Source organism: Enterobacter cloacae complex sp. S1, assembly GCF_014930525.1.
GTDB classification, from domain to species: Bacteria; Pseudomonadota; Gammaproteobacteria; order Enterobacterales; family Enterobacteriaceae; genus Enterobacter; species Enterobacter hormaechei_C.
Genome location: NZ_JADBRE010000020.1, coordinates 57,672 through 166,521 on the forward strand (window position 1 = coordinate 57,672; position 108,850 = coordinate 166,521).

106 protein-coding genes, 1 pseudogene and 1 riboswitch (1 of these 108 running past the window's edge) are annotated in these 108,850 nt (G+C 55.8%); of the genes and pseudogenes, 38 read left to right on the forward strand and 69 right to left on the reverse strand.

What is annotated here, in order from left to right; all coding sequences use genetic code 11:
• From IM290_RS14155 to IM290_RS14165, 3 genes are all read right to left on the reverse strand, one after another.
• On the reverse strand, positions 1-413 hold the 5' portion of the coding sequence (locus IM290_RS14155) for a YcgN family cysteine cluster protein (RefSeq protein WP_015570314.1). The gene continues 28 nt to the left of window position 1, outside the view; 413 of the gene's 441 nt are visible here — the first part of the coding sequence; it begins with the start codon at positions 411-413; its stop codon lies beyond the left edge, outside the window.
• 93 nt (positions 414-506) lie between these two features.
• Entirely contained in the window at positions 507-1,166 is a 660-nt protein-coding gene (locus IM290_RS14160) for a fumarylacetoacetate hydrolase family protein (protein WP_047063172.1), read from the reverse strand.
• Positions 1,167-1,213: 47 nt separating this feature from the next.
• Entirely contained in the window at positions 1,214-1,489 is a 276-nt protein-coding gene (locus tag IM290_RS14165; RefSeq protein ID WP_032653932.1) for a YcgL domain-containing protein, read from the reverse strand.
• A gap of 123 nt (positions 1,490-1,612) precedes the next feature.
• Between IM290_RS14165 and minC the strand changes: the two genes are divergently transcribed.
• From minC to minE, 3 genes are read left to right on the forward strand one after another with little or no spacing between them, the layout of a single operon-like run.
• Complete coding sequence (gene minC / locus IM290_RS14170) at positions 1,613-2,320, forward strand: septum site-determining protein MinC (RefSeq protein ID WP_015570311.1); 708 nt, start codon at positions 1,613-1,615, stop codon at positions 2,318-2,320.
• A 22-nt stretch (positions 2,321-2,342) separates the two neighbouring features.
• Positions 2,343-3,155, forward strand: coding sequence for a septum site-determining protein MinD (gene minD / locus IM290_RS14175; RefSeq protein WP_003859938.1), 813 nt, complete (start codon positions 2,343-2,345; stop codon positions 3,153-3,155).
• Between the two features lie 3 nt (positions 3,156-3,158).
• Positions 3,159-3,425 (forward strand): cell division topological specificity factor MinE, encoded by a 267-nt coding sequence (gene minE, locus IM290_RS14180; protein ID WP_003859937.1) that lies wholly within the window; start codon positions 3,159-3,161, stop codon positions 3,423-3,425.
• Positions 3,426-3,511: 86 nt separating this feature from the next.
• Here the strand turns inward: minE and rnd are convergent, their stop codons facing one another.
• From rnd to IM290_RS14205, 5 genes are all read right to left on the reverse strand, one after another.
• Positions 3,512-4,627 carry a ribonuclease D gene (gene rnd, locus IM290_RS14185; RefSeq protein WP_193042417.1) on the reverse strand — a complete coding sequence of 372 codons (1,116 nt, stop codon included), beginning with the start codon at positions 4,625-4,627 and terminating at the stop codon, positions 3,512-3,514.
• Between the two features lie 83 nt (positions 4,628-4,710).
• Positions 4,711-6,396, reverse strand: a complete 1,686-nt coding sequence (gene fadD / locus IM290_RS14190; RefSeq protein WP_017693264.1) for a long-chain-fatty-acid--CoA ligase FadD — start codon at positions 6,394-6,396, stop codon at positions 4,711-4,713.
• Between the two features lie 203 nt (positions 6,397-6,599).
• Positions 6,600-7,181 (reverse strand): Slp family lipoprotein, encoded by a 582-nt coding sequence (locus IM290_RS14195; protein ID WP_023303883.1) that lies wholly within the window; start codon positions 7,179-7,181, stop codon positions 6,600-6,602.
• Between the two features lie 37 nt (positions 7,182-7,218).
• The gene (gene tsaB, locus IM290_RS14200; RefSeq protein ID WP_015570308.1) at positions 7,219-7,914 is read right to left on the reverse strand and encodes a tRNA (adenosine(37)-N6)-threonylcarbamoyltransferase complex dimerization subunit type 1 TsaB; all 696 of its coding nucleotides are present in this window, start codon (positions 7,912-7,914) and stop codon (positions 7,219-7,221) included.
• Positions 7,915-7,980: 66 nt separating this feature from the next.
• The gene (locus IM290_RS14205) at positions 7,981-9,891 is read right to left on the reverse strand and encodes an ATP-dependent DNA helicase (RefSeq protein WP_023303884.1); all 1,911 of its coding nucleotides are present in this window, start codon (positions 9,889-9,891) and stop codon (positions 7,981-7,983) included.
• 133 nt (positions 9,892-10,024) lie between these two features.
• Here IM290_RS14205 and IM290_RS14210 point away from each other — a divergent pair, with 133 nt between their 5' ends.
• Positions 10,025-10,369 (forward strand): RidA family protein, encoded by a 345-nt coding sequence (locus tag IM290_RS14210; RefSeq protein WP_045911200.1) that lies wholly within the window; start codon positions 10,025-10,027, stop codon positions 10,367-10,369.
• Between the two features lie 5 nt (positions 10,370-10,374).
• Here IM290_RS14210 and IM290_RS14215 read toward each other — a convergent pair whose 3' ends face one another.
• Complete coding sequence (locus IM290_RS14215) at positions 10,375-10,557, reverse strand: YoaH family protein (protein WP_003859925.1); 183 nt, start codon at positions 10,555-10,557, stop codon at positions 10,375-10,377.
• 61 nt (positions 10,558-10,618) lie between these two features.
• Between IM290_RS14215 and pabB the strand changes: the two genes are divergently transcribed.
• From pabB to IM290_RS14235, 4 genes are all read left to right on the forward strand, one after another.
• On the forward strand, positions 10,619-11,953 hold the full coding sequence (pabB, locus tag IM290_RS14220) for an aminodeoxychorismate synthase component 1 (RefSeq protein WP_193042416.1): 1,335 nt from the start codon (positions 10,619-10,621) through the stop codon (positions 11,951-11,953).
• A complete protein-coding gene (locus IM290_RS14225; protein ID WP_032671651.1) occupies positions 11,950-12,528 on the forward strand; it encodes a CoA pyrophosphatase in 579 nt (192 codons plus the stop codon). The genes pabB and IM290_RS14225 overlap by 4 nt, the downstream gene beginning before the upstream one ends.
• Positions 12,529-12,712: 184 nt before the next feature.
• On the forward strand, positions 12,713-14,077 hold the full coding sequence (gene sdaA / locus IM290_RS14230; protein ID WP_045907225.1) for an L-serine ammonia-lyase: 1,365 nt from the start codon (positions 12,713-12,715) through the stop codon (positions 14,075-14,077).
• Between the two features lie 129 nt (positions 14,078-14,206).
• The gene (locus IM290_RS14235) at positions 14,207-15,805 is read left to right on the forward strand and encodes an EAL domain-containing protein (RefSeq protein ID WP_193042401.1); all 1,599 of its coding nucleotides are present in this window, start codon (positions 14,207-14,209) and stop codon (positions 15,803-15,805) included.
• A gap of 6 nt (positions 15,806-15,811) precedes the next feature.
• On the opposite strand, the gene yoaE is transcribed toward IM290_RS14235, so the two are convergent.
• Positions 15,812-17,371, reverse strand: a complete 1,560-nt coding sequence (yoaE, locus tag IM290_RS14240) for a CNNM family cation transport protein YoaE (protein ID WP_006810992.1) — start codon at positions 17,369-17,371, stop codon at positions 15,812-15,814.
• A gap of 462 nt (positions 17,372-17,833) precedes the next feature.
• Between yoaE and manX the strand changes: the two genes are divergently transcribed.
• The 5 genes from manX (at position 17,834) to mntP (ending at position 21,988) form a co-directional block, all read left to right on the forward strand.
• A complete protein-coding gene (manX, locus tag IM290_RS14245) occupies positions 17,834-18,796 on the forward strand; it encodes a PTS mannose transporter subunit IIAB (protein ID WP_017384327.1) in 963 nt (320 codons plus the stop codon).
• Positions 18,797-18,843: 47 nt separating this feature from the next.
• Positions 18,844-19,644 carry a PTS mannose transporter subunit IIC gene (manY, locus tag IM290_RS14250; protein ID WP_003859914.1) on the forward strand — a complete coding sequence of 267 codons (801 nt, stop codon included), beginning with the start codon at positions 18,844-18,846 and terminating at the stop codon, positions 19,642-19,644.
• A gap of 12 nt (positions 19,645-19,656) precedes the next feature.
• Entirely contained in the window at positions 19,657-20,508 is an 852-nt protein-coding gene (locus tag IM290_RS14255; protein WP_006810994.1) for a PTS mannose transporter subunit IID, read from the forward strand.
• A gap of 54 nt (positions 20,509-20,562) precedes the next feature.
• On the forward strand, positions 20,563-21,021 hold the full coding sequence (locus IM290_RS14260; protein WP_193042400.1) for a DUF986 family protein: 459 nt from the start codon (positions 20,563-20,565) through the stop codon (positions 21,019-21,021).
• 198 nt (positions 21,022-21,219) lie between these two features.
• A riboswitch (yybP-ykoY riboswitch) is annotated at positions 21,220-21,420 on the forward strand.
• Position 21,421: 1 nt separating this feature from the next.
• Entirely contained in the window at positions 21,422-21,988 is a 567-nt protein-coding gene (mntP, locus tag IM290_RS14265) for a manganese efflux pump MntP (protein WP_023296797.1), read from the forward strand.
• Here the strand turns inward: mntP and rlmA are convergent.
• The 6 genes and pseudogenes from rlmA to mgrB form a co-directional block, all read right to left on the reverse strand.
• On the reverse strand, positions 21,985-22,800 hold the full coding sequence (rlmA, locus tag IM290_RS14270) for a 23S rRNA (guanine(745)-N(1))-methyltransferase (protein WP_015570301.1): 816 nt from the start codon (positions 22,798-22,800) through the stop codon (positions 21,985-21,987). The genes mntP and rlmA overlap by 4 nt on opposite strands.
• Before the next feature lie 38 nt (positions 22,801-22,838).
• Positions 22,839-24,584, reverse strand: coding sequence for a peptidoglycan glycosyltransferase FtsI (ftsI, locus tag IM290_RS14275; RefSeq protein ID WP_032648589.1), 1,746 nt, complete (start codon positions 24,582-24,584; stop codon positions 22,839-22,841).
• Between the two features lie 216 nt (positions 24,585-24,800).
• Positions 24,801-25,010, reverse strand: coding sequence for a transcription antiterminator/RNA stability regulator CspE (gene cspE / locus IM290_RS14280; RefSeq protein ID WP_001062678.1), 210 nt, complete (start codon positions 25,008-25,010; stop codon positions 24,801-24,803).
• 12 nt (positions 25,011-25,022) lie between these two features.
• Positions 25,023-25,167, reverse strand: a pseudogene (locus tag IM290_RS14285) (DUF2627 domain-containing protein).
• A gap of 669 nt (positions 25,168-25,836) precedes the next feature.
• A complete protein-coding gene (locus IM290_RS14290; protein WP_017693259.1) occupies positions 25,837-26,124 on the reverse strand; it encodes a YebO family protein in 288 nt (95 codons plus the stop codon).
• A 74-nt stretch (positions 26,125-26,198) separates the two neighbouring features.
• Positions 26,199-26,342 (reverse strand): PhoP/PhoQ regulator MgrB, encoded by a 144-nt coding sequence (gene mgrB / locus IM290_RS14295; protein ID WP_003859906.1) that lies wholly within the window; start codon positions 26,340-26,342, stop codon positions 26,199-26,201.
• A 160-nt stretch (positions 26,343-26,502) separates the two neighbouring features.
• Here mgrB and IM290_RS14300 point away from each other — a divergent pair, with 160 nt between their 5' ends.
• Complete coding sequence (locus tag IM290_RS14300) at positions 26,503-26,742, forward strand: YobH family protein (protein WP_017384332.1); 240 nt, start codon at positions 26,503-26,505, stop codon at positions 26,740-26,742.
• Between the two features lie 63 nt (positions 26,743-26,805).
• Here the strand turns inward: IM290_RS14300 and kdgR are convergent, their stop codons facing one another.
• Entirely contained in the window at positions 26,806-27,597 is a 792-nt protein-coding gene (gene kdgR, locus IM290_RS14305; RefSeq protein WP_015570299.1) for a DNA-binding transcriptional regulator KdgR, read from the reverse strand.
• A gap of 178 nt (positions 27,598-27,775) precedes the next feature.
• Here kdgR and IM290_RS14310 point away from each other — a divergent pair, with 178 nt between their 5' ends.
• On the forward strand, positions 27,776-29,149 hold the full coding sequence (locus IM290_RS14310) for an MFS transporter (protein ID WP_193042399.1): 1,374 nt from the start codon (positions 27,776-27,778) through the stop codon (positions 29,147-29,149).
• Positions 29,150-29,200: 51 nt separating this feature from the next.
• Here the strand turns inward: IM290_RS14310 and htpX are convergent, their stop codons facing one another.
• From htpX to IM290_RS14330, 4 genes are all read right to left on the reverse strand, one after another.
• Entirely contained in the window at positions 29,201-30,082 is an 882-nt protein-coding gene (htpX, locus tag IM290_RS14315; RefSeq protein ID WP_015570297.1) for a protease HtpX, read from the reverse strand.
• A gap of 193 nt (positions 30,083-30,275) precedes the next feature.
• Positions 30,276-32,324: a carboxy terminal-processing peptidase gene (gene prc / locus IM290_RS14320; protein ID WP_015570296.1), complete on the reverse strand. Its 2,049-nt coding sequence runs from the start codon at positions 32,322-32,324 to the stop codon at positions 30,276-30,278.
• Between the two features lie 19 nt (positions 32,325-32,343).
• The gene (gene proQ / locus IM290_RS14325) at positions 32,344-33,030 is read right to left on the reverse strand and encodes an RNA chaperone ProQ (protein ID WP_003859895.1); all 687 of its coding nucleotides are present in this window, start codon (positions 33,028-33,030) and stop codon (positions 32,344-32,346) included.
• 96 nt (positions 33,031-33,126) lie between these two features.
• On the reverse strand, positions 33,127-33,624 hold the full coding sequence (locus IM290_RS14330; RefSeq protein WP_193042398.1) for a GAF domain-containing protein: 498 nt from the start codon (positions 33,622-33,624) through the stop codon (positions 33,127-33,129).
• Positions 33,625-33,756: 132 nt separating this feature from the next.
• Here IM290_RS14330 and yebS point away from each other — a divergent pair, with 132 nt between their 5' ends.
• The 4 genes from yebS (at position 33,757) to IM290_RS14350 (ending at position 39,509) form a co-directional block, all read left to right on the forward strand.
• Positions 33,757-35,040 carry a membrane integrity lipid transport subunit YebS gene (yebS, locus tag IM290_RS14335; RefSeq protein WP_193042397.1) on the forward strand — a complete coding sequence of 428 codons (1,284 nt, stop codon included), beginning with the start codon at positions 33,757-33,759 and terminating at the stop codon, positions 35,038-35,040.
• Positions 35,009-37,642, forward strand: a complete 2,634-nt coding sequence (locus IM290_RS14340; protein WP_193042396.1) for a PqiB family protein — start codon at positions 35,009-35,011, stop codon at positions 37,640-37,642. Before yebS ends, IM290_RS14340 begins: the two co-directional genes overlap by 32 nt.
• A gap of 56 nt (positions 37,643-37,698) precedes the next feature.
• A complete protein-coding gene (gene rsmF / locus IM290_RS14345) occupies positions 37,699-39,162 on the forward strand; it encodes a 16S rRNA (cytosine(1407)-C(5))-methyltransferase RsmF (protein WP_040117784.1) in 1,464 nt (487 codons plus the stop codon).
• Between the two features lie 107 nt (positions 39,163-39,269).
• Complete coding sequence (locus IM290_RS14350) at positions 39,270-39,509, forward strand: YebV family protein (RefSeq protein ID WP_003859885.1); 240 nt, start codon at positions 39,270-39,272, stop codon at positions 39,507-39,509.
• Between the two features lie 34 nt (positions 39,510-39,543).
• Here the strand turns inward: IM290_RS14350 and pphA are convergent, their stop codons facing one another.
• Positions 39,544-40,188, reverse strand: coding sequence for a protein-serine/threonine phosphatase (pphA, locus tag IM290_RS14355; protein WP_015570293.1), 645 nt, complete (start codon positions 40,186-40,188; stop codon positions 39,544-39,546).
• A gap of 167 nt (positions 40,189-40,355) precedes the next feature.
• Here pphA and IM290_RS14360 point away from each other — a divergent pair, with 167 nt between their 5' ends.
• Together IM290_RS14360 and IM290_RS14365 are read left to right on the forward strand one after the other, a co-directional pair.
• Entirely contained in the window at positions 40,356-41,336 is a 981-nt protein-coding gene (locus IM290_RS14360; protein ID WP_193042395.1) for a VirK/YbjX family protein, read from the forward strand.
• Positions 41,337-41,381: 45 nt separating this feature from the next.
• On the forward strand, positions 41,382-41,579 hold the full coding sequence (locus IM290_RS14365; RefSeq protein ID WP_017693250.1) for a hypothetical protein: 198 nt from the start codon (positions 41,382-41,384) through the stop codon (positions 41,577-41,579).
• A gap of 125 nt (positions 41,580-41,704) precedes the next feature.
• On the opposite strand, the gene IM290_RS14370 is transcribed toward IM290_RS14365, so the two are convergent.
• Genes IM290_RS14370 through yobA form a run of 3 tightly spaced genes read right to left on the reverse strand, consistent with a single transcriptional unit; the run spans position 41,705 to position 43,302 of the window.
• The gene (locus IM290_RS14370) at positions 41,705-42,043 is read right to left on the reverse strand and encodes a YebY family protein (RefSeq protein WP_045911187.1); all 339 of its coding nucleotides are present in this window, start codon (positions 42,041-42,043) and stop codon (positions 41,705-41,707) included.
• Positions 42,044-42,059: 16 nt separating this feature from the next.
• Positions 42,060-42,929, reverse strand: coding sequence for a copper homeostasis membrane protein CopD (gene copD / locus IM290_RS14375; protein ID WP_193042394.1), 870 nt, complete (start codon positions 42,927-42,929; stop codon positions 42,060-42,062).
• 1 nt (position 42,930) lies between these two features.
• Positions 42,931-43,302 carry a CopC domain-containing protein YobA gene (gene yobA, locus IM290_RS14380; RefSeq protein WP_017384342.1) on the reverse strand — a complete coding sequence of 124 codons (372 nt, stop codon included), beginning with the start codon at positions 43,300-43,302 and terminating at the stop codon, positions 42,931-42,933.
• Between the two features lie 136 nt (positions 43,303-43,438).
• Between yobA and IM290_RS14385 the strand changes: the two genes are divergently transcribed.
• The 3 genes from IM290_RS14385 (at position 43,439) to exoX (ending at position 45,118) form a co-directional block, all read left to right on the forward strand.
• On the forward strand, positions 43,439-43,669 hold the full coding sequence (locus IM290_RS14385) for a DNA polymerase III subunit theta (protein WP_003859784.1): 231 nt from the start codon (positions 43,439-43,441) through the stop codon (positions 43,667-43,669).
• Between the two features lie 111 nt (positions 43,670-43,780).
• Entirely contained in the window at positions 43,781-44,431 is a 651-nt protein-coding gene (locus IM290_RS14390; protein WP_015570289.1) for a carbon-nitrogen hydrolase family protein, read from the forward strand.
• A gap of 24 nt (positions 44,432-44,455) precedes the next feature.
• A complete protein-coding gene (gene exoX / locus IM290_RS14395; RefSeq protein ID WP_015570288.1) occupies positions 44,456-45,118 on the forward strand; it encodes an exodeoxyribonuclease X in 663 nt (220 codons plus the stop codon).
• On the opposite strand, the gene ptrB is transcribed toward exoX, so the two are convergent.
• Both ptrB and IM290_RS14405 read right to left on the reverse strand, forming a co-directional pair.
• Entirely contained in the window at positions 45,100-47,175 is a 2,076-nt protein-coding gene (ptrB, locus tag IM290_RS14400; RefSeq protein ID WP_193041523.1) for an oligopeptidase B, read from the reverse strand. The genes exoX and ptrB overlap by 19 nt on opposite strands.
• Positions 47,176-47,250: 75 nt before the next feature.
• Positions 47,251-47,901 carry a tellurite resistance TerB family protein gene (locus IM290_RS14405; protein ID WP_193041522.1) on the reverse strand — a complete coding sequence of 217 codons (651 nt, stop codon included), beginning with the start codon at positions 47,899-47,901 and terminating at the stop codon, positions 47,251-47,253.
• A gap of 171 nt (positions 47,902-48,072) precedes the next feature.
• Here IM290_RS14405 and purT point away from each other — a divergent pair, with 171 nt between their 5' ends.
• A complete protein-coding gene (gene purT, locus IM290_RS14410; RefSeq protein ID WP_193041521.1) occupies positions 48,073-49,251 on the forward strand; it encodes a formate-dependent phosphoribosylglycinamide formyltransferase in 1,179 nt (392 codons plus the stop codon).
• Positions 49,252-49,325: 74 nt separating this feature from the next.
• Here the strand turns inward: purT and kdgA are convergent, their stop codons facing one another.
• The 3 genes from kdgA to zwf all read right to left on the reverse strand — a co-directional run bounded on the left by kdgA (position 49,326) and on the right by zwf (position 53,527).
• A complete protein-coding gene (kdgA, locus tag IM290_RS14415) occupies positions 49,326-49,967 on the reverse strand; it encodes a bifunctional 4-hydroxy-2-oxoglutarate aldolase/2-dehydro-3-deoxy-phosphogluconate aldolase (RefSeq protein ID WP_003859774.1) in 642 nt (213 codons plus the stop codon).
• Between the two features lie 39 nt (positions 49,968-50,006).
• Positions 50,007-51,818, reverse strand: coding sequence for a phosphogluconate dehydratase (gene edd, locus IM290_RS14420; protein WP_017693246.1), 1,812 nt, complete (start codon positions 51,816-51,818; stop codon positions 50,007-50,009).
• A gap of 233 nt (positions 51,819-52,051) precedes the next feature.
• Positions 52,052-53,527: a glucose-6-phosphate dehydrogenase gene (zwf, locus tag IM290_RS14425; RefSeq protein WP_003859771.1), complete on the reverse strand. Its 1,476-nt coding sequence runs from the start codon at positions 53,525-53,527 to the stop codon at positions 52,052-52,054.
• Positions 53,528-53,883: 356 nt separating this feature from the next.
• Here zwf and IM290_RS14430 point away from each other — a divergent pair, with 356 nt between their 5' ends.
• Both IM290_RS14430 and pyk read left to right on the forward strand, forming a co-directional pair.
• Positions 53,884-54,753, forward strand: a complete 870-nt coding sequence (locus tag IM290_RS14430) for a MurR/RpiR family transcriptional regulator (protein ID WP_003859769.1) — start codon at positions 53,884-53,886, stop codon at positions 54,751-54,753.
• Between the two features lie 114 nt (positions 54,754-54,867).
• Positions 54,868-56,310 (forward strand): pyruvate kinase, encoded by a 1,443-nt coding sequence (pyk, locus tag IM290_RS14435; protein ID WP_003859767.1) that lies wholly within the window; start codon positions 54,868-54,870, stop codon positions 56,308-56,310.
• Between the two features lie 43 nt (positions 56,311-56,353).
• Here the strand turns inward: pyk and lpxM are convergent, their stop codons facing one another.
• The 3 genes from lpxM to znuA form a co-directional block, all read right to left on the reverse strand.
• Entirely contained in the window at positions 56,354-57,325 is a 972-nt protein-coding gene (gene lpxM / locus IM290_RS14440) for a lauroyl-Kdo(2)-lipid IV(A) myristoyltransferase (RefSeq protein WP_015570283.1), read from the reverse strand.
• Positions 57,326-57,442: 117 nt separating this feature from the next.
• Positions 57,443-58,762, reverse strand: a complete 1,320-nt coding sequence (gene mepM / locus IM290_RS14445; RefSeq protein ID WP_003859762.1) for a murein DD-endopeptidase MepM — start codon at positions 58,760-58,762, stop codon at positions 57,443-57,445.
• 15 nt (positions 58,763-58,777) lie between these two features.
• Positions 58,778-59,722 (reverse strand): zinc ABC transporter substrate-binding protein ZnuA, encoded by a 945-nt coding sequence (gene znuA, locus IM290_RS14450; protein ID WP_047733884.1) that lies wholly within the window; start codon positions 59,720-59,722, stop codon positions 58,778-58,780.
• Between the two features lie 77 nt (positions 59,723-59,799).
• Here znuA and znuC point away from each other — a divergent pair, with 77 nt between their 5' ends.
• Positions 59,800-60,555 carry a zinc ABC transporter ATP-binding protein ZnuC gene (gene znuC / locus IM290_RS14455; RefSeq protein ID WP_017384350.1) on the forward strand — a complete coding sequence of 252 codons (756 nt, stop codon included), beginning with the start codon at positions 59,800-59,802 and terminating at the stop codon, positions 60,553-60,555.
• Entirely contained in the window at positions 60,552-61,337 is a 786-nt protein-coding gene (gene znuB / locus IM290_RS14460; protein ID WP_015570280.1) for a zinc ABC transporter permease subunit ZnuB, read from the forward strand. The genes znuC and znuB overlap by 4 nt, the downstream gene beginning before the upstream one ends.
• A 52-nt stretch (positions 61,338-61,389) precedes the next feature.
• On the opposite strand, the gene ruvB is transcribed toward znuB, so the two are convergent.
• The 6 genes from ruvB to aspS all read right to left on the reverse strand — a co-directional run bounded on the left by ruvB (position 61,390) and on the right by aspS (position 66,645).
• The gene (ruvB, locus tag IM290_RS14465) at positions 61,390-62,400 is read right to left on the reverse strand and encodes a Holliday junction branch migration DNA helicase RuvB (protein ID WP_003859753.1); all 1,011 of its coding nucleotides are present in this window, start codon (positions 62,398-62,400) and stop codon (positions 61,390-61,392) included.
• An 8-nt stretch (positions 62,401-62,408) separates the two neighbouring features.
• The gene (ruvA, locus tag IM290_RS14470; protein WP_003859751.1) at positions 62,409-63,023 is read right to left on the reverse strand and encodes a Holliday junction branch migration protein RuvA; all 615 of its coding nucleotides are present in this window, start codon (positions 63,021-63,023) and stop codon (positions 62,409-62,411) included.
• 80 nt (positions 63,024-63,103) lie between these two features.
• Positions 63,104-63,625, reverse strand: coding sequence for a crossover junction endodeoxyribonuclease RuvC (gene ruvC, locus IM290_RS14475; RefSeq protein WP_003859749.1), 522 nt, complete (start codon positions 63,623-63,625; stop codon positions 63,104-63,106).
• A 34-nt stretch (positions 63,626-63,659) separates the two neighbouring features.
• The gene (locus tag IM290_RS14480; RefSeq protein ID WP_003859747.1) at positions 63,660-64,400 is read right to left on the reverse strand and encodes a YebC/PmpR family DNA-binding transcriptional regulator; all 741 of its coding nucleotides are present in this window, start codon (positions 64,398-64,400) and stop codon (positions 63,660-63,662) included.
• A gap of 27 nt (positions 64,401-64,427) precedes the next feature.
• Positions 64,428-64,871, reverse strand: coding sequence for a dihydroneopterin triphosphate diphosphatase (gene nudB, locus IM290_RS14485; protein WP_003859745.1), 444 nt, complete (start codon positions 64,869-64,871; stop codon positions 64,428-64,430).
• A gap of 1 nt (position 64,872) precedes the next feature.
• A complete protein-coding gene (gene aspS / locus IM290_RS14490) occupies positions 64,873-66,645 on the reverse strand; it encodes an aspartate--tRNA ligase (protein WP_017384352.1) in 1,773 nt (590 codons plus the stop codon).
• Between the two features lie 262 nt (positions 66,646-66,907).
• On the opposite strand from aspS, the gene IM290_RS14495 reads away from it, so the two are divergent.
• The 5 genes from IM290_RS14495 to cmoB are packed head-to-tail and all read left to right on the forward strand — an operon-like array spanning position 66,908 to position 70,488.
• Positions 66,908-67,474 carry a hydrolase gene (locus IM290_RS14495; protein WP_017384353.1) on the forward strand — a complete coding sequence of 189 codons (567 nt, stop codon included), beginning with the start codon at positions 66,908-66,910 and terminating at the stop codon, positions 67,472-67,474.
• A complete protein-coding gene (locus IM290_RS14500) occupies positions 67,471-68,289 on the forward strand; it encodes a DUF72 domain-containing protein (protein ID WP_193041520.1) in 819 nt (272 codons plus the stop codon). Before IM290_RS14495 ends, IM290_RS14500 begins: the two co-directional genes overlap by 4 nt.
• A gap of 51 nt (positions 68,290-68,340) precedes the next feature.
• A complete protein-coding gene (locus tag IM290_RS14505) occupies positions 68,341-68,736 on the forward strand; it encodes an MAPEG family protein (RefSeq protein WP_003859737.1) in 396 nt (131 codons plus the stop codon).
• A 40-nt stretch (positions 68,737-68,776) separates the two neighbouring features.
• The gene (gene cmoA / locus IM290_RS14510; RefSeq protein ID WP_003859735.1) at positions 68,777-69,520 is read left to right on the forward strand and encodes a carboxy-S-adenosyl-L-methionine synthase CmoA; all 744 of its coding nucleotides are present in this window, start codon (positions 68,777-68,779) and stop codon (positions 69,518-69,520) included.
• Complete coding sequence (gene cmoB / locus IM290_RS14515; protein ID WP_015570275.1) at positions 69,517-70,488, forward strand: tRNA 5-methoxyuridine(34)/uridine 5-oxyacetic acid(34) synthase CmoB; 972 nt, start codon at positions 69,517-69,519, stop codon at positions 70,486-70,488. The genes cmoA and cmoB overlap by 4 nt, the downstream gene beginning before the upstream one ends.
• Before the next feature lie 260 nt (positions 70,489-70,748).
• Here cmoB and cutC read toward each other — a convergent pair whose 3' ends face one another.
• Both cutC and IM290_RS14525 read right to left on the reverse strand, forming a co-directional pair.
• Complete coding sequence (gene cutC, locus IM290_RS14520; protein WP_032669628.1) at positions 70,749-71,492, reverse strand: copper homeostasis protein CutC; 744 nt, start codon at positions 71,490-71,492, stop codon at positions 70,749-70,751.
• A 78-nt stretch (positions 71,493-71,570) separates the two neighbouring features.
• A complete protein-coding gene (locus IM290_RS14525) occupies positions 71,571-72,131 on the reverse strand; it encodes a VOC family protein (protein WP_015570274.1) in 561 nt (186 codons plus the stop codon).
• Positions 72,132-72,369: 238 nt separating this feature from the next.
• Between IM290_RS14525 and argS the strand changes: the two genes are divergently transcribed.
• On the forward strand, positions 72,370-74,103 hold the full coding sequence (gene argS, locus IM290_RS14530; RefSeq protein ID WP_023294934.1) for an arginine--tRNA ligase: 1,734 nt from the start codon (positions 72,370-72,372) through the stop codon (positions 74,101-74,103).
• Between the two features lie 34 nt (positions 74,104-74,137).
• Here argS and IM290_RS14535 read toward each other — a convergent pair whose 3' ends face one another.
• The 16 genes from IM290_RS14535 to IM290_RS14610 all read right to left on the reverse strand — a co-directional run bounded on the left by IM290_RS14535 (position 74,138) and on the right by IM290_RS14610 (position 92,506).
• Positions 74,138-75,277: a glycoside hydrolase family 105 protein gene (locus tag IM290_RS14535; protein ID WP_033486910.1), complete on the reverse strand. Its 1,140-nt coding sequence runs from the start codon at positions 75,275-75,277 to the stop codon at positions 74,138-74,140.
• Positions 75,278-75,281: 4 nt separating this feature from the next.
• Entirely contained in the window at positions 75,282-76,865 is a 1,584-nt protein-coding gene (locus IM290_RS14540) for an MFS transporter (protein ID WP_193041519.1), read from the reverse strand.
• 260 nt (positions 76,866-77,125) lie between these two features.
• Positions 77,126-77,518: a flagellar protein FlhE gene (locus tag IM290_RS14545; protein WP_015570272.1), complete on the reverse strand. Its 393-nt coding sequence runs from the start codon at positions 77,516-77,518 to the stop codon at positions 77,126-77,128.
• A complete protein-coding gene (gene flhA / locus IM290_RS14550) occupies positions 77,518-79,596 on the reverse strand; it encodes a flagellar biosynthesis protein FlhA (RefSeq protein ID WP_193041518.1) in 2,079 nt (692 codons plus the stop codon). The genes IM290_RS14545 and flhA overlap by 1 nt, the downstream gene beginning before the upstream one ends.
• The gene (gene flhB, locus IM290_RS14555; RefSeq protein WP_017693236.1) at positions 79,589-80,737 is read right to left on the reverse strand and encodes a flagellar biosynthesis protein FlhB; all 1,149 of its coding nucleotides are present in this window, start codon (positions 80,735-80,737) and stop codon (positions 79,589-79,591) included. Before flhB ends, flhA begins: the two co-directional genes overlap by 8 nt.
• A 150-nt stretch (positions 80,738-80,887) precedes the next feature.
• On the reverse strand, positions 80,888-81,532 hold the full coding sequence (cheZ, locus tag IM290_RS14560; RefSeq protein WP_003859718.1) for a protein phosphatase CheZ: 645 nt from the start codon (positions 81,530-81,532) through the stop codon (positions 80,888-80,890).
• A 10-nt stretch (positions 81,533-81,542) separates the two neighbouring features.
• Positions 81,543-81,932 (reverse strand): chemotaxis response regulator CheY, encoded by a 390-nt coding sequence (gene cheY, locus IM290_RS14565; protein ID WP_000763862.1) that lies wholly within the window; start codon positions 81,930-81,932, stop codon positions 81,543-81,545.
• Positions 81,933-81,949: 17 nt separating this feature from the next.
• Positions 81,950-82,999, reverse strand: coding sequence for a chemotaxis response regulator protein-glutamate methylesterase (locus IM290_RS14570; protein WP_014884341.1), 1,050 nt, complete (start codon positions 82,997-82,999; stop codon positions 81,950-81,952).
• A complete protein-coding gene (cheR, locus tag IM290_RS14575; RefSeq protein WP_017384409.1) occupies positions 82,996-83,862 on the reverse strand; it encodes a protein-glutamate O-methyltransferase CheR in 867 nt (288 codons plus the stop codon). The genes IM290_RS14570 and cheR overlap by 4 nt, the downstream gene beginning before the upstream one ends.
• 19 nt (positions 83,863-83,881) lie before the next feature.
• Positions 83,882-85,483 carry a methyl-accepting chemotaxis protein IV gene (gene tap / locus IM290_RS14580; protein ID WP_017693235.1) on the reverse strand — a complete coding sequence of 534 codons (1,602 nt, stop codon included), beginning with the start codon at positions 85,481-85,483 and terminating at the stop codon, positions 83,882-83,884.
• A 44-nt stretch (positions 85,484-85,527) separates the two neighbouring features.
• Positions 85,528-87,195: a methyl-accepting chemotaxis protein II gene (gene tar, locus IM290_RS14585; RefSeq protein ID WP_017384411.1), complete on the reverse strand. Its 1,668-nt coding sequence runs from the start codon at positions 87,193-87,195 to the stop codon at positions 85,528-85,530.
• A gap of 85 nt (positions 87,196-87,280) precedes the next feature.
• On the reverse strand, positions 87,281-88,243 hold the full coding sequence (locus IM290_RS14590; RefSeq protein WP_193041517.1) for a spore coat U domain-containing protein: 963 nt from the start codon (positions 88,241-88,243) through the stop codon (positions 87,281-87,283).
• Complete coding sequence (locus IM290_RS14595; RefSeq protein WP_193041516.1) at positions 88,240-90,624, reverse strand: fimbria/pilus outer membrane usher protein; 2,385 nt, start codon at positions 90,622-90,624, stop codon at positions 88,240-88,242. Before IM290_RS14595 ends, IM290_RS14590 begins: the two co-directional genes overlap by 4 nt.
• On the reverse strand, positions 90,600-91,361 hold the full coding sequence (locus tag IM290_RS14600; RefSeq protein WP_193041515.1) for a molecular chaperone: 762 nt from the start codon (positions 91,359-91,361) through the stop codon (positions 90,600-90,602). The genes IM290_RS14595 and IM290_RS14600 overlap by 25 nt, the downstream gene beginning before the upstream one ends.
• Before the next feature lie 16 nt (positions 91,362-91,377).
• Complete coding sequence (locus IM290_RS14605) at positions 91,378-91,926, reverse strand: spore coat U domain-containing protein (protein ID WP_032669620.1); 549 nt, start codon at positions 91,924-91,926, stop codon at positions 91,378-91,380.
• A gap of 7 nt (positions 91,927-91,933) precedes the next feature.
• Positions 91,934-92,506 carry a spore coat protein U domain-containing protein gene (locus tag IM290_RS14610; RefSeq protein WP_017693232.1) on the reverse strand — a complete coding sequence of 191 codons (573 nt, stop codon included), beginning with the start codon at positions 92,504-92,506 and terminating at the stop codon, positions 91,934-91,936.
• 427 nt (positions 92,507-92,933) lie between these two features.
• Here IM290_RS14610 and IM290_RS14615 point away from each other — a divergent pair, with 427 nt between their 5' ends.
• Positions 92,934-94,193, forward strand: coding sequence for a dicarboxylate/amino acid:cation symporter (locus tag IM290_RS14615; protein ID WP_063138269.1), 1,260 nt, complete (start codon positions 92,934-92,936; stop codon positions 94,191-94,193).
• A 96-nt stretch (positions 94,194-94,289) separates the two neighbouring features.
• Here IM290_RS14615 and cheW read toward each other — a convergent pair whose 3' ends face one another.
• From cheW to flhD, 6 genes are all read right to left on the reverse strand, one after another.
• Positions 94,290-94,793, reverse strand: a complete 504-nt coding sequence (gene cheW / locus IM290_RS14620; RefSeq protein ID WP_003859699.1) for a chemotaxis protein CheW — start codon at positions 94,791-94,793, stop codon at positions 94,290-94,292.
• Between the two features lie 19 nt (positions 94,794-94,812).
• Positions 94,813-96,822, reverse strand: coding sequence for a chemotaxis protein CheA (gene cheA, locus IM290_RS14625; protein WP_032669618.1), 2,010 nt, complete (start codon positions 96,820-96,822; stop codon positions 94,813-94,815).
• Positions 96,823-96,826: 4 nt separating this feature from the next.
• On the reverse strand, positions 96,827-97,756 hold the full coding sequence (motB, locus tag IM290_RS14630; RefSeq protein ID WP_003859697.1) for a flagellar motor protein MotB: 930 nt from the start codon (positions 97,754-97,756) through the stop codon (positions 96,827-96,829).
• Positions 97,753-98,640, reverse strand: coding sequence for a flagellar motor stator protein MotA (gene motA / locus IM290_RS14635; protein ID WP_003859696.1), 888 nt, complete (start codon positions 98,638-98,640; stop codon positions 97,753-97,755). The genes motB and motA overlap by 4 nt, the downstream gene beginning before the upstream one ends.
• Before the next feature lie 123 nt (positions 98,641-98,763).
• Positions 98,764-99,342, reverse strand: coding sequence for a flagellar transcriptional regulator FlhC (flhC, locus tag IM290_RS14640; protein WP_003859695.1), 579 nt, complete (start codon positions 99,340-99,342; stop codon positions 98,764-98,766).
• A 2-nt stretch (positions 99,343-99,344) separates the two neighbouring features.
• Positions 99,345-99,695, reverse strand: a complete 351-nt coding sequence (flhD, locus tag IM290_RS14645) for a flagellar transcriptional regulator FlhD (protein WP_003859693.1) — start codon at positions 99,693-99,695, stop codon at positions 99,345-99,347.
• A 796-nt stretch (positions 99,696-100,491) separates the two neighbouring features.
• On the opposite strand from flhD, the gene uspC reads away from it, so the two are divergent.
• Positions 100,492-100,920 (forward strand): universal stress protein UspC, encoded by a 429-nt coding sequence (gene uspC, locus IM290_RS14650; RefSeq protein ID WP_193041514.1) that lies wholly within the window; start codon positions 100,492-100,494, stop codon positions 100,918-100,920.
• 15 nt (positions 100,921-100,935) lie between these two features.
• On the opposite strand, the gene otsA is transcribed toward uspC, so the two are convergent.
• The 6 genes from otsA to IM290_RS14680 all read right to left on the reverse strand — a co-directional run bounded on the left by otsA (position 100,936) and on the right by IM290_RS14680 (position 107,736).
• Positions 100,936-102,360, reverse strand: coding sequence for an alpha,alpha-trehalose-phosphate synthase (otsA, locus tag IM290_RS14655; protein WP_015570257.1), 1,425 nt, complete (start codon positions 102,358-102,360; stop codon positions 100,936-100,938).
• Complete coding sequence (otsB, locus tag IM290_RS14660) at positions 102,335-103,138, reverse strand: trehalose-phosphatase (RefSeq protein ID WP_193041513.1); 804 nt, start codon at positions 103,136-103,138, stop codon at positions 102,335-102,337. The genes otsA and otsB overlap by 26 nt, the downstream gene beginning before the upstream one ends.
• 153 nt (positions 103,139-103,291) lie before the next feature.
• Entirely contained in the window at positions 103,292-104,272 is a 981-nt protein-coding gene (gene araH, locus IM290_RS14665; protein WP_003859689.1) for an arabinose ABC transporter permease AraH, read from the reverse strand.
• A 14-nt stretch (positions 104,273-104,286) separates the two neighbouring features.
• The gene (araG, locus tag IM290_RS14670) at positions 104,287-105,801 is read right to left on the reverse strand and encodes an L-arabinose ABC transporter ATP-binding protein AraG (protein WP_193041512.1); all 1,515 of its coding nucleotides are present in this window, start codon (positions 105,799-105,801) and stop codon (positions 104,287-104,289) included.
• Between the two features lie 71 nt (positions 105,802-105,872).
• The gene (gene araF / locus IM290_RS14675) at positions 105,873-106,862 is read right to left on the reverse strand and encodes an arabinose ABC transporter substrate-binding protein AraF (protein WP_017384422.1); all 990 of its coding nucleotides are present in this window, start codon (positions 106,860-106,862) and stop codon (positions 105,873-105,875) included.
• 316 nt (positions 106,863-107,178) lie between these two features.
• Positions 107,179-107,736 (reverse strand): DJ-1/PfpI family protein, encoded by a 558-nt coding sequence (locus tag IM290_RS14680; protein WP_193041525.1) that lies wholly within the window; start codon positions 107,734-107,736, stop codon positions 107,179-107,181.
• A gap of 503 nt (positions 107,737-108,239) precedes the next feature.
• Between IM290_RS14680 and IM290_RS14685 the strand changes: the two genes are divergently transcribed.
• Entirely contained in the window at positions 108,240-108,743 is a 504-nt protein-coding gene (locus IM290_RS14685) for a non-heme ferritin-like protein (protein ID WP_017384424.1), read from the forward strand.
• Positions 108,744-108,850 lie beyond the last annotated feature (107 nt).

Here is a 108,850-nt window from a genome sequence, read left to right on the forward strand (position 1 = left end):
TCTTCCCAGTCGCGCACCTCGGACTCTTTCACCGCAATGTGGCGCACGGAAATACGTTCACCGTGCATCGCCGCTTTCGACCCCGTCAACAGCGGATGCCATGTGGGCAGATCTTTTCCTTCCGCCAGCAGGCGATACGCGCAGGTATGCGGCAGCCACTCAAAGGTCGGCAGATTTTCACGGGTTAACTTGATGCAGTCCGGCTCATATTCGAAACGGCGCTCATAGTTGCGGCACTGGCAGGTTTTGATGTTTAACTGCTTGCAGGCTACGTTGGTGAAATAGATCTCGTCCGAATCTTCATCCATCAGCTTATGCAGGCAGCACTGCCCGCAGCCGTCACACAACGATTCCCACTCCGCGTCGGTCATGTCGTCGAGAGTTTTGCTTTGCCAGAAAGGAATGTCGTTCATCGGGATGTCCACACGTCAAAATAGAGCGCACCTTATAACGAGTCTGGCACGTTGATGCAAGTTTTGCCGCCCTTTTCAGGCGGCAAGGTGCTTTTACAGCACGCGGGTTTTCAGCGACAGGCCGTTAAAACTGACGTCCAGTTCGTCGCCGCTAAGCAGCGGCCCCACACCTTCCGGAGTGCCGGTGAGGATCACGTCGCCAGGTTTCAGGGTGAAGAAGCGGCTCATGTAGGCAATCAGCGGAACGATCTTATGGATCATGTCAGCGGTTGTTCCCTGCTGGCGGATCTCGCCGTTGACCTTCAGGCTGAGCTGCGTGTTCTGCGGATCGTCGGTAAATTCACTCACCGGAACGAAACCGGAAATCGGGCATGAATTATCAAAACCCTTGGCTTTTTCCCACGGCTGCCCCGCTTTCTTCATTTTGCCCTGGACGTCACGCAGCGTCAGGTCGAGCGCGACACCGTAACCCGCAATCGCCTTCTCTACATGCTCTTCAGTTGCCTGGCGCAGCGTCGCGCCGATCAGCACCGCCAGTTCCACTTCATGATGCACCGAACCCAGTCCCTGCGGCAGAACCAGCGGCTGGCGAATATCGCACAGTGCGGTTTCTGGCTTAATAAACAGAACCGGCTCTTCCGGCACGGCGCTGCCCATCTCCTGAATATGTTTTGCATAGTTGCTGCCCACGCAGACCACTTTGCTGACGGGATAATCCAGTAATGCACCTTGCCAGTTATGATGTTGATACATGGTCGACCCCTAATCGGTTGATGAGTTGTTCCCGGAAGGACCCGGGCTTATTTCTTTCCGCTCACCTCAAGATGCTGTTTTAATAAATTCTCCGGTGGCGGCGGAAGCTGTAAATAATAGCCCTGCTCGATTAACGCCTTTTTGACTTTCTCAAGATCGGCGTTCACCAGCTTCTTACGGCCGTCCAGCGGCAGCAGCATCGCCAGCTGCGGTCGGCCAAAGCTTTTCATTAATTCTTCAGGCACGCGGGAAAAATCGTCTTTCTTTTCGACATAAAGGTAGGTCTGGTCGCGGCTGGTACTTCTGTAGATCACACAAAACATGTTTTTACTCTGAATTAATGGGTGGTTGCTTGCCTCAATATACTCCTGACTATAACATGCCTGATACTCTTCGGAATATCGCGGCGATGTGTTGCGGTTAATAGCAAATTGAGTAAGGCCAGGATGTCAAATACGCCCATCGAGCTTAAAGGCAGTAGCTTCACCTTATCAGTGGTTCATTTGCATGATGCAAAACCCGAGGTTATTCGTCAGGCGTTAGAAGACAAAATCGCGCAGGCTCCCGCTTTTCTTAAGCATGCTCCTGTCGTCGTCAATGTAAGCGACCTTGAGGGGCCGGTTAACTGGAAGCGACTCCAGCAGGCCGTCGTCTCCACGGGGTTGCGCATCGTGGGTATTAGCGGCTGCAAAGACGCAGAGTTAAAAGCCGAAATTGAACGCGCGGGTTTGCCCTTGTTAAACGAGGGCAAAGAAAAAGCCCCGCGTGCAACGCCTGCAACCGTTCCCGCTCCCCCGCCTCCGGCGCAAAATGTAGCCCCAGTCACAAAAACGCGATTGATTGATCTGCCGGTTCGTTCCGGTCAGCGCATTTATGCGCCAAACTGTGATCTGATTGTTACAAGTCACGTCAGTGCGGGCGCAGAACTGATTGCAGATGGCAATATTCACGTTTACGGTATGATGCGTGGGCGTGCGCTTGCGGGCGCCAGCGGCGATCGAGAAGCACAAATTTTTTGTACTCACCTGACGGCAGAACTGGTGTCTATCGCAGGTGAATATTGGCTGAGCGATAAAATCCCAGCCGAATTTTATGGCAAAGCGGCCCGTCTGCAACTGGCAGATAACGCTTTGACCGTTCAACCGTTAAATTGATCCCTTTTAACAAGGAATTTCTATGGCACGCATTATTGTTGTGACTTCGGGTAAAGGAGGCGTTGGCAAGACCACCTCCAGCGCGGCCATCGCTACTGGTTTGGCCCAGAAGGGAAAGAAAACCGTCGTAATTGACTTCGATATCGGTCTGCGTAACCTGGACCTGATCATGGGTTGCGAGCGTCGCGTGGTGTATGACTTTGTGAACGTCATTCAGGGCGATGCCACCCTTAACCAGGCGCTGATTAAAGATAAGCGTACCGAGAACCTCTACATTCTTCCGGCGTCTCAGACCCGTGATAAAGACGCGCTGACTCGCGAAGGCGTGGAAAAGGTGCTCGACGATCTGAAAAAGATGGAGTTCGACTTCGTGGTCTGCGACTCCCCGGCCGGTATCGAAACCGGCGCGCTGATGGCGCTCTACTTCGCGGATGAAGCCATCATCACCACCAACCCGGAAGTCTCGTCAGTACGTGACTCCGACCGTATTCTCGGCATTCTGGCCTCGAAATCCCGCCGTGCGGAAAATGGCCAGGAGCCAATCAAAGAGCACCTGCTGCTAACCCGCTACAACCCGGGCCGTGTGAACAAAGGTGACATGCTGAGCATGGAAGACGTGCTGGAGATCCTGCGCATCAAACTGGTTGGCGTGATCCCGGAAGATCAGTCCGTGTTGCGCGCCTCTAACCAGGGCGAGCCCGTGATCCTGGATACACAGGCAGACGCAGGTAAAGCGTATGCGGATACCGTTGACCGTCTGCTGGGAGAAGAACGTCCTTTCCGCTTCATTGAAGAAGAGAAGAAAGGTTTCCTCAAACGCCTGTTCGGAGGATAAGTTATGGCATTACTGGACTTTTTTCTCTCGCGGAAAAAAAGCACCGCCAACATCGCAAAAGAACGTCTGCAAATCATTGTGGCGGAACGTCGTCGTAGCGACGCCGAACCGCACTACCTGCCGCAGTTGCGCAAAGACATTCTGGAAGTGATCTGCAAATACGTGCAGATTGACCCGGAAATGGTCACCGTTCAGCTGGAGCAAAAAGACGGGGATATTTCGATTCTGGAGCTGAACGTGACGCTTCCGGAAGCGGAAGAGTCGCGTTAATCCATTTGTGGTTTTGTAGGCCGGGTAAGCATCACGACGCCCGGCAATTTCCCCGGTGGCGCTGCGCTTACCGGGGCTACAATTCTTTAGCGCGGATACCCTTCCAGCAGGGTATTCAGGCGTTCGGCCATCAGTTCCCCCCGCCATCCGGCGACCAGTTCCGGTAAACCATTTTGCGGTTTCAACTTCCAGTGCCAGTTCAGCAGCTGGTTAATCTGACGACGTGAAGCCAGCAGTTCGGCACTCAGTTTGCTTTCCCCCGCCACCGTCTGCACCAGCGCTTTGATGTCTTTGAACGCCTTGCGGTAGCCCGGCATATCCATCAGGTTAAGCAGCGGTTCTGGCAGTGCGTCCTCTGGCAGCTGCTGAGCTTTCTCTACCAGCGCGAGCAGCGTTTTACCGTGGAAACGGATCTCACTTCCGGAAAGGCCAATGCTGTCCAGCTCACCAAGGCTACCCGGCATATAGCGCGCCACCGCCCACAGGTGTTCTTCACGCACCACGAAGTTAACCGCCAGATCGCGCTCACGCGCTTTACGCAGACGCCAGTCAGCCAGCAATTGCAGACAGGCCAGTTGACGGGTGCGCAGCTGCCAGGCGTTGGTGATGTCACGCCAGGCTTCTTTCGGATCAACCACTTCCTGACGACGCTGCTGCGTCATGCGGCACTCGTCCAGTGCGGCAGACAGCCAACCGGACGCCTCAGCCTCTTTCATGAGCTGGCCGGCAATCGGTAGCAGATAAAAGACGTCTGCCGCGGCGTATTCAAGCTGACGCGCCGTCAGCGGGCGCGCAAGCCAGTCGGTACGCGATTCGCTCTTATCCAGCGTCAGACCGGTGTACTCTTCCACCATCGCCGCAAAACCCCAGGAGAGCGGACGACCGCTGAACGCCGCGAGGATCTGGGTATCAATCAGCGGCTGCGGCATGATGCCAAAGGTGTTGAGAAAGACTTCCAGATCTTCACTGCCCGCGTGCAGATATTTGGTCACGGCGGCATCCAGCAACAGCTCGCGCATTGGCGCCCAGTCGGTAATGCCGAGGGGGTCAATCAACGACACGTTTTTGCCGTCATACATCTGAATCAGACCCAGCTGCGGATAGTACGTTCGGGTGCGGACAAATTCCGTATCCAGGGCGATAGCGGGAAATTCACGCGTCACCTCGCACAGCGAAGCCAGCTCGTCGTTGGTAGTGATCATCTGGTAATTCAAATCGGACTCTCTTTTGTTTGCGCCCATAAAAAACGCCGGCTTAACCGGCGTCTGGGCGATTAACGTGAAGCTCAGGCCTTATTGTCCACTTTGGCACGGGCTTCGTCACGTAATTCTCGTCGTAATATCTTCCCGACGTTGGATTTCGGCAGCTCATCCCGGAATTCCACTAGCTTCGGCACTTTATAGCCCGTCAGCTGACGACGACAAAACGTTATCAGCGCATCCTCGGTCAGAGAAGGATCTTTCTTGACCACAAATATCTTCACCGCTTCACCGCTGCTGCCGGAGGGAACGCCCACCGCCGCTACTTCCAGCACGCCGCTGTGCTGCATCACCACGTCTTCGATTTCGTTCGGATAGACGTTGAACCCTGACACCAGGATCATATCTTTCTTGCGATCGACGATGCGCAGGAAGCCTTCGTCATCCATCACCGCGATGTCGCCCGTGTGCAGCCAGCCGTCTTTGATGATCTCATCCGTGGCATCCGGACGTTGCCAGTAGCCCAGCATCACCTGCGGCCCTCTGACGCACAGCTCCCCTGGCTCACCGTGAGGCACTTCGTTATCCTCATCATCTACCAGTTTTGCTTCCGTCGACGGGACCGGCAGACCGATACTGCCGCTGTGATAGTCGATATCATGCGGGTTAACGCTGACCAGCGGGGCGCACTCCGTCAGGCCATAGCCTTCCAGCAGATACTGCCCGGTGAGTTTCACCCAGCGCTCGGCAACCGCCTGCTGAACCGGCATCCCGCCACCCGCAGAGAGGTGCAGCGTGGAGAAATCGAGCTGCTGGAACTCTTTATTGTTAAGCAGCGCGTTAAACAGGGTGTTCACGCCGGTCATGGCGGTGAACGGGTATTTCGCCAGCTCTTTGACCAGCCCCGGAATGTCGCGCGGGTTGGTGATCAATACGTTTTGACCGCCAAGCTCAATAAACAGCAGGCAGTTCATGGTCAGCGCAAAAATGTGATACAGCGGAAGCGCGGTGATCACCAGCTCCTTGCCCGGGTGCAGCAGCGGCCCGTAGGTGGCATTAACCTGCTCAAGGTTCGCCAGCATATTTCGGTGGGTCAGCATCGCCCCTTTCGCCACGCCGGTGGTACCGCCCGTGTATTGCAGAAATGCCAGATCCTCAGACACGATCTCCGGCTTCACGTACTGCATCCGGTAGCCCGCATGCAGGGCGCGGCGGAAAGAGATGGCATCCGGCAGGTGGTATTTCGGCACCAGCCGCTTAACGTATTTAACGACAAAGTTGACCAGCGTACCTTTCGCGGTAGAGAGCTGGTCGCCCATGCGCGTCAGGATGACGTGTTTAACCTGGGTTCTTTCAACGACTTTTTCCAGCGTGTGGGCAAAGTTGGAGACAATCACAATCGCCGCCGCGCCGCTGTCATTCAACTGATGTTCCAGCTCGCGCGGGGTATAGAGCGGGTTAACGTTAACCACGATCATCCCTGCCCTGAGGATCCCGAACAGCGCCACCGGGTATTGCAGCAGGTTTGGCATCATCAGCGCGACGCGATCCCCTTTCTGCAAGCCCAACCCTTCCTGTAAATAGGCTGCAAACGCCCGGCTGCGCTCTTCCAGCTTACGGAAGGTCATCACTTCGCCCATATTCACAAATGCAGGCTGGTCAGCGTAACGCCGTACCGAGTGTTCAAATAATTCAATCAGGGATTGATAACGGTCAGGATTGATCTCCGCAGGGACATCCGCGGGATAACGGTTAAGCCAAACCTTTTTCAATGCATCACCTCTGAAATGAGTGTTCGTCGTCATCACAGCCCCGATAATAAACAGTTTGTTAACATTATATTAACTCAGCGTACCAGTTTATTAATTGTTCAGATTGCAGGTTGCGAAGCGCGTCACTCTTTTTTTTCGTTATATCCGTAAAAAAACAGAGACAGCGGCTGAGCCGCTGTCTCTTTCCTAACAATAACAGTAAGTTACTCAGTTACGATTGTTTGAACCTGTGCAGGGCCTGGATTGTACCAACCCCAGCCACCGTAGCCGTAACGATACGGATGCGGTCCCCACATCCACGGATCGATTGGCTGTGGCGGCATCACCACCTGCTGGGCGATACGCCAGCGTTTGTAGCCGTTCACCTGCATGGTCATAAATTTGTATGGCGTATTGCCGATTTTCCCCGCCACCGAACCGGTAATCGGCCCGACGACGGTCACCAGCTGCCCGCGGAAATCTACCGGATCGAGGAAGCCGCTGACGTCAGCGTAGATCCGCCCGCGCGAGGCTTCACCCAGAACAGGCCGCGCGCCGTCGTCCAGCGGGACAGTGGCAATCTCCAGTCGGGTTTTACCCTGCTGGTTTATCACTTCTACCACTTTGCCGCCAAACCGCGCTTCCTGCCCGACATACAGCTCCGGGGCATTCATCACGCGTACCAGATCCTGCTGTGGCGTCGGGCTGGTGCCCTTGATCGCATCAGGAACGGTGACGCACCCGCTCAGTGCTATGGCAACCGCGCCTGCCATAAGAAAGCGTACAACTTTAGTCTGAACCGCCATGATGCGACTCCTTTTTCTCAGTTCCTGTTACTGAGATTCACTCGCGGCCAGGAAGTTTCTTCCACGCGACGGTGTTTCGTAAATAAACCGGTTCAGCATGTTCAACCGCCACGGTTTTTCCTGCGGCAAGTAGCTGACAGGCAATCGGCAACATATCTTCTGCGGCGGGCAGGAGCATGTTACCGTCCACCAGCGTAAGGCCGGTGTCCTTCGCCATCTCAGGCCATGCCGGCCAGCCGGTTCCGACCGTCGCCCACTCACCGGAGAGCTGTTTCAGGCGCCCGGTGACGGCTTCAGGTTTAAGCACCGCTTCCGTCTCTTCGCCGTGCCAGACGCCGTTTTCGTCACGGGTGTACTCCGCCCAGTAGACTTCCCCCATGCGGGCATCAATTGCAGCCAGCACGCGGGTGGCGCCGGTCATGCGCCAGGCGCCCTGAGCCATGGTCGCAAGCGTTGAGACGCCGATCATCGGCAGGTCAGCGCCCAGCGCCAGCCCCTGCGCAATGCCAATCCCGATACGTACGCCCGTAAAGCTGCCCGGACCACGGCCGTAGGCCAGCGCGTCGAGGTCAGTCAGGGCGGTGTTGCCCTCGGTTAAAATGGTTTTTACCAGGGGCAGAATACGTTGGGTGTGTTCCCGTGGGCACTCTTCGAAATGAGCAAAAGTCGTACCGTCGTTCCACAGGGCAACGGAACAGGCCTCTGTCGCGGTATCAATAGCCAGAATTCGCATCAGTCGTCGCGCTCTCGCAATGGTCAGTCACAAAATGGCGCGCATCTTAACACACTCCGGGAAGAATTACTCCGCCGTCGGGTTCGCCAGGAAGCGGACAGCGCGTTTAATATCCCGCGTGCGCGGCGCGGGCGGCAGGCTGGCGAGGAAGGTCGCGCCGTAGGGACGCATCACCAGGCGGTTGTCGCAGATCACCAGCACCCCGCGGTCGGTGACGTCGCGGATCAGTCGCCCTACCCCCTGTTTAAGCGTGATGACCGCGTCCGGCAGCTGGACGTCGTCGAACGGATCGCCCCCGCGCAGACGGCAATCCTCCATGCGCGCCTTCAGGAGCGGATCGTCCGGCGATGTGAACGGCAGCTTATCGATAATCACCAGCGAGAGCGTATCGCCGCGCACGTCCACCCCTTCCCAGAAGCTGCTGGTCGCCACCAGCAGGGCATTACCGGCGCTGACAAACTGCTGGAGCAGCTGGCCTTTACTGGTTTCCCCCTGCAACAGCACCGGTAGCGTCATGGTGGCGCGGAACTGCTCGGCCAGATCGCGCATCATGGCGTGTGAGGTGCAGAGCATAAAGCAGCGCCCGTTGTTAGCCTCAATCATCGGCTTCAGCATGGCCGCCAGATGGCGCGCCGCGCCCGGCTGGTTAGGCAGCGGCAGATTGCGCGGCACGCACAGCAGCGCCTGTTTCTCATAGTCGAACGGGCTCGGCAGAAGCAGGGATTCCGCCTGCTCAATGCCGAGGCGCTCGGTAAAGTGGTGCAGATCGTCATTGACCGACAGCGTGGCCGAGGTAAAGACCCAGGTGCCGGGCTTTTGCGCCATCACCTCTTTGAATTTATCAGCAACGGTCAGCGGCGTGAGCGCCAGGGTGAAGTGGCGCGAGGTACATTCGTACCAGTAGCTATAGCCCGGCTGGTTGATCTCTTTCAGCCGCTTCAGCCGCCCACGGTAGAGCGTGGCGCGCTCGAAAGCGGCGTCCAGCAGCGCTGAACGTCCGAGGGACAGCTTCGCCACGTCGTAACAGAGTTCAAGGGCATCATCGAGCAGCAGCAGCGCGCGCTGGATATTTTTGTCTGCGAGCAGTTCGCGCAGGTTGCCGCGATAGCCCGGCTCGCCAAGCTGTAAGCGGAAATCCTGTGCGCATTGCGCCAGGCGGTCCGCGCACTTCTGCAACTGCTGGGTATCTTTGAGTTCGGTGCGATAGGCAATGGTAATATCTTTCGCCAGATCCTGAAGCTGACGGCTGGAGAGCGACTGACCAAAATACTGGCTGGCGATGTCCGGTAGCTGATGGGCTTCATCGAAGATCATCACCTCCGCCTCCGGGATCAGCTCGCCGAAACCACTGTCCTTGACCACCATATCCGCAAGAAACAGGTGATGGTTCACCACCACCACGTCGGCGTCCATCGCGGTTTTACGCGCTTTCACCACAAAACAGTCCTTATACAGCGGGCAGTCGCTGCCGAGGCAGTTGTCATTGGTGCTGGTCACCAGCGGCCAGGCCGGGGAGTCTTCCGGCACGCTCGCGCAGGTGCTGATATCCCCCTCCTCCGTCTGGTTGGCCCAGGCGCGCAGGACGATCACATCGCTCAGGGTTTGTACCGGCAGGTCGCCGCCCGCCAGCGCCTGCTGTTCAAGACGCTCCAGACACAGGTAGTTAGAACGCCCTTTCAGCAAGGCCAGACGCCCTTTGTATTTCAGCGCTTTCGCCACCGTGGGTAAATCGCGGCTGTAGAGCTGATCCTGGAGCGCTTTTGATCCCGTAGAGATGATCACCTTTTTTTTCGCCCGCAGCGCAGGAGCGAGGTAAGCATACGTTTTCCCCGTACCGGTGCCGGCCTCCACGACCAGCGGCTGCGCCTTGTCGATGGCGTGCGCGACGGCATGCGCCATCTGACGTTGGGGTTCGCGCGGTTTAAAGCCGGGAATAGCCTGTGCTAACTGACCTTCTGGGGAAAAATCGTCTGCCACGGTGTTCTCTCACTGTATTTTTGCACAGGGATTATGTCAGCCCCTTCTCTCCGGTGCCACCCCAAATAGTGACGACGGCGGAACATTATGGCAGTCTTGCCGCCTGACGACGAAAGATAACGAGGATACGTTTATGACAATTACGCGCATTGATGCCGAAGCCCGCTGGTCTGATGTGGTGATCCACAACCAGACGCTGTACTACACCGGCGTCCCTGCCAATCTGCACGCCGACGCCTTCGAGCAGACCGCCAACACCCTGGCGCAGATCGACGCCGTACTGGAAAAACAGGGCAGCGACAAATCCCGCATTCTGGATGCGACGATTTTTCTGGCGAATAAAGACGATTTCGCGGCGATGAATAAAGCCTGGGATGCGTGGGTGGTGGCGGGTCACGCGCCTGTACGCTGCACCGTACAGGCCACGCTGATGAAACCGGAATATAAGGTTGAGATCAAGATTATCGCGGCAGTGTAAGCCGGTTATTCTTCATCTTCATCCTCAAAGCGCGCCACGATCCGCTCGCCGGTATGGGTGGCGCGAAGTTCTTCCGCGACCTGGGAAATTGCCTGTCCGCTGCTCATCCCCTGGGACATCAGCTCCTGAATACGTTCAACGGCTTTCTGCTGTTGGTCATGGCTGAGAGAAGGTAAACCTGCAAACATCGTTAACTCCTGCTAAATTATTCGCGCTAATTATTTCACGCTGCCCGGTAGTATGCCATACATGAACATGCGCTTCCCCACTGTTATGACCTTGCCCTGGCGTGCAGACGCCGCCGAGTTCTGGTTTGCCCGTCTGAGCCACCTGCCTTTTGCGATGCTCCTGCACTCCGGGCATGCGGATCATCCCTACAGCCGCTTTGACATTCTGGTGGCCGACCCGGTTAAAACGCTGACGACCGATGCGCTGTCGCCAACGGACGATCCGCTGATGCGGCTCCAGAACGAGATCCATGCTCTGGGCTTTTCTGCCACACCGGATCCGGATCTGCCTTTCCAGGGGGGCGCGCTGGGCCTGTTTGGTTACGATCTGGGTCGCCGTTTCGAAAAGCTGCCCGAGCATGCGCAGGCGGATATTTCCCTGCCGGATATGGCGGTGGGGCTGTATGACTGGGCGCTGATCGTGGATCACCGTAAGCAGACGGTTTCTCTGCTAAGCCACCGGGACGTGCAAGCGCGTCTGGCCTGGCTTGAGGCGCAACGGCCCGCCGCCCCGGAACGCTTTATGCTAACCTCCGGCTGGCGCTCGAACATGAGCGCGGAGGAATACGCGGAAAAATTCTCCCGCGTGCAGGCGTATCTTCACAGCGGCGACTGTTATCAGGTCAACCTCGCCCAGCGTTTCCAGGCGGCATACGAGGGAGACGAATGGCAGGCGTTTACCCGCCTCAATGCCAGCAATAAGGCCCCGTTCAGCGCATTTTTACGCCTTGAACACGGCGCCATCCTCAGCCTTTCGCCTGAGCGTTTTATTCACCTGGCTGACGGTATGATTCAGACCCGCCCGATAAAGGGCACCCTGCCGCGCCTTGCCGATGCCGACGCCGACCGTCAGCAGGCGGAGACGCTGGCGGCCTCGCCGAAAGATCGCGCTGAAAACCTGATGATTGTCGATCTGATGCGCAATGATATTGGCCGCGTCGCCGAGCCGGGCAGCGTGCGCGTGCCGGAGCTGTTCGTCGTGGAGCCATTCCCGGCGGTGCATCATCTGGTCAGCACCATCACCGCACGTCTGCCGGCCTCGCGAACCGCCTGCGATCTGCTCCGCGCCGCGTTTCCGGGCGGCTCCATTACCGGCGCGCCGAAGGTCCGGGCGATGGAGATCATCGACGAACTGGAACCGCATCGCCGCAACGTCTGGTGCGGCAGCATCGGCTATGTGAGTCTGTGCGGCACCATGGATACCAGCATCACTATTCGCACCCTGACGGCCTGCGACGGTAACCTGTACTGTTCTGCAGGCGGTGGCATTGTGGCCGACAGCCAGGCGGAGGCGGAATATCAGGAAACCTTTGATAAAGTGAATCGTATCCTGAAACAACTGGAGAACTCACGGTGAAGAAAGACAACCTGACGCTGGATGATTTTCTGTCGCGCTTTCAGCTTCTGCGGCCCCAGGTTAACCGCGCCACGCTGAATCAACGTCAGGCGGCGGTGCTGATCCCGGTCGTGCGTCGTGAGCAGCCGGGTCTGTTGCTTACCCAGCGCTCACCGCATATGCGAAAACACGCCGGTCAGGTTGCGTTCCCGGGCGGCGCGGTGGACAGCACCGATGCATCCCTGATTGCCGCCGCACTGCGCGAAGCGCATGAGGAAGTGGCGATCCCCCCGGAGACGGTCGAGGTGATCGGCGTGCTGCCGCCAGTGGACAGCGTAACCGGTTTTCAGGTTACGCCGGTCGTTGGCATTATTCCGCCCGATCTTCAGTATCACGCCAGCGTCGATGAAGTTTCAGCGGTATTCGAAATGCCGCTGGAAGAGGCCCTTCGTCTGGGTCGCTATCACCCGCTGGATATTCACCGCCGCGGACACGATCATCGGGTCTGGCTGTCGTGGTATCAGCATTATTTTGTCTGGGGCATGACGGCAGGCATCATTCGTGAGCTGGCCCTGCAAATCGGCCTGAAGCCTTGACTATACTTTACATTCCACCCTTTTCTGGCAGGTTTGCGATCGGCGTCGCGCTATTAGCAAAACCATCGTTAACCATTAGTTTAATTCATGTGAATAGTTAAGCCGAGGTTGGTGTTCCCTCTTACACTATGCGCAGTTATAACATCGTTACTGGAACCCCAGTAACCCTGTCAGGAGTGTGAAAGTGATTAGTATATTCGACATGTTCAAAGTGGGGATTGGTCCATCTTCTTCCCACACTGTAGGGCCGATGAAGGCCGGTAAACAGTTCGTCGATGATCTGGTCGAAAAAGGATTACTGGAAAGCGTTACCCGTGTCGCCGTAGACGTTTACGGTTCACTGTCATTAACGGGTAAAGGCCACCACACCGATATCGCCATTATTATGGGTCTGGCGGGCAATATGCCGGACACAGTTGATATTGATGCCATTCCGGCATTTATCCGCGACGTGGAAACGCGCGGTCGTTTGCTGCTGGCTAACGGCCAGCACGAAGTGGACTTCCCGCAGGATGACGGGATGCGTTTTCGTAGCGACAACCTGCCGCTGCATGAAAACGGCATGACCATCCACGCCTGGAGTGGCGAAAAAGAGATCTACAGCAAAACTTACTACTCCATCGGCGGCGGCTTTATCGTTGACGAAGAACACTTTGGTAAAGAGAGCGCGGGCGACGTCAATGTGCCCTATCCGTTTAAATCGGCCACCGAGATGCTGGGCTACTGCAAAGAGACCGGTCTGTCCCTGTCAGGCATGGTGATGCAGAACGAACTGGCGCTGCACAGCAAGAAAGAGATCGAAGACTATTTTGCTAACGTGTGGCAAACCATGCGCGCCTGTATTGACCGCGGGATGAACACCGAGGGTGTTCTGCCTGGGCCACTGCGCGTACCGCGTCGTGCCTCTGCGCTGCGCCGCATGCTGGTCACTACCGACAAGTTCTCCAATGACCCAATGAACGTGGTCGACTGGGTGAACATGTTTGCCCTCGCGGTTAACGAAGAGAACGCAGCGGGTGGTCGCGTGGTGACGGCTCCGACCAACGGCGCGTGCGGTATCGTTCCGGCGGTGCTGGCCTATTACGATCACTTTATTGAGCCCGTGACGCCGGACATCTATATCCGTTATTTCCTCGCGGCAGGTGCTATCGGCACGCTGTACAAGATGAATGCGTCTATCTCCGGTGCTGAAGTGGGCTGTCAGGGTGAAGTGGGCGTAGCCTGCTCCATGGCGGCGGCTGGCCTGGCGGAGCTGCTGGGCGCCAGCCCTGAGCAGGTGTGCGTAGCGGCGGAAATCGGCATGGAGCACAACCTTGGTCTGACCTGTGACCCGGTTGCCGGCCAGGTGCAGGTGCCGTGCATTGAGCGTAACGCCATCGCCTCCGTCAAAGCGATCAACGCCTCGCGTATGGCGATGCGCCGTACCAGCGAGCCACGCGTGTCGCTGGATAAGGTTATTGAAACTATGTACGAAACCGGCAAGGACATGAACGCGAAGTACCGTGAGACCTCGCGCGGCGGTCTGGCCATTAAGGTGCAGTGCGACTAAGCCTTCCTTTCGCCCATCTGCAACGGATGGGCGAATTTTCCCCTCTCGTCTCGTCGCTTCACGTATTCCCCACTACACTGTCACTGTTGCGTCTGGCTTTTCCGGCCGGTGCTTAACAGGCGACCGTTCATGCAAACTGCACAAACGATCATTAAAGACTATCGCCGAAAACGCGTTATCGTCTGTGTCGCGGTTGCGCTCGTTACGCTCGTCCTGACGCTGGGTATTCGCTTTATTTCACAGCGCAACATAAATCAGGATCGGATCCACGACTTTACCCACCACACCGTGCATGCGCTTGATAAGGTGCTTCTTTCGTTAGAAGCCCAGCGGGAAACGCTACTTTCACTGGTTGGCATACCCTGTTCCGAAGCAAATCTGATCCTGCGAAAACAGGCGGCGATCCTCCAGACCGTACGCTCCATCGCCCTCATTCAAGACGGAATACTGTATTGCTCAAGCGTCTTTGGCAGCCGTAATGTGCCCGTCAGTGAGTTTGTGCCGGAGCTGCCGGTCAGTGAATCCAGGCTGTTGCTGCTGACCGATCGGTGGCTGGTAAAAGGCAGCCCGGTACTGATTCAGTGGTCTCCCCTCGCGAGCGACGGCAACGACGGGGTGATGGAGGTGGTGAATATCGATCTCATCACTAAAATGATTCTTGAGCCGCAGCGGCCGCAGATCACCGACGTTGTCCTGAGAGTAGGAGATAACTTCCTCCGCGACGGGCAACAGGTGACGACTACGCCGACCTTCGATGACAACGCCTCCCTGCTGGAACAATCGTCACAACATTACCCTTTCAGCGTCACGGTGAGCGGCCCCGGGCCTGGCGAAATGGCGTTGAAAAATCTGCCCACCCAGCTGCCGCTGGCGTTGATGCTCAGCTTACTGATGGGCTATATCGCCTGGCTCGCCACCGCGCGGCGCATCAGTTTCACCTGGGAAATTAATATGGGAATTGCGGCCAGGGAGTTTGAGCTCTTCTGCCAGCCGCTGGTGAATGCCCGCACCCGGGAATGCGTCGGCGTCGAGATCCTCCTGCGCTGGAACAACCCGCGTCAGGGATGGATTTCGCCCGATGTCTTTATCCCTCTGGCCGAAGAACATAACCTGATTGTTCCGCTTACCCGCTACGTCATCAGCGAAACGGTGCGGCAGATAGGCTATTTCCCGGCCTCGCGCGATTTCCATATCGGCATTAACGTGGCCGCCAGCCATTTTCGCCGCGCTGCGCTGATCCAGGATCTCAACCGCATCTGGTTTAACGCCAGCCCTGTTCAACAGTTGATCGTGGAGTTAACCGAACGCGATGCGTTGCTGGATGTGGATTACCGCATCGTGCGGGAGCTGCACCGCAAAGGGGTGAAACTTGCGATTGATGATTTTGGTACCGGCAACAGCTCACTTTCATGGCTAGAAAAACTGCATCCGGATGTGCTGAAAATTGATAAATCCTTCACCACCGCGATCGGCACCGACGCCGTGAACTCAACGGTAACGGATATTATTATTGCGCTGGGTCAGCGGCTGAATATTGAACTGGTTGCGGAAGGGGTGGAAACCGAGGAGCAGTCACGCTACCTGCGCCGTCACAGCGTACATATTTTGCAGGGGTACTTGTATGCGCGGCCAATGCCGCTGCGCGAGTTTCCGAAATGGCTGGCGGAAAGTCACTCTCCGCCAGCCCGTCACAACGGACACATCGTGCCCTTACTGCCGTTACGCTAGATAGCGTTACTCTTCTTCGTCGTGTGCAGAGTGCTCTTTAACAATACGCACCATATCAACGCGATAGTCGTTGGCTTCGACGATGGTAATTTGCAGCGGCGGCAGCTCCAGCACATCACCAATACGCGGGATCTGCCCGTTAACGGCAATCACCAGCCCCGCGACGGTGGCAATGTCTTCATCATCATTGACCACGTTTTCGACGCCCAGCGTGTGCGAGAGCGCGTGCAGGTCGGTGGTGCCTTTCACCAGCCAGCCGTCACCGTCGGCAACGATTTCCGGGGTTTCATCCGCATCAGGGAATTCACCGGCAATGGCTTCCAGCACGTCCAGCGGCGTCACCAGGCCCTGTACCACACCAAATTCATTGGTGACGATAACAAAGCTCCCGCGGGCACGACGCAATACGCCCAGCAGGTTGATCGGATCCAGCGTCTCCGGTACCACGATGGCGGGCGACGCGGCCGCTACGGCCTCGACGTTAACGCCCTCTTCCAGCGCCACCAGCATCTCTTTCGCGCGTACCACACCGATAATCTCATCCAGCTCACCCCGGCAGACCGGGAACAGGCTGTGCGGCGAGGAGAGCAGCTGCTGACGAATTTCGTCGACGCTCAGGTTGGCGTCCACCCAGCTGATCTCACCGCGCGGCGTCATAATGCCGCGCAGGGAGCGGGAAGCCAGCGAAAGCACGCCGTTGATCATGTAGCGTTCTTCTTCCACAAACGCGCCTTCCGGCACCGGAACCGGGTTACGGTTCTCGTTATCAGCCTGCACGTTGACCTGACGACGTCCGCCCATCAGTCGCAGAATCGCATCTGCGGTACGGGCTCGCAGCGGCTGATTCGACTGCTGCTTAATAAAGTTACGGCGCGCAATCTGGTTAAACAGCTCGATCAGAATCGAGAAGCCAATCGCGGCGTACAGGTAGCCTTTCGGAATATGGAAGCCAAACCCTTCTGCCACCAGGCTCAGACCAATCATCAGCAGGAAGCTCAGACACAGCACAACGACCGTCGGATGCTGGTTGACGAAACGCGTCAGCGGTTTCGACGCCAGCAGCATTACCGCCATCGCAATCACCACCGCCGCCATCATCACCGGCAGATGATTCACCATGCCGACCGCCGTAATCACCGCATCCAGTGAGAAGACCGCATCAAGCACCACAATCTGGAGAACAACCACCCAGAAGCTGGCGTAACCCTTACCGTGACCATCATCGTGCTGCCGGTTCTCCAGCCGTTCATGCAGCTCTGTTGTGGCTTTGAACAGCAGGAACAGTCCCCCCACCAGCATGATTAAATCGCGGCCGGAGAAGGTGAAATCCATGACGGTGAACAGCGGCTTCGTCAGGGTAACCATCCACGAGATCACAGACAGCAAGCCCAGACGCATGATCAGCGCCAGCGAGAGGCCGATCAGACGGGCTTTATCACGCTGTTTCGGCGGCAGCTTATCCGCGAGGATGGCGATAAACACCAGGTTATCAATACCGAGAACGATCTCCAGCACGACCAGCGTAAGCAAGCCTACCCAGATTGACGGGTCCATTAAGAATTCCATGACACGCTCCTGCTAAAGGAATGACAAAACGGTGCCCCGCTAATTTCGGGCATTTCAAAGGGAATGAGAGTCGATGCGTGGCGAAGATCGCCGATGAATAAGGCGCGGAATGGCCTGGAAGATGACTGACGTCGGTGACGGTCCATATAGTGGGCTGTAGCCCTATACTCCTGAATAATTAAACGGACGCTAAACATATCAGAGACAATTGGTTTTTAGCAAAGATTTACGTTCCTTTGCAAACTTCTGTAACACACGCGGATTAACTTAAAGAAAAATCTGTAAGGCGTAGCTAAATTACGGATCTTCATCACATAAATTATTTTTTCACTATCTAAAATAATTCGCGGAAGTCTTAGTTTTTTGAACTCTAACCCTTATCTGAATCGATTCGGTTCGCCAATACGATTCTCAGTACGCCTGCCTGGCAGACGTATACATGATAATAAAAGGAGGTAGCAAGTGACCATTGCTATTGTCATAGGCACACATGGTTGGGCTGCGGAGCAGTTACTCAAAACGGCAGAAATGCTGTTGGGCGAGCAGGAAAACGTCGGCTGGATCGATTTCGTTCCCGGTGAAAATGCCGAGACGCTGATTGAAAAATACACTGCTCAGCTTGAGAAGCTGGATACCAGCAAAGGCGTGCTGTTTCTCGTGGATACATGGGGCGGCAGCCCGTTCAACGCTGCCAGCCGCATTGTCGTCGATAAAGAGCATTATGAAGTCGTCGCCGGGGTGAATATCCCGATGTTGGTGGAAACCTTCATGGCGCGTGACGACAACCCAGGTTTTGATGAACTGGTGGCACTGGCGGTGGAAACCGGTCGCGAAGGCGTGAAGGCGCTGAAAGCGCAGCCGGTTGAAAAACCGGCACCTGCCCCTGCTGCACCAAGGGCGGCAGCACCGGCGAAGCCAATGGGTCCGAACGATTATATGGTTATCGGCCTTGCGCGTATTGATGACCGTCTGATCCACGGCCAGGTGGCAACACGCTGGACCAAAGAGACCAACGTACAACGCATCATCGTGGTCAGTGATGAAGTGGCCGCCGACACTGTCCGTAAAACCCTTCTTACCCAGGTTGCACCGCCGGGCGTCACCGCGCACGTCGTGGATGTCGCCAAAATGATCCGCGTTTACAACAACCCGAAATATGCGGGTGAGCGCGTGATGCTTCTCTTCACCAACCCGACAGACGTCGAACGCATTGTTGAAGGCGGCGTGAAAATCACCTCCGTTAACATTGGCGGTATGGCATTCCGTCAGGGCAAAACGCAGGTCAACAACGCGATTTCAGTGGATGCGAAAGATATCGAGGCCTTCAACAAACTGAATGCACGCGGTATCGAACTGGAAGCCCGTAAGGTTTCCACGGACCAGAAACTGAAAATGATGGATTTGATCGGCAAAGTGGGGAAATAAGCCCGGGCCGGTTTTTCATATAGAGCTTATGTAATAGGAGAAGTGCAATGGAGATTACTACTCTTCAGATTGTGCTGGTGTTCATCGTCGCATGTATTGCGGGTATGGAGTCCGTACTTGATGAATTTCAGTTCCACCGCCCTCTGGTGGCCTGTACGTTGATTGGCGCCGTTCTCGGTGACATGAAAACCGGTATCATCATCGGTGGTACTTTGGAAATGATCGCCCTCGGCTGGATGAACATCGGTGCGGCAGTTGCGCCAGATGCCGCGCTGGCGTCCATTATTTCAACCGTTCTGGTTATCGCTGGTCATCAGAGTATTGGTGCCGGTATCGCGCTGGCCATCCCGCTGGCCGCAGCGGGTCAGGTGCTGACCATTATCGTCCGTACTATTACCGTTGCCTTCCAGCACGCGGCGGATAAGGCGGCCGAAAACGGCAACCTCACCGCGCTCTCCTGGATCCACGTTTCTTCCCTGTTCCTGCAAGCGATGCGTATCGCAATCCCTGCGGTTATCGTGGCGATTTCTGTCGGTACCAGCGAAGTTCAGGGCATGCTGAATGCGATCCCTGAAGTGGTTACCAGCGGTCTGAATATCGCCGGGGGTATGATCGTGGTGGTCGGTTATGCGATGGTCATCAACATGATGCGCGCGGGCTACCTGATGCCATTCTTCTACCTTGGCTTCGTTACCGCTGCGTTCACCAACTTCAACCTGGTTGCGCTGGGTGTGATTGGTGCGGTGATGGCGATTCTTTATATCCAGCTCAGCCCGAAATACAACCGTGTCGCGGGTGCCCCTGCGCAGGCTGCTGGTAACAACGATCTCGATAACGAACTGGACTAACAGGTGAGCGAAATGGTTGATATGACAAAAACTACCACTGAGAAAAAACTCACTCCGGGTGATATTCGTGGCGTGTTCATCCGTTCTAACCTGTTTCAGGGTTCATGGAACTTCGAACGTATGCAGGCGCTCGGCTTCTGCTTCTCCATGGTGCCGGCCATCAAACGCCTGTATCCGGAAAACAACGAAGCACGCCGTCAGGCAATTAAGCGTCACCTGGAATTCTTCAACACCCATCCTTATGTTGCGGCGCCGGTTCTGGGCGTGACGCTGGCAATGGAAGAGCAGCGTGCGAACGGGGCTGAGATCGACGATGGTGCCATCAACGGTATCAAAGTTGGTCTGATGGGGCCGCTGGCAGGCGTGGGCGACCCGATCTTCTGGGGTACCGTGCGGCCGGTCTTTGCGGCGCTGGGCGCCGGGATCGCCATGAGCGGCAGCCTGCTCGGTCCTCTGCTGTTCTTCATCCTGTTCAACGCGGTGCGTCTGCTGACCCGTTACTACGGCGTGGCGTACGGTTATCGTAAAGGGGTGGATATCGTTAAGGATATGGGCGGCGGCTTCCTGCAAAAACTGACTGAGGGGGCGTCAATCCTCGGCCTGTTTGTAATGGGGGCGCTGGTTAACAAGTGGACGCACGTGAACATCCCGCTGGTGGTATCGACGATCACTGGTCAGGATGGTCAGACGCGCGTTACCACCGTGCAGACGATTCTGGACCAGCTGATGCCGGGCCTGGTACCGCTGCTGTTAACCTTCGCCTGTATGTGGCTGCTGCGTAAGAAAGTGAACCCGCTGTGGATCATCGTTGGCTTCTTCGTCATCGGTATCGCGGGCTACGCCGTCGGCCTGCTGGGTCTGTAATAAAATGCGTTACCGACCGGGGGCTTGCCCCCGGTCTTTTTATCTGGAGGATGAATGACTGTCACGGACACCGTACTGGTTTTATTTATTGTTGCCCTTATGGCTTACGCGATCTATGACGAGTTCATTATGCCTCGCCGCCACGGCGAGACGCTGCTGACCCTTCCCCTCTTACGCCGTGGACGCATTGATGCGTTTATCTTCGCCGGTCTGGTAGTCATCCTGATTTACAATAATGTGACCAGCCACGGCGCAATATTAACCACATGGTTATTATGTGCGCTGGCATTAATGGCGATTTACCTGTTCTGGATCCGCTCGCCAAAACTCATTTTTAAAAAACACGGATTCTTCTTCGCCAATGTCTGGATAGAATATAACCGTATTAAAGAGATGAATTTATCCGAAGACGGGGTTCTGGTGATGCAATTAGAACAACGCCGCCTGCTCATCCGGGTCAAAAATATTGATGACCTGGAAAAGATATACAAATTACTCGTTAAAACTCAATGAGTTAATATTATAGCATCGGCTATATATTGCATTATTCTTAAACCAGCAATATAGCCGGTGCTATATCTCCTCTGTTAATTGCCTTATATTTGTTAACGACATTTTCACGCATAAATCTAAATGAAAATCGTTATCAACATAGTGGCTATATAAAGCCATCTTCGTTGTTGTTTTATATTCTCAAAATATGTTAAGGTTGCGCCCGTCGTTGGGGAGTAGCCGATTTCCTGCCTGCGGGAAATGTACGTGTCAACATACTCGTTGAAAAACGTGGCGCGTACGGATCGTTTTCAGCACACTTACTGTGCCAAAAGCAATCAGGCGAGACCATAGATACATCAACTGCTGTTTACTGGGGGCAGTGATGTGTCATATGGATATCCCCGGTCTGGACGCTCTTATGAATATCTCCGCTACGATCCTTCTGGCTTTTGGCATGTCCATGGACGCATTTGCCGCCTCTATTGGTAAAGGTGCCACCCTCCATAAACCTAAATTTTCCGACGCACTGCGTACCGGTCTCATCTTTGGTGCTATCGAAACGCTGACGCCGCTTATCGGCTGGGGTCTGGGGATGCTCGCCAGCCAGTTCGTGCTGGAGTGGAATCACTGGATTGCTTTCGTGCTGCTGGTGTTCCTCGGCGGACGCATGGTGATTGAAGGCTTTCGTGGTAACGGCGATGAAGATGATGCGCCGCTGCAACGCCACGGCTTCTGGCTTCTGGTGACAACCGCCATCGCAACCAGCCTGGATGCAATGGCCGTGGGTGTCGGTCTGGCGTTTTTGCAGGTCAATATTATCGCCACCGCGCTGGCGATTGGCTGCGCCACGCTGATCATGTCAACGCTGGGGATGATGGTGGGTCGGTTCATTGGCCCGCTGTTAGGCAAACGAGCCGAAATTCTGGGCGGTATCGTGTTGATCGGGATTGGTGCCCAAATCCTTTGGGCACACTTCGCGGGTTAACCTTCGCGCTGCCAGCAATGGATGCTGAAATCCGTCTGGCAGCGAAATTCTGTCTGCGCTGCCAGCGTTTCCCACACCTCTGGTTTTGCCCGCCACGCAAACGGCGTCATTTGCAGTAACGCCACTGCTTCACTTCCCTGCAACGTCATTTCATACGCTACCGACTGCGCCTGCTTTAACGCAAAGCCCGCCAGCTGTTCAGAGTGCGGCGCATGCAGGTGAACTTCATCATAGATCAGCCCTTTTAGCTCCAGCAGATGACGCGGCCCTGGCGTGACGGTGATAACCCAGCCGCCAGGCTTAACGACGCGCGCCAGCTCCTCTGCCTTGCACGGCGCATAGATACGCACCACGGCGTCCATACTCGCTTCCTCAAACGGCAGGCGGTGGCTGGAGGCCACGCAGAACGTTACCGCTGAGTAGCGTTTGGCTGCCGCACGGATAGCCACTTTCGACACGTCCAGCCCGAAAGTTTCGGCACCCTTCTCAGCCGCCACGTCAGCAAACGTGGCGGTGTAGTAACCTTCGCCGCAGCCGATATCCAGCATGGCGGATGCGCCTTCTGTCAGATATTGACGGAGTAAGGCGACAACGGCATCCCTGAGCGGTTGATAGTGCCCGGCATCGAGAAACGCCCGGCGCGCCTGCATCATCTCCGCGCTGTCACCCGGGTCCCGGGAGCGCTTGTGTTGTACCGGCAGAAGATTTACATAGCCCTCTTTCGCCCGGTCAAACTGATGTCCCTGTGGACAGATAAACGTTTTCTCCGCGCGCGTCAGCGGCGCGTGGCAAAGGGGACAACTGAAAGACATGACAGCTCCAAGCGTAAACCAAAAGGCGAAGTGTACCGCTATTCGCCAGGGTTATAAACGGCTGGGTGACGCATCACGATCAGATGGTCAGAATCTGCCGGCAGCCCGTCTGGCTTCACGTTTTCCAGGCGCAGGACGTTACCCATAATTTCGCTGAACACGGGCGCAGAAACGGCCCCGCCATAGTAGGCACCGTTTTGCGGATCGTTGATCACCACCACCAGCGCGAAACGGGGATCGCTGGCAGGCGCAACGCCTGCGGTATAGGCGACGTATTTATCCACATACTTACCATGTTCATCGATTTTTTTGGCCGTCCCGGTTTTTATCGCCACGCGATAGTTACGCACCGCCGCTTTGACCCCGCCACCGCCGGGTAACGCAACGCTCTCCATCATATGTTCCACCTCGTGAACAATTTCCTCGGGCATCACCCGCTTGCCAATCACCGGCGGGTCAATACGGGTGATGGACAGAGGCCGTTCAATGCCGTAGCTGCCGATGGTGGCATACACATGCGCCAGCTGGAGGGGGGTTACCATCAGGCCATACCCAAAGGCAAAGGTCGCCCGATCTAACTGACTCCAGAATTTTCGCTGCGGCAGTAAACCTGCGCTTTCTCCCGTTAAACCAAGCCCGGTACTCTCGCCAAAACCAAAGTTTTTATAGGTATCCAGTAACCGTTGCACGGGCATCGCCAGCGAAAGACGGGATACGCCTGTGTCGCTGGATTTTTGCAAAATCCCGGTCATCGTCAGCTCGGGGTAGTAGCCCACATCACGAATACGATGACCATCAATGGTGTAGGGATGCGTGTCTATCACGCTGTCAGGCTGTACCAGCCCCTGCTGTAGCGCCGTCATCAGCACCAGAGGCTTAACGGTCGAGCCAGGTTCAAAGGTGTCGCTGATCGCGCGATTGCGAAAATCATCCAGCGTTGCCCCTTCCCGGTTGTTGGGATTAAAGTCGGGGAAGCTCGCCATCGCCAGAATTTCGCCCGTCCGGATATTAATCAGCACCGACGCGCCTGACTCGGCTTTGTTCCACGCCACGGCATTATCCAGCGCGTCTTCGGTGATAGTTTGCAGGCGTTCATCGATACTAAGCTGAATATTATGTGCAGGTACGGGAGCAACCTCCGTAAGGTTCTCCACCACATGTCCGTAGCGATCTTTCCTGACCAGCCGCACGCCTGCCTTCCCGGTAAGCTGCGTGTTAAAGCTTTTCTCGACGCCCTCAATGCCCTGACCATCAATATTGGTGAAGCCAATCAGGTTCGCCGCCACGTGCCCGGCAGGATAAAAGCGGCGGGACTCATCGCGAAGGTTGATGCCGGGGAGACGCAGCTTATCGATCCACTTTGCCTGGGCGGGATCAACCTGACGGGCCAGGTAAATAAATCGCCCGTGCGGGTTACTGTTAATTCGCGATGCGAGCGTGCTCAGAGAAAGGTGTAAGGCATTTGCCAGGGCCTGCCAGCGCGAGTCAAAACCGATCCCCCCTTTTTCCAGCACTGTTTTGGGATCGGCCCAGACGGCCTGGACGGGTACGCTCACCGCAAGGGGTCGCCCTTCACGGTCAACAATCATCCCACGCGGGGCGTCTATCGCCACTTCGCGCAGGGAGCGCATATCCTCCTGCTTCACCAGATTATCCGGTTTGATAATTTGTAGCCACGCTACGCGGCCCAGCAGAAACGCAAGGCTACAAAAGATGGCGAGACACAGAAGTGCAAAACGTGCCGGAGTAAAATTTCCGGTGGTGGTTATTGTCTTTTTTTTCACCTTAACCCCAGGGCTGTTAATCAACGCCCTGATTTAACGGGAAAAGCGGATAATAAGGCGGGAAAACAATGCTAATAATCTCGCGGGTTTGCAACAAGATAATAACAGAGGAGGATTACGTAATATTTTGAAAAATAAGCGAATAAAAAAGCCCCGCATCGGCGAGGCTTATGTCTGAGATCGAAGCGCTGAGCGCTTCAGTCAGCAGTGATTCGATCAGATAGCAGTTACGTTAACCGCAGCTGGGCCTTTCTGGCCATCCTGAATTTCGAACTCAACGTTCTGGCCTTCAGCCAGAGTTTTGAAGCCGTTACCCTGGATTGCAGAGAAGTGTACGAACACGTCTTTGCTACCGTCAGCAGGAGTAATGAAACCAAAACCTTTAGACTCGTTGAACCACTTAACTTGACCTTTAATCTTTGCCATTTGCAAAATTCCTTAGAGTGTTTTCTTAGCCCGCGGGCTTTGACATAGATAAAACTGAGACATTACTGCTTGAGGCACTAATATAAGGTTCGGCAGAGAAGCGGTATTCAACGACAACGTGTTTACTCAGGACTTCTTTACTGAAAATGCCACACATAAACAGAACTGTACCTCGTTTGACCCAAAACGTGTTATCACACACAACGTTTAATATGGCAAGCCATTTTTAAACGTGTCTCGATCCGCCGCACAAATTCAGACGTTACTCCATAACAATCTGCACAGTTATGCGAATTGTCAAATGAAGCGCCACCTGACCTCACTGCCCGCAGGGTGCGTTGACGCGCCCTGTAATCAAAGACTTTTTAAACATAGCTCAATCATTTCAAAGCGTCCATCCCAATCCCAGAATTTCTTTATAGGAATGACTGAGTTAGAACATTTTGTGAAAAGTTATGCTGAAAACATTGCAACGCACCAACATGTGTCAGGGAATATACGATGTTAATTACATTTTGCTAACTGTATTAAAAACCACCATTTAATAAGTGTTATTCTGCACCAAAATAATGAAATTTTTATGACTCTGCCTCAAAACAAGGCAAGCAAAACGTTTCGATAAAAATAAAACACTTCAGGAAAGATAAAGCACACTATTTATTCAACGAAACTGAATTTGTTAAATAAGGATAAATATTCGCCAGTTTTCAGTGTGCTAAAACATGAGTTAACTGCTGCTTAATTAAATGCAGGGATGTTGTGGGATGCATTTGATAAGGGAGGGGATTTACGCCGTACGTCAGGCCACCTCCCCGCTCCGGGCAAACTATCGTTCAGCTACCAGGCGAATGAAGTCTTCCTCGTCTTGTTGTTGAGCAACAGCGTCCTTCGGTACCGCTTTCTCCTCCGGCTCGTTGGCTTCGCACAAACGACGCAGCAGCGCAGTCTGCCGTTTCTGCTGATCGAGCAATGCTTCCAGCAGCTCAATCTGTTCGTTTGTGCGGGAGCTGGCGCGGTTAACGAAAAACCACAGCACCAGCCCAACGACCAGCACCACCAAAGACATTACCAGGGATGCAATGCTCAGCAGCCCCGAATTCAGTAACTCACCCATTTCACCACCTCAGTAAAAACCGCTATTTTACCACTGCCGCCGCGTAAGGACATCACTCAGCGTAAAAATGGTCTCTACCAGGGGATAAACTTATTGATTGAACAAATGCCGCTAAAGAACTGTACATCCTGATCGCACATCACATTGATAGTCTGCGTCCACAGCACCACGCATGCTATCAACACTATAATCAGAATTACCCAGCGTATTTTTTTCACTCCACACTCCGTCTTATGACCTGATACAGCCAGGTTATCACGGTTATCTTAAACAGGGGCTAACTGTACCTTCAACAGACGCTTTTCGGAATCATGCACTTGTTTCACTGCGTAAAGCCGTTACGCTTACTCTATGACAACAAAGAAAAAAGAGGCAACGATGCGTTTACTTATTCGTACAGTAATTGTACTGGCCATTGTCTGGATCGGCCTGTTATTAAGTGGGTACGGCGTATTAATGGGGAGCAAAGAAAATGCCGCGGGTCTGGGTATCCAGTGTAAATATCTTACCGCCCAGGGGATAAGCACGGCTCAGTACATCCATTCCGACAGCGGGATCATCGGGTTAACCAACTGTCCTGTGCTGCGTAAATCATCTGTTGTAGTTGATAACGGTTAATCAGCGCTGAACTTCGCTTACAGAAACGCCGCAAAAGTGCGGCGTTTTTATTGGTGGCGTCGATCAGAACGGATAATCGTTATAGCCCATCTGCTCTGAAATTTTGCGCGCTGCGGTATGCAGAATCGCCACATATTCATGAAGACGCTCTTCAGAGAAACGCAGCGTTGGGAACGAAATGCTCAGGCCCGCAATGACAACGCCGAAGCGGTCAAACACCGGCACACCGATGCAACGCAGCCCCTCTTCCTGCTCTTCGTTATCTTCCCCGTAACCCTGCTCACGCACTTTATCCAGCACGCTCAGCAGTTCTTCCGTACTGGTAATCGTGCGGTCGGTGCTGCGTTTGTACTCCACCCCGTCAAGGATTTGCTTCACCTCTTCGCGATCGCGCCAGGCCAGCAGTACTTTACCAATTGCGGTGCTGTACAGCGGGTTACGACGACCAATGCGTGAATACATGCGCAGGTTGTACATGGAGTCAATTTTGTGGATGTAAACAATGCTGTCTTCATCCAGCGCACCGAGGTGAATTGTCTCTTTCGTCAGTCGTGAAAGTTCACGCATCTGAATGTCAGCGCTGCGGATCAGATCCACGTTCTGCAAGGCACGGGCGCCCAGTTCAAACAGTTTCAGGGTCAGAGAATATTTTTCTGATTCTCCTTCCTGCGCGACATAACCCAATGATTTCATCGTCTGCAAAAAGCGATAAACGGTGCTTTTCGACATCATCACACGCTGCGACAACTCTGTAATACCAATTTCACGCTCTTCTCCGAGCGCCTGCAAGATGCCAAACACCTTCAGCACGGAAGAAACAGAATCTGGCTGCTTATCCAAATCTGCGATTGCCATTTATCACCTCATGGAGAGTGTTTTATAAAAATCAGAACCGGTTTTTATTATAAATTCGTGTGATGCGTGCTGCAATCTATCTGGGTTTACTTCGTTACAAATCTGCGACATAAAACCGAAATAACGATGCTAAAATAGTTACTCTGAAAATAATTTCACGCTGAGTCATTCTTTTCCCATGCAAAAAAACGTTTCTGATGGCCTGCCCTTACCGCAGCGGTACGGGGCAATTGCCACTATTGTCATCGGTATTTCGATGGCTGTCCTTGACGGTGCGATTGCCAACGTGGCTCTTCCGACCATTGCCAAAGACCTTAATGCTTCGCCGGCAAGCTCCATCTGGATTGTGAACGCGTACCAGATAGCGATTGTGATTTCCCTTCTGTCACTCTCTTTCCTGGGCGATATGTTTGGTTATCGCCGGGTTTACCAGTGCGGGCTGGTGGTCTTTACCCTCACCTCGCTCTTCTGTGCCCTTTCAGATTCACTGCACACCCTTACGCTGGCGCGAATCGCGCAGGGCTTTGGCGGCGCGGCGCTAATGAGCGTGAACACGGCCCTGATACGGCTTATTTATCCTCACCGCCACCTGGGGCGCGGCATGGGCATTAACTCCTTTATTGTGGCCGTGTCGTCCGCCGCCGGGCCAACGATTGCCGCCGCCATCCTGTCCGTTGCCTCGTGGCAGTGGCTGTTTGCCATTAACGTGCCGCTGGGCATTGTGGCGATCTTCTTCGCCCTGCGCTATCTTCCGGAAAATGGTCCGAAAAGCACCATGCCACGTTTCGATCTGCCCAGCGCCGTGATGAACGCGCTGACTTTTGGCCTGCTGATTACCGCGCTGAGCGGATTTGCGCAGGGACAGTCTCTGTCGCTCATTGCCGCAGAAATCGTTGCCATGCTTATCATCGGCTTTTTCTTTGTACGACGTCAGCTGGCGCTGCCCGTGCCGCTACTGCCGGTGGATTTGCTGCGTATTCCGCTGTTTTCGCTATCCATTTGTACCTCCATTTGCTCGTTCTGCGCCCAGATGCTGGCGCTGGTTGCGCTGCCGTTCTTTTTGCAGAGCGTGATTGGCCGTTCAGAAGTGGAGACAGGCTTGCTGCTCACGCCCTGGCCTCTGGCAACCATGGTGATGGCCCCGCTGGCCGGTTACCTTATTGAGCGCGTCCATGCCGGGCTTCTGGGGGCGATTGGGCTGGTTGTCATGGCGGTGGGACTGTTTGCGCTGGCGCTCCTGCCCTCCTCGCCGGGGGATCTGGATATTATCTGGCGCATGATCCTGTGCGGGGCCGGTTTTGGTCTGTTCCAGTCCCCTAATAACCACACGATTATCACCTCTGCCCCACGTCATCGCAGCGGTGGCGCCAGCGGGATGCTGGGCACGGCAAGACTGTTGGGGCAAAGCACCGGGGCCGCACTGGTGGCGTTGATGTTTAACCTTGCCGGGCAGAATGCGACACACGTTGCGCTGATTACCGCAGGGACCCTGGCGACCCTCGCGGCTGTCATTAGCGGCCTTCGCGTCACCCAGCCAAAGGCGCAGGCATAAAAAAACCGGGCGGAGAATGGCTCCAGCCCGGTTCTTTTCAACCCGATTACGTTACTTCAGGTATTCGCCGCTACGCAGCGCTTCAATACGTTTATCCAGCGGCGGGTGAGACATAAACAGCTCGCTCAGCGACTTTGATTTGCCGTTGATGCAGAAGGCCATCATGCTGTTTGCTTCCTGCGGCTCGTAGCTGGTTTTCAGACGTTGCAGCGCAGCAATCATCTTTTCACGACCCACCAGTTTCGCGGAACCGGCATCCGCGTGGAACTCACGATGACGGGAGAACCACATGGTAATGATGCTTGCCAGGATACCGAACACCAGCTCCAGCACCATTGAAACAGCAAAATAGATCAGCGGGTTGCCGTTGCTCTCTTCACCCTCATCACGGTTGCCACCCATAAACCCGGCAGCAATCTGTGCCAGAATACGAGAAATAAAGATAACGAAGGTGTTCACCACGCCCTGGATCAGGGTCATGGTGACCATATCGCCATTGGCGATATGGCTGATCTCGTGAGCAATAACCGCTTCCGCTTCGTCACGGCTCATGTTTTGCAGCAGGCCGGTACTGACGGCCACCAGGGACGCGTCACGACGCGCACCGGTAGCAAACGCGTTAATATCCGGCGCGTGGTAGATGGCTACCTGCGGCATGGCAATGCCCGCCTGCTTTGACTGCTGAGCAACCGTGCTCATCAGCCACTGCTCCATATCGTTACGCGGTTGCTCAATAACTTCACCGCCCACGGATTTCAGTGCCATCCACCTGGACATCAGCAGTGAAATGAAAGAGCCACCGAAACCAAACAGCAGCGCCATAATCAACAGACCTTGAACGCTGCTCGACTGAATTCCCGTCAGGCTTAGCACCAGCCCGAATACCACCATCACCGCCAGGTTGGTGAGCAGGAAGAGCGCGATTCGCATCATAATATTCTTTTAACCTCAGTTTAACAAAACGCACTATGCGATTACCCACATCGTATGGGTATTACGGCTATTTTCAAGCATCCAGACGGCGTAAGTCACCAGAAAGACACAACTTTACACAATTGGAAATCTGCCTGACGGAAGGAGGAGGTACATAAAGAAACAGGCACAATTTCTTGTGCCTGTTGGGGGATTATTTTGTCGGAGCAGGTTGCAGGGCGGGTTTCTCTTTTTCCAGCTTCGCGAGATCAAGCGCGATATGCACCGTCTCGTCCAGATACGGATCGGGCTCCTGGTAATCCTTAGGCAGATCGTCCAGTTTTTTGAGCAGAGGCTTGCCTTCACGTTTGAAGCGATCGTTGATACGCGCCAGACGTGTCGCGTCATCTTCATTGTTCTCTTTCTCACGCTGGGCGTAGTTCAGAGACACAATGTTCCGTTTCGCTTTTAAAGCGTTGAAACGCGCGATGTCCTTCATGATGTACTGGAATTCCGGATCCTTCCCGATGCGATCGTTGTGATTTTTCAGCAGTTCCGGTCCGAACTGTTTCATATCACCTGATTTCACGAATGTCGCGGCATCAATGCTATCCCACGGCAGCGCGTTATCTTCAAACTTCTCGCCCGTTTCCGTCTCTTCGGTACCTGTCGGCATCATGATATCCGGCGTCACGCCTTTGCGCTGCGTACTGCCGCCGTTGACGCGGTAAAACTTCTGAATGGTGTACTGTACTGAGCCCAGCGCAGGCCACTCAGGGCGCAGCATCTGGTCGTAAATACGGTTCAGAGAGCGGTACTGCTGAACGGTGCCCTTGCCAAACGTCGGTTCGCCGACGATTAATGCCCGGCCGTAATCCTGCATGGCAGCAGCGAAGATTTCCGATGCAGAGGCGCTGAAGCGATCGACAAGCACCACCAGCGGACCCTTATAGTAGACCACACCATCGGTATCGGCATCTTCACGCACTTTACCGTTGTTATCGCGCACCTGTACCACCGGGCCAGACGGGATAAACAGCCCGGAAAGCGAGACGGCCTCGGTCAACGCCCCGCCGCCGTTGCTGCGCAGGTCAATGATCACGCTGCTGACATTCTGCTTTTCAAGCTTCTGGAGCTGCACTTTCACATCATCGGTCAGGCCGACGTAGAAACCTGGGATATCCAGAACGCCAACCTTCTCTTTACCCACGGTTTTCACCGACATTTTCACCGCGCGATCTTCCAGACGGATACGCTCACGGGTCAGAGTAACGATACGGGTTTTAGTCCCCTTACCGGCTGGCAGGATCTCCAGGCGAACTTTGCTGCCCTTCGGCCCTTTGATCAGCGCAACAACATCATCAAGACGCCAGCCAATCACGTCCACCATGCTCTTTCCGGTTTGACCCACACCGACAATACGGTCGCCTACGCTGATCGCTTTGCTTTTCGACGCAGGGCCACCGGCCACCATGGAGTTGATTACGGTGTAGTCATCGTCCATCTGAAGCACAGCACCGATACCTTCCAGAGACAGGCTCATTTCGGTATTGAACTGTTCGGTGTTACGTGGAGAGAGATAATTAGTGTGCGGATCAATTTCATGCGCAAACGCGGTCATCGCCAGCGAGAAAACATCTTCACTGTTGGTCTGCGCCAGACGACGAATAGCGAATTTGTATCGACGATTTAACGTCTCACGGATCTCTTTCTCGTCTTTGCCTGTAAGCTTGAGGCTCAGTTCGTCATATTTGACTTTTCCGTCCCACAGCGCATTCAGTTCAGCCTCGTCTTTCGGCCATGGCGCTTTGCTGCGGTCCAGATTAAAGGTGTCGTTGCCGGTGAAGTCCATCGGACGTTCCAGCACTTTCAGCGCGTATTGATAACGCTCAAAACGGCGCTTTTGCGATAAGTTGTACAGATCGTAGAACAGATCGAGCTTTCCGGAGCGCAGCTCATCACCCACTTCGGATTTGCGTTTAGCGAACTGTTCGACATCGCTGGCCAGCAGTACGTTATGGCTGTAATCCAGCAAGTTCAGATAACGGTCAAAGATTTTGGCCGAAAAGGCCTGATCGAGATCGAACTGACGATAGTGCGAACGAGTAAAGCGCGACGTCACGCGCTCACTCACCGTCGCGTGCTGAGTCTCTTCCTTGAGCACCGGAATTTGATCAACACGCGTAATATCGTCCACAGCGAAAGCGTGGCCTGTTATAGCAAACAGGCCAGCCAGCGCGGTGAGCTTAAAAAAAGTGTTCATGCCAGGCTCGGCCTCCGTTTCAGAACAACAAGTGTTCTGCGCGTACAATCATTGACATACCAGAAGTCAGCTGTACACGAACGCCATCTTTGGTGATTTCCAGTACGGTGGCGTCCATCGCGTTGTTACCCGCTTTCACCTTCAGAGACTGACCTACGCTCAGCGCATTGATGTCAGAAACCGGGGTGTGACGCGGCTCTTCGCGCGGCGCACGTGGGGCTTTAGCTGCGGGTTTGTCAGCACGCGGTTTGCGATCGTTATTTTCAGTACGACGCGGTGCCGGGCGCGGTTTACGCTCGCGACGAGGGGCGTCTTCCTGACCGTTTGCCGCTGCGGCTTCGCGTTTTTTCGCCTGCTGTTCCGCACGCTGTGCCTGCACGCGAGCTTTGGCTTCTTCAAGCTGCTTACGCGCATGTTCTACGTGCTGCTCGTCCAGCTCACCGCACGGGTTGCCGTCAAGGTCGACACGGGTCGCACCCGGCTTGATACCGTACAGGTAACGCCAGCTCGAGGTATAAAGGCGCAAGGCAGAACGAAGCTGCGTTTTGCTGAGGTTCATCTCCCCCTCAACGCGCGCGACCAGATCCTGAAAGATACCGACTTTCAGAGGACGCGCTTCACCTTCAGCGCTGAAGCACTGCGGGAAACGCTCGGCCAGAAATGCGATAACTTCTTTACTGCTATTCAACTTAGGTTGATTTTCCATGAAATTTCCTGATTACAACGGACGTTGCCAACAAGCGCAGGCATGAACAGGCGACATTATAATGACGCTATCAGTAAATGCTACGTTATCCGTTGATTATCCTGCGACGCTCGCAAAGAATTTATGATAATCGGTCTCTGCCAGAACATTTTCCAGGTTTGCGGCCAATGCGCGCAGCCCCTGCTCATCCTCGGCAGTAAAGCGGCTGAAGACCGTGCTGTCGATATCCAGAACGCCAATAATCTGATTTTTAACCATCAGCGGCAGTACGATTTCAGAATTGCTGCTGGCATCGCAGGCAATGTGGCCGTCAAACGCATGAACATCTTCGACACGCTGAACCTGACGGGTCGCCACTGCGGTACCGCACACGCCACGACCTACCGGGATGCGTACGCAGGCGAGTTTACCCTGGAAAGGCCCCAGCACCAGCGTGTCACCTTCCAGCAGATAAAAGCCCGCCCAGTTCACGTCAGAAAGGCGTTCGAACAGTAACGCACTGGTATTTGCCAGAGTGGCTAAGAAACTGGTTTCCCCTGCCATTAATGCCTTAAAATCGCGATTCAGATCCGCGTAGAATTCTGTTTTGTTCATTATTCAACCACTTAGTTATCTTACATAGTTACCGCATAGCCTATTAAAATAAGCATTAAATGCGCTCATGCTCAAGATGAATCCGTTCATGAGTTATTATAACTTTCAACAATACTAATCTGTGTGCGACTGATGGCCCTAAAAACACCCCAAATTACGCCGACACGAAAGATCGTTGTCCGTACGGTAAGCCAGGCTCTGCCCCGTGCACATTATCAGCGTTGTCCCCAGTGCGATACGCTTTTTATGTTGCCGAAGATGAAATCGCACCAAAGTGCTTTTTGTCCATGCTGCGATGCCAAAATCCGCGATGGCCGGGACTGGTCATTGACGCGTCTGGCGGCAATGGCGGTCACCATGCTACTGCTGATGCCCTTCGCCTGGACCGAGCCGCTGTTAAAGCTCTACATGCTTGGCGTGCGTATTGACGCTAACGTGTTGCAGGGGATCTGGCAGATGACGCGCCAGGGCGATCCGCTTACGGCCGCCATGGTGCTGTTCTGCGTCGTCGGCGCGCCGTTGGTGCTGGTCGCGGCAATTGCCTACCTGTGGTTTGGCAACATTCTGGGGATGAACCTGCGCCCTGTCCTGCTCATGCTGGAAAAGCTCAAGGAGTGGGTGATGCTGGACATCTATCTGGTAGGCATTGGCGTGGCCTCCATCAAGGTGCAGGATTATGCGTTTTTACAACCCGGCATTGGCCTTTTCGCGTTTATTTCACTGGTCCTGCTGAGTATTTTGACTCTGATTCATCTGAATGTTGAACAGCTTTGGGAGCGATTTTACCCGCAGCGCCCCGCGACCCGGCCTGATGAAAACCTGCGCGTCTGCCTGGGCTGCCATTACACCGGTTTTCCGGATAAACGCGGGAGATGCCCACGCTGCCACATTCCGTTAAGATTGCGACGCAACAACAGCCTGCAAAAGTGCTGGGCGGCGCTAATCGCCTCCCTGGTATTTTTGTTCCCGGCCAACATGCTGCCGATCTCCGTAATTTATGTGAACGGCGCCCGTCAGGAAGATACTATCCTTTCGGGGATTATCTCTCTGGCGCACAGTAACGTGGGGGTCGCCGCCATTGTTTTCATCGCCAGTATTCTGGTGCCCTTTACCAAAGTGGTGGTGATGTTTACGCTGCTTATCAGCATTCACTTTAAATGCGAACAAGGACTACGCACCCGCATCCTGCTTCTGCGATTTGTGACCTGGATTGGTCGCTGGTCGATGTTGGATCTGTTCGTGATTTCGCTGATGATGTCGCTCATCAATCGCGATCAGTTACTTGCTTTTACCATGGGACCCGCAGCTTTTTATTTCGGCTCTGCGGTGATATTGACTATTCTTGCAGTGGAATGGCTGGACAGCCGCTTACTTTGGGACGCACATGAGTCAGGAAACGCCCGCTTCTCCGACTGAAGCGAGAATTAAAACAAAACGCCGCATTTCGCCATTCTGGTTGCTGCCTGTCATCGCGCTGATGATCGCAGGCTGGCTTATCTGGACGAGCTATGAAGATCGCGGAAGTACCATCACGATTGATTTCCAGTCTGCGGACGGCATTGTCGCCGGACGTACCCCCGTTCGCTTCCAGGGGGTGGAAGTGGGTACCGTGCAGGATATTTCCCTTGGCAAAGGGCTGAACAAAATCCAGGTCCGGGCGAGCATTAAGTCTGATATGCAGGATGCCCTGCGTGCCGAAACGCAGTTCTGGCTGGTCACGCCTAAAGCCTCCCTGGCCGGCGTTTCCGGGCTGGATGCGCTTGTGGGCGGTAACTATATCGGCATGATGCCCGGCAAAGGTGAGCCACAGGATCACTTTGTTGCGCTGGATACCCAGCCGAAATATCGGCTGGATAACGGCGATTTGATGATCCATCTCCGCGCGCCGGATTTGGGCTCGCTGAACAGTGGTTCTCTGGTCTATTTCCGCAAAATTCCGGTAGGCCGCGTTTACGACTACGCCATTAACCCGAACAAAGATGGCGTGACCATTGATGTACTCATCGAGCGCCGTTTTACCAACCTGGTGAAAAAAGGCAGCCGCTTCTGGAACGTCTCAGGCGTCGATGCCGACCTGAGCTTAAGCGGTGCGAAAGTGAAGCTTGAGAGCCTGGCGGCGCTGGTGAATGGCGCTATCGCCTTTGACTCACCTGCTAACTCCAGCCCTGCCGCCGCAGAAGATACCTTTGGCCTGTACGCCGACCTGGCGCACAGCCAGCGCGGTGTCATCGTCAAGCTGACCCTGCCGGATGCCAAAGGCCTTAAAGCCGGTTCGACCCCGCTGATGTACCAGGGTTTAGAGGTCGGGCAACTGACAAAATTAACCCTCAATGCGGGCGGTTCCGTTACCGGCGAAATGACGGTGGATCCGAGCGTGGTGGATCTCCTGCGGGAAAAAACGCGCATTGAACTGCGTAATCCGAAGCTCTCCCTCAGCGACGCCAGCATCAGCTCTCTGCTGACGGGAAGCACCTTTGAGCTGATCCCCGGCGAAGGTGCGCCGAACAAAAACTTTGTTATCGCGCCGGCGGATAAAGCCCTGCTGCAAAAACCCGGCGTGTTGACGGTTACGCTGAATGCACCGGAAAGCTACGGTATTGAAGCCGGGCAACCGCTGATCCTGCACGGTGTGCAGGTGGGCCAGGTCCTCGAACGTAAGCTTTCGGAAAAAGGGGTCTCCTTCTCCGCCGCCATCGATCCGCAGTACGGCAACCTGGTCCACGGCGACAGTAAATTTGTGGTTAACAGTCGGGTCGACGTGAAGGTGGGTCTGGACGGGGTTGAGTTCCTCGGCGCCAGCGCCAGTGAGTGGGTTAACGGCGGGATCCGCATTCTGCCGGGCAGCAAAGGTGCGCTGCGCGAAAGCTATCCGCTGTTCGCCAATCTGGACAAAGCCATTGAAAATAGCCTCGGCGACCTGCCAACCACCACGCTGACCTTAAGCGCTGAAACGCTGCCGGATGTCCAGGCGGGCTCCGTCGTGCTTTACCGTAAGTTTGAGGTGGGGGAAGTGATCACCGTTCGTCCTCGTGCGGACGCGTTTGATATCGAACTGCATATCAAGCCGGAGTACCGCAAGCTGCTCACGCCAAACAGCGTGTTCTGGGCTGAGGGTGGCGCGAAAGTGCAGCTCAACGGCAGCGGGCTGACCGTACAGGCATCGCCTCTCTCCCGTGCCCTGCGCGGTGCGATCAGCTTCGATAACCTGAGCGGCGCCGGCGGCAACATGCGTAAAGGTGACAAGCGGATCCTCTTCCCGTCCGAAACCGCGGCGCGCGCGGTCGGGGGCCAGATTACCCTGCACACCTTTGATGCCGGTAAACTGGCAGAAGGCATGCCCATCCGCTATCTCGGCATTGATATCGGGCAGGTCCAGAAGCTGACGCTGATCACCGCGCGCAACGAAGTGCAGGCGACCGCCGTGCTTTATCCGGAATATGTGCAGACGTTCGCCCGGGCAGGCTCGCGCTTCTCGGTAGTTACGCCGCAAATTTCTGCCGCAGGGGTTGAGCATCTCGATACCATACTTCAGCCGTACATTAACGTTGAACCGGGTCGCGGCAACGCACGTCGTGAATTTGAGTTGCAGGAGGCCACCATCACCGACTCCCGTTATCTGGACGGTCTGAGCATTGTGGTTGAAGTGCCGGAAGCCGGTTCGCTGGGCATCGGTACGCCGGTCCTGTTCCGCGGCATTGAAGTAGGGACAGTAACAAGCCTGACGCTGGGTAATCTGTCCGATCGCGTGATGGTCGGCCTGCGCATCAGCCAGCGTTATCAGCATCTGGTGCGCAACAACTCGGTGTTCTGGCTCGCTTCAGGCTACTCGCTGGACTTCGGCCTGACCGGTGGCGTGGTCAAAACGGGGACCTTTAATCAGTTCATTCGCGGCGGCATTGCCTTCGCGACGCCGCCTGGCACGCCTCTGGCGCCTAAGGCGCAGGCAGGTAAACACTTCCTGCTGCTGGAAAGTGAACCGAAAGAGTGGCGCGAATGGGGAACGGCGCTGCCGCGTTAATCTCGCAGGCTCCGGTGTCAACGCGCCGGAGCCTTTATGTTACACTGCGCACCTGAATGTTTCCCTGTGGTGTGCCCGTGGCTCAAAACTCCGTATTTCTTCCCGAACAATTCCTCGCACAGATGCGCGAGGCGCTTCCAGCTCATCTCTCTTTCGACGATTTCGTCGCCGCATGCCAGCGCCCTTTGCGCCGGAGTATTCGCGTCAATACGCTGAAAATCAGCGTCGGGGCGTTTCTGGATCTCGTCTCCCCCTACGGCTGGCAATTAACGCCAGTGCCGTGGTGTGAAGAGGGTTTCTGGATCGAACGGGATGACGAGGAGAGCCTGCCGCTCGGCAGCACCGCCGAGCACCTGAGCGGGCTGTTTTATATTCAGGAAGCCAGCTCCATGCTGCCGGTTGCTGCGCTGTTTGCCGACGGGAACCAGCCTGAGCGGGTTATGGATGTCGCGGCGGCGCCGGGCTCTAAAACCACGCAGATTGCCGCCCGGATGAACAACCGCGGCGCGATCCTCGCCAACGAATTTTCCGCCAGCCGCGTTAAAGTCCTGCACGCCAATATCAGCCGCTGCGGGATCCACAACGTCGCGTTAACGCACTTCGATGGTCGCGTGTTTGGCGCTGCCCTGCCGGAAGCCTTTGATGCCATCCTGCTCGACGCGCCCTGCTCCGGCGAAGGCGTGGTGCGTAAAGATCCTGATGCGTTAAAAAACTGGTCCGTTGAAAGCAACCTGGAGATCGCCGCCACGCAGCGCGAACTGATCGACAGCGCGTTTCATGCCCTGCGCCCAGGCGGGACGCTGGTTTACTCTACCTGCACGCTGAATCGCGATGAAAACGAGGACGTCTGCCTGTGGCTCAAGCAACGCTATGCGGATGCCGTCGAGTTTCTGCCGCTGGACACCCTCTTCGACTCGGCCAGTCATGCGGCCACGCCTGAAGGCTTCCTGCATGTCTTCCCGCAGATTTACGATTGCGAAGGCTTCTTTGTTGCCCGTCTGCGTAAAACCCGCGCCGTCGATCCCTTGCCTGCCCCTAAGTTTAAGGTCGGCAACTTCCCGTTCGCGCCGGTCAAAGGCCGTGAGGCGGCACAGGCGCAAGCGGCTGCGAGCAAAGTCGGCCTGCACTGGGATGAGAGCCTGCGCCTCTGGATGCGTGACAAAGAGCTGTGGCTGTTCCCGGTCAACATCGAACCGCTGATTGGTAAGGTGCGTTTCTCCCGCCTCGGTATTCGCCTGGCGGAGATCCACAACAAAGGCTATCGCTGGCAGCACGAAGCGGTCATTGCGCTGGCCGGCAGTGAGAACACCTTTGCCCTGACGCATCAGGAAGCGGAAGAGTGGTATCGCGGTCGTGACGTTTACCCGGAAGACGGCCCGTCACAGGATGAAGTCATCGTGACGTATCAGGGCTATCCGCTGGGGCTGGCGAAAAAAGTCGGCTCGCGGCTGAAAAACAGCTATCCGCGCGAACTGGTACGCGATGGCCGCCTGTTTACCGGTAACAACCGCAGCGCCTGAAAAAAAGCGCATTTTTTTACTGGCGATTTCGCTCTCCTTGTCTAGGATCAAAAATGGGTGACTGCACTGGTCATACCAGATTTTGGGGCAACAAACCGGAGAGCATTATGACGAAAACCAGCGTACGCATTGGCGCTTTTGAAATCGACGACGCTGAATTGCGCGGCGAATCACAAGGCGAACGAACGTTAAGTATTCCCTGCAAATCCGATCCGGATTTGTGCATGCAGCTGGACGCCTGGGATGCAGATACCAGCGTCCCGGCAATCCTAGATGGGGAACATTCCGTTCTGTACCGTGAGCATTACGACAGTAAAACCGATGCCTGGGTCTTGCGTCTTGCCTGACCCAAAGAGAACCCGCCCGAAGGCGGGTTATTTATTACTGAAGCTGCGCCAGCGTCAGAAAGCCCCCGAATACTGCCCCCGTATCAATGTAGTGCAGATTGTTAAAATCGTAGCGTTTGTCCACAGGCGTATGTCCAAACCAGAAGTGATCCGCGCCGCTAATGCCCTGCCCTTTGCCCACCATAAAGCCCATTAACCGGTCGCGATCCCACAGCACGCGCTGGGCATCCACCGGCTTATGCCAGCCATATTCGGCGGAGGGATAATCCGCATGAGCAATCACGTTCAGACCGTTTTTGCAGGTTATTTCAATAATGTGCGGTAAGTCCCGACACGCATCGAGTAAACCCTTCGCCTGTTTTTGTTGAGCGTCCTTAAGCCCGGTAAACCAGTTACCGCCATTTATCGACCAGAGACTAAAATCATTATTTTCAAGCGCATCTAACGCCATTTGCTCGTGATTACCGCGTACCGCATAAAACCAGTTTTCCTGCATCAGCTGTAAACATTTTACGCTGTCAGGCCCGCGATCGATAATATCCCCCACCGAGATCAGCAGATCCGTATCAGGATTAAAATGCCGTCGTTTCAGCTCATCCATAAGCCACTGATAGCAACCATGAATATCGCTGACAACCCAGACATGACGCCAGTGTTCTCCCTCTATTTTCTGATACATAACGCCTCCTGTAAGAAGTATAGCTGCCACAGAAAATGTCATGAGCTGGCGTTGGATTTTGCGAATCCAAACAAACCATAAACCAGCAGGAAATAAAGATCGCTGCGCTATTAATCCCTTATTCCCTGGCCTTTAAAATAGAGCGGAATAAAAAGAGGGATTTTCACGTGTCAAACATACACCTGCAAAACGATGTTTTTTATCCGCATCGCACAAATATTATTTCTGAACTGGTGAGAGGAAAACGCGTTCCCGGCCCAATCTGGCACAAACGTGATTACCGGTTAAAGTTCCTTCTACGCTCGCTTTTATTCTGGTCCTCCACCCATCGCATGCTGGAGGCCCTGTCCGGGCGCGATGATTTCGACAAGCTGCTCACCTCTCAAATTACCTTGCCGAGCAAAACTCACCGCCAGTATCTGATGCGCGGCCTGAACTCAAACGACCGGGCCGATGCTATCGTCAGCCACTATCAGTGGATTGATAGTCTGAAAAACATCGCCCTCGCCCACGCGCTGACCAGCCCGCAAGAGGTGCCAGTTGTCCGGTTCGAGGCAAAAAACGGCGAAATCTATACCGTCCACGCCTCGTCCGCAGGTAAGGCCGAACGCGAAGGCGAAAGCACGCTTTGGCTGCACGACAATGACAATACGCTGCTTGCCAGCCTGACGTTCTGTGTCGCACGCAGTAACGGCCGTACGGTGCTGGTGATCGGCGGCCTTCAGGGTCCACGTCGTCATGTTTCACGGGAGGTGATTAAGCAGGCTACCCGTGCCTGCCATGGGCTTTTCCCGAAACGCGTGCTGATGGAGGTGATCTTCCAGCTTGCCTCACGCTCGAACATTAGCGCGATTTTTGCCGTCAGCGATGAAGGCCATGTTTTCCGCGCGCTGCGCTACCGTCTGAGCAAAGGCCGTCATTTTCACGCCAGCTACGACGAGTTCTGGGAAGGCCTGAACGGAAAGAAACTCTCCCCCTTCTGCTGGCAGTTGCCGCTTCAGATGGAGCGTAAAGCACTGGATGAGATTGCCAGCAAAAAACGCGCCGAATACCGTCGCCGCTTTGCGTTACTTGATGATATTGCGGCTTCCGTACATGCGCGCATTGATCCCGCAATCGTCTCAGGCAAAATACAAACAAAGATTTAACAAAACAGCCAAAAAGGACTGGACTTACGCCTGCCGGGTTGTGGTATGTTTGAAGCAGGCGCACAGGAAGTGAACCTTCTGCTGAGACGAAAACCGGATTTTATCGTTTATTTTCAAGCAGATAAAAAGAGACCGAATACGATTCCTGTATTCGGTCCAGGGAAATGGCTCTTGGGAGAGAGCCGTGCGCTAAAAGTTGGCATTAATGCAGGCTCAATCGCCTTGCCCTTTAAGAATAGATGACGACGTCAGGTTTTCCAGTCCACAGCAAAAGTGGTCTGAAAAAAAGCGTCATAACATCACTAAATGTGAAAAACCGCAGAGCTTTTACAAGCACCTGCGGTTTTTTTTTACTGGAAACCTGACGGCTAGCAGAGCTTTTCAGCGCGCTCAATAAACGGTGCCAGACTCATCTTCTGCCCGGGGTTTGCCGGGTCATCTACCTGGATCACGCTGACAGGCTGTCCGTTACTTTTCCCGCTGGCAACCTGCTGCTCCGCCACGTCATTTAACGGATACTGCACGAGCGTACTGGGATTGATGACATACAGCGCGTTACCGGGACGGCAGGTAAGCATGACTTCTTCACGATTAAATGCCCAGTTGTCCTTACCCACTTCAAACCGGCTGACAGTGATGACCTGCGGCGCGGCTAACGCACTGCTGGCACAGGTGAGAAGTAAAAGAGAAAGCAGTGTCTTTTTCATATGTTATTTAACCTTGTCAGAAGGGTTCCCAGGTCGCGAACAGGCTGACGGCCGCCAGTACCAGCGCGCCCAGCACCACCTCTGCCTGTGTCATCCTGATAAAAATCTGTTGTTCCCGCCCGGACTCCGGGCGAAAGCGTGGCACAAGAAAATACCGATTCGCCAGCGCAATTGCCACCATCATCATGACCAGCGCACATTTGAACAACAACAGCTGGACATAAGGCGCCTGCCACGGCACGTTTATGCCAACAATAAAGAGCGTATTGATTATCCCGGTCAGCAGCACGCCTGCCACGGCGTAATGCCCCACGCGGGAGAAGCGCATCATGGTAAAGATAGCGGCTGGCTGCCAGCGGCCTTTCGCCAGACGCATACAAAACAGCAGCGGCAGTAAACCACCCACCCAGGTCGCGGCGCAGAGCAGGTGAAGCGCATGGTTGAGACGATGCAACGCTCCCGGTGCGCCACCGTTCATCGCGGCATGTCCCACGCCCGCCAGCAGCACCAGCTGCCCCATCGCGAGCAGTAACAGCCGTGAGCCTTTTTGCGGGGTAAGCCATGCAGCGCCCGCAGTCACAGCGGCCAGCACCATTTGCCACAACCAGACGCCGCCAAATTGCGTTCCCAGCACGCTGCGCCAGACCGCCGGACGAATGACATCGCCCCAGCCGTTGCCCATCAACCCACTTTGCAGGCCAAACATCAGCAGAGCCGCTATCAGGCTGATTAAGGCCGCGAGTTTCTGCTGCCGCTGGAAACGCCGGGTCATGAGGCGCTGCAACGAAGACGGCGCAAACCAGACGCTGTAAAGCGCGTTGCCGAAAAGCAGCATCAGCGCAGCAAAATGGATAAAGCGTAACGCGACGTAGCTCAGGGTCAGCATGCTATTTCACGCTAAAGTGATAGCTGCCTTTGGTTTTGTGGCCATCCACGGAGACCACATGCCAGTCCACCGTGTAGGTGCCGGACGTCAACGGTTTCTCAAGAGGAACAATCAGCTTTGCGTTATCCTTCTCGTCACGCTTCACCGCGCCGGTCTGGATCTTGTGCTGCTGCGCGTCCGTCACCACCACGCCGCTGAAGGCAGGCTCAATGCCTTCCGAGAAGTTCAGGGTAATGACCTCTGGTGCCACCGCAACGGTATTTTCCTGCGGGGATTGCTGCTTAAGATGCGCATGGGCCAGAACTGAGGGCGTGATGGCTGAAGAGAGCAGAAATGCCAGCGCGCACGCGACACGGGAAGGGGTAAAATGCATCACAATCATTCCTTTTCGTTATGCCTGAATGCTAAAGAATAACTCTGTATAATTAACGAGTCGAGGAACATCCTTTGCTCCCTTGTCATCGTTGAACAATCGCGGTAACGTTGCCGCCGCAGAAAAGGAGAAGGAAATGAACGTTAATCTGGCCGCCCTTCCTCAGGACGAGATGGACAAAGTGAATGTCGATCTCGCCGCCGCGGGGGTCGCATTCAAAGAGCGTTACAACATGCCCGTCGTGGCTGAAGTGGTAGAGCGTGAACAACCCGCGCATCTGCGCGACTGGTTTCGCGAACGTCTCATTGCGCATCGCCTCGCCTCCGTCAATCTCTCGCGCCTGCCGTACGAACCTAAAGTTAAATAAGCTTAACGTCTCGTTACACTTCCTTACGCGTTATGTGGCAGGATAAGAAAACCCTGATAAATTTAGGTGTAATCTTAAAATCCCAGCGACTTAGTGTATAAGGAAGTCACGATGTCACGATGGAATATTGCCGCGGCTCAGTATGCCCCGCGGCACAACTGTGTTGATGAGCACGTAAAACATCACCTGCACTTTATTGCCGAGGCTGCCTGGCATGGGTGCGATTTGATCGTCTTTCCGGAGCTTTCGCTTACCGGCCCAGGCGGAACATCCTTACCCCCACCCCCTGACGATTTGCAGCTTGCCCCCCTCCTTCACGCCGCCCAGTCACGTTTCATCACGGTGATTGCTGGTATTACGCTCCAGCAACACGGCCAGCCCCAGAAAGGACTCGCGCTTTTCACCCCTAACCTGTCGACCATTCGGCGTTATCCGCAGGGCAACGGTGCGGGTGTTATTCCTGGCGATAAACGGTTAACCATCGTGGATAACCAGGCTGACGCCCCGGAACTGGACCCGGAGGCAACGCTGTTCACCAGCAGCCTGGCCGTGGGCGAGCATCGCTGGCGGCAATCCATCGGTTCGTTACAACGCTTCGCGCACAAGTACGCCATCGCGGTATTAATGGCGAACGCGCGCGGCGGTAGCGCGTTATGGGATGAAAAAGGTCAGCTGATCGTACGTGCCGATAAGGGAGAACTGCTGCTAACCGGTTCTTTAGGCCAACAGGGTTGGCAAGGCGATATCATTCCATTAGGCTAGGCATTTTTGGATCAGGAGCGATCAATGCTGCGCGTTATCGATACCGAAACCTGTGATTTGCAGGGTGGAATTGTGGAAGTCGCTTCTGTCGACGTGATTGACGGAAAGATTGTCAACCCCATGAGCCATCTGGTGCGCCCGGATCGTCCCATCAGTGCGCAGGCGATGGCGATACATCGTATTACGGAATCGATGGTGGCGGATAAGCCGTGGATTGAAGAGATCATCCCTCTTTACCACGGTAGCCAGTGGTATGTGGCCCATAACGCCAGCTTTGACCGCCGCGTGCTGCCGGAGATGCCCGGCGAATGGATTTGCACTATGAAGCTGGCGCGCCGTCTGTGGCCGGGGATCAAATACAGCAATATGGCGCTGTATAAGTCGCGTAAACTCAGCGTGCGGACGCCGGAAGGGCTGCATCATCACCGCGCTCTTTACGACTGCTACATCACCGCAGCGCTCCTGATTGATATCATGAATACTTCCGGCTGGACGCCAGACGATATGGCGACCATTACCGGGCGCCCCGCGCTACTGACCACCTTTACGTTCGGAAAATATCGCGGGAAGCCAGTATCGGAAGTGGCGGACAAAGATCCGGGCTATCTGCGCTGGCTGTACAACAACCTCGACAGAATGAGCCCGGAACTGCGCCTGACGCTGAAGCATTATTTAGGCGAAGCCTGAGTCCCCGCCCGGCCTGGCAGCGTATCCTGCGCCAGGCCAATCAAAAAGGCGTACTCCAGCGCCACCCCTTCATAGGATTTAAATCGCCCTGATTTCCCTCCGTGCCCCGAGTCCATATCGGTACACAGCAGCAGCAAATTATCGTCAGTTTTCAGCTCACGCAACTTCGCCACCCATTTCGCGGGCTCCCAGTACTGTACCTGGGAATCGTGCAGGCCGGTGGTCACCAGCATATGCGGATAGGCTTTCGCCTCGACGTTATCGTACGGGCTGTACTCTTTCATGTAGCGATAATAGGTTTCATCCTGCGGGTTCCCCCACTCCTCAAACTCCCCGGTGGTCAGTGGAATGGACTCATCCAGCATGGTCGTCACCACGTCCACAAACGGCACCTGGGCGATAACGCCTTTAAACAGTTCAGGCCGCTGGTTGATCACGGCGCCCATTAGCATGCCCCCGGCGCTGCCCCCCATGCCAAAGCAGCGCTGCGGATCGCCATAACCCTGCGCGATCAGCGCATCGCAAACATCAAGGTAGTCATTAAAGGTATTTTTCTTTTTGAGAAATTTTCCGTCTTCATACCAGTGCTGACCCAGCTCGCCGCCGCCGCGAATATGGGCAATCGCATAAACAAAACCGCGGTCGAGCAGGCTCAGCCTGCTGCTGCTGAAATCGGCGTCCATGCTGGAGCCATAGGAGCCATAGCCATAGACGAGGATGGGGTTTTTACCTTTGTTGAAGTGCGCCTTGTGATAGACGAGCGACACTGGGACTTCAACGCCGTCGCGTGCGGTCACCCACAGGTGCTCACTGCGGTAATTTTCCGACTCAAAACCCCGGACCTCAGCCTGTTTAATCACCTGACGCTGCCCGGTGTCCATATCCAGTTCAAACAACGTATCCGGGGTGGTCATCGACGAATAGCCGTACCGCAGGCGGGACGATTCCGGTTCCGGGTTAAAGCCGATCCACGTTACGTAAGCCGGGTCATCGAACGCAATGCCCACCACTTCGCGGGTTTTGCGGTTGATTTGGCGGATACTGGTCAGTCCGCGCTGACGCTCTTCCACCACCAGCCAGTCGGTAAACAGGGTGAACCCCTCCAGCATCACCTGATCGCGCGCGGGAATTAACACTTCCCATTTGCGTTCATCGCGCACTTTGGTTTTATAAAGGCCAAAGTTTTTGCCCTCGCGGTTCGAACGCAGGTAAAAGCTGTGCTGGAAGTGATCCAGGCTGTACTCATGATCTTTACGGCGCGGCAGGAAGCACAGAGGCTGCGCATCCGGCAGCTCTGCATCCAGCAGCAGCACTTCTGAGGTGGTGGCGCTGGAGAGGAAAATGATCACGTAGTGGCGAGACGACGTTTTGTGCAGGCTGACATAGAACGTCTCGTCTTTTTCCTCATACACCAGTTCATCGTCGGCGGAATCGGTCCCCACCGTATGACGCCAGACCTGATAAGGCAGCAGCGTTGAGACATGCTTTTTAACGTAGTAGACCGTTTCTGAATCGTTACCCCAGACAAAATCGGGGGAGACATTATCCAGCATTTCGGGATACCAGTTTCCCGTTTCAAGATTGCGGAAACGCAAACCGTACTGGCGGCGGGAGAGGTAATCCTCAGCCAGCGCCATAATGGCGTTATCGGGGGAAATGGACATGCCTCCCAGCGTATAAAACTCACTGTGGGCAGCACGTTTGTTGGCATCCAGCAGGATCTCCCATTCATCCCACTCGGCGCTCAGCACAGACTGGCGCTGGTAGAGGGGATATTCGTTTCCCGGCTCATAAATATGGCGATAGCGATAACCGTTCTTGCACCACGGGGCAGAGACATCACGCTGGGGGATACGCTGCACCATTTCCTTCAGAAGTTGATCCTGAAGCGCCTGCTGGCTGGCCATGACCTGGCGGCCATAGTCGTTTTCCTCGTGCAGATAGTCCAGCACCTCTGGCCGGGAACGAGAATCGTCCCGCAGCCAGTAGTAGTTATCTATACGCGTATCGCCATGCGTGGTGATCGCATAAGGAGTACGTCGGGCTTTTGGAGGCATGGCATTCTTACTTTTTCGTTTTACATCCTATAAGGTTGGCAAAACACGCGTATGATGCAAGCGAAACATGGCCTTCTAGCCCACGAGGGTCTGCTTCTGCTGCTGAATATCCTGCTCAATTCCCTCACGAACGTCCTGTGGGATCTTCAGCGCATCGCCCAGGGCGTTCAGGTAGCTGCGCTCCATAAAGTGATCGATATCGATGGCGGCACAGCTCAGAAAATAGAGTTCCAGCGCCTCTTCTTCGTTTTTCACGCTTTGCGCCAGACGCTGCGGATCAAGCGGCTGTTCGATGGCCTGCGCCACCAGCGCCCTGCCCTGCTCCTCAACGCCCGCTTCCCGCATCTGCTGTTCAATTGCGGCACGTTCACTGGCATCAATATGCCCGTCGCTCTTGGCCGCAAAGACCAGGGCGAGGATCAGACGTTCGGTGCGTAAATCTAACGGCGATACCTGCTCCCCGTACTGCGGTTCATCCTGATGCGCGCTGCGCACCTTGTCTTTGTATTTGTTCCATAAGACGGAGCCTGCAATAGCCCCTCCGCCCGCCAGCAGCGCGCCGGTACCGTATTTGGTAAGCAGTTTCCGCGATGATTTATTGGCAACCAGCAAACCGGCCAGCCCGCCGAGCGCACCCGGCACCAGCAGCTTGCTCAGACCCTGCTCGCCGGACGACGAGCCTTTTTGTCCCAACAGGGATTGCAGTTGATTCATCCAGCCTGACATATTTTTCCTCACGTAACAGTGCGTAACCTTCACAGCCTAAGCGAGCGGGTGTCAGGAAATGTCTGTCAGTGCTAAAGAAGCGCAAATTTCACCCCTGTCCGGTTATCCCCATACAAGACAGACGCAAACGTTTTCGTTTATACTGCCCGCATCTTTTTCAGGGGGATTTTTATGACTCGTTTAGGAACCGCGCTGCGTCCCGCCGCGACGCGCGTCATGCTGTTGGGATCGGGTGAACTGGGTAAAGAAGTGGCCATTGAATGCCAGCGTTTGGGTGTGGAAGTGATTGCGGTGGACCGTTACGCGAATGCGCCCGCCATGCACGTCGCGCATCGCTCGCACGTCATCGATATGCTTGACGGTAATGCGCTGCGGGCGTTAATTGCCGACGAAAAACCGGATTTCGTGGTACCTGAAATTGAGGCCATTGCCACTGAGATGTTGATTGCCCTTGAACAGGAAGGGCAGCGCGTGGTGCCCTGCGCCACTGCGGCAAAACTGACCATGAACCGGGAAGGCATTCGTCGCCTGGCGGCAGAAGAATTACAGCTCCCGACCTCCAGCTACCGTTTTGCCGGGGATAAAGCTGCGTTTCTCCAGGCCGTAGAGGAGATTGGCTACCCGTGCATCATTAAGCCGGTAATGAGCTCCTCCGGCAAAGGGCAGAGCTTTATCCGCGACAGCAGCACAGTGGACAACGCCTGGGACTATGCTCAGCAGGGCGGCCGTGCCGGTGCCGGGCGCGTCATCGTGGAAGGCGTGGTGAAGTTTGATTTTGAAATTACCCTGCTCACCGTCAGCGCCGTGGATGGCGTTTATTTCTGCGACCCGATTGGTCATCGGCAGGAAGACGGCGATTATCGCGAATCCTGGCAGCCGCAGCAGATGAGCGCGCTGGCGCTGGCACGCGCGCAGGAGATCGCCCGCAAGACGGTGCTGGCGCTGGGCGGCTACGGCCTGTTCGGCGTGGAATTGTTTGTTCGCGGCGACGAGGTGATCTTCAGCGAAGTCTCCCCTCGCCCGCACGATACCGGGATGGTAACGCTGATTTCACAGGATCTCTCCGAGTTCGCGCTGCACGTACGCGCTTTCCTCGGCCTGCCGGTTGGCGGCATCCGTCAGTACGGCCCGGCAGCCTCGGCGGTGATCCTGCCGCAGCTGACCAGCCAGAATGTCACCTTTGATAACGTCGAAGGTGCGGTTGGCGCAGGCTTGCAGGTCCGGCTGTTCGGCAAACCGGAGATCGACGGAAGCCGTCGTCTGGGCGTGGCATTAGCAACCGGGGAAAATGTGGACGAAGCCGTCGCGAGAGCAAAAAGAGCGGCTGCGAACGTCAGCGTAGCAGGATAAAAAAACGGGCCGAAAGGCCCGTTTTAACTGTCTGGCTGGCCGGGTTAGGCGCAGCCGACACCCGGCAAACAAACTTACTGTTTCGCGCCTTCTACCGCTTCGCGAGCCAGTTTAGTGATGCGATCCCAGTCGCCTGCTTCCAGCGCATCCGCCGGAACCAGCCAGGAGCCGCCGATGCACAGCACGCTTTTCAGCGCCAGATAGTCACGGTAGTTGGCCGGAGAGATGCCGCCCGTTGGGCAGAAACGCACCTGAGAGAATGGGCCCGCAATGGCCTGCAACGCTTTGGTGCCGCCGTTCGCTTCAGCCGGGAAGAATTTGAACTCTTTCAGGCCGTAGTCCATGCCCAGCATCAGTTCAGAAACGGTGCTGATACCCGGGATCAGCGGAATAGAACCTTCGGTTGCGGCTTTCAGCAGGGGCTCAGTCAGCCCCGGGCTGATGGCAAACTGTGCGCCCGCTTCGGTCACTTCCGCCAGCTGCTGCGCATTCAGAACCGTACCGGCACCAATGATCGCTTCCGGCACTTCTTTGGCGATAGCACGGATCGCATCCATCGCACAGGCCGTACGCAGGGTCACTTCCAGAACGCGAACGCCACCCGCAACCAGCGCCTTCGCCATCGGGACCGCGTGCTCCAGTTTGTTTACCACAATAACCGGCACGACAGGGCCAGTGGTCAGGATTGCTTCTGCACTTGTTTTCCAGTTTTTCATCAGAGTTTTCTCTCGCCAGATCGTTAAAATCAAGTCGTCTTAAAACGTAATACAGGTTGCGCCCTGCTCCGCACCGGAGAGTTTCTCACGCAACGCACCAAACATTTCGCGTCCGGTACCCACGCGTGACGCGCTCAGGTCAGGAATATGTGGCTGACGCGCCGCCAGCTCTGCTTCATCCACCAGCAGGGTTAACTCGCCTGTCTGACCGTTGACGCGGATCATGTCACCATCACGCACTTTCGCCAGCAGGCCGCCGTCGTAGGCTTCCGGGGTGACATGAATCGCTGAAGGCACTTTACCGGATGCCCCTGAAAGGCGTCCATCGGTTACCAGTGCAATTTTGAAACGGCGGTCCAATAATACACCAAGCGGCGGCATAAGTTTATGTAATTCTGGCATCCCGTTCGCTTTTGGTCCCTGATGACGCACCACGACCACACAGTCTTTATCAAGCAGACCCGCGTCAAAGGCAGGTAAAACGTCGTGCTGGCTTTCAAACACCACCGCCGGGGCTTCAATAACCTGATTCTCTTCCGGCACGGCAGAGGTTTTCATCACGGCACGCCCAAGGTTACCGCTCAGCACTTTGGTGCCGCCGTGAGGAGAGAACGGTTGTTCGAAGGTTGCGATAACCTGAGGATCGAGCGAGTCGCTCGCCCCTTCGCGCCAGTCCAGCTCACCGTTGTTCAGCCACGGTTCAAGGGTATAGCGATGCAGGCCAAAGCCCGCCACCGTGTTGACATCCTCATGCAGCAGGCCGCCTTTCAGCAGCTCGCGCATTAGTACCGGCACGCCGCCCGCGGCCTGGAAGTGGTTGATGTCCGCCGGACCGTTCGGGTACAGACGCGCCATCAACGGTACCACAGAGGAGATATCGGAGAAGTCATCCCAGTTGATCAGAATGCCCGCCGCGCGCGCCATCGCGACAAGGTGCATGGTATGGTTGGTTGAACCGCCGGTCGCCAGCAGGGCGACGATCCCGTTGACGATGACTTTTTCATCCACCATCTTGCCCATTGGCATCCACTCGTTGCCGTTACCGGTCAGGCGCGTCACCTGACGGGCTGCGGCTTCGGTCAGCGCTTTACGCAGTGGCGCATCCGGCTGGATGAACGACGAGCCCGGCAGCTGCATACCCATAAACTCCACCACCATCTGGTTGGTGTTGGCCGTACCGTAGAACGTACAGGTGCCCGGCGCATGATAGGACGCGGCTTCCGCTTCCAGCAGTGCCTGACGGTCCGCTTTTCCTTCGGCATACAGCTGGCGGATACGGACTTTTTCCTTGTTTGGCAGACCACTAGCCATCGGGCCTGACGGCACAAAAATCGCTGGCAGATGGCCAAACGACAGCGCGGCCATCACCAGCCCCGGGACGATTTTGTCGCACACGCCCAGATAGAGCGCGCCATCAAACATGTTGTGAGAGAGGCCCACTGCCGCCGACATGGCGATCACTTCGCGGCTCAGCAAGGACAGCTCCATACCGTCCTGGCCCTGGGTTACGCCATCACACATGGCCGGCACGCCGCCTGCAACCTGGCCCACCGCGTTCACGCTGTGCAGCGCATTGCGGATGATAGCCGGGTAGGCCTCATACGGCTGGTGGGCTGAAAGCATGTCGTTATAGGAGGTAATGATGGCGATATTGTTACGCAACATGCTTTTCAGCGCGTCTTTATCACCAGGCTGGCAGGCCGCAAAGCCGTGGGCCAGATTCCCGCAGGCCAGCTGAGAGCGATGGACAGTTTCACTCTTCGCCTGTTCGATGCGGGCAAGGTAGGCAGTACGGGTCTCTTTCGAGCGCTCAACAATGCGCTGTGTTACGCGTAACAATGTCGGATTCATAAAAGCTCCTCTAATTTATCTGTCCAGGCTCGGGAGTTTACACAGTTTCTGACGGTTGTTAACAACGCTGAAACGCCTGATATCCGGAGCACAGGGGCAAAATGTCTGAAGGGAGTGTAATAAAAAAAGCTCCGCGGGTGAATCCACGCGGAGCTTAAAAGATAAAAATGATGCCACTTGCTGTGTTAGATCATGTTACCGGTAAAATAACACCTTTGGGCTAGAGAAGGTGGTTATTCAAACTCGTTCCAGGAGCGGCCATCACGGGTGATCATCGCAACGGAGGCGACAGGTCCCCATGTTCCCGCCTGATACGGTTTTGGCGCGTCCTGATCGGCTGCCCACGCTTCGGTGATGGAGTCGACCCACTTCCACGCCTCTTCCACTTCATCGCGGCGGACGAACAGCGCCTGGATACCACGCATGGTTTCCAGCAGCAGACGCTCGTAAGCATCGGCGAGATGCGTCTGGTTGAAGGTTTCAGAGTAGCTCAGGTCCAGCTTGGTGGTTTGCAGGTTGTGTTTGTGATCAAGACCCGGCACTTTGTTGAGGATCTGAATATCCACACCCTCGTCCGGTTGCAGACGGATGGTCAGTTTGTTCTGCGGCAGTTCCTGCCAGGATTCTTTGAACAGGTTCAGTTCCGGATTTTTGAAGTAGACCACCACTTCGGAGCATTTTGCCGGCAGACGTTTCCCGGTACGCAGGTAGAACGGCACACCGGCCCAGCGCCAGTCGTCGATATCCACACGGATCGCCACAAACGTCTCGGTGTTGCTGGACTTGTTCGCGCCCTCTTCTTCCAGATAGCCAGGAACTTTTTTCCCCTGGGCAAAACCTGCGGTGTACTGGCCGCGCACGGTTTTCTCACGCACGTTGGAGCGGTCAATACGGCGCAGTGATTTCAGCACTTTCACTTTGGCATCACGAATGCTGTCGGCCGTCAGATCTGACGGTGGAGACATGGCAATCATGCACAGAATTTGCAGCAGGTGGTTCTGGATCATGTCACGCATCTGGCCGGCCTGGTCGAAGTAGCCCCAACGGCCTTCGATGCCCACCTCTTCCGCCACGGTAATTTCCACGTGGTCGATAGTGCGGTTGTCCCAGTTGTTCACGAACAGGGAGTTGGCAAAACGCAGCGCCAGCAGGTTCAGTACCGTCTCTTTGCCCAGATAGTGGTCAATACGGTAAACCTGACACTCCTCAAAGAACTCGCCCACCTGGTCGTTGATTTCACGCGAGGTCGCCAGCGACGTACCCAGCGGTTTCTCCATCACCACGCGCGCCGGTTTGGCGTTCAGCTTCGCTTCGCCCAGACCTTTGCAGATGGCGCCGAAGGTGCTTGGGGGCATGGCGAAATAGTTAATAGTGACACGATTTTCCTGGTCAAGCATTTCACCCAGACGGGTAAAGGCGCCTACATCGTTGACGTCCAGGTTGCAGAAATCGAGACGCCCGCTCAGCTTATCCCAAAGGCTTTCATCGATTTTCTCTTTCATGAACGTTTCGAGCGCCTCGCGCACGACTTTGGTATAAGCCTCCTTATCCCAGTCTGCGCGTCCTACCCCAAGGATTCGGGTGTCGGGATGGATCTGGCCCGCTTTTTCGAGCTGATACAGGGAAGGCAGCAATTTTCGGCGTGCAAGATCGCCTTTCGCGCCGAAAATGACCAGGTCACATGCCTGGGCTGTTTGCGTTACCGCCATGTCATTCTCCTCAGTTAGATCGCCTGGTACTCTGCCAGGTATCGTTGTAATTTTATTACAATGCACTGTACTGCTTTTACGCGTTTCCTGAAACCATTAGCGCTTAACGTCGCGTGCGATACGGTGATTTTTCGTCACCCGGGCCATAACGCCCGTCTGATGACGCAACAAACGTCGATTCTTTGCGCAACAGGGTCAGAGCAAAACCCGACGTCGATCAAGTAATGAAAAAAAACAACAACATTTCTTGTCGACGATTACCCTTTCGGGAGTCCCGGGGGTAATATCGGCTAAATCGAATCAAGATTTCATCTCTTTATGAAATCGTTTATGCCCTCATGAGCGTCTTGTTAACAATGAACATGCTGGAAAAAATCCAGTTTCAACTGGAACACCTTAGCAAATCCGAGCGCAAAGTGGCTGAAGTTATTCTCGCCGCGCCCGCTCAGGCGATTCATTCAAGCATCGCTGCTCTGGCACAGGAATCGGGCGTCAGCGAACCGACGGTCAATCGATTCTGTCGTAGTCTGGACACGCGCGGCTTTCCTGATTTTAAACTGCATCTGGCCCAAAGTCTGGCAAACGGCACCCCGTATGTTAATCGCAATGTAGATGAAGACGACAGCGTTGATGCTTACACCGCAAAAATATTTGAATCGGCTATGGCCACGCTCGACCACGTTCGCCAGTCTCTGGACATGAGTTCAGTGAATCGCGCGGTCGATCTTCTCACGCAGGCCAAACGGATTGCCTTCTTTGGCCTTGGCTCGTCCGCCGCCGTGGCGCATGACGCCATGAATAAGTTCTTTCGCTTTAACGTGCCGGTGATTTACTCCGATGACATTGTGCTGCAACGCATGAGCTGTATGAATTGTAGTGAAGATGATGTCGTGGTACTCATCTCCCATACGGGCCGCACCAAGAGCCAGGTGGAGCTGGCGCAGCTCGCGCGTGACAACGATGCGATGGTCATCGCCCTGACGACGGCAGGTACGCCGCTGGCCAGGGAAGCGACGCTCGCTATTACCCTGGACGTACCGGAGGACACCGACATGTACATGCCGATGGTCTCCCGCCTGGCGCAGTTGACGGTCATCGACGTGCTGGCGACCGGTTTTACCTTACGACGGGGCGCAAAATTCCGGGATAACTTGAAGCGGGTCAAGGAAGCCCTGAAAGAATCGCGTTTTGATAAAGAATTGCTTATAAAGAGCGATGTTCCCTAATAACTACGATGTACGATTTACGGCATTCGGTCCCCTCGCTACTGCCTTGCGATAGATGAAGGCCGATTCTATGTTCACGCAACACCAAAGTTGTTTCAGTCAACGGAGTATTACATGTCCAGAAGGCTTCGCAGAACCAAGATCGTCACCACCTTAGGCCCGGCCACCGACCGCGATAATAACCTCGAAAAGATTATCGCCGCGGGTGCCAACGTGGTGCGCATGAACTTCTCTCACGGTACGCCAGAAGACCATAAATTACGTGCCGACAAAGTGCGTGAAATCGCAGCTAAACTGGGCCGCCATGTTGCTATCCTCGGTGACCTGCAAGGTCCAAAAATCCGCGTATCGACCTTTAAAGAAGGCAAAGTCTTCCTCAACATCGGCGATAAATTCCTGCTGGATGCCAACCTGAGCAAAGGCGAAGGCGATAAGGAAAAAGTGGGTATCGACTACAAAGGTCTGCCTGCTGACGTTGTGCCTGGCGACATCCTGCTGCTGGACGACGGACGCGTACAGCTGAAAGTGCTGGAAGTTCAGGGTATGAAGGTATTCACCGAAGTGACCGTCGGCGGCCCGCTCTCCAACAACAAAGGCATCAACAAACTCGGCGGTGGCCTGTCTGCCGAAGCGCTGACCGATAAAGACAAAGCGGATATCGTGACCGCAGCGCAGATCGGCGTGGATTACCTGGCCGTCTCCTTCCCGCGCTGCGGCGAAGATCTGAACTATGCTCGCCGCCTGGCGCGCGATGCAGGCTGCGATGCGAAAATCGTTGCGAAAGTGGAACGCGCTGAAGCGGTCTGCGATCAGGACGCGATGGACGACGTGATCCTGGCGTCTGACGTGGTGATGGTTGCCCGTGGTGACCTGGGCGTGGAAATTGGCGACCCTGAACTGGTCGGTATCCAGAAAGCGCTGATCCGTCGCGCGCGTCAGCTGAACCGCGCGGTGATCACCGCCACCCAGATGATGGAATCCATGATCACCAACCCAATGCCAACCCGTGCGGAAGTCATGGACGTGGCGAACGCCGTGCTGGATGGTACCGATGCGGTGATGCTGTCAGCGGAAACCGCGGCAGGTCAGTATCCGGCAGAAACCGTGGCCGCCATGGCGCGCGTGTGCCTGGGTGCAGAGAAGATCCCAAGCATTAACGTCTCTAAACACCGTCTGGACATTCAGTTCGACAACGTGGAAGAAGCGATTGCGATGTCTGCGATGTACGCAGCCAACCACCTGAAAGGGGTCACGGCGATCATCACCATGACCGAATCTGGCCGTACCGCGCTAATGACGTCCCGTATCAGCTCCGGTCTGCCGATCTTCGCTATGTCCCGTCACGAGCGTACGCTGAACCTGACGGCGCTGTATCGCGGCGTGACGCCAGTATACTTCGACAGCACCAACGACGGCGTGGCCGCCGCGCACGATGCCGTGAACCTGCTGCGCGACAAAGGTTATCTGGTATCCGGTGATATCGTTATCGTGACGCAGGGTGACGTGATGAGCACCATCGGCTCAACCAATACCACCCGCGTACTGACCGTAGAGTAAGCTCCGCTCCCCTCTCCCCTAAGGGGAGAGGGGTGAAGGTTTCCTATTTCTTCGGGAAAAGCTCTTTACGCTTGTACGGCTCTGTTTCGCCAGGTTTGCGCGTTTTGAGCAGCTTCAGGATCCACGTATATTGCTCCTTATGCGGCCCCACCAGCACCTCCACCTCTTCATTCATGCGACGTGCGATGGTGTGATCGTCTGCGGTCAGCAGATCGTCCATCGGCGGACGTACCTCAATGCTCAGGCGATGCGTTTTACCGTCATAAACCGGGAACAGTGGGATCACGCGGGCGCGGCAGACTTTCATCAGGCGACCAATCGCGGGTAGCGTGGCTTTATAGGTTGCGAAGAAATCGACAAACTCGCTGTGTTCCGGGCCGTGGTCCTGATCGGGCAGATAGTAGCCCCAGTAACCCTGACGTACCGACTGAATGAAAGGCTTAATGCCATCGTTTCGGGCGTGCAAACGCCCGCCAAAGCGACGGCGCACGGTATTCCAGACGAAGTCGTAGATTTTGTTTCCCTGATTATGGAACATCGCCGCCATTTTCTGGCCCTGCGACGCCATTAACATCGCCGGAATGTCTACCCCCCAGCCGTGCGGCACCAGGAAAATCACCTTTTCATCATTGCGACGCATCTCGTCGATGATCTCCAGCCCTTTCCAGTCAACGCGTTCGACGATCTTCTCCGGCCCTTTCAGCGCCAGTTCCGCCATCATCGCCATGGCCTGTGGCGCGGTGGTATACATGTCATCAATGATTGCTTCGCGTTCGGCGTCGCTTTTATCCGGAAAACAGTACAACAGATTTATTTGCGCGCGGCGGCGTGCGCTTTTACCTAAGCGCCCTGCCAGGCGCCCCACTTTGCCGAGCACCGGATCGCGGAGGGAAGCAGGTAGCAACGCCATGCCAGCAAACGCGTATACGCCAAGCCAGGCGCCCCAGTTACGCGGGTGGCGAAAAGATTTTTCAAACTCGGGAATGTACTCAATATTGTTTTTTTTGGTTTCCATGCGGGTTCCAGGGTCTGGTGACGCAAAAATATATTCGGATAGTGTAGCGAGGCTGCCGCCCGCGCACAAAAGAAAAAGCCGGCGCATACTGACGCCGGCTTTTTAAATCAGGAGAGCTTAGTCGAAGCGCAGCTGCGGCATCACCTCTTTCACCTGCGCCAGGTAATCTTTGCGATCTTTGCCGGTCAGCCCTTCGGTACGCGGCAGTTTTGCCGTCAGCGGGTTAACCGCCTGCTGGTTGATCCACACTTCGTAGTGCAGGTGCGGACCCGTCGACCGGCCGGTGTTACCGGACAACGCGATGCGATCGCCACGTTTCACTTTCTGGCCCGGTTTGACCAGCAGTTTACGCAGGTGCATGTAGCGGGTGGTGTACGTACGACCGTGACGAATAGCAACGTAGTAGCCAGCAGCACCGCTGCGTTTCGCCATGACCACTTCACCATCCCCTACCGCTAGCACTGGCGTGCCCTGCGGCATGGCGAAGTCAACGCCACGGTGCGGCGCTACGCGGCCAGTTACCGGGTTCAGACGACGCGGGTTAAAGTTGGAGGAGACGCGGAACTGTTTCGCCGTTGGGAAACGCAGGAAGCCTTTTGCCAGACCCGTACCGCTGCGGTCATAGAACTTACCGTCTTCCGCGCGAATAGCGTAGTAGTCTTTGCCGTCTGAACGCAGACGAACGCCCACCAGCTGGCTCTGCTCGCGCTTACCGTCCAGCATTTCGCGGGACATCAGGACAGAGAACTGATCGCCTTTTTTCAGTTTGCGGAAATCCATCTGCCACTGCATGGCTTTGATCACCGAGCTGATTTCAGCGCTGGTCAGGCCGGCATCGCGTGCGCTGGAAACAAAGCTGCCGCCGACGGTCCCTTTCATGACGCTGTTAACCCAGTCGCCCTGCTGCAATTCGCTGGTCATTTTGAAACCGTTTGCAGTGCGATCGTAGGTGCGGGTTTCGCGACGGGACATCTCCCAGGTCAGACGTTGCAGATCGCCGTCGGGCGTTAGGGTCCAGGAAAGCTGCTGACCAATTTTCAGGTTACGCAGCTCTTTATCGGATGCGGCGAGCTGGCTGATGTTGCCCATGTCGATACCGTACTGGTTCAGGACGCTGCTCAGCGTATCGCCAGTAGATACAACATATTCATGAATGCCGGCTTCATTCTGGATCTTGTCATCCAGCTCATCCTGGGGAATCGCTTCATCTTCCTGAGCGGCCTGATCGATAGGCTCGCTGGCCTCAGGCAGCAGAGAGCGGATCTCGCTCTTCTCCAGTTCGATGGTTTTAATGATTGGGGCGGAACTCGGGTGGTAAACATAGGGCCGCCAGACGGCGACCGCTAATGTGAGAACTGTAAGCGACCCCAGCATAACGCGGTGGGGTCGAGGCAGATTGTTAAATGCCAGGGCGACAGAGCGGGCTATCTGTTGCACGTATTCACTTCCTCGTTAATCTCCTTTCAGGCAGCTCGCATACTGATTCGCCAGTTGGCTGAGGAACTGCGAATAGCTCGCTTTGCTCAACTGGATGTTCGTACCTAGCGGGTCAAGGGTTCCCATGCGCACGGATGTTCCCCTGGCCACGGCTTCTACGACCGCTGGCCTGAACTGTGGCTCAGCAAAAACGCATGTCGCTTTTTGCTCAACCAACTGTGTTCTGATTTCATGTAAACGCTGCGCACCAGGCTGAATTTCAGGGTTGACGGTAAAATGCCCCAGCGGGGTCAGACCGTAATGTTTCTCGTAATACCCGTAGGCATCATGAAAAACGAAGTACCCTTTTCCTTTAAGCGGTGCGAGCTCGTTACCCACCTGTTTGTCGGTTGCAGCTAATTGAGCCTCAAAATCCTTCAGGTTGGCGTCGAGTTTGATTCGACTTTGCGGCATAAGTTCCACTAATTTGTCGTGGATTGCAACCGCTGTAAGCCGCGCTATCTCTGGGGAGAGCCAGAGATGCATGTTGTATTCGCCGTGATGGTGATGGTCGTCACCTTTTTCACCGTGAGCATGGTCGTGGTCGTGTTCGTCACCCTCGTCCTCAGCTCCTTTCATGAGTAACGGTTTCACGCCGGACAGCCCGGCAATCGTCACCTGTTTCTCAGCGGCAATCTGACTGGCTGACTTCTGCATGAACGCTTCCATCTCAGGACCAATCCAGACGACTAAGTCCGCGTTCTGTAAGCGTTTTACATCAGATGGACGCAGGGAATAATCATGCTCGGAAGCACCATCAGGCAGCAGAACCTGGGTCTCAGTGACCCCATCCGCGATGGCAGAGGCGATAAATCCAAGCGGTTTAAGCGAAGCGACAACGGCGGCGTTAACATCTTGTGCTGTTGTACCCCAAAGAGCAGCGGATAAAGCTGCGAAAAGAAGCGTATTTTTCTGTAACATAATGCGACTAATCATCGTAATGAATGCGTGGAATGTGATATTATAACATTCGATGACTTCTGCAAGCTTAAATTGACATGACGACTTTAGTTTCTCTAGAAAATGTTTCGGTCTCATTCGGCCAGCGCCGCGTCCTTTCTGACGTGTCGCTGAATCTGAAGCCCGGAAAAATACTCACGCTGCTCGGCCCTAACGGTGCAGGCAAGTCGACGCTGGTACGCGTCGTATTAGGCCTGGTAGCCCCTGACGCAGGTGTTATCGTCCGCCAAGACAAGTTGCGTATCGGCTATGTGCCGCAAAAATTACACCTCGATGCCACCCTGCCCCTGACGGTGAGCCGCTTCCTGCGCCTCCGTCCCGGTACGCGTAAAGCGGATATCCTCCCGGCGCTGAAACGCGTTCAGGCGGGACATCTTGTTGAGGCGCCCTTGCAAAAGCTGTCGGGCGGTGAAACCCAGCGCGTATTACTTGCCCGCGCCCTGCTCAGCAGCCCTCAACTGCTGGTCCTGGACGAGCCTACGCAGGGTGTTGACGTCAACGGTCAGGTTGCGCTGTACGATCTGATTGACCAACTCCGTCGGGAGCTAAACTGCGCGGTGCTGATGGTGTCCCATGATCTGCATCTGGTGATGGCCAAAACCGACGAAGTGCTGTGCCTGAACCATCACATTTGTTGTTCCGGCACGCCGGAAGTGGTGTCAATGCATCCGGAATTTATCTCTATGTTTGGCCATCGTGGCGCCGAGCAGCTGGGCATCTATCGTCATAATCACAATCACCGCCATGATTTACAGGGACGAATTGTCCTGCGTCGGGGAAATGGACACTCATGATTGAACTGTTACTGCCCGGCTGGCTGGCCGGGATTATGCTTGCCTGCGCCGCGGGTCCACTCGGCTCGTTTGTCGTCTGGCGCAGAATGTCCTATTTCGGCGATACGCTGGCCCATGCTTCATTGCTGGGTGTGGCGTTTGGTTTGTTACTGGACGTGAACCCGTTTTATGCGGTGATTGTCGTCACGCTGCTGCTGGCTGCCGGTCTGGTCTGGCTGGAAAAACGCCCTCATCTGGCAATTGATACCCTGCTCGGCATTATGGCGCACAGCGCCCTGTCGCTGGGCCTGGTGGTAGTGAGCCTGATGTCAAACATCCGCGTGGACCTGATGGCCTATCTGTTCGGCGATCTGCTGGCCGTCACGCCCGAAGATCTGATTTCTATTGCCATTGGCGTGGCAGTGGTGCTCGGGATCCTGCTGTGGCAGTGGCGAAATTTACTGGCTATGACCGTCAGCCCGGATCTGGCCTTTGTCGACGGCGTGAAGCTTCAGCGCGTGAAGCTGCTATTGATGCTGGTGACGGCGTTAACCATCGGCGTGGCGATGAAGTTTGTCGGCGCGCTGATCATCACGTCGCTGCTGATAATCCCTGCCGCCACGGCGCGCCGTTTTGCGCGTACGCCGGAGCAAATGGCCGGTATCGCGGTGATTATCGGAATGATCGCGGTCACGGGCGGGTTAACTTTCTCGGCGTTTTATGACACGCCAGCAGGGCCGTCGGTGGTATTGTGCGCGGCGGTGTTGTTTATTTTCAGTATGATGAAAAAGACCGCGCAGTAGTCAGCATGTCCCCGGTGGCGCTTCGCTTACCGGGGCTACAATTTATCGCTGCTTACGGCATTGCGGGCGGCGTAATGCCGAAATGATTCCACGCCCGCACCGTTGCCATACGACCACGCGGGGTACGCTGCAAGAAGCCCTGCTGGATCAGATACGGCTCCAGCACGTCCTCGATAGTCTCACGCTCTTCGCCAATTGCCGCCGCCAGGTTATCCAGCCCTACTGGCCCGCCAAAGAACTTATCCAGCACCGCCAGCAGCAGCTTACGGTCCATGTAGTCAAAACCTTCGGCATCGACATTCAGCATATCCAGCGCCTGGGCGGCGATCTCGGCCGATATGGTGCCGTCGTGCTTCACCTCGGCAAAGTCACGCACCCGGCGCAGCAGGCGGTTGGCGATACGCGGCGTACCGCGGGAGCGCTTCGCCACTTCAAACGCCCCCTCTTCGCTCATATCCAGCCCCATGTAGCGCGCGCTGCGGCCCACAATATGCTGAAGGTCAGGCACCTGATAAAACTCCAGACGCTGCACGATACCAAACCGGTCGCGTAGCGGAGAGGTCAGAGAGCCGGCGCGGGTCGTGGCGCCAATCAGGGTAAACGGTGGCAGATCGATTTTGATCGAGCGCGCGGCCGGGCCTTCACCGATCATGATATCCAGCTGATAGTCTTCCATCGCCGGGTAGAGCACCTCTTCCACCACCGGTGACAGGCGGTGGATCTCATCGATAAACAGCACGTCGTGCGGTTCAAGGTTGGTCAGCATCGCCGCCAGATCGCCCGCTTTCTCCAGCACCGGACCGGAGGTGGTACGCAGGTTAACGCCCATTTCATTGGCGACGATATTCGCCAGGGTGGTTTTACCTAACCCCGGCGGACCAAAAATCAGCAGGTGATCGAGCGCATCGCCGCGCAGCTTTGCCGCCTGGATGAAAATCTCCATCTGAGAACGAACCTGCGGCTGGCCGATGTACTCATCCAGCAGTTTGGGACGGATCGCGCGATCCACCACGTCATCTGGCTGAATAGTGCCTGCCGATACCAGGCGGTCTGCTTCAATCATCCTTTACCTCACAATGCAGCGCGCAGCGCTTCACGAATCAGAGTTTCACTGCTGGCATCCGGTTTAGCAATTTTGCTCACCATCCGGCTGGCCTCCTGAGGTTTATAGCCCAGCGCCACCAGCGCGGCAACCGCTTCCTGCTCGGCATCATCATCCGATGCAGGCGCGCCCGGGGAAGTCAGCACCAGATCGGCTGCCGGCGTGAACAGATCGCCATGCAGACCTTTGAAGCGGTCCTTCATCTCAACAATCAAACGCTCGGCGGTTTTCTTCCCGATGCCCGGAAGTTTAATTAACGCAGCCGGATCTTCACGCTCAACGGCGTTCACAAACTGTGGCGCCGACATACCGGACAGAATCGCCAGCGCCAGCTTCGGCCCGACGCCGTTGGTTTTAATCAATTCGCGGAACAGGGTGCGTTCCTGTTTGTTATTGAATCCGTACAGCAGCTGAGCGTCTTCACGCACCACAAACTGGGTAAAGACAACCGCCTCTTTGCCCGCCTCCGGCAGCTCATAGAAGCAGGTCATTGGCATATGGACTTCATAGCCCACGCCACCCACCTCCAGCAGTACTAACGGGGGTTGTTTTTCAATGATGATGCCTCTGAGTCTGCCTATCACGTGACGCTCCTGCGTTCTGGAAGAAATTAACTGCCGACATAATAAAAAAAGGCTGGATAAACATCCAGCCTGATTTGTCATTATCGTAACCTGCCTCGCGCCAGATTGAGCCGCGACTCGCTCATTTGCATCGCATTCTGGCTGACGTGGCAGTGGGTAATCGCAATGGCCAGCGCATCCGCGGCGTCGGCCTGCGGGTTCGCAGGGAGCTTCAGCAGGGTACGCACCATGTGCTGCACCTGGCTTTTCTCCGCGCTACCAATGCCCACCACCGTCTGCTTAACCTGACGGGCCGCGTACTCAAACACTGGCAGATCCTGGTTCACGGCGGCAACAATCGCCACGCCGCGCGCCTGACCGAGCTTTAACGCCGAGTCAGCGTTTTTCGCCATAAAGACCTGCTCGATGGCGAAATAGTCCGGCTGGAACTGGGTGATGATCTCCGACACGCCCGCATAGATGAGCTTCAGGCGCGACGGCAGATCGTCCACTTTGGTGCGAATACAGCCGCTGCCGAGGTAGGTTAGCTGGCGTCCCACCTGACGGATAACGCCATAGCCGGTGACGCGTGAGCCGGGGTCAATCCCGAGAATAATCGACATCACGCGTCTCCTGTAAACGGTTTACAGGCTCTCATCAGAGAGTCGCTGCAACCTCATCAGAGATTTCACCGTTGTGATACACTTCCTGCACGTCGTCGCAGTCTTCGAGCATGTCGATCAGACGCAGCAGTTTCGGTGCGGTTTCCGCATCCATGTCCGCTTTGGTAGACGGGATCATGGAGACTTCAGCGTTATCCGCCTTCAGGCCAGCCGCTTCCAGCGCATCGCGCACGGCACCCATCTCTTCCCATGCGGTGTAAACATCAATAGCGCCGTCGTCGTAGGTCACCACGTCTTCCGCACCGGCTTCCAGCGCCGCTTCCATGATCGCATCTTCGTCGCCTTTCTCGAAGGAGATGACGCCTTTTTTGCTGAACAAGTACGCTACGGAACCGTCAGTGCCCAGGTTGCCGCCGGTTTTGGTGAACGCGTGGCGCACTTCCGCAACGGTACGGTTACGGTTGTCGGACAGACACTCAACCATCACCGCCGTACCGCCAGGACCGTAACCTTCATAAATGATGGTTTCCATGTTCGCGTCTTCATCACCGCCCACGCCACGTGCGATGGCACGGTTCAGGGTGTCACGCGTCATGTTGTTAGACAGGGCTTTATCCACCGCTGCGCGCAGACGTGGGTTAGAGGCCGGATCGCCGCCGCCCAGACGCGCCGCTGTCACCAGCTCACGAATGATTTTGGTAAATATTTTACCGCGTTTGGCATCTTGTGCCGCTTTGCGGTGTTTGGTGTTGGCCCACTTACTATGACCTGCCATAAAAAGTTCTCCAAAAATCGCGCCTTCTCAGGCAGCGTTAATTACAAATTCTTCAATCGCCTGCCGATTGCTCCACGACTTGGTCAGTGCGGCGGCATCCGCCGCATCCACCCAGCGGTAGGTCAGGTGTTCCGTGAACACGATCTCCCGCTCATGGGGAAGCGCAAGGCAGAACCACGATTCCGTATTGCGCTCAATGCCCGGTGCATAGCGATGACGTAAATGGCTAAAAATTTCAAACTCCACCGTGCGCTGACAGTCCTTCAGGGTCAGTTGCTCGTAAGCAACATCAATGGCGACCTCTTCCTTTACTTCACGCGCGGCGGCCTGCGGCGCGGTCTCCCCCTCTTCCAGGCTGCCGGTAACCGACTGCCAGAAATCCGGATCGTCGCGCCGCTGCAACATCAGCACCCGCTTCGTGTCTTCTGCATAAATGACCACCAGAACCGAAACGGGACGCTTATATGCCATATCAGTTTTTCTCTTCCTTCTTCACCACCTCAATGCCCAGCTCAGCCAGCGCGGCCGGGTTGGCAAAGCTTGGCGCTTCAGTCATCAGACACGCCGCTGCGGTGGTTTTCGGGAAGGCGATCACATCACGGATGTTGTCGGTGCCGGTCAGCAGCATGGTCAGACGGTCAAGACCGAAGGCCAGACCCGCGTGCGGAGGGGTACCGTACTTCAGGGCGTCCAGCAGGAAGCCAAACTTCTCGCGCTGCTCCTGCTCGTTAATGCCCAGAATGCCGAACACGGTCTGCTGCATTTCACCGCTGTGAATACGCACGGAACCGCCGCCCACTTCGTAGCCGTTGATGACCATATCGTAGGCGTTTGCCACCGCGTCTTCCGGCGCGGCTTTCAGCTCTGCCGCCGTCATCTCTTTTGGCGAGGTGAACGGGTGGTGCATCGCGGTCAGGCCGCCTTCACCGTCGTCTTCGAACATCGGGAAGTCGATTACCCACAGCGGCGCCCATTTGCTTTCGTCGGTCAGGTTCAGGTCTTTGCCGAGCTTCAGACGCAGCGCGCCCATCGCATCCGCAACCACTTTCTTGTTGTCTGCACCGAAGAAGATCATGTCGCCGTCCTGCGCGCCGGTGCGCTCAAGGATCGCTTCCACGATGTCCGCATTCAGGAATTTCGCCACCGGGCTGGTGATGCCTTCCAGACCTTTTGCACGCTCGGTTACTTTAATATAGGCCAGACCTTTCGCGCCGTAGATCTTGATGAAGTTGCCGTAGTCGTCAATCTGCTTACGGCTCAGGGCAGCACCGCCCGGAACGCGCAGGGCAGCCACGCGGCCTTTCGGATCGTTAGCCGGGCCAGCAAAGACCGCGAACTCAACGGCTTTCACCAGGTCTGCCACGTCCACCAGCTCCATCGGGTTACGCAGGTCTGGTTTGTCGGAACCGTAGCGACGCTCGGCTTCCGCGAAGGTCATGACAGGGAAATCGCCCAGCTCAACGCCTTTCACGTCGTTCCACAGGCTACGCACCAGGGCTTCCATCACCTCACGCACCTGCTCAGCGGTCATGAAGGAGGTTTCCACATCGATCTGGGTAAATTCTGGCTGACGGTCAGCGCGCAGGTCTTCGTCGCGGAAGCATTTCACGATCTGATAGTAGCGATCGAAGCCGGACATCATCAGCAGCTGTTTGAACAGCTGTGGTGACTGCGGCAGCGCGTAGAATTTGCCTTTATGGACGCGGGATGGCACCAGGTAGTCGCGCGCGCCTTCCGGCGTGGCTTTGGTCAGCATCGGGGTTTCGATATCAAGGAAACCGTGGTCATCCATAAAACGGCGCACCAGGCTGGTGATTTTCGCACGGGTTTTCAGGCGCTGAGCCATTTCCGGACGACGCAGATCCAGGTAGCGGTATTTCAGACGCGCTTCTTCGGTGTTGACGTGGTTGGAGTCCAGCGGCAACGCTTCCGCGCGGTTGATGATCGTCAGATCGGACGCCAGCACTTCGATAGCGCCGGTCGCCATGTCGGCGTTGACGTTTTTCTCGTCACGCGCACGCACGGTGCCCGTCACCTGAATGCAGAACTCATTGCGCAGCTCAGAAGCCAGCTTCAACGCATCAGCGCGATCCGGATCGAAGAACACCTGAACGATACCTTCGCGGTCACGCATATCAATAAAGATAAGGCTACCAAGATCGCGACGACGATTGACCCAACCACACAGGGTGACCTGCTGCCCGACGTGGGACTGACGCAGCTGCCCGCAATATTCTGTACGCATGAGATATCCCTTAATTAGCCGCAGGCTGATTGTCGCCTGTCTCGCAGGCTACGATGTCGCAGCTTTCTGTATGTCACAACTGGATGAAAAAAGGCGGCTATTATACTGGAAATTCTGCCGCACGATAAGAGCGAAGCACGGCCTGACGCGCGTTTGCTGAACTCTTATTGCCTATTCTCACAAAAATTAACAAAATTATCCGACCGATAACAGGCCATCACGTCGTAAGGTGTAGAAAAGCAATCATTTGACGGGAGTGACGATGTTTACACTTGATGCCACCAAAACCGCCCTTGTGGTCATTGATTTACAGGAAGGCATTCTGCCTTTTGCCGGTGGTCCGCACACCGCTGACGATGTGGTCAGCCGCGCTGCGCGCCTGGCAGAAAAATGCCGCGCCAGCGGCTCGCCTGTTGTTATGGTGCGCGTCGGCTGGTCCGCTGATTTCGCCGAAGCGTTAAAACAGCCGGTTGATGCCCAGGCCCCGGCGCAGGCGCTGCCGGACAACTGGTGGACATATCCTGTCTCGCTCGGTAAACGCGACAGCGATATAGAAGTTACCAAACGCCAGTGGGGCGCATTCTACGGCACCGACCTGGAGCTCCAGCTGCGCCGTCGCGGGATCGACACGATTATTCTGTGCGGGATCTCCACCAACATCGGTGTGGAATCCACCGCCCGTAACGCCTGGGAGCTGGGCTTTAACCTGGTGATAGCGGAAGATGCGTGCAGCGCAGCCTCTGCGGATCAGCACCAGGGCAGCATGACCCATATCTTCCCGCGTATCGGTCGCGTGCGCAGCACGGATGAGATCCTCAGCGCGCTATGATGTACGTGGGCCTGCCCCAGTGGTCGCACCCGAAATGGGTGCGCCTGGGTATTACCAGCCTTGAAGAGTATGCCCGACACTTTAACTGCGTGGAGGGCAATACCACGCTGTACGCCCTGCCCCGCGCGGAGATCGTCGAACGCTGGCGCGAGCAAACCACCGACGACTTCCGCTTTTGCTTTAAATTCCCGGCGACCATCTCCCACAACGCCGCGCTGCGCAACTGCGATGATTTAACCCACGAGTTTTTCACCCGGATGTCGCCTCTGGCCAACCGTATTGGCCAGTACTGGCTCCAGCTTCCCGCCACGTTTGGCCCGCGCGACCTGCCTGCCCTCTGGCAGTTTCTCGACGCCCTGCCGCATGGCTTCACCTACGGCGTAGAAGTAAGGCATCCGGAATTCTTTGCCAAGGGCGACGCGGAGAAAGCGCTCAATCGCGGCCTGCATGAACGATCGGTCAACCGCGTGATCCTCGACAGCCGCCCCGTACATAGCGCAATCCCGCACAGCGAAGCCGTTGTTGATGCCCAGCGCAAAAAACCGAAAGTGCCCGTCCACGCGATCGTAACGGCACAGAACCCGATGGTCCGGTTTATCGGCAGCGATAACATGCAGCAAGATGAGGAGATGTTCGCCGTCTGGCTGCAAACGCTGGCGAAATGGGAGCACACCACCACGCCGTACCTTTTTTTACATACGCCGGATATCGCACAGGCGCCTGAACTGGTCGATGCTCTCTGGCAGGCCTTGCAGCAGGCGGTTCCGTCGGTTGGCCCCGCGCCGTCCATCCCACAACAATCTTCTCTTTTCTGAAATCACCCCCTATCATAGAGACGTGCCATCTGCCAAAAACAGGGAGTTAGTATGGTCAGCGCGCTGTATGCGGTGTTAGGTGCATTACTGCTGATTAAGTTTTCATTTGATGTTGTGCGCCTGAGAATGCAGTACCGCGTCTCGTACGGTGACGGGGGCTTTTCTGAGCTACAAAGCGCAATCCGCATCCACGGCAACGCGGTCGAGTACATTCCCGTCGCGTTAATTTTACTGCTGTTAATGGAGATGGATGGCGCTGAAACCTGGATGGTGCACGTCTGTGGGCTGCTGCTGATAGCAGGGCGTTTGATGCATTATTATGGTTTTCACCACCGCCTGATCCGCTGGCGTCGTTCCGGCATGAGCGCGACCTGGTGCTCGCTTTTGCTGATGGTGCTGGCTAACCTTTGGTATATGCCGTGGGAGTTGGTTTTCTCCTTCCATTAGCGCACAATATGCCCCTTTATTTTTCCCGGATTTTTACGTTATGTCAGATCGCGACACGCTTTTTTCCGCGCCTATCGCCAGCCTGGGCGACTGGACCTTTGATGAACGGGTAGCCGAAGTCTTCCCGGATATGATCCAGCGTTCTGTTCCCGGTTATTCCAATATTATCTCCATGATCGGCATGCTGGCGGAGCGTTTTGTTCAACCCGGCACGCAGGTCTATGACCTGGGCTGTTCGCTGGGAGCGGCAACGCTGTCCATTCGTCGTAACGTTCATCACGAAGGCTGCAAGATTGTGGCTGTCGATAACTCACCGGCTATGGTTGAACGCTGCCGTCGCCACATTGACGCGTATAAAGCCCCTACGCCTGTGGAGGTGGTAGAAGGCGATATCCGCGATATCGACATCCAGAACGCCTCGATGGTGGTACTGAACTTTACCCTTCAGTTCCTGGTGCCGGACGATCGTCAGCGGTTGCTGGATAAAATTTATCAGGGCCTGAACCCGGGCGGCGCGCTGGTGTTGTCTGAGAAATTCAGCTTTGAAGACGCCAGCGTGGGCGAACTGCTGTTCAACATGCACCATGATTTCAAGCGTGCAAATGGCTACAGCGAGCTGGAGATCAGCCAGAAGCGCAGCATGCTTGAAAACGTCATGCTGACGGATTCCGTAGAAACCCACAAAGCGCGCCTGCGCAAAGCCGGATTTGAACACAGCGAACTGTGGTTCCAGTGCTTTAACTTTGGTTCTCTGGTGGCGCTTAAAGCCGGAGACGCAGCATGATCGAGTTCGGTAATTTCTATCAGCTGATTGCCAAAAACCACCTTTCCCACTGGCTGGAAACCCTGCCTGCGCAAATTGCCACCTGGCAGCGCGATCAGCAGCATGGTCTGTTGAAGCAGTGGTCCAACGCCGTGGAGTTTCTGCCTGAACTGACGCCTCATCGTCTGGATTTACTGCACAGCGTGACGGCGGAGAGCGAAGAGCCGCTCCCGGCCGGGCAGATCAACCGCATCGAAACGCTGATGCGTAACCTGATGCCGTGGCGCAAAGGGCCGTTCTCGCTGTACGGCGTAAACATCAACACCGAGTGGCGTTCCGACTGGAAGTGGGATCGCGTTCTGCCGCATTTATCCGACCTGACCGGGCGCACCATTCTGGACGTGGGCTGCGGTAGCGGCTATCACATGTGGCGCATGATCGGCGCAGGCGCGCATCTGGCCGTCGGTATCGATCCGATGCAGCTGTTCCTGTGCCAGTTTGAAGCGGTGCGTAAGCTCCTGGGTAACGACCAGCGTGCGCACCTGCTGCCGCTGGGTATCGAGCAACTCCCTGCCCTGAAAGCGTTTGATACCGTTTTCTCGATGGGCGTGCTGTACCACCGTCGTTCCCCGCTGGAGCATCTCTGGCAGTTGAAAGATCAGCTGGTCAGCGGCGGCGAACTGGTGCTGGAAACGCTGGTCATCGAAGGCGATGAACATGCCGTTCTGGTGCCGGGCGATCGCTATGCGCAGATGCGCAACGTTTACTTCATCCCTTCCGCGCTGGCGCTGAAGAACTGGCTGGAGAAATGTGGATTTGTCGATGTACGCATCGCCGATGTGTGCGTGACGTCAGTTGAGGAACAGCGCCGCACCGACTGGATGATCACCGAATCGCTGGAGCAATTCCTCGACCCGGACGATCACAGTAAAACCATCGAAGGCTATCCGGCCCCGATGCGCGCGGTATTGATTGCGACGAAGCCGTAGTTTGTGCCGGGTGGCGGCTGCGCCTTACCCGGCCTACGCGTCGCACGTTTTCTCCAAAATAGTTCAAGTTGCAGCAAGGCGGCAACGCAGCGAATCCCCGGGAGCTTACATCAGTAAGTGACCGGGGTGAGCGAGGCGGCCAACGCGGCTGCGGCTTGAAATATGAAGGAGAAAAAAAGGCCCCTGTGTAATTTGCAGGGGCCTGGTACAAGCAAGCATCATATTGGGCGACATGATGCGCGGTAAAAATCGGTACGTTGCTACACGTGATGACGTTCAATCAACGATTTCATTACCGCAACCGACTCTCCATCCACACCGTAGCGCGAGTACTCATCCGCTTCAGCATCCGTCGACATTGACAACCCTGTATTGCGATAACGCATGGGTGAAGGTATCCATTTACCCGCCGAGCTGTGCAGCTCTTCCACCCCTGCGTTTAAAAACAGTTCCAGATTGCTGGCGCGTACTCCTGCGCCCGCCATGATTATTGGAACACCGGAATGTGCTTTTAGTTCCGTAATTAATTTCAGTCCTTTTTCAGCCGAGGACTGCTGGCCCGACGTCAGAACGCGCGCCACGCCCAGTTCTGCCAGCGTATCAAAGGCTTGTATCGGATCCTGACACATATCGAACGCACGATGAAAAGTGACCGCCATCCCCCGGGCGGCGCGCATGACCTGACGCATACGCGGAAGATCGATGTTGCCGTCTTCGTCCAGCACACCGATCACCAGCCCCGGAAAACCGGAATCACGGACGAGGGCGATATCCTCAAGCATGGCACTGAACTCACCCGCCGTATAACAAAAATCACCGCCGCGCGGGCGAATAATCGGGTGCACCGGAATAGTGATGGCCTGACGGGCTGATTTCAGCACGCCAAAGGACGGGGTTAATCCCCCTTCTTTAGGTGCCGCGCAAAGCTCGATGCGATCGGCCCCCTGCCGTTGCGCAGTGACGGCACACTCCACGCTGTAACAACAAATTTCCAGCAGCGCCATGTCATCCTCCTTAAATTTCACTCAACGTACCATCGTGGCACGTTGCCCGATTGGTGTCTGGATCGACGCTCACAATGCTTACGCTTCGCTGGCGACGATCTGCTCGATAGTCCAGGGATGGAATTTCACCGTCACGTTGCCGTCCGTTACGGCAAGCGTAGGGTTCGGTAAGCGTTCGCGCTCCCCTTTTGGCGAGCTGGTTTTGACGAAAATACCCGGCTGGCTTAACCCCTCGTCGGAAAGCAGCGCCAGCGCACGGGCGTTCAGCGTCTCGGGCTCCCCAGGCAGAACAATTTCGATATGCTCCCAGCCTTCGTGCGGATAACGCTTCTCTCCTGGCCAGGGCAGTTCCACAACGGTGAATTGCCAGTGCGCCACCGTTACCGGCGCGTGAAGTTTGAACAGGCAGATCGGGCGACCGTTAATGATATTCTCCGACAGCAGTTCTCCGCACTGCTCAAAGCCACGCCGCCAGCGTTCGGCGGTGGCATTCTGGTGGCAGCGCAAAGAGATGTGATCCGCCTCAAGCGGCGCGATATCCAGCCCGAGACGGGTGGCAAGTTCTGTGAACGCCTGAGTGAAGCGCGGTAAATCTGCGGAAATATCATGCAGTTCGTCAATGGTATGCCAGTTCGCCATAGGTCAGTCTCGTTTCGTGTCGCAAAGCCGCTAATTTACTCTGTTGCCCTCTGTCGACCAACCGCAGAATCACGGTTTTTTCGACTGCATGATTATGCATACCGGCTTCGCCTGGATTCTGAGCGATCTTCGCCCCCCGCAGGGCTGACGCCCGAAGGCATTTGCAGTATACTCCCGCCCTAAATTCTTAAACTGGCGTGGGTGTTTTTTACCCGCATCAAAAACGTAAGGTATCCAGGTGAATATTCAGGCTCTTCTCTCAGAAAAAGTCAGTCAGGCACTGATTGCCGCAGGTGCGCCTGCGGATTGCGAACCACAGGTTCGTCAGTCAGCGAAAGTACAGTTTGGCGACTATCAGGCTAATGGCGTGATGGCAGTGGCTAAAAAACTGGGCATGCCGCCGCGACAGCTCGCTGAGCAGGTACTGACGCATCTGGATCTCACCGGCATCGCCAGCAAAACCGAAATCGCCGGTCCAGGCTTTATCAACATTTTCCTTGAGCCTGCATTCCTCGCAAGCCACGTTGACGCGGCGCTGAAGTCTGACCGTCTGGGCGTGGCTCAGCCAGAAGCGCAGACCGTGGTGGTTGACTACTCCGCGCCAAACGTGGCGAAAGAGATGCACGTCGGTCACCTGCGCTCCACCATCATCGGTGACGCGGCGGTGCGTACCCTGGAGTTCCTTGGTCACAAGGTGATCCGCGCTAACCACGTAGGCGACTGGGGCACGCAGTTCGGCATGCTGATCGCGTATCTGGAAAAGCAGCAGCAGGAAAACGCAGGCGAAATGGCGCTGGCAGACCTGGAAGGTTTCTACCGTGAAGCCAAAAAGCACTATGACGAAGATGAAGCCTTCGCCGAGCGCGCACGCAGCTACGTGGTGAAACTTCAAGGCGGCGACCCGTACTTCCTCGAGATGTGGCGCAAGCTGGTGGACATTACCATGTCCCAGAATCAGCTCACCTATAACCGTCTGAACGTGACCCTGACCCGTGACGACGTGATGGGTGAAAGCCTGTATAACCCGATGCTGCCAGGCATTGTGGCGGACCTGAAAGCTAAAAATCTGGCGGTGGAAAGCGAAGGCGCAACGGTGGTGTTCCTTGATGAGTATAAAAACAAGGAAGGCGAACCGATGGGTGTGATCGTCCAGAAAAAGGATGGCGGCTATCTCTACACCACCACCGACATCGCCTGTGCGAAATACCGTTACGAAACCCTGCATGCGGATCGCGTGCTGTATTACATCGACTCCCGTCAGCACCAGCACCTGATGCAGGCGTGGACTATCGTGCGTAAAGCGGGTTATGTGCCGGATTCCGTGCCGCTGGAACATCACATGTTCGGCATGATGCTGGGTAAAGACGGTAAGCCGTTCAAAACCCGTGCGGGCGGCACCGTGAAGCTTTCCGATCTGCTGGATGAAGCGCTGGAACGCGCGCGTCGCCTGGTGGCCGAGAAGAACCCGGATATGCCTGCTGACGAGCTGGAGAAACTGGCTAACGCGGTTGGGATCGGCGCGGTGAAATACGCGGATCTCTCCAAGAACCGTACCACCGACTATATCTTCGACTGGGACAACATGCTGGCGTTTGAAGGCAACACGGCGCCATATATGCAGTACGCTTATACCCGCGTACTCTCCGTCTTCCGTAAAGCCAATATCGACGAAAGCGTGCTGGCGAATGCCACGGTGACCCTTACCGAAGATCGTGAAGCACAGCTGGCTGCCCGCCTGCTTCAGTTCGAAGAGACGCTCTCCGTGGTCGCGCGTGACGGTACGCCGCACGTTATGTGTGCTTACCTGTACGATCTGGCCGGTCTGTTCTCTGGCTTCTACGAACACTGCCCTATCCTCTCTGCCGAGAGCGAAGCGGTGCGTCACAGCCGCCTGAAGCTGGCGCAGCTGACGGCGAAGACACTGAAGCTCGGTCTGGATACCCTGGGTATCGAAACCGTAGAACGTATGTAAAAAAGAAACCCGGCGAGCGCCGGGTTTTTTATTATCAGAAATATTTCCGCAAATATTCCGTCAGACACAGAATCGCCATTGCCTGGCCATACGGCATCGAGGTCAGCGGTATCTGGCGGTAAAACGCCAGATCGCTCCCCATCCCCGTCCCGAAGGACGTTTGCAGCAGCTCCCCTTCCGGCGAGATGTTTTGCACGATGCCGCGAATCGCTTTCTCCGCCACCTCTGCGTACTCTGCGCCGACATAACGCTTGCGCACGGCTTTCAGAATGCCGTAGGCAAACCCTGCCGTGGCCGACGCCTCCAGATAAGAATCAGGATCGTCCAGCAGCGTATGCCACAATCCGCTCTCGTCCTGACATTTTGCCAGTGCGGCGATCTGCGCGTTCAGTACCTGAACCAGATAGCGACGAACGGCATTGTTTTCCGGCAGATCCACCAGCTCAAGGAAATCCGGGATCACGATGGTCAGCCAGCTGTTGCCGCGCGCCCAGCGAGCCCGGGCAAAGTTGTGATTGCCGTCGTAATTCCAGCCGTGGAACCACAGCCCGGTCTCCCGATCCATCAGATTCTGTACGTGGAGCAGGAACTGGTAGATCGCCTCCTCGACGTACTCCGGCTTGTTCAGCAGCTTGCCGATTTTCGCCAGCGGCAGCACCGTCATCATCAGCGTGTCATCCCACATCTGCTGATGGTTCTCTTCCGCCAGGGTGATGTGCTGCATGCCGCCATGTTCGGTGCGCGGCATCTCATTCATCGCCCATTCCGCCCAGCTTTCCAGCCACGGCAGCCAGGCCGGGTTTTTGGTCTCTTCGTAGCGATACGCCAGCGTCAGGAACGGCGACATGGTATTCACGTTTTTGGTGGTTGCGCCTTCAGCGAAACGGTCAGCAAACCAGCTGTCGATAATCTCGCGCATCCCTTCGTCACCGGTCTGGCAGTAATACTGCCAGATACCGTATAAACCGACGCCGTGGGTCCATTCCCATCCGGCCCAGCCTTTGGTGTCGATCACGCGCCCGTCGTCCAGCCGCAGCAAAAACTCACCCGTTTTGTCGTGGATATTGACCAGGTTATGCGTCACCTTTTGAATCAGCGATTGCAGCTCATCCCTGGCGATAAAGCGCTCAGGCTGACGCAGTAACGGGCTATGTTTGACAGGCCAAACTTTCATCATCTTAACCTCTGTTGTATGTCGAATTCAGTACCGAGCGATCCTTCAGCGAAGGGGCCGCCGGCTTATTGCGATTCAGATAACCGATGTTGTTGTTGCCCCACAGGGATTCATACGGCATACCGGCCAGCATCTCCACGGTGGCGCGGGCCTGCGGGGTCACCGCCTCTGGCATCGCATGGCCGGACTCGCGCATTTTCGCGGTCTCTTCACGCAGGGTGCTGTGGGTCTGCAAATTGAGTTTGAAGCGCAGGGAGACAAGGAAGCCGCAGAACAGCACCAGAATAGTGCCAACGCTCAGGATCATCAGAATGGTGTGGCTCACTTCCGCAGGTTGCACTTTTTGCCCGCTGACAAAGCCCGACATCTGCATCACGATCCCCACCAGCATCACCGCACCGGCCTGAGACGCTTTACGGGTCAGCGTCATGATGCCCGCGAAGATCCCTTCGCGACGCTGACCGGTGATCACTTCGTCCACGTCAGCAATGTAGGTGTAGGTATTCCACGGTACGTAGTTGATACCCCCGCGGCCAAGACCGGCAACCGCAGAGATCAGCAGCAGCAGAGCGTAAACGTCGCTCAGGCCCGCGTAATAAAGCACCGCGTAAGAGAGCGAAGCCAGACCAAACAGCACGACCACCATGCGGTAAGACGGCGCAGGTCCGAAGCGAATGCACAGCGGGATCATGCCGATCACGGCGAGGAACTGGAAAATGGCCATCGTGCCCAGCAGGTTGGACGCCATTGACGCCTCCTGCATCAGCACAAATACCACGTAATAGGTGAACACCGCATTAAAGACGTCCTGGGCGATGTAGCCGCCAAGGTACATCCCCAGATGTTGGCGGAAAATCTTGATGCGCAGCGTCGAACTTAATTCGACAAAAAGACGGTTCAGGCTCTGGCCCAGGGTCAGCTTTTTCTTCTCTTCCTCGGCACGCAGAGCCGCTTCAGACCACTCTTCCCGCGGACGCTCCCAGGTGAAGAACCAGACGAAAGTAAGCATCAGCGCGCAGAGTACGGAGAAGACCAGGCTTGCATAGAAGAAGGAGATCGCGTTGTCTTTGCCGAAATGCGTGAGCAGGATCCCCGGCAGGAAGGAGGCCAGAATGGCGGACATCTGCGCCATAGAGATTCGCGCCCCGGAGAATTTGGTTTTCTGTTTGAAATCGTCCGTCATCTCCGGCACCAGCGTTTCGTACGGCACCAGGATCATGGTGTAGACGATATCAAAGATCAGATAGGTCAGCAGGTAGTACCAGAAACTCATGTCCCCTACCCACATCAGCGAGTAGCTGAAAACGCAGGGAATACCGAGCAGGATGAAGAACTTACGACGGCCAAAACGCTTGCCCAGCCAGGTGGTGCCAAAGTTATCGGTTAAAAAGCCCATTAACGGGCTGACAACCGCATCCAGCACCCTTGCGGCCGCGAAGATAAAGGTTGCTTCAATCGGTGTGAGTCCACAGAAGGTGGTATAAAAATACAAAAGCCAGGCGGCCGTCAGGGCGGTAGTCCCCGCCCCGAGGAAGTCCCCTGACCCGTAAGCAAAATAATTTGCGAGTCCAATTTTACGTGTTTTCATTGCCGTCAACCCTAATCAGTTTTGGGAGACTCCCTGTAAGCAACCTCGTCCGGGAGTTTTTACACGGCTACAGTAAAAGTATCGACCTGTTGATACCTTTCTGTTTCTGCCATCACAAAGTGGTGAATGGCAAAAACGCAAAGAGTGTCAATACGCGTGTCACTGATTTATAAAACAGCGTTTCTTTTGTATCAAAAGGGAAGGTCATTTTTGCGAGCCAGCCTTCAGAAATGCCTGGAGACTGGCGAAAAGGCGGGCAGTTAGCGGTAGTTGACAAGCACCTCGTTGCGCTGAACCTTCAGCGCCGGGATGAGACGTCCACCGCCTGGCACTTCCCAGATAAAGCGTAAAGGCTCCTGAGCAGACACCCCGTTGAAGGCCTGGGTAGTGCCACGTTGTCCCTCGATTTCCGCGCAGCGGGTCAGCGAGCACAGCCGCACCTGCAACCCGGCCGGTGTGGGTCCCGTCAGGGTGTAATTCCAGGCCACCAGCGTCATCTGCCCGGACACGGGCTCAGAGGCGGACAGCGGACGGGAGGAGATCGACTCCCCCCGATGGTTGAGCGTTAAGCCGATACTGCTGGCCTGCCATGCCCCCTCGCCTGCGGCCTGCGCCGCCAGCGGGAAAAGTAAGATCCACAGCCACTTACGCATTATTTCCCTCCTATTGTCGCCGTCATGCGAATATTGCAGTTATCGGATAGCTCCATATTCGACAGCACCACCAACTGGTTCAGGCTCCGGCGCAGGAAGCGCGACAGCAACGGACGCAGCGCGTGATTCACCAGCAGCACCGGCGGCGCGCCCAGCATCTCCTGACGCGCCAGCGCCTCCTGGGTTTGCGCCAGTAATCTGTCCGCCAGACCCGGCTCCAGCCCGCCACCGCCCTGCAACGCCTGAAGCAGCAGACGTTCCAGCGGCGTGTCCAGGCCAATGACCTGCACTTCGCCGGTTCCCGGGAACCATTGCTGGGTAATGGCGCGTCCGAGCGCCACGCGTACCACCGCCGTCAGTTCGTGCGGATCGCTTTGCAGCGGCGCATGTTCGGCCAGCGTCTCAAGGATGGTGCGCATATCGCGAATGGGCACCTTCTCATCGAGCAGATTTTGCAGCACTTTGTGCAGGGTGGTTAATGTCAGCACGCCCGGCACCAAATCTTCGGTCAGCTTCGGCATCTCCTGCGTTACGCGGTCGAGCAGCTGCTGCGCCTCCTGACGTCCAAACAGTTCCGCAGAGAACTGGCCAATCAGGTGGTTAAGGTGCGTCGCCACCACGGTACTGGCCTCAACGACCGTGTAACCCTGAATCTGCGCCTGCTCTTTCAGGGCGCTCTCAATCCAGATTGCCGCCAGACCAAAGGCCGGGTCGGTCGTCTGCTCACCCGGCAGCGTGCCTGCGGCGGTGCCCGGGTTAATCGCCAGCCAGCGGCCGGGGTACGCATCACCGCTGCCGATTTCCACCCCTTTCATCAGGATGCGGTAGCGCGCGGGCGGGAGATCCATATTGTCCCGGATGTGGACCACCGGCGGCAGGAAGCCCATATCCTGGGCGAATTTTTTACGAATGCTGCGGATACGGCCAAGCAGCTCACCATCCTGCTGGAAATCCACCATCGGGATCAGGCGGTACCCCACTTCCATCCCCAGCGAATCTTCGAGCTGTACGTCGTTCCAGGTGGCTTCCACCGCCTGGGTGTTCTCAGGCATTTTGACCGGCGCAGGCTCTGCCTTAGGCTGCGTTTCCCGGCCACGCATCCACCAGGCAAGCCCCAGCAGCGCAGCGGTGAACAGCAGGAATACCAGGTTTGGCATGCCCGGCACCATACCGAGCAGGCCCAGCACCGCCGCGGAGAGCAGCATAACGCGCGGGTTGCTGAAGAGCTGCCCCACCATCTGCTCGCCCACGTCCTGATCGGTACTGACGCGAGTCACAATCACGCCCGCTGCGGTGGAGATCACCAGGGCCGGGATCTGCGCCACCAGACCGTCACCAATGGTCAGCAGCGTATAGCTTTCCGCCGCGTGGCCCATGTCCATGCCGTGTTGCAGCACGCCGACGAGCAGGCCGCCGACGACGTTAATCACCATGATCAGAATGCCCGCGATGGCGTCACCGCGCACAAACTTACTCGCACCGTCCATGGAGCCGTAGAAATCTGCCTCCTGGGTCACTTCGGCACGGCGTTTTTTCGCTTCATCTTCCGCGATCAGCCCGGCATTCAGGTCGGCGTCGATGGCCATCTGCTTGCCCGGCATCCCGTCGAGCACGAAGCGCGCGCCCACTTCAGCGATACGCCCCGCCCCTTTAGTGATAACCATGAAGTTGATAATCACCAGAATGACGAACACCACGATACCGATGGCGAAGTTGCCGCCCACCAGGAAGTGACCGAAGGCTTCGACCACCTTGCCCGCCGCCGCCGCGCCGGTGTGCCCTTCCATCAGGATAATACGCGTGGAGGCAACGTTCAGCGCCAGGCGCAGCAGCGTGGTGAACAGCAGGATCGTTGGAAACGCGGCGAACTCCAGCGTGCGCTGGGTGAACATCGCCACCAGCAACACCATGATGGACAACGCAATGTTGAAGGTGAAAAGCAGATCGAGGATAAATGCCGGTAACGGCAGCACCATCATCGACAGAATTAGCAGGATCAGAATCGGTCCGGCAAGGATCTGCCATTGCGTCGATTTCAGGTTGCCGGGCAGGCGCAACATTGCCACCAGATTAGCCATCAGTGTCCTTCTCGTTCAAAAAATCCAGTGCTTCAGGCACCGGAAGGTTCTCAGGTTTTACAGGTCGTTGACCGCCCGCTAAACGCCAGCGTTTCAGTTGCCACACCCAGGCCAGCACCTCTGCGACAGCGGCGTAGAGCTGGCCCGGGATCTGTTGTCCAATTTCCGCGTGGCGATACAGCGCGCGAGCCAGCGGCGGTGCTTCAAGGATCGGCACACGGTTTTCCGTGGCGATTTCACGAATGCGCAGCGCAATCAGCCCGGCCCCTTTCGCCACCACTTTCGGCGCGCTCATTTTGTTTTCGTCGTACTGAAGCGCCACGGAGTAGTGGGTCGGGTTGGTGACGATGACGTCGGCTTTCGGCACATCTTCCATCATGCGCCGACGCGCGGCGGCACGCTGCATCTGACGGATACGGCCCTTAACGTGCGGGTCGCCTTCCATCTGTTTATATTCATCGCGGATGTCCTGACGCGACATTCGCAGCTTTTTGATATGGGAATAGATCTGGAAGATAACGTCGAACGCCACCATCGGAATAATGCTGAGTACCACCAGCAGCGAGCATAACCCGACCAGGTTCAGGGCATTCTTCATCGCCGTCATCGGGGACTCGCTGATCAGGCGCATCATCTCCGGCCAGTGGTGCCACAGAAAAAACCCGGCGGTACTGCCCATAAGAAGCGATTTCAGGATCGCTTTAAGAAGCTCAGCCCCGGTTTGAGCGGAAAACATTTTCGCAATGCCGGGGAACGGATTGAGCTTAGAGAATTTCGGTTGCAGCGATTTACCGCTGAACACCAGGCCACCGAGCATGACCGGCGAAACCAGGGCCACGATGACCACGCCCGCGATCAGCGGCAGCAAGGCGAGCATCGCGCTTTTCACAAGGTTGATGATCTGAATGAGGATCAGATTGGGGTCATTGACCATGCTGTGATCAAAACGTAAGCCAGCAGAAAGCATTCCCGCCAGTCTGCGGGCGAGCATCTCCCCGCCCCACCAGATTATGCAGACGCCCACCACCAGGATCAGCAGGGATGTCAGCTCTCGGGATCGGGGGATCTGCCCATCCTCACGGGCTTTTTCAAGTCGGTGGGGTGTGGGGGCTTCTGTTTTGTCGTCGTTCTCTTCTGCCACTGTGCCTGCTCGCAGCCCATTAATTCACGGGTATCATGCCAGCGCAGAGAAAATCCAATGGCGGGAAAAGCCCGTTTATTCGGGCTCTTTTCGCTGTTTTTGTTCTGAGCTGCCTCAGGCCGAGTTAACGACCTGAGGCAGAACGGGCAATCAGAAACCAAGACTGTCCAGCAGATCGTCCACCTGATCCTGGCTTGCCACCACGCCCGCTTTGCTGGTGTCAAGCTGTGGACCATTGAGCAGGCTTTCGTTCTCGCGTTTCGGACGGGCAGCTGGTTCCGGTATGTTCTCCAGCAGCACCATCAGCAGCTGACGTTCAATCTCCTGGATCACATCCATCATGCGCTTGATCACCTGGCCGGTGAGGTCCTGGAAATCCTGCGCCATCATGATGTCCAGCAGCTGGGCGTTAGTGAAGCTGGTGTGGCCCGGCACGTCACCCAGGTACTGACGGGTATCCGTTACCAGTTCGCGGGCATCCGCCAGCTCAATAGGGTTCTCAAACCACTCATCCCAGCGTTTGCTCAGCGCTTTCGCACCCTTCTCCATCGCATCCTGGTGCGGCTGCGAGGCTTCAACGCTGTTCAGCGCACGCTCGGCCGCCTGCGCGGTCATCTGCACGACGTAGTCCAGACGGTCGCGCGCGTCAGGGATGGCTTCCGCCGCTTCGGCGATAGCCTGGTCCAGCCCCAGCTCACGCAGGCTGTCGCGCAGCATGCGGGTCAGGCTACCAATGCGGGCAATAATGTCGCTCGGCGAATGTTCTTCAACGGGTTTCATAGCAGGTTGCAACATATCCATCACCTCACATGCCGAGTTTCTCGAAGATCTTCCCGAGCTTCTCTTCCAGAGTCGCCGCGGTGAATGGCTTCACCACGTAGCCGCTTGCGCCCGCCTGTGCGGCGGCAATAATGTTCTCTTTCTTCGCTTCTGCGGTCACCATCAGCACCGGCAGAGAGGCCATGCCCGCATCCGCGCGGATGGTTTTCAGCAGTTCGAGACCGTCCATGTTCGGCATGTTCCAGTCGGAAATCACAAAACCAAACCCGCCAGCCTGGAGTTTGTTCAGCGCATCCACCCCGTCTTCTGCTTCTTCAACATTGTTGAAGCCCAGCTCTTTCAGCAGGTTGCGCACAATGCGACGCATGGTGGAAAAGTCATCCACAACCAAAAACTTAAGCTCTTTATCCGCCATAAAATAATACTCCTGAGTCAAATACGTATTGCCTGTCCGGCACTGATTTTCGCCAGCATCTGCTGGCTTACCTGGCTAAGATCGACCACTTCGCTTACGCCACCCATATTGATGGCCTCGCGCGGCATGCCGAACACCACACAACTTGCTTCATTCTGCGCAATCGTCCAGGCGCCAGCCTGGTGCATCGCAAGCATTCCGGCGGCGCCGTCGTTGCCCATTCCCGTCAGGATCACCCCAACGGCGTTGCGCCCCGCATGTTTCGCCACCGAATGAAACAGCACATCCACCGACGGACGGTGCCGGTTAACCGGCGGCCCGTCATGAATTTTGATTTGATAGTTCGCCCCGCTGCGCGCCAGCTCCATGTGCTTGTCACCCGGGGCGATATAGGCGTGACCCGGCAGCACGCGCTCGCCGTCTTCCGCCTCTTTCACGCTGATCTGGCACAGCTTATTCAGGCGCTCCGCGAACGAACGGGTAAACCCTGGCGGCATATGTTGCGTGATCAGAATACCCGGGCTTGAGAGCGGCAATGGCTGGAGTACATGGCGAATTGCCTCTGTTCCTCCGGTTGACGCCCCAATGACCAGCAACTTTTCCGAGCTGAGTAACGGCCCTGCCTTCAGGGTTGCCGGAGCTGCCATCGGCTTGTGGGCCGCGAGTTTTGCGCGCGACGCGGTACGGATTTTCTCGGCGATCATCTCGCTGTACGCCAGCATCCCCTCGCGAATGCCGAGCTGCGGCTTGGTGACAAAATCCACCGCCCCCAGCTCCAGCGCGCGCAGGGTGATTTCTGAACCTTTACCGGTCAGAGATGACACCATCACCACCGGCATCGGGCGCAGGCGCATTAATTTTTCCAGGAAATCGATGCCATCCATGCGCGGCATTTCAACATCCAGCGTCAGCACGTCGGGGTTATATTTTTTGATTAAATCCCGCGCGACCAGCGGATCGGGTGCTGTCGCCACCATCTCCATATCGCTGTGGCTATTGATGATTTCGGTCATGATCTGACGCATCAGCGCCGAATCATCGACAGACAATACCCTGATTTTACTCATGCTTTTTCCTTACTCAGCGCATATACCGTTTGCCCACGCAGGCTAAACTCACGCACGAGGTTGCTGAAGTTTTCCGAGTGCCCGGCAAACAGTAAACCGTCAGGCTTGAGCAACGGAACAAAGCGACGCAAAATGTCCTGCTGCGTCGTTTTATCAAAATAGATCATCACGTTACGGCAAAAAATGGCGTCGAATGGCCCCGGAACGTTGTACTGCTTATCCAGTAAATTAACGGGAGCAAATTCCACGCAGTTCGCCAGCTCCTGGCGTACGCGCACCAGTCCTTCATGCGGGCCGGTACCGCGCATGAAGTAACGCTGTAGCTGCTGAGGCGACAGCGTTTTAAGCTCATCCTGGCGATAAACACCGTTACGGGCTTTTTCCAGCACTTCCGTGTCGATGTCGCTGGCGTACACTTTCCAGCGGCCCGGCGCCATGCCCAGGGTGTCCGCCAGGGTGATGGCCAGCGAGTACGGCTCTTCCCCGGTAGAGGCCGCAGCACTCCAGACGCGATACTCTCCGCTACGGCGACGGGCGTGTTCCGCCAGCACCGGGAAGTGATGCGCCTCGCGGAAAAACGCGGTCAGGTTGGTGGTTAATGAGTTGATAAATGCCTGCCATTCGGCGCTGTTCTGGTTCGCTTCGAGCATGCTCAGATAGCGGCCAAAATCATCCAGCCCCAGCGTACGCAAGCGCCGCACCAGCCGGTTGTAGACCATGTCTCGCTTATGGTCCGCAAGCACGATCCCCGCACGCTGGTAGATTAACTGACATATCCGACGAAAATGCGCGTCGGACAGCGCGAGGCGCTGTGTCATCTGCAACAATAATGACGTTTGCCCTGAGGGCATGGGTGATGTCATAGCGCCTTCTTAATCACATTCAGGATACAACGGGCACGGCCTGTGACCGTCCGACTTCTGTTACTGCTTCAACGTGCTCTTTCACATTAAATACGGCGACCAACCCGGTAAGGTGATCCGCCTGGTTTGCCAGCTGATCGGTAGCCGCCGCCGCCTCTTCCACCAGTGAGGCGTTCTGCTGCGTAACCTGATCCATCTGTGTAACGGCCTGCGCCACCTGCTCAATACCACGGCGTTGTTCATCAGACGCCGAGGCAATCTCGCCCATAATGTCGTTAACCCGCGTCACGGAGGTGACAATCTCGTGCATGGTCTGCGCGGCGGTATCCACCAGCGCGGAGCCCTGCTGAACGCGGGAGACCGACTCTTCTATCAGCCCTTTGATCTCTTTCGCCGCATTGGCGCTGCGGCTGGCGAGGTTTCGGACTTCACCGGCAACCACCGCGAACCCGCGCCCCTGCTCCCCGGCACGCGCCGCTTCAACGGCCGCGTTCAGCGCCAGAATATTGGTCTGGAACGCGATACCGTCGATGACGCTGATAATGTCGCCAATTTTCTGCGAGCTGGCGGCAATCTCCTGCATCGTGCTGGCGACGTGAGAGGCCTGATCGCCCCCACGTTTCGCCGTCATCGCCGCCTGTTTTGACAAGTCGGACGCCTGACGCGCGTTATCGGCGTTCTGGCTTACCGTCGCGGTCAGCTGCTCCATGCTGGCCGCCGTCTGCGCCAGCGATGCCGCCTGCTGTTCGGTGCGGGATGAGAGATCGTTATTGCCTGCCGCAATCTCGGAGATCCCGGTATGCATGGCGTAACTGCCCTGGCGAACGTTGCTTACCGTTTCCCGCAGCGACCCCTGCATCGCCTTCAGGCTGGCGAAAATCGCTGATATTTCATTCCTGCCATACACGGCCACCGGACGCGCCAGATCGCCCTTCGCCATACTGTCGAAGTGGCTGCTGACGATGGCCAGCGGCTGGACGATCATTTTGCGCGACCACCACAGCGAGCCGCCGGTCAGCAGGGCGGCCAGGATCACCATGGTCAGGAAAATCGCCCCTGACATGCGGTAGCTGGTACGGCTGTCCGCACCGGCACGCGCCACAAACTGGTTAATATCCTGCTGCCAGGCGTTAAAGCTGCCGTCGAACGCCGCCTGAGACGCCTGCACCGGCGCGGTCAGGAAGTCAGAAAGCTGGTTGTTCTCCAGCCACGTCGCCTGATGGTCGAGATCGCCGTACCACACATCAAAGGTCTTTTTCATGGCGACTTTCAGCGCTTTCTCTTTCTCACTGACCGCCTCCTGCGCCGTAAAGGCCTTAAACTGCGCGTCGGCCTGCTTCAGGCTGCTGCGGGCCACGACCATCAGCGCCTTAATATCCTCCGGCGGATAGCTCAGCGCGGTTAACGTCCCTGCTTTGTTCAGCGCAGTGCTTGCCTGCAACAGCACGGCACGCGTTTGTGCCAGTGCGGAGCGCTGCTGATTACTCGTCTCAACTTCCTGCAAATTCTGATAGCCATCGCGAAACGCCCAGAAAGACAACCCGTTACTGCCAACCTGCAAAACCCCACACAGGATCAGAATCAAAAACAGTGTGGTCGAGATACGAATACGATTTAACATCCACGCTCCCATCAAGCGGCAAGCAGCCGCGGTTTAATTGTCAGTCAAAATGTTTCCCAGTTTTCATCTTGTCCGGTCACCGCTGCGCGCGTACGTGTTGTCACGGGCGCCGGGGTTGCTTCGCTGTACGCCGACCGCGAGCTGACCGTATTTGTCGTTTTTGAAGTAAGACGGAACGCCGAGACGGCCATTTTCAGGCGGCTCGCCTGGTCCTCCAGCGCAGCGGCCGCGGCAGCGGACTCCTGCACCAGGGCGGCGTTTTGCTGCGTCACACGATCCATTTCCGATACCGCCAGGGCGACCTGGTCAATACCACGACTCTGCTCATCCGATGCAGAGGCGATTTCACCCATGATGTCCGTCACGCGCGTCACGGCATTCACGATGTCATTCATGGTTTCACCCGCACTTTCCACCAGCACCGAGCCGGTATCCACGCGTGAAACAGAGTCTTCAATCAGGGCTTTGATCTCTTTCGCCGCATTGGCGCTGCGGCTGGCGAGGTTACGCACTTCGCCGGCGACCACGGCAAACCCGCGCCCCTGCTCGCCCGCACGCGCCGCTTCAACGGCCGCGTTCAGCGCCAGGATATTGGTCTGGAAGGCGATACCGTCGATTACGCTGATGATGTCGGCGATTTTCTTCGAGCTGTCGGCAATGTCATGCATGGTTTTCACCACGCCGTCGACCACCCGACCGCCGCGCTGGGCGGTGTCGGACGCGCTTTCTGCAAGCTGCGACGCCTGGCGGGCATTGTCGGCATTCTGCTTCACGGTCGCGGTGAGCTGCTCCATGCTGGCCGCCGTCTCTTCCAGAGCGGACGCCTGCTGTTCGGTACGGGACGAGAGATCGTTGTTGCCCATCGCGATTTCACTCGTGCCGGTATAGATGGCATCCGCCCCCTCGCGCACGTTGGCGACGGTATCAATCAGCGAACGCTGCATATGGTCGACGCTGGTTGCCAGCTCGGTGATCTCATTGCGCCCAGAAACGGTCAGCGTTTTCGTGAGATCGCCCCGGCCAATATCACGGATATGGGCAATGACGCGGCCAAGCGGGTTAAGAAGGATATGACGAATGCCGTACCACACGGCCACCAGCACGATGACCAGCGCGAGGGCGAGAACCGCCATCTGCCATTTAGCGAAACGGTAGTCGTTCTGGCTTTGCGTGAATGCGGAGTGATAAAGCTCGCCGCTGGCTTTAGCGTACTCGCCGAGCGCCGCGCCGAGGGCGTTCTGCATTCCCTGGGTCGGCTGCGCGAAATAGGCGTCCATATTGCCCTTCTCCAGGAACTGCACCAGCTCCGTGAGGCCGGCGAAGTAGGCCTGATATTTTTCATCTATGTTCGCGCTCGCCTGCGCCATTGCCGGCTGAGGGGCGATTTTTTTGAAGGCGTCGTAATGTTTCGCCGCGTCTGCCAGCGTGGCGCGCGCATTCTTCAGCAGTTCCGTTTTTGCGCTGCTCTGCTGGTTATTTGGGTCCATCATCATGCGGGCAGACGAGCGGCTCAGGTTGATACGCGTCTGCAACATCAGATCCCAGGTCGTGGTCAGTTCGCTTTGCTGCATTCGCAAATCGTTCGAGGCCGCGAAGCTGTCCTGGTTCTGTTTTAACGACGAGAAAAAGAGGCCGCCAGAAGTAAGCTGAAGAAGTGCGAAAATGACCAGCACCATCATAAGCATTGTGACAACGCGGATACGGTTCAACATACAACACCTTCTCATAGATTTATTAACGGTGTTATCGGCACAGGCCACAGGAACTTTACATTTGCGAAAGGGAAAAGCGCGGGAGTCAGAATGCGACGTCGACAATCAGCGTATCGGTGTAGGTTCCGGCAGGCGGCGTGGCCTGGCTGGTCAGAACTTTGGCGGTGTAGTTGTAGGTACGTAAAAGCCCGTCCGTACTGACCTGCGATGAGCTGGCGCTGGCCCAGCGCTCGCTGCCGCTGCCGCCCCAGCGGTTGCTGGTCGCCTCTTTATAGATGTCGTAACTCATGAAGTTGCTGCCGCTGACCATACGACGCACGTTGTTCAGGGCGTTTGCCCCATTATTAATGCCTATGGTGTAGGTGCTGCCCTTGGTGCAGGTGACGGCGACCGACTGTGAAACGGTGGGAAAATTTTGCACCAGCGGCGCGCTGTTAAAATTCACGTCCGGCGTGGTCATGGTGCTGCAATCGTTGGTGACGGTCATGTTGAGGAGGATCGAGGTGGTTGCCGTGCCGGTTTGCGGGGTCAGGCACGCCCCGACCGCGCCAACGGCGCACACGTTGTAGTTAATGCTGAACGTTAACAGCACCTGATACGGCCCGGCGGTGACGTTCTGCCCCATTACGGTCCGGAAATAAAGGGGAATGTTGTAGCGCCTTGAACCCAGCAGCCCGAGCAGCGTGTTTCCGCTCCAGGTATAGGCTTTGCTGATTTGTACTTCACTGTTTCCGCCGCAGCCGGACACCCCGCAAAGGCGCACAGGGATGACATCGGTAATAGCCGCGTTGTCCGTACGCTTCATGGTCGCCCGGCTATTCGCGAAGACGGATGCCGAGGTGTAATTCAGCGTCACCGAGTCGTTGGTTAACAGGTTGAGAACGGTATCGCAGGTCACCACCAGCGTGCCCGTCGTTTCCACTTCCCCGGTACCGCTGAGTGCGAACGAGGTGACGCTGCCAAACGAGGCATTCACCGTACTGACGGTACAGGCCGCCCAGCTGCCGCCGGAGCACAGCAGCAGGAGCGCGATTAACAGGCGTCTCACGGCGCCTCCCGACAGGTCAGCGGACCGTAGGTTTGCAGCTTATGTTCAGGGTTTGCGCCAACGGTCAGCGTTGCCGTACAGCGTTTACCCTCCGGGGTGATGACCTCGAGCGGATTCACGTCGTTGAGGTTTTCCAGCCAGGCGAGGCCGTCGTAGCCGACAACCGCGCTGCTGCGGGACGCGCGTCTGACCTGGCTTCCTACCGGGATCGCATTGCCCTGCGCATCGTGCAGGATCACGCTGGCAACCCGCTCCTGCTCCATCGGGAAATCCACCAGATAACCGTTATGCCGACGAATCGCCACCCGACGCTCGGTCTCTTTCAGCCGGGTATCCGCGGGTAAGTTCAGGGTATCAATGCGGTAACTTGCCGGGTAATAGGCGGAAACGCCGCTCACCAGCAGATAGCCTTTGTTATTGGTTTTTCCGACCGGCTGGTTTTCGTAGCTGACGGGAACATCCGGATGTCCGTCGGTGCTGATCACCACAAACGCATCGTTGATTTTGTTCGCCGCAAACAGCTCACCGTCCATCAGCACGACAGAGCCCATCGCCCCGCCCCACCAGGTCATCATGCCCTTCTCACCGTAGCCGCCGCCCTGTAGCTCCACGTTGTTATTCCGCCAGCCGAGCGTGGCCTGCTGATAGTTACTCGACCGCGACTGGTTGGCCCAGGCCATGTTCCAGCTAAATCCGCCGTCTGAAGGCATCGAGTGGTTGTAGTTAATGCGTTGAGTGCTGCCTGCGTCAGGGGTGTTTTCAAAGGTGACGGCGGCGCTGTCACGTTCGCCGAGGGGAACCTGCAACGACAGCGCAACCGTCCAGTCGCCTCGCTGATGGTCACGGCTGGCAGCCAGATAAATACTGCTTGAGCCCCACAGATTACGGCTCCAGGAGAGGTTGAGCAGTTCAGTTTTCTGGCTGTCAAAACTCTCAACGCCGATCCACGCCGCGCCGATATTGCCGTATCCGCCGAGGTTAAAGGTTAAGGAATACTGGTCGGTATTGCGGCTCAGGCTGGCAACGGGGTTATCATTTTCATCATAAACGGTGGGCTGATCGTACAGGGCGAGATTGCCAAAACCACGATCACGTCGGGTATGCTGGGTCGCTACGCTAAACTCGCTGGTGTTGTATTGATAGCCCCAGTTTATCTGGCCGCCGCTGTCGCCGCGCATGCGGCTTTGGGTCCACGAGGTATTTACCACGCCAAAACGCCCGAGCTTCAGTACCGTGCCCGCGCCGCCAAGCACCAGCGACTCCGCCCCTTCCGCATGCCCCTCCAGCGTCAGCCAGTCGGTCACCCCGTAGCGGTACGATCCGCTGCCCGCCGCCGGGCCATAGTCAAGATTCTCAATACCGTAGTTACGCCGCAGGCTGCCCAGCGTCACGGCGCCGTCGCTTAACCCCTGCTTAAGCAGATCGCTGCTGACATAAAACGGCAGCGTGGTACTCACCTGACGACCCAGCGCATCAGTGGTAACCAGTACTGCATCGCCAGCACCGTTGATATACGGCAGATTGGTGAGGGTAAACGGCCCCGGCTGAAGGCGGGTGGAGCCGGAACGGTAGCCGTTAATAAAGAGATCGACCGATGTCGGGACAGCCGCCTCGCCGGAAAACGCCGGCAGCGGCCAGGTCACCAGATCCGGACGCAGGGAGAAGTCGCGCCCGTAGCTGATCCCGCCCATGCGCACGCTGGTGCTCCAGCTCAGCGCATCGCTGATGACGTCCCCGGCGGACCAGGTGGTGGCATCCTCTTCGTTGGTGATCAGTAAGGTAGAGTCATAACGCACGTACCCTTCCTGCTGCCCGCTGTTACCGGTGAAATTCTGCCGGGCGTAACCCGTCGATGAAAATGAATAATCCTCATTGAAATAGCGGAACTCGTGCCAGACCGACGCCTGGCCGCCCGTGTGTTCGGAATGGTTGGTATAAACGTCGTAATTGAGCAGCGCGCCGCGGCCATAGTGCGGTTTGCTTTGCGTGCTCTGCTCACTGAAAGGCGTGACCCGCGCCGCGACCCAGTCCCGGGGGACCGTCAGCAACAGGCGCTGGGCCGTGCTGTCGTACTCTGCGCGTACCGACGTAAGCGTCGAGAGATTCACCTCTCCGGCTGGCACATGCGCGGGCGGCAGCCCGGCGCGGAGCAAATCCGCGCCCGAAATAAACCAGGCGCCCTCACGCTGCGTCACCGGCACCACCAGACCCGTGTCATAGTGGTTCAGCACCAGGGCGAGCTGGAATACTGCTTCGCCGTTTATCGTCCGTGCATCCGGCGGCGGCGGTAAACTGTCGTCGCCGGTTTCGGCAAAGGCGCTGGTACTGACGCAAAGCAGGATCATCATCGCCGGTTTCAGTTGACGGGCGTCGATTGCCATTGCGTATCCCTGGCATTAATTTGCGCGCTCATCCGGTTCGGCTGATAAATCCCAGCCGGAAGCGGCCAGCTTCGGGTGCTGCCTGGCAGCACATAACCCAGCAGCCCCTCGGCAACCGTGCGTTTTTGCCCGCCCTGCTCAACCGCAACCTGGCTGAGCCGGACGTGCACATCCCCCTGATTACGGACCTGAAGCGCGGGTTTCCCCCCTTCCTGAACGACCCGCCAGCTCAGCTGTTGAGTATTCGCCAGCGCGTGGTGCGCCCCTTCGTTGAGGGTGGGGATCCCCTGCCCATAAACAAATAAGGGAATGGAATAGCGCATTTGCAGTTTGAGGCCCATGGACGGTTCCGCTTTGGCATCCGGCTGGGGAATTTCATCCACAATAATGCGGTAGGCCTGCTCAACCCCCGACGGGATCGTCCCCTGCTTGATGAGGCGAATAAGCTGTTTACTGCCTGTGGCGATGGTCACGATCGGCGGGCTGGCGACCACATCCTGCTGGGCGGTGTAACGCTCATATCCGCCCTCCTGCTTCCAGCGCACAATACGCACCTGCATTGTCGTGGCGCTGTTGCCCTGATTCTGGATCCACAATTCAGTTGCTCTGGCCTCTGCCGAAAGCCACGGATCGATGGGCCACAAAAGAATGGTTGCCGCTGCCTGCGCCTGGCCCGCTGCCAGAGCCGTTGCCCCCAACAGACCCACCAGGCCTGATCGCCTGAAAAATGGCTTCATCGATGTTCTCCCTTTCCTACCATGACAAGGTCACGGTGAGTTGATCTGAATATGTTCCCGGCAGGCTAAACCCCGTCAGGAGCGCGACGCCAAAAAGAGGCAGCGCGATGTTATTGCTGTTGGTATAGGTAATCGGTATGGCCTGGTTAACCCCAATTTCGCTGTTCGCCGCCAGAGAGCTGCTGCTGTAAAGCCGGTAACCAACAACTTCGGTCCCGCCTGAACGCGTCATCCGTCGCACCGAGCTGTAATTCTGGCCGCCGTCAATGCTCATGCTCAGCGCCACGCCCGGCGTGCAGGCGATGGACAACGCACCGTCGGCGACAAAGCTGGTGCTGACCGGCGTGTTGTCCACGCCGTTACGGGTTCCAAAATCCAGCGTCCCAAAGCGCCCCCCCGTGCCGGTACTCACCGAGCACCCTGGTACTACCGTCGCGCTCACCCTGAAGGACTGGGAGGTCACCGCTCTGGCGTCGCAGTTCATCATCAGCCCGACGATCAGGGCCAAAAAAGGGTGCACGACGCCCTCTGCGCTTTCGCGCAGACATAAACACAATGCCTTCATGGCTGAATCAGTAGGTGACGCTGACGTTAATCGTGTCGGTATAGGTTCCCGGTACAACCGTTACGCTATTGCCACCGCCCGTTATGCGTCCGTAGAGGGTATAGCTGTCCACCCCGCCCGCCGTGGAGGCAACGGGCAACGCGGCGTTGTTAGCGATCACGTTGTTGTACCCGCTGTCGCTATAGAGGCTGTATGCCACGCCCTGTGCCGCATTGGCGGTGTTCACCAGATAGCGGGCGGGTGTGCCGGGGGTGCCGACAACGGTTCCGGGTGCGGTCGCGTTGGTGTTGCCGGTGATCGCCACCGTGTAACTGGCAGTGGTACATTGAATGGTAAAGGTGTTTCCGCCGCTGGCCCCGGTTAACTGGGTTGTCAGGGTGGAGAATGTCGCAGGATGGGTCCCGAAATCGAGTGTCCCGAAGTTAATGCCGTTTTGCGTTGGCGAGCCGTTGATCAAACAACCGTTCGTCAGCGTCAGCGTCGCCCCGATAGTACCGCTGCTGGTGACTGCCAGCGCCTGACCGACAGTCGCCGCCGTCAGCAGTGTACCCGCGCAGATAAAAAGAAGTGTTCTTTTCATTTACCACCCTCCAGAAGAAATAATGGTCCGCTTACCCTATTTTATTCATACTGTTCAGTATGTTAGCCTCGCTTAAACATTCCCCGGCGCGGTTACTGAGAATTTAGTTTATGGTTCACGCTTCAACCACTTTCAGCGAAGGTGAGACACCCGCCCTCCAATTAACAGACTATTAACAAACATTACAAAGAGTTAGCAAAATAAAACGGGCATTATATTTGCTTAATTTGAGGATATATCGCCTGTAACGTGATCTGCGTCACAATATATCGTCATCATAAAAACAACGAATTTCATAAAAATTAAAAACAAGTTGTAACTCACGCAGCTTTACTTCAATTTATGCCCCGAATATTTTCCTGCGCTTAAATAAAAATTTTGTATGCATTGACGCAGGAAACTCTTTTAGCGCATAGAGGATCTTTTTGTGGCAAGTGCAAACAAACTCACGCTCTTCATCGTGATTTTCATGCTGGCGGGCATTCTTTCAGGTGCGGCAATCCATGAGTATGCTTCGCCCGACGCGATACAGGCCTGGTCGGAGAACATCACCCTGCTGACCGATATTTTCCTGCGGCTGATTAAGATGGTGATTGCCCCGCTGGTGTTCAGCACCCTGACGGTGGGCATTATGAAGCTGGGTGAAACGTCGACGATTGGGCGCGTCGGGGGTAAAGCGATGGTGTGGTTTATCAGCTCATCCGTACTTTCCATTCTGGTGGGGCTGTTTATTGTTACCCTTGAACAACCCGGCAGCGGTCTGAACCTGAGCATTCCGACAGAGACGGTTGATACCGGCCTGGCCGTTAGCGGGATGTCGCTGAAAGCCTTCCTGTCACACACTATTCCAACCAGTATTGTCGGCGCGATGGCGAACAATGAGATCCTGCAAATTGTGGTCTTCTCGATGTTCTTCGGCATCGGCGGCGCGTCATTAGGTCAAAAATTCAACGCCCCGCTGGTGGCGGCGCTGGATGTGGTCTCCCACATTATGCTGAAAGTGACGGGCTATGTGATGTACGTTGCGCCGCTGGCCATTTTTGCCGCGATTTCGTCCGTGATTGCCACTCAGGGTCTGGGCATTTTGCTGAACTATGCCTCGTTCATTGGCGGTTACTATGTGGCGATCCTTCTGACCTGTCTGGTATTGCTGGCGGTAGGTTACATGGTGCTGAAAAAAGAGATTTTCCGTCTGGTGGCGATGCTGAAAGATCCGGTGCTGGTCGCGTTTACCACCAGCAGCTCAGAAGCGGCATACCCGAAAACGCTGGAGCAGTTAGCGCGCTTCGGCTGTTCACGTAATATCGCCTCTTTCGTCCTGCCGATCGGCTACTCGTTTAACCTGGTCGGCTCCATGGTGTACTGCTCGTTCGCCTCGATGTTTATCGCCCAGGCATACAACATTCACCTGAGTTTCACCGAGGTGACGGTGCTAATGTTAACGTTGATGCTGGCCTCGAAAGGGATTGCGGGCGTACCGCGCTCGTCGCTGGTGGTGCTGGCGGCAACTATTCCGAGCTTTAACATTCCGGTGGCCGGGATCCTGCTGCTGATGGGGATTGACCATTTCCTGGATATGGGACGATCGGCCATTAACGTGCTGGGGAACGGGATTGCGACGGCGATGCTGTCGCAGAATGAAGGGGCGCGGGAAGCGGAATCAGCGCTGGTGGAGCAGGAGGCGTAAGGATACAAAAGAGCCGGGTGGCGCTGACGCTTACCCGGCCTACGTGTTCGAGCCATTTGTAGGCCGGGTAAGGCGAAGCCGCCACCCGGCTTTGTTTTATGCTACATGATTCGCCGCGATATCCAGCAGCGCCATCTCTTCGCTGTTCAGCAGCTTCTCAATATTCACCAGAATCAGCATACGCTCGCCGAGCGCACCCAGCCCCGTCAGGTATTCCGTCGACAGCGTGACCGCAAACTCCGGCGCAGGACGGATTTGATCGGCGGTCAGCGACAGCACATCAGACACGCCATCCACCACGATCCCCACCACGCGCTGCCCCAGATTCAGGACGATCACCACCGTGTTATCGTTGTACTCCACATCGCCCTGGCTAAACTTCACGCGCAGGTCCACGATGGGCACAATCACACCGCGCAGGTTGGTCACACCCTTGATAAACGCTGGCGTGTTCGCAATACGCGTTACCTGGTCGTAACCGCGAATTTCCTGCACTTTCAGGATGTCGATACCGTACTCTTCATCACCTAAAGTGAAAACCAGGAATTCCTGCCCAGATGGCTCGCCCGCCAGTTTCGTTACGTTACTCATACCGGTCATGTTATTACCTTTTACTTAATCAGGCGGCTGTGTTCGCCACACGTTGTTCACGATTTAATCCCTGAAGTGCCGATACATCGACGATCAGCGCGACGCTACCATCACCCAGGATGGTGGCAGCAGAGATCCCCGGCACTTTGCGGTAGTTACTTTCCAGGTTCTTAACCACCACCTGATGCTGACCAATCAGCTGATCGACCAGCAGCGCGTAGCGGCGTCCGGCGCTTTGCAGGATCACAACGATACCCTGCGTGGCCTCGGTTTTTGCCCCGTCCACTTCAAACACTTTCCACAGTTCCACCAGCGGCAGGTACTCGCCGCGCACTTCGAGCACGCGCTCGCCGCCCGCCAGCGGATGCAGATCTTCTTCACGCGGCTGGAGGGACTCCATCACCGCGTTCAGCGGCAGAATAAAGACTTCGTCCGCCACTTTAACGGACATGCCGTCAAGAATGGCCAGCGTCAGCGGCAACAGGATGCGAATCGTGGTGCCCGCGCCCTGCTTAGACTGGATCTCAACGTGACCGCCCATCTCCTGAATGTTACGTTTCACCACGTCCATGCCCACGCCGCGGCCGGAAACGTCGGTGACCTGCTCTGCGGTTGAGAAGCCCGGGGCAAAAATCAACATGCCCACTTCTTCGTCGGTCATGTTTTCGTTAACCGCCATTCCCTGCGAAATCGCCTTCGCCAGAATGCGCTCGCGGTTCAGGCCGGCGCCATCATCGGTCACTTCGATGCAGATGTTGCCGCCCTGATGTTCCGCTGACAGGATCAGGTTGCCCACGGGCGATTTTCCAGCTGCTACGCGGTTTTCCGGCAGCTCGATGCCGTGGTCGAGGCTGTTACGCACCAGGTGCGTTAACGGATCGATAATGCGTTCAATCAGGCTCTTGTCCAGCTCGGTGGAGCTGCCCATCAGCGTGAGTTCGATCTGTTTGTTGAGCTTGCCGGCCAGGTCGCGCACCAGGCGCGGGAAGCGGCTGAAGACATATTCCATCGGCATCATGCGGATGGACATCACCGATTCCTGCAAATCGCGGGCGTTACGTTGTAACTGGCCCATGCTGGTGATGAGATCGCCATGGGTCACCGGGTCCAGCTCGTTGGAGCGCTGGGCCAGCATCGACTGGGTGATGACCAGTTCACCCACCAGGTTGATCAGCTGATCCACTTTCTCCACCGCCACGCGAATGCTCGTGGACTCGCTGGAACGCGCCGCTGGTTTTTCACCGCGGGCCGGAGCGGCCGTCTCTTTTGGCACGGCTTTCAGGGCCGGGGCAGCGGCAACTACCGCAGGGGTATTCTCTGCCGGAGCAGGCGCTTCAACGGCCGCCGCCTCGGTTTCAAACGCAATCTGATCCGCTTCAATCACGAAGCAGAGCACCGCCACGATGTCATCCTGGCCGATCCCATCGTCAAGCGTCGCGGCCAGGCTGTCTTTGCCCTTCACCACGTTGCTGAGCGTCGCCAGGTTACCCAGCTCCTCTTCCAGCAGGTTGACCTCGTTCTCCTTCAGACGTGACAGCACCACGCGCAGTTTTCCTGCGGGCGCGTCAGGCGCCGTATCGGGTTCGGCCACGGCGTCAACAACGCTCAGTTTTGCCGCAGGGACAGCGGGCGCAGACGCCTCACCTTTGGCTTCCAGCGCTAACTGACGCAGCGCGTTGCAGATGTATTCAAAGCTGGCGGCATCAGGCTCTGCCGAACTTTTATAGGCGTCGAGCTGTTCCTGCATAATATCTTTCGTTTCCAAAAACAGGTTGATAATGTCGGTATTGAGCTGCATCTCACCGCGTCGTGCTTCATCCAGCAGGTTTTCCATTAAATGGGTGGTTTCCTGCAAAATGGTAAATCCAAACGTTCCGGCACCGCCTTTAATGGAATGCGCCGCACGGAAGATGGCATTGAGCTGTTCTGAGTCCGGTGCCTCTGGCACCAGATCCAGCAAATGTTGCTCCATATCGGCCAACAATTCGTCGGCTTCATCAAAAAATGTCTGGTAAAAATCGGTAATATCCATGCTCACGCTATCACCTCGGATTGGCTGGTGGCGATGTTGGAACGGCAGCCGAAGGGACGGCCCCAGGCTGTTTTAAATCGTCCAGTGACTCATTCTGACTTTCGGCGTTTTCATGCAGGATGGCCTGCTCCGCCTGCTGGTTCAGCACTAAAAGACTGATACGACGGTTGATGGCATCATCCGGTCCGCGGTCGGTAAGGCGCATGGTTGCAGCCATGCCGACCACGCGCAGGACCTTGCCATCATCAAGCCCACCCGCCACCAGCTCGCGACGCGAGGCGTTGGCGCGATCGGCAGAAAGCTCCCAGTTGCTGTATCCTTTCTCTCCCGTGGCGTACGGGAAATCATCCGTGTGTCCGGACAGGCTAATGCGGTTTGGAATACCGTTCAGCACCGGTGCAATCGCACGCAGAATATCGCGCATGTAGGGCTCCACGTCGGCGCTGCCGGTTTTAAACATAGGCCGGTTCTGGCTGTCGATGATCTGAATACGCAGCCCTTCCTGTACCAGGTCAATTTTCAGATGCGGACGCAGCGCGCGCAGCTTAGGGTCCGCTTCAATCAGCTGATCCAGGTCACCGCGCAGTTTTTTCAGGCGCGCCTGCTCCATCCTTTTTTTCAGCTCGTCGATGTTAGGCTGTTTTTTCACTTCGCCCTGCTGCTGGGTATAATCGTCACCGCCGCCGGGGATCGGGCTGTCGCTGTTCGAAATGCGCGGCCCGCCGGTAACCGCCGTCGCCAGCGGCGTTCTGAAATATTCCGCAATCTGGATTAGCTCCTTCGGGCTGGAGATGGAGATCAGCCACATCACCAGAAAGAAGGCCATCATGGCGGTCATAAAGTCGGCGTACGCGATCTTCCAGGAGCCGTGAGAACCGTGCCCGTGCCCCTTATGCTTGCGCTTTTTTACGATGACGATCGGATGGGACTGGTTTTTCATGCGTCCTCAGTTGTCGTCTGTTGGTTAGGGTTTTTCACCGCGCGCACGTGCTCTTCCAGTTCGATAAACGACGGACGTTCGCTGGAGTAAAGCGTCTTACGACCAAATTCGACGGCAATCGGTGGCGCATAGCCGTTGAGGTTTGAGAGCAGCGTAATTTTCACGCACTGCATCATTTTGGTGGTTTCGGCGCTCTTCTGGCGCAGCACGCTCGCCAGCGGGGAGATAAAGCCGTAGGCCAGTAAAATACCGAGGAAGGTCCCCACCATCGCGTGGGCAATCAGCGCCCCCAGTTCAGCCGCCGGGCGATCCGCCGAGGCCAGGGCATGAACAACGCCCATGACCGCCGCCACGATGCCGAACGCCGGAAGCGAGTCGCCCACCAGCGCCAGGCTGTTGGCCGGTACTTCGGACTCGCTCTCGTGGGTTTCGATCTCTTCGTCCATCAGGGCTTCAATTTCGAAGGTGTTCATGTTGCCGCTGATGATCAGTCGCAGGTAATCGACGATAAAATCGAGCATCATCGCGTCGGCCAGAATACGCGGGTAGCTGGCGAAAATTTCGCTCTCTTTCGGGTTTTCGATGTCCCGCTCCAGCGAGAACATCCCCTGCTGACGTGACTTCGCCATCAGGCGATAGAGCAGCGCCAGCAGATCCATATACATGCTTTTGGTGTATTTCGAGCGACGAAACAGCAGCGGAATCGCCTTCAGCGTGCCCTTGATCGATTTGCCGTTGTTACCAACGATAAAAGCCCCTACCCCTGCACCGCCGATGATGACAAGTTCAGCCGGTTGATAGAGTGCTCCAAGGTGCCCGCCGGTCATCATGTAACCGCCGAAAACTGTACCGAGAACTACCAGGTAACCTAATAAGATAAGCACGACATCATCCTTCCGCTAGTGACTATGGCAGGACGTTCATTTCGAGCGCATGACCTGAACGCAGGGTAAAAAAAAGCAGCGGTAATCGCTTACCGCTGCTGGAATCTTGCCCACAGGTTCGGGTTAAACAGCGTGTTCGATCTGTTCATCCAGCAGTTGTGGAATAATATCGGCAGCATCCCGGGAAAGTTTACGTCTTTTTACGGCTCGGGATGGAGGCTGGCACAAACTACAGGCGAAGCTGCCCGCAGGCTGGTGCGCGTGGGTAATGAAATTGCCGTCACAGCAGTTGCAGCGGGACAATTCAAGCATTCCGCTTTCAACAAAACGCACCAGCGTCCAGGCGCGGGTCAGCGCCAGCAGGGGTCCCTCTTCCTGCTGCGGGCATTGCTCAAGGTAAAGTTTGTAGGCTTTGATCACGGCATCAACGCCGCTGCATAAGCCCGTTTTAAGCAGGTACTGCCAGGCGTTACAGAACATGGAAGCATGAATGTTCTGCTCCCAGGTCATGAACCAGTCAGTCGAAAACGGCAGCATGCCTTTTGGGGGCGGGCTACCACGCAATTCTTTGTACAGCTTGATCAGACGACCACGGCTCAGCTGCGTCTCGCTTTCCAGCATTTGTAAACGCGCACCGAGCGTGATGAGTTCCATCGCCAGCTGGATATCACGGGCTTCCTGAACAATGCTTTTTTCGCTCATTGTTAAGCCCTTTTCTTCCGGGCTACGTCATCAGGCTGGCTGATTTCGTTGAGCAGGCGGGTGGAGAGAAGAATACCGGTGTGGATCTGTTGCAGATCGTCCACGCGGGATTCCTGAGTCAGACGCGTAATGGTCTGCGGGTTATCAAAACGGAACTGGCAGACAAGTTGATTGGTTTCAGCCAGCTTGACCATTTGCGGGAGGGTTAATCCACCCAGCATGGTTGCCATCTCTTCGTTAACACCCAGACGAAACATCGCTGACGGTTTGTCCTGACTAATCAAACGCTGCGCGAGCAATAAATACGACAAATTGATGTCATAAATATGTTTTAGCAACTCGGATGTATGCATTTTTCCCATCCCGAATAACCAACTATTATTTTTATGCGGAAAGACCGCACCCCGTGATGTCGCCGGGAAATCACCCGGTATAAAAAGAAAAGGCCAAATGCATAGTTGAATTTAGGTTTGTACGTCGTAAAGCGCGTGACCGGTTAACATGGCCAAAATGTCGGTTACACATTTTATCTTTTCTTACAAATAACTAAGATTTTTCCTAATTCGACGCAAACTCTACTCGTCAGTTTTGACACATACAATGCAGCCCCCCCTGGAATTTAAAAAAAATGTGATCTCCGTCACATAATTTACGCGAATGTAACCCATAAATCCATCAGCGTGACTTGTAATTTGACTATTTATTGAGCAACTGAAGCTTGTTTATATTCTTATGGAACGAATACTCATGCAGAGGGATGAGGGGATCGGGTATGAAAATTGCTACGTCGAAGAAGCACTGCCCTTTCGCGTCACAACGGGCGAGAACGCCAGAGAAGAGGCGGAGTTAATTAAGTAAAAACAGCAGCTTAAGTTTTCCTTTCGAGAAAAAAGTTTCCATGGGTAACCATCACGCTTGCGTTGACGATCGGTTAACGCGATTTAACAGCACGGAAGGCTAAATGTGTGATTTACGTTAAGTTGTTAATTACTTTCATTTAGCGTCCCCATTTCGTTATTCTTCTTATAAGAATAATTAATGAATAATTATGATAAGCTTCACACTATTGTCGCATGTGCCTCTTGCAGAAGCGGCAGATTCGCGGTAAAGCTTGAGAAACGTGTCATTCTGACATAAAAGGAGTGTGTGATGAGTTACTCCCATCTTCTTGTTTCTGTTGCGGTTTCCCCCGAAAGTCATCCACTCGTCGCCCGTGCCGTTTCCATTGCCCGCCCGAATAATGCCCGCATAAGTCTGATTACCCTGGCGGCTGAACCCGAAATGTATAATCAACTGGCAGCGCCAATGCTGGAAGATATTCGTGAGGTTCTTCAGGAGGAAACGCAGCAATTTCTGCGCGAGCTGGTTGAGCGGGCAAAATATCCTGTCCACCAGACGGTGATTGCCACCGGCGAGTTAAGTGGACATATTCTCGACATTTGTCAGAAACAGAATGTTGACCTGGTCATTTGCGGAAATCATAACCAGAGCTTTTTTTCCCGGGCGGCATGCTCGGCAAAATCCATCGTTTCGTCAAGCCAGGTGGATGTCCTGCTGGTGCCTCTCGGGGGCAATTAATGCCCCCGGAGAAAATCAGGCGAGTTTAGGGAAGGTCGCGATCTTTTTTTGCAGATCACCTTCCTGAGTTTGCGGCTGGATCGCGCGCAAATCGTCAATAAAACGCGCCTGCCAGCGGTTGATATCATTCTTAACGATGGTCTCCATCATTTCTGAATGACGTGAAATACGTTCCGCAAGCGGCATGGTTAACGCGCGGTTCAGGGCATTTGCCACGTCATCGCGATCGTAAGGGTTCACAATCAGCGCCGAGGTTAACTCGTTTGCCGCACCGGCAAATTGGGACAGCACCAGCACGCCCGGGTCAGCAGGATCTTGTGCTGCTACATACTCTTTTGCCACCAGATTCATCCCGTCGCGCAGCGGGGTGACCAGCCCGACGTCCGCATAGCGGAACACTTTCATCAGGATTTTGCGCTCAAAGTGCTGATTCAGATAGAAAAGTGGAGTCCAGCCGAGCTGACCATAGCGCCCGTTGATGCGCCCTGCTTCGGTCTCCAGCTGGTGACGAATATCCTGGTAAGCCTGAACCTCACCGCGCGAGGTCGGCGCTATCTGGGTATAGCGGATCTTGCCGTGATGCTGCGGGAATTTATCCAGCAGGGTTTCATAAGCGAGGAATCGCTCCGGCAACCCTTTGGAATAATCCAGTCGTTCAACCGAAAAGATATTCTTAACGTGCTTGAGTTCGTCCTTGAGCTGGGCAAGCTTCGGCGGCAGCGGACCAGAGGCCTGCTCTGCGATTTCGTCTGGCTCAATACCAATCGGGTAGACTTCGGTATGGAAATTTCGTCCCCACGCGGTGTGAGATTTGCCGCCGTGAGTGACCAGCCGGGTTTTACCCGACACGCTGTCGAGGAACGCCAGCCTGTCATTTTCCGTCTGGAAACCGAGCAGGTCGTAATCAGACAACGCTTCAAGAATTTCATCATGCTGCGGCAGAGCCGTAAAGATCTCCGGGGTAGGGAACGGAATATGCAGGAAGAAGCCGATTCGGTTCTTCACACCTCGTTTTCGTAGCTCCCTGGCGAAGGGCAGCAGATGGTAATCGTGGATCCATAAAATATCGTCTTCTTCGATCAGCGGCAGCAGTTTATCTGCCAGCAGCGCGTTAACGCGCATGTAGCCTTCATAGGACTCACGCTGGAATTTCACCAGATCCAGACGATAGTGAAACGCTGGCCACAGCACGGCGTTTGAGAACTCGGAATAATATTCATCGTAGTCCTTCTCGCTAAGGGCGAAGGAGGCCCACGTGATATTGCCCCGTGACACCTTTTTTAGCGGTTTCTCATCATTACTGATTTCCCCGCTCCAGCCAAACCAGAGACCACCCGCGGCTTTGAGGGCACCTAATACCCCGACCGCCAGGCCACCGGCACTGGCTTTTTTATCATCCGGCGGTGCGATGCGATTAGAGACGACGACTAAGCGACCCATAATGATTTCTCCCGTTGTTTTGCGCTATTTGTTGTTGTTGCTGGTTAGCGACGTCAGATATCCACTGCCAGACGCTGGCGACATTTTCCAGCCGCCATCCGGCAATGGTTTCACCAGATCCCACCTTGACAGACATGCCCTGGGCCTGGTTTACCACCCTGAACCCGGCCTCGTCGGTCAGGTCATCCCCAAAAAAGACTGGCGTACGCCCTTTGAACGGCGCTTCCGCCATAAACGCTGCAATGGCAGCGCCTTTATTAATTCCTGCCGGTTTAATCTCGACCACACATTTACCCGGCTGTAACGCCAGCTCCGGATGGGCTTCCGCCACGCTTCTTGCCACCGCAAATATCGCCGCCTCATGATGGGGCGCCTGACGGTAGTGCAGCGCAAAGGCCATGCCTTTGGCTTCCAGTTCCGTACCGGGAAGCATTTCCAGAGCCGAAGAGAGTTGCTTATGCAGCGCCTGAATCAGCGTGTCGGGGAGTGAAACTATATGCAGTTGATCATGGATATCGCGGCGCTCCGCTCCGTGCACACCGGCCAGCGGAAAGTGATAAGGACTGGCGAGCACGTCCAGCTCGGCCATTGAGCGCCCTGAAATCAATGCCAGTGCCCCCTCGTTCTGTCGGGAGAGCTGCTGCAAATTCTCTAACACCGTGTCCGGTACAACGACGTCATCCGGATGCGGTTCAATCCCGGCGAGCGTCCCGTCGAGGTCAAAAAAGAAAGCAAATTTTCCGGGCAGTACAGGCGGTGCGGTTAACAAGTCAGCCACCCTAATCCTCCTTACAGTGAACAAAACAGCCATGTAAGTATAGACAGTGTGACGGTGCTCGCCATTTGGCAACCAGCCCGTCAGCAAAACTGGCGGGCCGGTCAGGGGGTCAACTATGGTTAATAGTTGAGCATATTGATGGCTAAAAATAAATCAGACGGTACGCTTCGCTTTTTGCTTGTAACGGTCGAAGATCACCGCTGCCAGCAGGATCAGGCCGCGTACGACGTACTGAGAGAACGGAGAAATATTAAGCAGGTTCATGGCGTTCTCCACGGTCCCCAGAATCAGGATCCCCGCCACCACATATGAGATTTTTCCGATGCCGCCCTTGAGGGAAACGCCCCCTAAAACGCAGGCTGAGATGACGATCAGCTCATATCCAATGGAGGTCATTGGCTGGCCGCTGGTCATACGCGACGCCAGAATAATCCCCGCCGCCGCCGATACCAGCCCGGAAAGCACGAAGATAATGATCTTGGTCCGTACGACCGGGACACCCGCCAGACGCGCCGCCTCTTCATTGCCGCCAATCGCCAGCGTGTTACGGCCAAAGGTGGTGCGGTTAAGCAGGAAACCGAACAGGATCAAACAGCCTACCGTCAGCCAGATTGGCGCAGGCAGCCCCAGCCAGTTCGCATAGCCCAGCGTGAAGAAACGCTCGTCTTCAATCCCCACGGCTTTCCCGTCGGAGATGATATAGGCCAGACCGCGCACGATTTGCATGGTCGCCAGCGTCGTAATCAGGGCGTTAATCTTCAGGCGCGCAATGACAAACCCGTTCACCAGGCCGCTCAGCACGCCGAGCAGCAGCCCGGCCAGCACGCCGATCCACAGGCTTTCGGTCATGTTGATCACCACGGCAGTGGTGACGCCAGCACAGGCAATCACCGAGGCAACCGACAGGTCAAAATCGCCGGAGGCCAGGCAGAACAGCATTCCGCAGGCCACCATGCCGGACATGGAGATAGCCAGCCCCAGCCCCTTCATATTGATGAACGTGGCGAAATTCGGCACAAAAATCGCGCAGGCGACGAACAGGGCAGCAAAGACCACCAGCATGCCGTACTGGTCCCAGATGCGGCCAAAACTGAAAGCCGACTTCGGCGCTCCGGATGTAGTAACAGAGGACATCATTGACTCCTTACTCAGGCGACAGCCTGGCTAACTTTAGGCATGGCGAGACTCAACGCCTGTTGTTCATTCGCCTGTTCATGCAGCAATTCACCGGCAATTTCACCTTCACGCATCACAACAATGCGGTCGGCGACGCCCAGCACCTCAGGCAGATCGCTGGAGGCGAACAGGACCGCCACACCGCGTTTTGCCAGTTCATAGATGACGTTATAGATTTCGTGTTTCGCCCCCACGTCGATACCGCGCGTTGGCTCATCCAGCAAAATGACCTTCATATCTTCCGACAGCCAGCGCCCCAGAATGGCTTTTTGCTGATTGCCGCCGGACAGGTTCATGATCAGCTGTTCAGCCCCGGGGGTTTTGATGTTCAGCGAACGGATATGGTGATCCGCGTTGCTCGCCTCCCAGCCGTCGTTAATCAGACATCCCGCGCGGATGAACTTGCGCCGGGCAGAGATGTTGATGTTGTCGCGCACCGAGTGCACCGGAATAATGCCCTCGGCCTTTCGATCCTCCGGGCAGAGCATAATCCCCGCGTTAATCGCCTGCGCAGGCTTCTGAATATCGACCTTTTTCCCGTCGACGAAAACCTGGCCCTGGGTTATGCGGGTGCCGCCAAACAGCCCTTTCATCAGCTCGCTGCGCCCTGCCCCCACAAGGCCAAACAGCCCGACGATTTCGCCGCTGCGCACCGAGAGTGAAATGGGTGTGCGCACGCCCGGGGCTTTGACGTTATCCAGACGCAGACGCTCCGGGCCATACTCGCGGGGTTTCCAGTGGTAAATATCCCCGAGATCGCGTCCGACCATCGCCTGCACCAGTTGGTCATGGTTGACCTGCTGCATATCGGTGAAGGTGCGCACGTAGCGGCCATCTTTAAACACGGTGATGGCATCGCTTAAGGCAAAAATCTCTTCCATTCGGTGAGAAACGTACAGAATGATGCGGCCCTCTTTGCGCAGCTCGCGGATCACGCGAAAGAGATGTTCTATTTCACGCGCCGAGAGCGAGCTGGTTGGCTCGTCAAAAGCGATAATTTTGGCGTTACGTGCCAGCGCTTTGGCAATTTCCACCATCTGCCACTGGCCGATGGAGAGATACTTAAGGGGCGTTTGCGGATCGACATCCAGCCCAAGGTGCTTGAGCTGCAAGCCCGCTTCATAGTTGAGCAGCGAGCGGTTGACCACGCCGCTTTTATGCGGAAGCTGGCCCAGATAGATGTTCTCCGCCACGGTCATTTCAGGAATGAGATGCAGCTCCTGATAGATGATGGCGACGCCCGCATTTAACGCTGCCGTGGTGTCGGCAAAGGCCACCTCTTCGCCGCGAATAGCCAGCGTGCCGGTGGTGGGCGTATAGTTGCCGCTGAGAATTTTTAGCAGCGTGGATTTACCCGCGCCATTCTCCCCCATCAGGGCGTGAACCTGGCCGGCATAGCAGTCGAAGCTGATATCGGTCAGCGCGTTTACACCGGGGAACGTTTTACCGATGCCGCGGAAAGAGAGATACGGATCAGACTGTTGCATAACGACTCCGTGATTTCTGTAGTGTGTACGTCTGGCCCCTCACGGTGAGTGAGGGGCGCAATCACAGCGTATTACTTACCGCCCAGTCCTTTTTTCGCCAGCTCCTCTTTGAAGTTATCGCGGGTGATCAGCACCACATCGGTCACTTCGGTGAATTTCGGCGGCTCAACCCCTTTGGTCACCCAGTTGTAGAGCATTTCGCTGGATTTATAGCCGTGGACATCCGGGCTTGGCAGCAGAGAGCCGTAGAAACCGGTCGCCTGCGCTTTAGACAGTTCGCTCACGGCGTCAACGCCGTTGATGCCGATCCCGATCACGTCCGGTGCTTTAAAGCCCTGGCCTTCCGTTGCACGCACGCCGCCCAGTACGGTGTTGTCGTTCATCCCCACCACCAGCCAGTGCTTCACTTCCGGATGCTGGACGAGCATGGAGTTCGCCGCATCAAAGGCGCCCGGAATATCGTTGGATTTGGTCGGTACTTTGTAGATCTGTTTTTCCGGGAAGCCAGCCGCTTTCAGGGCGTCCATGGACCCGGTGGTACGACGACGGGCGGTGTCCAGCTCGTCAGCGGTAATGGCCATCACGGCGGTCTCTTTGACATCCCAGCCGCGTTTTTGCATCTCTTTGTAGAGCTCCTGGCCCTGACGCTCACCGATTTTAGTGGCCGCCATCATTACCAGCGGAACGGTATCCATCGGTTTACCTTTGGCATTCACGAACTGATCGTCCACCGCAATCACTTTCATGTCGTAACCGCGCGCTTTCGCGGCAATCGCTGACCCCAGTTTTGGATCCGGCGTACAGATAACGAAACCTTTCGCGCCGCTGGCCGCCAGGCTATCAATGGCGTTCAGCGTTTTCTCACCGTCAGGTACGGCGATTTTAATTACCTCAAATCCCAAATCTTTTCCGGCTTTATCAGCAAATTTCCATTCGGTCTGGAACCACGGCTCTTCCGGCTGTTTAACCAGAAAACCGAGCTTTAAATTTTCAGCGATAGCGGATTGTGACATAACGGCAGCCAGGCCGATGGCCGCCAGCGCTTTAGTAAATTTGTGCATGGTAAACTCCAGCTTTAGCATTCTTATCTGTAGGGAATAATGGCGAACAACTTATTTAATCGGACTTAAAACAAGGCATTAGCGCTTACCTCGTCATAAGCGTTATTGCTGGAGATAGTTTTAGCGGGAAATTAATCATCCATAAGAGAGCGACATCACACCGCAGAATTACAGTAATTGCGTACATAAATTCAGCGAAAAATGACATAAAAAAGGACCTAATTGTCCTACAAATGGAAGGGAGTTAAGCAGGATTATCCATAAGGTCAGCTAAGAAATCCCTGTAACCCGGACGCCTTAGCGCCCGGCAGAAAAATTACCAGCGGTAATAGATGTGTTCAGCATGATCGCGCACGGGGGCGTCGTCACCCAACAGACGAGCAGAGAGCGTCAGCGCAAAGTCAAAAGCGTGCCCCAGCCCCTTGCCGCTAATGAGGTTATTATCCACCACGACCGGCGCATCCACATATACTCCCTCATCAACGCCCTGCCACAGATCGCCGGAACAGACGTAGCGACGCCCCTTCAGTAGCCCGTTACCGCCCAGCACCCGCGCGGCCGCAGAGCAGATCGGGCAGATGAGTTTGCCCTGCTCGTCATGCGCGGAAACAAAGCGGATCACCTGCTTGCTAGCCGCAAGATTGACGCTCCCCTGCGGCCCACCGGGCAACACGACTGCGTCATACAGCGTATTAATGCGCTCCGTTAACGTACTGTCAGCCACCATGGGGATATTGTGGTAACTCACTACCGCACGGGACTCCGCACAGGCCAGCGTCTCCACCTCAATCTGTAAACGCCGCAGAATATCAATCGTGATAATCGCTTCTGCTTCTTCAAAACCGGGTGCCAGCAGCACCGCAACGTTAGCCATCATAAACCTCAACGAATGAAACGATGTAAAACAGTGTTTCATTTTCACTCTTTATCAGATCACAATCTTGCGACGCGATCACAGAACCGTATATTGAGTGAAAATTGATTTAGCTCAAATTTGATACGACAGGATATATTTGCAGATATTATTTCTGATTTAACACTTTTACAGAATTTCCCGCCAAAGAACGTTTCCTGAAACGATAAAAATGAGCGATATTAATTTTACACCCATTAAAATCAACAAGTTATATTAAATCCAATCTCTTAACCCTCTTTCTGTTCTGGGCTATATTTAAATTTGTAATGTATGGTAAACACAGCCCGATTAAGAGTTTTCTTAAGTCAAAGAGAAGCGTATGCTTATTTAAATCGAACACAGGAAGTGAATTTTCGAGTTTTTTACCTTGCAGAAATCTATTTCTGCCATTCAATCGTCAATACCTGCCGGGTCAGGTTAAGTAGCGGACATCAAGTCCCACAGTCAATAAGGATATGAGAATGACTACCCAAACAATGATGCAAAAACTGAATGCCCAGATGAACCTGGAGTTTTATGCTTCAAATCTGCATCTGCATTTGAGCGCGTGGTGTTCCAGAAAAAGCCTCAACGGCACTGCCACCTTCTTTCGTACTCAGGCGCAAAGTAACGTCACGCATATGATGCGCGTCTTTAACTTTTTGAAAGCTGTCGGGGCAAACCCTACCGTCAAAGAGCTTGAAACGATTGAAGATAATTACACTTCTCTGGAAGAACTGTTTCAGAAAACGCTCGAAGAGTATGAGCAACGCTGTGCGAAGCTGAGCAAACTGGCTGATGAAGCCAAAGCGCAACGGGACATCATTACCCTCAAGTTTTTACGTGATATGGACAGAGAGCAGCAGCAGGATGGCATGCTGCTGAAGACGCTCGCAGATGAAATCCGCAACGCGAAACGCGCGGGGATTTGTCTGGAGCAGACGGACCGCCATCTTCTCGACATTGCTACCGTGCAACACCACTAAGTCCTTCACCCGCTCCCGTCAGGGCTGAGAGTTCCCCACAAAATAATGCCTGCACAGACGGCCCCCTCTCCCTTGAGGGAGAGGGCAGGGGTGAGGGGGAACATACG

Coding starts and splice junctions, on each gene's coding strand:
- IM290_RS14160 (WP_047063172.1), bottom strand. CDS start 1,166: ATGTATCAACATCATAACTGGCAAGGTGCATTACTGGATTATCCCGTC.
- IM290_RS14165 (WP_032653932.1), bottom strand. CDS start 1,489: ATGTTTTGTGTGATCTACAGAAGTACCAGCCGCGACCAGACCTACCTT.
- minC (WP_015570311.1), top strand. CDS start 1,613: ATGTCAAATACGCCCATCGAGCTTAAAGGCAGTAGCTTCACCTTATCA.
- minD (WP_003859938.1), top strand. CDS start 2,343: ATGGCACGCATTATTGTTGTGACTTCGGGTAAAGGAGGCGTTGGCAAG.
- minE (WP_003859937.1), top strand. CDS start 3,159: ATGGCATTACTGGACTTTTTTCTCTCGCGGAAAAAAAGCACCGCCAAC.
- rnd (WP_193042417.1), bottom strand. CDS start 4,627: ATGATCACTACCAACGACGAGCTGGCTTCGCTGTGCGAGGTGACGCGT.
- IM290_RS14195 (WP_023303883.1), bottom strand. CDS start 7,181: ATGGCGGTTCAGACTAAAGTTGTACGCTTTCTTATGGCAGGCGCGGTT.
- tsaB (WP_015570308.1), bottom strand. CDS start 7,914: ATGCGAATTCTGGCTATTGATACCGCGACAGAGGCCTGTTCCGTTGCC.
- IM290_RS14210 (WP_045911200.1), top strand. CDS start 10,025: ATGACAATTACGCGCATTGATGCCGAAGCCCGCTGGTCTGATGTGGTG.
- IM290_RS14215 (WP_003859925.1), bottom strand. CDS start 10,557: ATGTTTGCAGGTTTACCTTCTCTCAGCCATGACCAACAGCAGAAAGCC.
- pabB (WP_193042416.1), top strand. CDS start 10,619: ATGAACATGCGCTTCCCCACTGTTATGACCTTGCCCTGGCGTGCAGAC.
- IM290_RS14235 (WP_193042401.1), top strand. CDS start 14,207: ATGCAAACTGCACAAACGATCATTAAAGACTATCGCCGAAAACGCGTT.
- yoaE (WP_006810992.1), bottom strand. CDS start 17,371: ATGGAATTCTTAATGGACCCGTCAATCTGGGTAGGCTTGCTTACGCTG.
- manY (WP_003859914.1), top strand. CDS start 18,844: ATGGAGATTACTACTCTTCAGATTGTGCTGGTGTTCATCGTCGCATGT.
- IM290_RS14255 (WP_006810994.1), top strand. CDS start 19,657: ATGGTTGATATGACAAAAACTACCACTGAGAAAAAACTCACTCCGGGT.
- IM290_RS14260 (WP_193042400.1), top strand. CDS start 20,563: ATGACTGTCACGGACACCGTACTGGTTTTATTTATTGTTGCCCTTATG.
- mntP (WP_023296797.1), top strand. CDS start 21,422: ATGAATATCTCCGCTACGATCCTTCTGGCTTTTGGCATGTCCATGGAC.
- rlmA (WP_015570301.1), bottom strand. CDS start 22,800: ATGTCTTTCAGTTGTCCCCTTTGCCACGCGCCGCTGACGCGCGCGGAG.
- cspE (WP_001062678.1), bottom strand. CDS start 25,010: ATGGCAAAGATTAAAGGTCAAGTTAAGTGGTTCAACGAGTCTAAAGGT.
- IM290_RS14290 (WP_017693259.1), bottom strand. CDS start 26,124: ATGGGTGAGTTACTGAATTCGGGGCTGCTGAGCATTGCATCCCTGGTA.
- IM290_RS14300 (WP_017384332.1), top strand. CDS start 26,503: ATGCGTTTACTTATTCGTACAGTAATTGTACTGGCCATTGTCTGGATC.
- kdgR (WP_015570299.1), bottom strand. CDS start 27,597: ATGGCAATCGCAGATTTGGATAAGCAGCCAGATTCTGTTTCTTCCGTG.
- IM290_RS14310 (WP_193042399.1), top strand. CDS start 27,776: ATGCAAAAAAACGTTTCTGATGGCCTGCCCTTACCGCAGCGGTACGGG.
- htpX (WP_015570297.1), bottom strand. CDS start 30,082: ATGATGCGAATCGCGCTCTTCCTGCTCACCAACCTGGCGGTGATGGTG.
- prc (WP_015570296.1), bottom strand. CDS start 32,324: ATGAACACTTTTTTTAAGCTCACCGCGCTGGCTGGCCTGTTTGCTATA.
- proQ (WP_003859895.1), bottom strand. CDS start 33,030: ATGGAAAATCAACCTAAGTTGAATAGCAGTAAAGAAGTTATCGCATTT.
- IM290_RS14330 (WP_193042398.1), bottom strand. CDS start 33,624: ATGAACAAAACAGAATTCTACGCGGATCTGAATCGCGATTTTAAGGCA.
- yebS (WP_193042397.1), top strand. CDS start 33,757: ATGGCCCTAAAAACACCCCAAATTACGCCGACACGAAAGATCGTTGTC.
- IM290_RS14340 (WP_193042396.1), top strand. CDS start 35,009: ATGAGTCAGGAAACGCCCGCTTCTCCGACTGAAGCGAGAATTAAAACA.
- rsmF (WP_040117784.1), top strand. CDS start 37,699: ATGTTTCCCTGTGGTGTGCCCGTGGCTCAAAACTCCGTATTTCTTCCC.
- IM290_RS14350 (WP_003859885.1), top strand. CDS start 39,270: ATGACGAAAACCAGCGTACGCATTGGCGCTTTTGAAATCGACGACGCT.
- pphA (WP_015570293.1), bottom strand. CDS start 40,188: ATGTATCAGAAAATAGAGGGAGAACACTGGCGTCATGTCTGGGTTGTC.
- IM290_RS14365 (WP_017693250.1), top strand. CDS start 41,382: ATGTTTGAAGCAGGCGCACAGGAAGTGAACCTTCTGCTGAGACGAAAA.
- IM290_RS14370 (WP_045911187.1), bottom strand. CDS start 42,043: ATGAAAAAGACACTGCTTTCTCTTTTACTTCTCACCTGTGCCAGCAGT.
- copD (WP_193042394.1), bottom strand. CDS start 42,929: ATGCTGACCCTGAGCTACGTCGCGTTACGCTTTATCCATTTTGCTGCG.
- yobA (WP_017384342.1), bottom strand. CDS start 43,302: ATGCATTTTACCCCTTCCCGTGTCGCGTGCGCGCTGGCATTTCTGCTC.
- IM290_RS14385 (WP_003859784.1), top strand. CDS start 43,439: ATGAACGTTAATCTGGCCGCCCTTCCTCAGGACGAGATGGACAAAGTG.
- IM290_RS14390 (WP_015570289.1), top strand. CDS start 43,781: ATGTCACGATGGAATATTGCCGCGGCTCAGTATGCCCCGCGGCACAAC.
- exoX (WP_015570288.1), top strand. CDS start 44,456: ATGCTGCGCGTTATCGATACCGAAACCTGTGATTTGCAGGGTGGAATT.
- ptrB (WP_193041523.1), bottom strand. CDS start 47,175: ATGCCTCCAAAAGCCCGACGTACTCCTTATGCGATCACCACGCATGGC.
- IM290_RS14405 (WP_193041522.1), bottom strand. CDS start 47,901: ATGTCAGGCTGGATGAATCAACTGCAATCCCTGTTGGGACAAAAAGGC.
- purT (WP_193041521.1), top strand. CDS start 48,073: ATGACTCGTTTAGGAACCGCGCTGCGTCCCGCCGCGACGCGCGTCATG.
- kdgA (WP_003859774.1), bottom strand. CDS start 49,967: ATGAAAAACTGGAAAACAAGTGCAGAAGCAATCCTGACCACTGGCCCT.
- edd (WP_017693246.1), bottom strand. CDS start 51,818: ATGAATCCGACATTGTTACGCGTAACACAGCGCATTGTTGAGCGCTCG.
- zwf (WP_003859771.1), bottom strand. CDS start 53,527: ATGGCGGTAACGCAAACAGCCCAGGCATGTGACCTGGTCATTTTCGGC.
- IM290_RS14430 (WP_003859769.1), top strand. CDS start 53,884: ATGAACATGCTGGAAAAAATCCAGTTTCAACTGGAACACCTTAGCAAA.
- pyk (WP_003859767.1), top strand. CDS start 54,868: ATGTCCAGAAGGCTTCGCAGAACCAAGATCGTCACCACCTTAGGCCCG.
- lpxM (WP_015570283.1), bottom strand. CDS start 57,325: ATGGAAACCAAAAAAAACAATATTGAGTACATTCCCGAGTTTGAAAAA.
- znuA (WP_047733884.1), bottom strand. CDS start 59,722: ATGTTACAGAAAAATACGCTTCTTTTCGCAGCTTTATCCGCTGCTCTT.
- znuC (WP_017384350.1), top strand. CDS start 59,800: ATGACGACTTTAGTTTCTCTAGAAAATGTTTCGGTCTCATTCGGCCAG.
- znuB (WP_015570280.1), top strand. CDS start 60,552: ATGATTGAACTGTTACTGCCCGGCTGGCTGGCCGGGATTATGCTTGCC.
- ruvB (WP_003859753.1), bottom strand. CDS start 62,400: ATGATTGAAGCAGACCGCCTGGTATCGGCAGGCACTATTCAGCCAGAT.
- ruvC (WP_003859749.1), bottom strand. CDS start 63,625: ATGTCGATTATTCTCGGGATTGACCCCGGCTCACGCGTCACCGGCTAT.
- IM290_RS14480 (WP_003859747.1), bottom strand. CDS start 64,400: ATGGCAGGTCATAGTAAGTGGGCCAACACCAAACACCGCAAAGCGGCA.
- nudB (WP_003859745.1), bottom strand. CDS start 64,871: ATGGCATATAAGCGTCCCGTTTCGGTTCTGGTGGTCATTTATGCAGAA.
- aspS (WP_017384352.1), bottom strand. CDS start 66,645: ATGCGTACAGAATATTGCGGGCAGCTGCGTCAGTCCCACGTCGGGCAG.
- IM290_RS14495 (WP_017384353.1), top strand. CDS start 66,908: ATGTTTACACTTGATGCCACCAAAACCGCCCTTGTGGTCATTGATTTA.
- IM290_RS14500 (WP_193041520.1), top strand. CDS start 67,471: ATGATGTACGTGGGCCTGCCCCAGTGGTCGCACCCGAAATGGGTGCGC.
- IM290_RS14505 (WP_003859737.1), top strand. CDS start 68,341: ATGGTCAGCGCGCTGTATGCGGTGTTAGGTGCATTACTGCTGATTAAG.
- cmoA (WP_003859735.1), top strand. CDS start 68,777: ATGTCAGATCGCGACACGCTTTTTTCCGCGCCTATCGCCAGCCTGGGC.
- cmoB (WP_015570275.1), top strand. CDS start 69,517: ATGATCGAGTTCGGTAATTTCTATCAGCTGATTGCCAAAAACCACCTT.
- cutC (WP_032669628.1), bottom strand. CDS start 71,492: ATGGCGCTGCTGGAAATTTGTTGTTACAGCGTGGAGTGTGCCGTCACT.
- IM290_RS14525 (WP_015570274.1), bottom strand. CDS start 72,131: ATGGCGAACTGGCATACCATTGACGAACTGCATGATATTTCCGCAGAT.
- IM290_RS14535 (WP_033486910.1), bottom strand. CDS start 75,277: ATGAAAGTTTGGCCTGTCAAACATAGCCCGTTACTGCGTCAGCCTGAG.
- IM290_RS14540 (WP_193041519.1), bottom strand. CDS start 76,865: ATGAAAACACGTAAAATTGGACTCGCAAATTATTTTGCTTACGGGTCA.
- IM290_RS14545 (WP_015570272.1), bottom strand. CDS start 77,518: ATGCGTAAGTGGCTGTGGATCTTACTTTTCCCGCTGGCGGCGCAGGCC.
- flhA (WP_193041518.1), bottom strand. CDS start 79,596: ATGGCTAATCTGGTGGCAATGTTGCGCCTGCCCGGCAACCTGAAATCG.
- cheZ (WP_003859718.1), bottom strand. CDS start 81,532: ATGTTGCAACCTGCTATGAAACCCGTTGAAGAACATTCGCCGAGCGAC.
- cheY (WP_000763862.1), bottom strand. CDS start 81,932: ATGGCGGATAAAGAGCTTAAGTTTTTGGTTGTGGATGACTTTTCCACC.
- IM290_RS14570 (WP_014884341.1), bottom strand. CDS start 82,999: ATGAGTAAAATCAGGGTATTGTCTGTCGATGATTCGGCGCTGATGCGT.
- cheR (WP_017384409.1), bottom strand. CDS start 83,862: ATGACATCACCCATGCCCTCAGGGCAAACGTCATTATTGTTGCAGATG.
- tap (WP_017693235.1), bottom strand. CDS start 85,483: ATGTTAAATCGTATTCGTATCTCGACCACACTGTTTTTGATTCTGATC.
- tar (WP_017384411.1), bottom strand. CDS start 87,195: ATGTTGAACCGTATCCGCGTTGTCACAATGCTTATGATGGTGCTGGTC.
- IM290_RS14595 (WP_193041516.1), bottom strand. CDS start 90,624: ATGGCAATCGACGCCCGTCAACTGAAACCGGCGATGATGATCCTGCTT.
- IM290_RS14600 (WP_193041515.1), bottom strand. CDS start 91,361: ATGAAGCCATTTTTCAGGCGATCAGGCCTGGTGGGTCTGTTGGGGGCA.
- IM290_RS14605 (WP_032669620.1), bottom strand. CDS start 91,926: ATGAAGGCATTGTGTTTATGTCTGCGCGAAAGCGCAGAGGGCGTCGTG.
- IM290_RS14610 (WP_017693232.1), bottom strand. CDS start 92,506: ATGAAAAGAACACTTCTTTTTATCTGCGCGGGTACACTGCTGACGGCG.
- cheW (WP_003859699.1), bottom strand. CDS start 94,793: ATGACCGGTATGAGTAACGTAACGAAACTGGCGGGCGAGCCATCTGGG.
- motB (WP_003859697.1), bottom strand. CDS start 97,756: ATGAAAAACCAGTCCCATCCGATCGTCATCGTAAAAAAGCGCAAGCAT.
- flhC (WP_003859695.1), bottom strand. CDS start 99,342: ATGAGCGAAAAAAGCATTGTTCAGGAAGCCCGTGATATCCAGCTGGCG.
- flhD (WP_003859693.1), bottom strand. CDS start 99,695: ATGCATACATCCGAGTTGCTAAAACATATTTATGACATCAATTTGTCG.
- uspC (WP_193041514.1), top strand. CDS start 100,492: ATGAGTTACTCCCATCTTCTTGTTTCTGTTGCGGTTTCCCCCGAAAGT.
- otsA (WP_015570257.1), bottom strand. CDS start 102,360: ATGGGTCGCTTAGTCGTCGTCTCTAATCGCATCGCACCGCCGGATGAT.
- araH (WP_003859689.1), bottom strand. CDS start 104,272: ATGTCCTCTGTTACTACATCCGGAGCGCCGAAGTCGGCTTTCAGTTTT.
- araG (WP_193041512.1), bottom strand. CDS start 105,801: ATGCAACAGTCTGATCCGTATCTCTCTTTCCGCGGCATCGGTAAAACG.
- araF (WP_017384422.1), bottom strand. CDS start 106,862: ATGCACAAATTTACTAAAGCGCTGGCGGCCATCGGCCTGGCTGCCGTT.
- IM290_RS14680 (WP_193041525.1), bottom strand. CDS start 107,736: ATGGCTAACGTTGCGGTGCTGCTGGCACCCGGTTTTGAAGAAGCAGAA.
- IM290_RS14685 (WP_017384424.1), top strand. CDS start 108,240: ATGACTACCCAAACAATGATGCAAAAACTGAATGCCCAGATGAACCTG.